Consider the following 81903-nt stretch of genomic DNA (forward strand, 5'->3'; position numbering starts at 1 on the left):
CTGGCTGGACATGGTGATGATTCCTGATTCTCGCCCTACGTCAAATGGCGAACTTGCTGTTAGGTACTGGCCTCACTCGACCTTGACACGTAGGGCCAGTCCAGAGAGTCCCAATGGCGTAGGTGGCGAGAGCACTGGCGGGCACGGCCATCGACCTAAATGAGCCGGATTTCTGGATGGATTCAAATTGCTCGACACTTTCGACCATGACCTTGTTGTATTTCTGCAATACAACATTGGCAAGTTCGTCGCTGTTCGCAGCACAGGCATGTTGTCCAGACTCATACTCCGTCCAGCATGCCTGTGCTGCGGCCTCTGTCGGGGAAGGGGCACGTTCTGGTGCGAGGGCCGCGCCCGTTAGGGTAGCGGAAAATGCGATTGCGACTGCGAATCCAAGAACTGGGGAGATGAATCTCCTCATGATTTGAGCCCTATTCATGGACGACACCTTTCGTCTTCGTTGACTCAGGTGTCGCTTACGAGCGATATAGGACCACCTGAACGTGACTTCGAGCATGGCGCGCACGCCCTCTGGGTGTCAACCCTGCGACGAGACAATGGATCTCTTTGATGTGATCGGGAATATCGGACTCTTACCGTGATATTTATCCCGTTTCGTGAAACAGAGACCATTTAGCAGGGCCGGAAACCCTTAGCGTGTTATTTATTCCGTATCGTGAGCTGACCCCAGGTAGGTCGTGCCGGTGCCGGGCGGCCCCTGTACGTCTTGGTAGGAGTCGTCGAGGTCGCGCAGGGTGGCGATCACCGCGTCCGCGGTCTGCCCGTCGGACGATTCCGGCGCGAGGTCGCCAATACGGGTGCACGGAGGGATGCGGCGCAAAATATCGACCATCGGGTCGCGCGGCCAACCGGGTCGGGCGTCGACGATGGCGTCGGCCCACTCATCGATGGCGGGTTTCTGCTGCATGGGCCGGGGCTGTGCAGCAGGCGCGAGGGCGCTCGGTCGATGGCTGTAGCACGCGACGACTTTCTGGAGCGTTTCTTCGACCACAATGTCGCCGCCTTCGGTGACCTCACGCACTTTCACGCAGCGGTGGGTGCGGGCGCCCTCAGCGGTGTCGGGGTTCGTGAACGGCCCCGGATATTCGTAGAGCAGATGGGGCCCGGCCTGGTCGCCCGGCGTGCTGCTGCTGCCCGGTGCGAGTCGACCGCGCAGCCAGAGATGGCGACGCTCGACTCGCTGCTGGCCGTCGCGAAACCAGTCGCGTTCGACGTCTGCGTGCTCGACGACGAGCACGTCGCGGGTGTCCTGCCATCTTTCGATCGGATCCTCAAGCCGAAAATAGTGCCCCCACCAGAAACTCTTCTGCTCACGCCGGTGGTAGTCGATCGCGGCAGCGGCACAAGAGGCTGCCGTCTGGTCCGCACTGCGCGGAGTGTGGGTGGTCCCCGCGGTGACGGTAGCGAGGTCCAGCAGGGCCTCTCGCACCGGCGACGGCTTGACCGGGTCGACGTCCGCTTCGGTCGCTGTACCGGCAGAGTGGATGCCGGGCATGCGCGCGAGGACCAGCATCCAGTTGCGCAGGCGCAGTGTTGACAGGTAGTCGTAGCGGTTGCGGTCGGTGATGGAATCGAACATGCGCTGCGCTTCGATTTCACCACCAAGCGGGTACGGGTTTACCAGCACGTTCTCGCGCAGCATCTGGTCGATCTGATCTTCGCCCACGCCGTGTCGGGCGGCGAGGCTGAGCAGGTGGGTGCGCTCGTAGGCGGCATAGTGGTGAACGTGCATTCCCGGAAACTGAGCTCGACGCTTCGCGACATTAGCCAAAAAGTCGGTCAGCGCCACCTTCTCTTCGGCCCATGTATGCGCCGAGAAGGCGCGAAAAGATTCATCGGCTTCGACCAGGCCGAAAAGGTAGTCAAGGCCCCACTCTGTGGTCGCACCGATCACGTCTCCCTCGGTTGCATCTCTTTTGGCATAGAGCGGGTCCCCCTCGAAGTCGAAGAAGATATCGCCGGAGTTCGGCTCGGGCAGCACGGCCAGCGCAACCGGGTTGTACAGCTCGGCCGGCGGGGCAGGGTGGACACGGTCTGCAGCTGCAGCTTTGCTTGCATGCGCAGGGCGGTGAACGTGGAGTCAGCCATTCCTGGCGGATTTTCGATGGCCGCTGCGCGGTCGTCGATGGTGCGGATGCCGCCGACTGCCAGCCGCGCGCCCTGAGAAAGCCGCAGCCCGGCGGCGAGAAGGGGATCGCGGTGCTCCTGCACTTCGATCTCGCAGGTGGCGCAGCGCCCACAAACCGTGTAACGCGGGTCTCCCCAGGCGACGGCCGCCGGGTCAAAGAGGCGCTCCGTGCTGATCTGCACGAAGCGTTGTTTGCGTTTGCGGTACACCGGCCGAATATCAGCGAGTCAATGAGCGCTCACGGAACCGTCGCCGAGCAGCAGTTCGACGGTGTCGGTCGTCGGTGCGCCGACGCACTCGAGTTGCTCGGCCTAGGCGGCCAGCCGCAACAGGCCCGTGAACCGAGCGTGCCGGGCGAGTTTGGTGTCTTGCCGTGGCCAGGTGCCGTCGCTCTGGCGCACGATGAAGTCGGCGAATCCGAGGAAGGCGATCGCACTGTCGGTGCGAGTCTGACCGCCAGCCCTGGTCGGAGCATTGCTGGTCGGAGCATTGCTGGTCGGAGCATTGCTGGTCGGAGCATTGCTGGTCGGACCAGCGATGGTCGGACCAGCAATGGTCGGACTGCCCGGGGTCCCCGGGCCGAAAGCGGAGTCGAAAAACGTGGCTGAAAGATGACATGGGGGCAGGCGATAAACGCCAGGCGGATGTCGTCGGCCGCGGCGTTGAGTGCGGCGCGGTCTATCCGTGCCGGCCGAGCGATTTCGACGACCGACCGGCTCTGTCGGTAGCGTTCGAGCACCCGATGTTCGTGCGCGTCGCCCAGGCGTGAGGTGCGTTCGAGCATGGCATCGACCGGGCCGGGCAGAGCCGGGACGTGTGCGGTAGGAACAGGTTCGGCCGAGACACAGAACGGCCCGGCAGTCCCTGCCGGGCCGTTCTGTGTCTGTCTGCGGCGCTGGTCCCGCTACTTCTTGGCGCTGAGCTGTTCGATGATCGCCTGCGAGACGTCGTGCATGGTGAGACGACGATCCATCGAGGCCTTCTGAATCCAACGGAAGGCTTCAGGCTCGGTCAGTCCCATCTTTTCATTGAGCAGGCCCTTGGCCCGGTCGACGAGTTTGCGGGTCTCGAATCGTTCGACCAGGTCGGCGACCTCGGCCTCTAGCGTGATGATCTGGCTGTAGCGCGAGAGGGCGATCTCGATCGCGGGCAGCAGGTCGTTCGGGGTGAATGGTTTGACGACGTAGGCAAGGGCGCCGGCTTCGGTGGCGCGCTCGACCAGTTCCTTCTGGCTAAACGCGGTCAGCAGCACCACCGGGGCAATGTGCTCCTTGGAGAGGCGCTCAGCGGCGCTGATGCCGTCGAGCTGAGGCATCTTGACGTCCATGATGACCAGGTCGGGGCGGAGTTCCCGCGCCAGGGCGACAGCAGTTTCTCCGTCACCGGCTTCGCCGACGACTTCAAAGCCGTTGTCGCGCAGAATCTCGACAATGTCGAGGCGGATGAGGGATTCATCCTCAGCGACGACAACGCGTCGCGGAGGGGTGGGGGTGCTGTCTTGGTCGGTCACGAGCAAAAGCCTACGGTATTCTGAACGAGTAGTTGTTAGCCGGTGTGGCGGAATGGCAGACGCGGAGCACTCAAAATGCTTTGTTCGCAAGGACGTGTGGGTTCGAGTCCCACCACCGGTACCATTTCCAGTGTTAAAAAATCCTGATCAAAATCTGTTTTTGTTTTTTCTCTCTACTCGTGCGGCTGTGGCGATGCCGCTCTGTCTTGCCACACGAGGGTGCGACCAGAACCTCCGCGCCCGTGCAAGAGATCACTCGCTCACTGCACACGGGCCGTGTGCGCCCTTTTCGGCATCGCTCATCGGATGGCTGAAGAGCGAGTAGCTGCCCACCCCGTGAAAGGTCAGCACGGCGAATCCGTCTTGGGCTGGGGCCTGCGAGAGGGCCAGCGAGAGAGCCAGCGAGAGAGTCTGGGAACCGCCCGTGCCCGTACTGCCGCCGTCTTTCAACAGGTACTCGCCCTCCGCGTAAACGGTATCGAACTGGCCGCCGACAACGTGAAATGAACTCGCAAGGTTGGGTCCGGCGTGAAGCAGCCAGACCCGCATGTTCTCCCCGACGGTCGGTGTCGGGGGCTCGGTGGGGTAATGGTCGCTACAGCCGTTGGACACGACCAGATCGGGCTTCTGGGTCGCAGGCCGAGAGGTGTCTCCCACGCCGCATTGATGGCCGAGGTCGTACTCGGACTGAATCAGCACATACGCAGCGTCACCGGGCGATAGCCCGGGCGGAGCGATGATAGCGGCACCGAACATTGCCTTGGCGATCTGCGCCGACAGGGGCATCGTGGAGCAGTGGTAGAGCCAGATTCCCGAGCGAGTGGCGGTAAAATTATAGGTCAGGCTCTCTCATGGCGCGATGCTGCCCATCGCCTTGCCGGGTGCGAGAACTTTAGCCTGAAAGTCGATCGCATGCATGATCGTGCCGTCGCTGCGTGGCTTGTCGCTGCCTGAGTCGTCGGCTGCGCCAACAGCGTTCACGGTGAGCACCATGCCGAGCAGGTGGTGTCCGCCGAGTGAGCACCCGGCATCCTCAGTACCATCATTGACCCCGACGGCGACGCTTGTGCCGGCGCCCGGCTCCACGGGGCCGGATTGAACCCCGTTCGCGAGTACGAGGTCGTGCAGCATGTCGTCGTTGCTGAGGGTGATCATGAGAGTGTTGCCAACGGCAACATCGGCCATGTCTGGGTTGAGCCGGGTGTCGATCATGGACACCGCCACGGTTGTCCAGTGGCCGGTAGTCCAGTGGCCGGTTGTCCAGTGGCCGGTCGCCCCAGACCGGTCGCCCCCCTGGCCGATCGCGACGGCCGGGTCGAGCGCAACCGCACCGGCCAGCGTCCGAGCACGCACGCCGACGTGGCCACTATCTCGTTCCAGTCATGGCGCGCTACCGAAGAGGCGAGCGCGGCGCGCGCCGTCGTCAGGGTTACGGAAGTGCGGGTGCGTTGGTTTCACCGGGCTCGGCGACACCGGCAGAGCCGACGCAGGCCGACCATGCCCGGCGGCGAGGGTCACCGTCACCGGCGGCAGGGAGCCAACCAGCAAAGAGGGGCTTTCCGAATGAGGGTGTATCGAGGGAGGGCAGGCTAGCGTCGCCCCCGGCAGGGTTGGTCTGGTTCCAGACGGTTCACGCATCCCCCAGCGCACGCGGAGAGCTCGCACCGTGAGCCCGATGAACGACGCGAGTGTGGCCAGCACCGGGGCGGCCACGACCCTGCGGGCCACGTCGTAAAGTGGTGGGAGGGTGATGAGGATGCCGCCGTTGACCACGCTCGCCCGGAACAGCCCGGCACGGTCCAATTCGGTGCGGGTCGAGGTACGGGTTGCGGCACGGGCGAGGCGATGCCCGAGAGCACAGCCGGAATCAGAAAGCTTCGGGCACCGATCAGAATTTGTGCAGCGAACCCGATCGCGACGTACGGAACGAGCGTTTCGCAGCTACCGGCAGCATGATCGGTTCGGCAGCCATGTCCCTGTCCTCAATCGGGGGCGAATGCCCTTTCTCACTGTAGAGAAAACATTCCGTTTATTCACCAGCAGACTGGTGCACCAGATTCGCGACGGATGCCGCGCACACGAAGGCCCCGCCGCACACTGTGCGACGGGGCCCTGTGGATGCTGCTACTTCTTGACGTACGCCGGCGCAACCTCGTTGTGGGCGTCGCCCACTCGGTGCACGCGAATGTCGTTCGTCGAGCCCACGATTCCGGGAGGGGACCCGGAAATGACGACAACTTTGTCACCGATTTCGGCGAGGCCCTGGCCGATGAGAATGTCGTCAACCTGACCAAACATCGCGTCGGTGTGGGTCACCCGCTCCACCAGGTGGGTCTGCACGCCCCAGGTGAGAGCGAGTCGACGGCGGATACCCGGATCCGGCGTGAAGGCCAGCATCGGAATCTTCGACCGCAGGCGGGACATGCGCCGGACCGAATCGCCGGACTCGGTGAAGATGCAGAGGAACTTGGCGTCGACGAACTCGGCGACCTCGATCGCGGCGAGGGTGATGGCGCCGCCCTGGGTACGCGGGCGGTTGGTCAGCTTGCCGATGCGCTCGAGGCCGTGCACCTCGGTGGATTCCACGATGCGGGCCATGGTTTGCACCGTGACGACGGGGTATTCTCCGACGCTGGTTTCACCACTGAGCATGACGGCATCCGCACCGTCAAGCACAGCGTTGGCGACGTCGCTGGTCTCGGCGCGGGTGGGCACCGGGCTCAAGATCATGGATTCGAGCATCTGCGTGGCAACGATGACCGGCTTGGCCATGCGGCGGGCAATCTCAACTGCCTGCTTCTGCACGATCGGCACAGCTTCGAGCGGAAGCTCAACGCCGAGGTCGCCGCGGGCGACCATGATCGCGTCGAAGGCGTCGACGATCTCTTCGAGGTTGTCGACGGCCTGCGGCTTCTCGATCTTGGCGATCACCGGAACGCGGCGGCCTTCCTCGGCCATGATCTCGTGCACGCGGGTGATGTCGTCGGCGCTGCGCACGAAGGAGAGCGCGATGAGGTCCGCTCCGAGACGGAGGCCCCAACGCAGGTCGGCCTCGTCCTTATCCGACAGGGCGGGCACGTTCACGGCCACACCGGGCAGGTTGATGCCCTTGTTGTTGGACACCGGGCCAGCGACGATGACCGTGGTGGTGACGACGACGCCATCCGTTTCGACCACCTGCACCTTGACCTTGCCGTCGTCGATGAGCAGAAAGTCACCGGGGTGCACGTCGTGCGGCAGCCCCTTAAAGGTGGTGCCGGAGACTTCCTTGGTGCCGAGCACGTCTTCGGTGGTTATCTTAAAAATGTCGCCGACGGCGAGTTCGTAGGGACCGCCCTCGAACTTGCCGAGGCGAATCTTGGGGCCTTGCAGGTCGACCATGACGGCGACAGCACGCCCGGAGTCGTTCGCGGCCTTACGCACGTTGGCGTAAACACTCTCGTGCACCTGGTAGTTTCCGTGGCTCAGGTTCATGCGACAGACATCAACGCCCGCGTCGATGAGCGCTCTGATCTGCTCGTAGCTGGCAGCTGCCGGCCCGAGGGTGGCGACAATTTTTGCGCGTCTCATTCTGGTGAATCTCCGATTTCCGCGCTTTTTGAGCGCATTACAGCGTGGTGCAGGCAGACGAATGGGTTAGAGGGAGAAGGGGCGGTCCGTAGGCTTGACGGGAGACGGCAGTTGCGTCTGCCCTTCCAGGAACTGATCGACAGCGGCCGCGGCGGCGCGTCCCTCGGCGATGGCCCAGACGATGAGCGACTGGCCGCGACCGGCGTCGCCGGCGACGAACACGCCCTCGTGGCTGGTCTGGTACTTGCCGTCGCGCTCAACGTTGCCGCGCCCATCGAATGGGAGCTTCAGCTGATGGCTGAGTTCGTCCGATTCCGGGCCTGTGAAGCCCATGGCGAGCAGCACGAGGTCGGCCGGAACCTCGCGCTCGCTGCCGGCCTTGGGAACGCGGCGCCCGTCGAGGTACTCGGTCTCGGCGATGCGAATGGCCCGCACCTCGCCGAATTCGTTGGCCAGAAACTCGACCGTTGACGCGAGGTACTGGCGCGTGCCGCCCTCTTCGTGGGCGCTGGAGATCTCGAACAGGGTCGGGGACATCGGCCACGGCTGGTTTTCCGGGCGGGTTGTGCCCGGCTGCTTGCCAATCGCGAGGTTGGTGACGGATGCTGCCAGTTGGCGGTGCGCGGTGCCGATACAGTCGGCTCCGGTGTCACCACCGCCGAGCACCACGACGTGCTTACCCGCGGCGGTGATCTGAGCTTCGAGACTTCCGCCGGCACCGATCTTGTTCTGCTGCACGAGGTATTCCATGGCGAAGTGCACGCCGGGCAGGTCGCGTCCGGGAATCGGTAGGTCGCGGGGCACCATGGCGCCGGTCGCCACCACGACGGCGTCGTAGCGGGCGCGCAGGTCGTCCCACGTGATGTCCACCCCGATGTTGACGTTGGCCCGAAAACGGGTGCCCTCCGCCGTCATCTGCGCGAGGCGCAGTTCGAGGTGTTTCTTCTCCATTTTGAAGTCGGGAATGCCGTAACGCAGCAGTCCTCCGATGCGGTCGTCACGTTCGAAAACGGCGACGGTGTGCCCCGCGCGGGTGAGCTGCTGCGCGGTGGCCAGTCCGGCGGGGCCGGAACCGACGACCGCGACGGTCTTGCCGGTGAGTCGACCCGGCGGTTGCGGCTGCACCCAGCCGTTAGCGAAGGCCTGGTCGATAATCGACACCTCGACCTGTTTGATGGTCACGGCCGGCTGGTTGATTCCGAGCACGCACGACGATTCACACGGGGCCGGGCAGAGCCGACCGGTGAACTCAGGAAAGTTGTTGGTCGCGTGCAGACGTTCGATAGCCGCGTGGCCCTCGTCGCGCCACGTCAGGTCGTTCCACTCGGGAATGAGGTTGCCGAGCGGACACCCCTGTTGACAGAACGGCACGCCGCAATCCATGCAACGGCCGGCCTGCCGTTTGAGAACGGCGGTGTCACCCTGCTCGTAGACCTCTTTCCAATCCATCAAGCGGATGGCCACGGGCCGACGAGCGGGAAGCTCACGTTCCGTGGTCTTCAGGAATCCCTTCGGATCAGCCATTGGTTACCTCCAGAATTCTATTCCACACAACAAGTCCGTCGGGATCGAGTCCCTCGTCGAGGGCCGTCTGTCTGGTCTCCAGTACGGCCGCGTAGTCGCGCGGCAGCACCTTGACAAAGGCGTTCATGGTATCTTCCAGGTTCTCCAGCATGCGCGCGGCGAGTGCCGAGTCGGTTTGGTCCCGGTGTTGTTCGAGCAGGTCACGCACGATCTCACGGTCGACGCGATCGAGGCCGAGCAGCCGCAGCTCTCCCGAGGTCAGCGCGTCACGGTTGACCCGTTCGGCGGTCAACCCGTAGACGTAGGCGGTGCCACCGCTCATGCCGGCACCGAGATTGCGTCCGGTCTCACCGAGGATGACGGCGAGTCCTCCGGTCATGTATTCCAGGGCGTGGTCGCCAACGCCCTCAACGATGGCGGTGGCGCCGGAGTTGCGCACCAGAAAGCGTTCCCCGACGATGCCGCGAATGAACATGCTGCCCTGCGTTGCACCGTAGCCGATGACGTTTCCGGCAATGACGTTGTCTTCGGCCGGAAATTGGCTGGCCCGGTCGGGACGCACGATGATCTGCCCCCCCGACAGGCCCTTGCCGACGTAGTCGTTCGATTCGCCCTCGAGCCGCAGGGTGATCCCGCTCGGCAGGAACGCCCCGAAGGACTGCCCGGCCGACCCGGTCAGGATGACTTCGATGGACCCGGCCGGCAGACCGTTTTCGCCGTGCCGGAGGGTAACCTCGTGGCCGAGCATGGTGCCGACGGCGCGCTCGGTGTTTCGGATCGGCAGATCAATGCTCACCGTACCGCCGTGTTCGAGCACGCTCTGGCTGCGACGAATCAATTCGTTGTCGAAGTGCTTGTCGAGTTCGTGCTCCTGGGCGCGCGCCCACTTGCGCGGTTCGGACTCGGAAAAGTCCGGGCCGCTCAGAATGGGTGAGAGGTCAAGCCCCTGTGCCTTCCAATGGGTGAGGGCGCGGTTCACGCCCAACACCTCACGGCGGCCGATGGCTTCGTCGAGGCTGCGGAATCCGAGCTCGGCAAGGTACTCGCGGACCTCCTGCGCGATGAACTCAAAGAAGTTCACGACGTGGTCGGCCTGACCGGCGAAGCGTTTGCGCAACTCCGGGTTCTGGGTGGCGACACCGACCGGGCAGGTGTCGAGGTGGCAGACACGCATCATGATGCAGCCCGATACGACAAGCGGCGCGGACGCGAAACCGAATTCTTCGGCGCCGAGCAGGGCACCGATGAGTACGTCACGCCCGGTCTTCAGCTGGCCGTCGACCTGCACGACCACGCGGTCACGCATCCCGTTGAGCATGAGCGTCTGCTGGGTTTCGGCAAGGCCGAGTTCCCACGGGGTGCCGGCGTGCTTGAGCGAGTTGACCGGACTGGCACCCGTCCCGCCGTCGTGGCCGCTGATCAGGATCACGTCGGAGAGTGCCTTGGCGACACCCGCAGCGACGGCACCGATACCGGACTGGCTGACCAGTTTGGTGTGGATGCGCGCCTTCGGGTTGGCTCGTTTGAGGTCGAAGATGAGCTGCTTGAGGTCTTCGATCGAGTAGATGTCGTGGTGCGGCGGCGGTGAGATGAGGCCGACTCCAGCCGTCGCGTACCGGGTGCGGGCGATCCACGGGTAGACCTTGGTCGGCGGCAGCTGACCGCCCTCGCCGGGCTTGGCGCCCTGAGCGAGTTTGATCTGGATGTCGTCGGCGTGGGTCAGGTACATGCTCGTCACACCGAATCGACCGGAGGCGACCTGCTTGACGGCGCTGCGCCGGGTCGGGTCGAGCAAACGATCGAGGTCTTCGCCACCCTCACCGGTGTTGGACTTGCCGCCGAGGCGGTTCATAGCGATCGCGAGGGTCTCGTGCGCCTCCTGCGAGATGGAACCGTAGCTCATCGCGCCGGTGGAGAACCGTTTGACGATCTGCGCCACCGACTCCACCTCGTCGAGCGGCACGGGGGTGCGCTGGCCGGGGCTGAGGGTGAACATTCCGCGCAGAGTCATGAGCGATTCGGCCTGGTCGTCGACAAGTTTCGTGTACTCACGGAAGATGTCGTAGCGCCGGGTGCGGGTCGCGTGCTGCAACCGGAAGATGGTCTCCGGGTTGAACAGGTGCGGGACGCCATCGCGACGCCACTGGTACTCGCCGCCGGTCGCGAGGCGCTCATGTGCGGTGACGGCGGCATCCAATGGGTAAGCGGATGCGTGCCGCGACAGGTTTTCGACAGCGATCACGTCGATGCCAACGCCGCCGAGCTTGCTCGTAGTACCGGTGAAATACTGGTCGACGAAGGACTGGGCGAGGCCGACGGCCTCGAATGTCTGCGCGCCGGCGTAGGACGACACGGTGGAGATGCCCATCTTGGACATGATCTTGAGCACACCCTTACCGAGGGCCTTGATCACGTTGCGCACCGCTGTTTCAGACGTGACGTTGGTGATGATGCCGCTGCGCACGAGGTCTTCGCAGGTTTCCATGGCGAGGTACGGGTTGACGGCGGAGGCGCCGTAGCCCATGAGCAGAGCCACGTGGTGCACCTCGCGCACGTCGCCAGCCTCGACCACGATGCCGACCTTCATGCGGTTCTCTGTGCGGATCAGGTGGTGGTGCACCGCCGCAATCATCAGCAGCGACGGGATCGGTGCAAGGTCCTTGTTGGAATCGCGGTCGCTCAGCACGATGAACAGGGCGCCAGCCTCGATGGCCTCGTCGACCAGGGCACAGATCGCGGCGAGCCGCTTTGACAGCGCGTCGGGGCCCTCCTCGATCCGGTACAGGCCGCGAATGGTCGTGGTGGTGCGGCTGCCGAGGACGGGGTCGATGTGCTGGATCTTGGCCAGCTCGTCGTTGTCGATGACCGGAAAGTCCAGAATGACCTGACGCGCGTGTTCCGGGCCGGCGGTGAGCAGGTTGCGCTCCGGACCCAGACCGAGCTTGAGGCTCGTGACCACTTCTTCGCGGATCGAGTCGAGCGGCGGGTTGGTCACCTGAGCGAACTGCTGGGTGAAGTAGTCGAACATGAGCCGTGGGCGGTCGCTGAGTACGGCGATGGGTGTGTCGCTGCCCATGGCGCCGAGCGGTTCGGCGCCGGTGCGGGCCATCGGTGTGAGCAGTATGCGCACCTCTTCTTCGGTGTAGCCGAAGGTGCGCTGGCGTCGCACAACGGATGCCGGCGGGTGCACGATGTGTTCCCGTTCGGGCAGGTCCTTCAGGTTGATGCGCCCCTTCTGGAGCCACTCGCCCCACGGTTCACTCGCCGAGAGTTCGGCTTTGATCTCGCGGTCGTCGATGATGCGGCCGGCTTTGGTGTCGACCAGGAACATTTGGCCGGGGCGAAGGCGGCCCTTGCGCACGACGCGGGCCGGGTCGATTCCGAGCACGCCGATCTCGCTCGCGAGCACGACGAGGCCGTCGTCGGTGATGAGGTAGCGGCCGGGGCGCAGGCCGTTGCGGTCGAGCGTTGCCCCGACGAGGGAACCGTCGGTGAACACGATCGCGGCGGGGCCATCCCACGGCTCCATGAGCATGGAGTGATATTCGTAGAAGTCGCGACGTTCGACCTCGAGGTCGGTCTGGTTTTCCCAGGCCTCGGGCACCATCATCATGATGGCGTGCGGCAGCGACCGCCCGGATAAACTGAGCAGTTCCACGACCTCATCGAAGGAGGCCGAATCACTCGCGCCCGGGGTGACGATCGGCAACAGCGGTGCGAGGTCGCCCAGCAGCTCAGACTCAAGTTGGGACTGGCGCGCGCGCATCCAGTTGCGGTTGCCCTGCACCGTGTTGATCTCACCGTTATGGGCGATCATGCGGAACGGCTGGGCCAGCGGCCAGGACGGGAACGTGTTGGTGGAGTAGCGAGAGTGCACGAGGGCGAGCGTCGAGACGAAACGTTCGTCGGACAGGTCTGGGTAGAACGGTTCGAGTTGCAGGGTCGTGACCATGCCCTTGTAAACGAGAGTGCGGCAGGACAGTGAGACGAAGTAGATCTCGAGCTCGCGTTCGGCACGCTTGCGCAGTCGAAAGGTCTGCCGGTCGAGCGCAATGTCGCTGACCAGGTCGCCGGTTTCGGTGGTGTGGGTGCTCTGTACGAATAGCTGTTGGATGGCGGGCATGTTCGCGCGGGCCTGGCTACCGAGGTCTTCCGGGTGCACCGGTACCTCACGCCACCCGAGGATGGTGAGGCTTTCCTCGTCGGCGATCAGGCTGATGGCTCGTTTGATCCCCGTACGGGCGGTCGGATCGGTCGGCAGAAAAACGTTGCCGACGGCGTACTGGCCGACTGGGGGAAGCGCGAAATCCGTGACGGCGCGCAGGAAGGCATCAGGTATCTGGGTGATGATTCCGGCGCCGTCACCGGTTCCGGCGTCGGAGCCGACCGCACCACGGTGTTCCAGGTTGCGCAGGGCATCGAGGGCTTGGGTGATGATGTCGTGTCCGGCGGTTCCGCGCAGGGTCGCCACCATGGCCAGGCCGCACGCGTCGCGTTCGGCGGCCGGGTCGTACAAGCCGGATGCTTCGGGCACGCTGCTGAAGCGGGAATAGAGAGGTTTCTGCGCCATTGAGACCGTCCTCACGAAATGACTGGCAGGAAGGGACGACGCTGGCCCGAAAAAGAAGTGCGGGAAAACTGTAACGGCCGCCCGGTTCGGGCCGGGCCCGGACTGGGCGGCGCTACGAGTGTGTCAGCTGGGATTCAGCGAACGTGAGCTACTGACGCGAAGCGCTCGTGCTTGTGGCTGCGGCCTCGGTTGGTTCGGTGTGGCCAGCGGCTTCATCGCTCTGATCTTCAGATTCCGAATCGCTGTCATCGAATTCTACCCCAGCGTCTGGCCCAATCCATTCCCTACCGGGCACATACGGGCTGGACTCAAGGCCCGGGTGTCGCTGACGTTGTACAAAAATGATGATGAGGCCCAGCGCGATGGCCGCGAGAGCAGCCCAGACGTTGGTGCGGATTCCGAAGTAGATTTCGCTCGGATCGATGCGAATAGACTCAAAAAAGCTGCGACCCAGTCCATACCAGATGAGGTACGCACCCAGGGTCTGGCCGAACCGCAGGCGGAATTTGCGCTCCAGGTAGAGGATGACCGCAACGCCCAGCAGGTTCCAAATGATTTCGTAGAGAAAAGTCGGGTGAAACAGGGTGCCGGTCGGCAGGCCGATCGGGAACGCGACATTGCTCGGCTCGATTTCGAGTCCCCACGGCAGGGTCGTCGGCAGCCCGAACAGTTCGTGGTTGAACCAGTTGCCGAGCCGACCGGTAGCCTGCGCAACGAGCAGGGCGGGTGCGACGGCGTCGGCGAAGGTCCAGAAGCGGATGCCCGCCAGGCGGCAGCCGATATAGGCGCCGACGGCGCCACCAATCAACGACCCGAAGATGGCGTTGCCGCCCTCCCAGATGTACAGCGTGCGGAGCAGATCAGCGCCGTTGAAGAAGTAGTCACCCGGGTGAGTGAGCACGTGGTAGATGCGCGCCCCGACAATTCCGAGCGGCACCGCCCACAGGATGATGTCAAGCACGACTCCCGGCTCGGCGCCGCGCTTGGTCAACCGGCGGGAGGTGATGATCGTGGCGAGGATGATGCCGGCGAGAATGCACAGCGCGTAGGCGTGAATGCGGAACGGGCCGAGGTCGAAGAAGCTCCACTCGGGGCTTGGGATACTCGTGCTCAGAATACTCAGAGGCAAAGACACCTAGGTACTACCTTTCATCGTGACTGACGTCACTTAGGGCGAATCGGTCGATCGCCTCAAAGAATCTAGTGTAGAACGCGCTCAGGAGACGGGACGAATATCGATCGCACCGGCGGCGAGTTCGAGGGCCAGGCGTGCAACGGCCGGCACCCCCCCGACGCTCAGCGCTTGCACGAGCGCGGAGCCGACGATCGCGCCGTCCGCGTATCCGAGAATTTCGCGCACCTGATCTGCGGTGGAGATACCGAGGCCGACACACGCGCTCGTGCAGCCGACAGCGCGCAAGCGCTCGACCAAGATGCGGGCAGCAGCGTCGACGCCGGCACGAGCGCCGGTGGTTCCCATCGTGGAGACGGTGTACACGAAGCCCCGGCTGGCTTCAACGGCCTGCACCAGACGTGCTTCGGACGAGGACGGTGCGGCCAGGAAGACGCGGTCGAGGCTGGTGCGTTCGCTGGCCGCCATCCAGTTACCGGCTTCGTCAGGAATGAGGTCGGGCGTGATCAGCCCGGCACCGCCCGCGGCGAGCAGGTCCTCGGCGAATCGTTCAACGCCGTACTGCACAACCGGGTTCCAGTACGTCATGACCAGGACCGGAGCATCCACTTGCGCGGTGATGGCCCTGATCGCTTCGAACCCGTGACGCAGCTTGAAGCCGTTGGCCAGTGCCTGCTGAGTAGCGGCCTGGATGACGGGGCCGTCCATGACCGGGTCGGAGTAGGGGAGACCCAGCTCGATGATGTCGACGCCGTTGGCGACGAGGGCCACGGCTGCGTCGATGCTCTCACTGAGGGTGGGAAACCCCACCGGGAGGTAGCCGATGAGTGCTCCCCCACCCTCGGAGCCTCGGCGTGCGATGGTCTGCTCGACCGTGCTCACAATGGTCGTCATGACTGTGCTGCGCCGTCGTCGAGCAGGTCGAAGTACCGGCCAGCCGTTTCCATGTCTTTGTCACCGCGACCGCTGAGGTTGACCAGGATGGTCGCCTCCGGTCCGAGGGCACGGCCGAGTTCGAGGGTTCCGGCGAGAGCGTGCGACGTCTCGATCGCAGGGATGATGCCCTCGGTGCGACTCAACAGCAAAAAAGCGCTCATGGCCTCGTCGTCGGTGATCGGCAGGTACGTGGCTCGGCCGATGCTCGCGAGCCAGGCGTGCTCGGGGCCCACCCCCGGGTAGTCGAGTCCCGCCGAAATGGAGTGTGACTCGACGGTCTGGCCGTCTTCGTCCTGCAGCAGCATACTGCGGGCGCCGTGCAGGACTCCGGGGCGGCCCTTGGAAATGGTCGCCGCGTGCCGCGGCGTCTCCACTCCGTCGCCGGCCGCCTCGTAGCCGAACAGTGCGACATCAGGATCGTCGAGGAAGGCATGAAAGATACCCATGGCGTTTGAACCGCCACCGACACACGCAGTGACAGCGTCCGGCAGGCTGCCGGTCAGGTCAAGCACCTGCTGGCGAGCCTCCTCGCCGATGATCCTTTGAAAGTCGCGCACCATGGCCGGGAACGGATGCGGTCCGGCCACGGTTCCAAAAATGTAGTTGGTGGTCTCAACGTTCGTGACCCAGTCGCGCATGGCGTCGTTGATGGCGTCTTTCAGGGTGCGCGAACCGGTTTTCACGGGAACAACTTCGGCGCCGAGCAGACGCATCCGTGCGACGTTGAGAGCTTGACGTTCGGTGTCGACCTCGCCCATATAGACGACGCACTCCAATCCGAACAGGGCGGCTACCGTGGCCGTGGCTACTCCATGCTGGCCCGCCCCGGTTTCGGCGATCACTCGGGTCTTGCCGATGCGCTTGGTAAGCAGGGCCTGACCGAGGGCGTTATTGATCTTGTGCGAACCGGTGTGGTTGAGGTCCTCACGCTTGAGGATGATGCGGGCGCCGCCGGCATACTCGGCGAACCGGGGCACCTCGGTGATAATGGATGGGCGACCGCTGTAGTTGATGTGCAACTCCATCAGTGCCGCAGCGAACGCGGGGTCCTTCTTGGCGAGTTCGTATTCCGCCGTGAGTTCGTCGAGCGCCGCCACGAGGGACTCCGGCACGAACCTGCCGCCGAAGTCGCCGAAATAGGGGCCGGACTGTGTACGTAAAGACATTTAAACCGCCAAAAACTCGGAGAGGGTTCGGATGGGGTCGCTCGTGACGAGCGCTTCGCCGACCAGGACGACGTCGGCGCCGGCGGCACGGTAGTGCGCGACATCGGCGGCCGTCGTGACGGCGGATTCGGCGACGCGCACGACGCCGGACGGGATCTTGTCGGCGAGTGTGCCGAAGAGGTTCTGGTCGAGTTCAAAGGTCGACAGGTTGCGCGCGTTGACCCCGACGAGGCTCGCGCCGATATCGAGTGCGCGGCTTACCTCATCGCCGCTGTGTGTTTCGACCAGGGCCGTCATGCCGAGCTCGCGAATGAGGTCGTGAAGCAATAGCAGGGTGGTCTGATCGAGGGCAGTGACGATGAGCAGCACGAGGTCGGCGCCGGCCGCGCGGGCCTCGAACACCTGGTACGGCGTGCCGATGAAGTCCTTGCGCAGGATGGGGATGCTCACAGCGGCCCGCACCTGCTCGAGGTCGGTCAGCGAGCCGTGAAAACGCCGACCCTCGGTAAGCACGCTGATGGCGCTCGCTCCGCCGGTCTGGTACGACACGGCCAGAGCTGCCGGGTCGGTGATGGCCGCCAAGGAACCGCGGCTCGGGCTCGCCCGTTTGATTTCCGCGAGAATTTTTACCCGGTCGGCGGGGGCCAGCGCGGCCAGCGCATCGAGGGCGGGCGCGTGGGCGCGCGCCGCAGCCTCCACGCGGGCCAGCGGGCGAGTGAGGAGGCGTTCTTCGGCGTCGGATATCGCGCCAGCGAGAAGTTCTTGGAGCACCAGGTGTCAGCGCAGCCGCTTAGTGGCCGTGCGACATGGCGGGCGAGGCACTAACGCCGTAGCCGACCTTGCTCAGCACGTAGCCAACAAGGACACCAGCAATGAGCAGCCCGAGGGAGACCCAGACGAGCCAGACCAGCTCGAAGAAGAAGGCCGTGGTGCCGATGGCAAAGGCTGCCAGCATGATGATGACAGCGGTCCACGCCGCCGCGGAGTGGCCGTGTCCGGGATCTGACAAATCGATGCTCATGGTTCTCCTAGTGATCACGTTGCCGATGTATACGTTGACAAGTATGACAAGTGTAGCAAAGCGACGGCTCGCCGTTCAGCGCGCGGTCGGGTCTTCGCCGCGACTGAGGTCGTCCCAGTCGCCGACGGAGTCGCTCGATACGTGCTCCGGCGCGGGCAGCAGAGCATCGCCGGTCGGGACCGCGGCCGGCGATGCATCGTGCGGCGACGCCACCGGCCCATACCGTGCGGCCTGATACTTGCGAGTCGGACCGGGCCACCGAGCGCTCGTCAGGATGACGGCCACACCCGTGGCCGCCATGATGGCGGCCGCGCCCATGGCGACGAACGGCCAGGGTGTGACGACTGTGCCAAGCACGCTCAGCTGGATGGATTCGTGTCCGGCGATTCCCGTCGCTGCGGTAACCCCGGCGGCGCTGGCCTGGGACGGGTCATCGACCGCGAGGAATGCGGCGAGAAACACCGATAGCCCGAGAAGCACTTCGAGCGTGCCGAGCACGAAACGAATGACCCGGCCCGCGATGGTGAGGGCCCCGGCGAGGGCGAATCCGGAGAGGGCAAGCGCCGTCAACGCCGGCGCGGCGATGGCTCCGTCGATCTCCAGAACCTGGGTGCCGGCGTTGGGGAGCCCGACTTCGGCGTGCACCCAGACCTGGGTCCAGGCCAGCAAGGCCAGTGCGCTCGCGCCCAGGATGGTGAGGATGAGTACGAGTTTGAGCCGGCGGGGGGACATCCGCTTGGCTGATTCCGTGGCCACTAGAACACCCGCCGCATCGCGTTGGCGACGGCCACAGCACGCAGCGGTGCTGCCGCCTTGTTCTGCGACTCCTGATACTCGGAGGCCGGGTCGGAATCGGTGACAACGCCGCCACCGGCCTGCACCCGGGCGACGCCATCCTTGATGGTGGCGGTGCGGATGGCGATGGCAAGGTCGGCGTCGCCGGCGAAGCCGAAATAGCCGACCACTCCCCCATATACGCCGCGTTGGGCCGGTTCGAGGGCATCGATGATCTCGAGCGCCCGCGGTTTCGGAGCGCCCGACAGGGTGCCGGCCGGGAACGTGGCGCGAAAAACGTCGATAGCGGTCTTGCCGGCGACGAGGTTGCCCTCGACCGAGGAGACCAGGTGCATGATGTGGCTGAATCGTTCGATGCGCATGAATTCGGTGACTTCGACCGAGCCTGCCGTGCAGACCTTGAGCAGGTCGTTGCGGGCGAGGTCGACGAGCATGAGGTGCTCGGCACGTTCCTTTGGGTCGTCGGCGAGCTCGATCGCGTAGTCGGCGTCAGCATCCGGTGTGTTGCCGCGGGGTTTGGAGCCGGCGATCGGGTGGGTGAAGACTCGCTTGTCCTGTACCTTGACGAGAGCTTCCGGTGAGGATCCGACGATCCAATATGGGTCGCCGCCCGGCGTTTCAAGGCTGAGTAAGTACATGTACGGGCTCGGGTTCAGGCTGCGTAACACCCGGTAGACGTCGATCGGGTGCGCTGTGCAGACCTGGTCGAAGCGCTGCGAGATGACGACCTGAAAAACGTCGCCTTCGACAATGTGTTGCTTGCCGATGTTGACGGCGGCGAGAAAATCGTCGCGGGTGGTGCGATTGCTCGGCGCGCTCGGCGCCTGCAGGTCAACCTCGGCCAGCCAGGCCTCCCCGGGCGCGGCGAGGCGGGTTTGCAGGGAATCCAAACGCGCCGTCGCGTCAGCCCACAGCTCCTCGGGCGTATCGGTGCCGTCGTTGAGCACGTTGGCGATCAGTTGCACGGTGCCGTATTTATGATCGAGCACCATCAGGTCGGCCACGAAGCTGAAGGACTGGCCGGGCACGTCGTAGTCGGCGGGCGGCTGATGCGGCAGGCGTTCAATCTGGCGAATGGCCTCCCAGCCGATGAAACCGACCAGCCCGCCGGTCAGTGGCGGGTGCTCGGGCAACCGCGGCGTCTGCCAGCGGTCGAACAGATAAGCCAGCGCCGCGAGCGGGCCGAGAGCGGCCGCGGAGCCAAGCGCGCGGTCGGCGGAGAGCCCATAGTCGATCCAACGGGTGTGCTCACCCTCCTGGGTGAGCACACCGAACGAGGAGACGCCGACGAAGGAAAACCGGGACCAGATACCGCCCTGTTCAGCCGATTCGAGCAGAAAACTGCCCGGCAGCCCGTTGGCGAGCTTGCGGTAGATGCCGACCGGTGTTTCACCGTCGGCAAAGAGCTCGCGAATGACCGGGATGACCCGGTGGGCGTCGATCAGCGCGTCGAACTGGCCGCGGGTGGTGGAGCCGGCGGTGCGGGAGCCGGTTGCGGCCGGGGTGCTGTCGGTCATTCCGTGGGCCTTTCCATCGTGATCGCGCCAAGGTCGCGACCGTCAAAGCAGGTGTGGGTGCCGGTGTGGCAGGCCGCTCCGACCTGGTCGACCTGCACGAGCACTGTGTCATTGTCGCAGTCGAAGGATGCGGAGTGGACATACTGTGCGTGGCCGGAGATGTCGCCCTTGCGCCAATATTCCTGTCGGCTGCGCGACCAGAATGTGACGCGTCCTTCCGTGAGGGTGCGGCGCAGCGCCTCGCGGTTCATCCAGCCGAGCATGAGCACCTCGTGGGTGTCCCATTGCTGAATGACGGCGGGCAACAGCCCGGCGTCATTGAAGAGCGCGGCGTTCAGCTGATCGGTAAGTTCTGCGGTCATCAGCGCACCAGCATGCCGGCGTCGGCGAGCTCACGCTTCACGACGCCAATGGTCAGTTGTGCATTGTGAAAAACGGATGCCGCCAGCACGGCGTCCGCGCCGGCTCGGATCGCCGGAGGAAAATCTGACGCTTGCCCGGCGCCGCCGGACGCGATCACCGGCACCCGGCTATTGGACCGCATGAGCGCGATGAGCTCGGTATCGAAGCCGGCCCTGGTGCCGTCGGCGTCGATCGAGTTGACGAGCAGTTCCCCCGCACCCAGCTCGATCGCCTGTCGGGCCCACGCGACGGCATCCAGTTCGGTTTCGGTGCGACCGCCGTGCGTGGTGACGACGAAACCGCTCTCGGTGCGATCGGATCGTTTCACGTCAAGGCTTAGGACGAGCACCTGGGCGCCGAACCGGTCGGCGATCTCGGATATCAGAGCCGGGCGGGCGATTGCCGCGCTGTTGACGCCGACTTTGTCGGCGCCGCTCGCTTGCAGGCGCGACACGTCGTCGACGCTGCGAATGCCACCACCGACGGTGAGGGGAATAAAGACCTGTTCAGCCGTGGCTCGAACCACGTCGTAGGTGGTCGAACGGTTGTCGACGGTGGCCGTGACATCGAGAAAGCACAGCTCGTCGGCGCCCTGCTCGTAATACCGACGCGCCAGTTCAACCGGGTCGCCGGCGTCGCGCAGGTTCTGAAAGTTGACGCCCTTCACGACGCGACCGTTGGCCACGTCGAGGCAGGGAATGACGCGCACACTCAGGCTCAAAGCTGGTTTTCCTCTCCCGGGGGTTACAGGCGGGCGTTGTGAATGGTGGTGACGAGAATGGCCCGGGCGCCAAGGGAGTACAGGGCGTCCATCACATTGTTCATGTCGAGGCGGGCGATCATGACACGCACGGCGACCCACTCCGGGTCGTGCAGCGAGGAGACCGTCGGCGATTCGATGCCGGGAGCGAGCGCTGCGGCCGCGTCAAGCAAGACGACCGGAATGTCATAGTCGAGCAGCACGTACTGGCGGGCGACCAGCACGCCCTGCAGGCGGCGCAGCAGGGTGTCGATTCCGGCCTTGTCGCTGGTGGAGCTGATCAGCACGGCCGTGGATTCAAGAATGACCGGTCCGAAGATTTCGAGGCCGGCCTTGCGCAGCGTCGTGCCGGTGGAGACAACGTCGGCGACGGCATCCGCTACACCGAGCTGAACCGCAGATTCGACGGCGCCATCGAGTTCGACCAGGTCGACGGTCACCGAGTGCGTGGCGAGGAAGCGTTCGACCAGGCCCGGGTAGCTCGTGGCGACGCGCAGGCCGTCGAGGTCTTTCAGCTCGGTGAAACGACCGGCCGGCCCGGCGAAACGAAAGGTGGAGTCCCCGAAGTCGAGGCTGGCGATCTCAACGGCTTTCGAGTGTGAGTCAAGCAGCAGATCGCGGCCGGTGATGCCGACATCGAGGGCGCCGGATCCGACGTAGGTGGCGATGTCACGGGGGCGCAGGTAGAAGAATTCGACCCCGTTGCGGGGGTCGGCGGTGACGAGGTCCCGCGGGTCGCGGCGACCGGTGTAGCCGGCTTCGGCCAGCATTTGTGCGGCGGTTTCAGACAACGAGCCCTTGTTGGGCACGGCAATTCTTAGCATGGGGTATTCTCTCGGTTTTGTTTCACACGACTATTCACTGAAGCGGGCCAACGGATGCGCTGGCTCGGGTCACAAATGTCGGTAGATGTCGGCCGGAGAGAGGCCCTTGGCAATCATCATGACCTGCAGGTGGTACAGCAGCTGGGAGATTTCAGCGGAGGTTTCGTCGTCGCTCTGAAACTCGGCGGCCATCCATACTTCGGCGGCTTCCTCAACAATTTTCTTGCCAATGGCGTGTACGCCGGCATCGAGTTCACGTACGGTGCCGGAGCCTTCGGAGCGGGTGCGGGCCTTGTCGCTCAGTTCTACGAAAAGGTCATCGAATGTTTTCACAACTCTAGATTACCCGTCCCGTGGCGGTGGCTGGCCGCCCGCTCCCGCAGCAGAGCGATCTGGGCGGCAGGATTCTCGGCCCCGAACACGCTGGAACCGGCCACGAAGGTGTCCGCGCCGGCGTTGGCTGCGATTTCGATGGTCTGCGCGGTGATGCCGCCATCGACCTGCAACCAGACGTCGAGATCGGTCTTTTCGACGGCCGTGCGCAACTGCGCCAGCTTCGGCATGGTCGATTCCATGAAGCTCTGCCCGCCGAACCCGGGTTCGACGGTCATCACAAGCACCTGGTCGAATTCGGGGAGTAGGTCAAGGTACGGCGTGACATCGGTGCCGGGTTTGAGCGCGATACCGGCGCGGGCGCCGATCTGCCGGAGCCTTCGGGCCAGCGCTACCGGCTCGGTCGTGGCTTCGGCGTGAAAGGTCACCGAGTAGGCGCCGGCCTCGGCGTAGCCGGGCGCCCACCGCTCCGGGTCGTCGATCATCAAGTGGATGTCGAGCGGTAGCGCCGACACCTGCTGCAGCCGTTCGACCATGCCGAGACCGAAGGTGAGGTTCGGCACGAAGTGGTTGTCCATGATGTCGACGTGCACGAGATCGGCGGAGCGGATGCGCCCCAGCTCGCTTTCAAAGTTGGCGAAATCGGCGGCGAGGATGCTCGGATTGATGCGGGTAGCCATGCTCCGAGCCTATCGAACCCCGTTGGTGGGGCCCGTCCGGACCAGGTGATTTCGACCAGTTCGATCAACGACACTCGCCGGTCGAGCCCCTCGAGACCACTACGTGACAACAGGGCCGCGCGCTTCTTCGCGCTGCTCCACTGCGGTTGGGCTCTTGCTCCTCAGTTCGCTCAGCTTCTGCTCGGGGTCAATCCTTCCGGGTGGCTGAAGCCAATACCGCTCCTCGTTATCGAGGTATATTTTCCAGCCTTCGTTGTGCAGTCGCAAAGGGTTCGCACGGCACAACAGGATCGAGTTCGTGAAATCGGTGCGACCGCCGTCGGACCAGGGTTTCCGGTGGTGGACTTCACTCCAGGAGGGCGGCTGGGCACAGTCCGGCCACATACAGCCGCCGCCGCGTGCAGCGAGAGCGCTGCGCTGCGCCGGTGTCGAGGTGCGCTGTTCCCGACCGACATCGACGCAGTTCTCAGGCTGGTCGAGTGTGATGTGGAGCGTTTCGTCGGCGCAGAGCGCTTCGATGGTGTGTGGGCTGATCGGGCCGGGATTGCCTTCGATAAAACCGTGCCCAGTCTGCTGGGTTGGCTGCCAGGTCTGCTGCCCGGCCGGTCGGGTTGGCTGCTGGGTCTGCTGGCTCTGCTGGCTTGATTGTCCGATTGGCTGCCCGGCGACCGCGCTGATGGCCTGACCGGTGTGTTGGCTCACGATGAGGTGCACGCCGGGGCGGCGACCGCCGAGCAGTGTGCCCGGTCCCACGACGCCGCCCAGTTTGTTCAGCTCGGTGAAGCCTCCGGCGGCAATTTGCCCGGTGCTGCGCGGGTCTGTCGCGCAGACGTCGGGTCCGCTTGTACAGGTCGTCCGGGTGCAGCGACGGCGCTTCCAGAAGCAAGCCCGAAAGGGCAGAGCGGAGTTTCTCAGCCGTGACGGCCTGATCAACGACGCCGAGGCCACGTTGAATGGCAGAGGCCGCCTCGACCGTGATCAGCCCCGCGGTCACAGCTCGGGAGATGGGCGCCTGCCACGGCAAAGCATCGCCCAAGAGCTGAAGCGGAAGGCGAACGGTAGGGCCACCAAGGCCTTCCCTCTCGTCTTTTTCCCCTGCTTGCCCTGCTTCCCCTGCTTCCCCTGCATCGCCTGCATCGCCTGCGTCAATCACGGTACCAGCGGCCATATCCTCCGTATCAGCAGGGGCGACGCCATCAGCGAGGCCAGCGAGGCCAGCGAGGCCGGTAAGGCCAGCGAGGCCAGCGAGGCCGGTAAGGTCAAAAGTCTGAGCGGCAGCAACCGCTACGGCCTGCTCGGCGGCCTCGGTGTCAGCGAGCATTCGCCCGACCATGAGCAGCTTTACGGCATCGGCGCGCGTCAGGCCGAGCCGACGCTAGACCATTAGTTCCGGCGTGGTGAAACCCTTGCGGCGAGAGAGCCCTCCGTCGCCCAGTTCCCACCGCGATCGGGTCGCGATCTCGCCGGCCAGCCACGCCGTTCGCGTCTCCAGAATCTGCCGTGCAGCGGCAATGACCTGCTGGCCCTCGTACACCTGCGTATCGGTAAGCGCACGGTAGTCACCACACGATGCACCCAGCGCATCAACAGCATCCGCTGCATATCTGAGCGAGCCAGCGAGGGTGTTCGCGAGGTTGCTCACGACTACATCGTCTCAGGCACCACCGACATTACGGAGTAAAGAACTGACTCAAAAACACAACAGGATGGGCAAATTCTCAACATTTCTCGACCGACGCCAAACTGTTATATCGACGTATGTGAGGTGAGGTTTTTGGTCGAAAGTCCACGCATCACGACCGCCGTTTTTGGTCTGATTGGCCGGACCGAATCACTATTCATGAGCGGATGCAGCGAGTCGGTGCGGTGCGCGGCGAAGTGGTTGCATCAGCGATAGGTGCAGACTGACGGCCGAGCGTTGTGCATTAACGCCCATCATCATTGTCGATTATCGATTATCGATAATCGATAATCGATAGGTTGGTCGACCAGATGGCGCGCGGTTACGCGCCCGGCGGTATTGCTTTGAGGAATCACTGATGGGACTGCTCGGCGGGGTGCTGATTGTCGTCCTTGCCGTACTCACTATCGTGGCCACCGTGGGGGTAGTGGCTGCCCGTTCGGGAGGCCGCGGCCTCAGTGATGCCAGCGTGCCACCCGCGTGCGAGTGACGAGGATTCTCGCCATAATCTGCGCCGCTACGAGCATCATATTACAAGGCGCGACCAACGCTGTGATCGGAATCGCGATTGTGATTGTGATTGTGATTGTGGCACTGTGCACGAGCAGCCTCAGGGAAATCCGTCCCGTAGCGCACTGACGCAGGGCTGACCATCGCGGAATGACGCTGACGCGACTGAGCGCACTCGTCGGCGTCAGCATCGTCTAACTCTCGGTGCTGGAGAACGACCGTGCCAAGCCCATTCGCTACTCGACGCTGCGGGCTATCTGCGATGCGCTTGCGTGCGACGTCGACGACCTGCTGGTCGTGAATCCACGCATGTAACCGGCACCGTTGACCTAGCGCCCGGGTCCGGGCCCGGAAAGCGGCGGGAGGACTAATCGGCGGCCCGCTGCAACAGGGTGATGAACATGGCGTCGGTGCCGTGGCGGTGCGGCCACAGCTGCACGCTTCCGGTATTGGCGGGTAGGTCAAGGTTCGCGGCACTAAACGACTGCACGATGGCCGCGGTATCGAGCGCGGTCACTGTTCCGCCGGCCTTACGCACGGCAAGAGCCACAATGGCTCGGGTCTCAGCGGTGTGCGGGGAGCAGGTGACGTAGGCGAGGATACCACCGGGCTTCAGCGCTAATAGGGCCGCGTCGATGAGTCCGGACTGCAGCTGTGCCAGGTCGGCGACATCTTTGGGCTGTTTACGCCAACGTGCTTCCGGCCGGCGACGCAGGGCGCCGAGACCGGTGCAGGGCGCATCGAGCAGGATTCGATCGAAAGTGTCTGGGTGGCTCTGGCCGATGGTGGTGCCGTCAACCTCCCACACCGGAACGGCATCGGGCAGAGCTTTCAGGGCGGTACGCACGAGGGTAGCGCGGGCGGGAACGAGCTCGTTGGCGACGAGTTCGGCCCCTCCGGCACGGGCTTCGGAGGCCAGCAGGGCGGCCTTCCCGCCCGGTCCGGCGCACAGGTCGAGCCACCGCTCCCCCTCCACGATCGGGCGGGCCCGGCTGAGCGCGAGAGCAGCGATCTGGGAGCCTTCATCCTGCACTCGAACGCGTCCACCGGTCGCGGTCACCAGGTGGTACGGGTCACCGGAGTCCAGCACGAATCCCACCGGAGAGAATTCGTCGGCGAGGCCGAGACGTTCCCGGTCGCCGTCGGTCGCGAGGCCGGGCAGCGCGACCATGTTGACCTTGGCCGCCATGTTGTCTGCGCCGAGCAGGTCGGCGAGTTCACTCTCGTGCCCTTCGGCCTTCAAGGCCTGGCGAAAGGCCCGCACGATCCAGGCCGGGTGTGAGAACTCGGCAGCGAGCCGGTCATCGGCGTTGACCGCGCCCTCGAGCACGCGTTCGCGCCACTCCTCGGTGCTCGAACGTGAAATGGTGCGCAGCACGCCGTTGGTGAATCCGGTCGCAGACCGCGAGCCGACCTGCTTGGCGATTGACACCGTTTCGTTCACGGCCGCATGGGTGGCCACACGCGTGCTGAGAAGCTGGTGCGTGCCGAGGCGCAGCACGTCGAGGATCGCCGGGTCGATCGCGTCAACCGGCCGATTCGCCGCCAGGGCGATGACCCGGTCGTAGAATCCCTGCATGCGCAGGGTGCCGTAAGTCAGCTCGGTGGCCAGCGCGGAATCCGCCGTGTTGAGCGCCGCACGCTGAATGCGCGTGGGCAGCAGCAGGTTCGCGTAGGCGTCGGATTCGCGCACCGCAGCGATGACCTCGTAGGCCACCCGCCGGGCCGGCTGCACAAAATCCGTGGTGGCTGCACGCGATTTGGGCAGCTGCACTCGATCGTTCATGAGGTGACCACCTCGTCTGCCGCTACCCCGCGCCACCAGTCAGTTGCCGTCATTGCTGTCTTTCCGGCCGGTTGTACGCGGCGAAGCTCAAGTGGATTTGTCTGTGTGCCAATCAGCACTGTTCGTTCACGCTGCAGAATATGCCCTGCTGGGATGGCGAGGTTGTTGCCGTGCTCATCAACACCAGTCAGCGCCACGGGAGCGACCTCAAGAATTTTCAGCCGCGCGTCGTTCACCATAGTGAAGGCACCCGGCTCCGGGGTAACGCCGCGAATCAGGTTAAAAACGGATGCCGAGGGCTGGTTCCAATCGACGCGGGCGTCGTCGATGGTGAGTTTGGGGGCGAGCGTGACCTCACCGATCTGCTCGGTGGCCTGGGCGGTGCCTGCGGCGAGCTCCGCAACCACCCGAAGCAGCAGCTCTGCACCGCTGTGACTGAGCGATTCCAGAAGCATTCCAGAACTGGAATACTCTGGGATCGGCTGTGCAAATATTCCGAAAACGGCACCGGCATCAAGCTCGGGAACGAGCTGAAAGACAGCCGCCCCGGTGAGTGCGTCACCGGCGATGATCGCTCGCTGCACCGGGGATGCTCCGCGCCAGCGCGGCAGCAACGAGAAGTGCAGATTGATCCAGCCCAGCCGGGGCACCGAGAGCAGAGGTTCGCGCACGATTCCGCCGTAGGCGACAATGACGCCGAGGTCAGGCTGCAAAGCGGCGATCTGGCTGGTCGCGGTGTCGTCCAGCCGATTGGACTTCAACACGGGGTAGCCGTGGGCGACCGCTGCGGCGGCGACCGGCGACGGAGTGAGCGTGCGTTTGCGGCCGAGTGAGGCATCTGCTCGGGTGATCACCGTGACTATGTCGTGCTGGGTGCTCGCGAGGGCCTCCAGGCTGGGGACGGCGACCGTGGGGGTGCCGGCAAAAACGAGTTTCATAGATCTACAACAGCTCCGGGTCATCGAATCGGACTTTAAGTGTAGGTGCCGGTTGGAACGAACCGGACTTCGGCTTGCGACGGCGAGCCGCGTTGCGCACCACGGCAGCCTTCAACGCGTGGCCGACCTCGGCCCCGCCCGCGTAGCCGAAACGCACCACGGCCCGCACCAGCGTCCCCTCGGTTTCGACCGGACCGAGAATGTCGATGCCACCAACCTCGGCGAGGTCGGCCAGGGCTGCGTCGACGGCGGTTGCGGTTCCGGTGACAGAGGCCACGCGCACGGCGGGTGGAAACCGCAGCTGCCGGCGATCGGCGAGTTCGCTCGCCGCGAAGATATCGGGTCGCCACGCGTTGAGGGCGCGGGCCAGCGCTCCCCCGACTCCGGCCAGCAAGACCGGGGCGCCGGGTGCAGCGAGGGCTGCCGCGTTGGCCCACCAGCGCAGGCAGTCTTCGCCCACGCGCAAGGATTCCCGGGCGAGCATACGTTCGCCGTCCAGAATCAGAATGGCCCGGTACCCGCCCGTGGGGATCGGTTCGGCCCCCCGGGTCGCGATCACGAGCGCCGGTTCAGAGCCAAGGGTCTGAATAGTGTGTTCGCCGTCAGCGACGATGACCCGAGTGCCGGGAAACGCCCGACCGAGCTCCTCGGCGGTTCGCCCGGTGCCCATGGTGACCACGCGCAGTTTGGTTGCCGTACAGTGCACGCAGCTCCAGCCGGCCGCGAGGGCTCCACACCATCGGCACGAGGGCACAGCGGATGCCGACGTGAGGCCCAGCGGCCCCGGACAGTGTGTGCACCGGGCGGCCTTCTTGCAGCCCTGGCACGCCAGCATCGGCGCATAGCCGGGGCTGGCCACCTGAACCAGGACCGGCCCGTGCCGCACGGCCTCGCGGGCCGCCTGCCAGGCGGCCGACGGGATGCGCGCTGCACGCGCCTGCTCATCGGGTTCGGACTGAAAGTCGGTCGGAATCACCCGTGGGTGTCGGTCTTTCGCCGGGTGCGCCTCGTCGAGGTAGCCCAGCTCAACCAGCCGCTGTGTCTCGACGCTGCGCGTGTGACCGAGAAGAACGAGGGCACTCCCGGCGGATTCTCGGCGCACGAGGGCCGCATCGCGCGCGTGTACGTAGGGGCTGAGCGGCTCGGAGTAGAGCGGGTCACCATCGTCCCAGATCGCGATGAGTCCCAACTCGTGCGCGGGTGCATAGACGGCCGAACGGTTGCCGAGAATGATGCGCGGCGTCGATTCGAGGCAGGCCAGGAAGGATCGGTAACGGTCGGGGTTCGGCTGGCGGGCATCGACCCGCTGCACGGACCCCGCCGGGGCGATGTGGTCGAGGGCTGCCTGCACCTGGTCCTGGTCGCGAAAATCGGGCACACAGAGAATCGCCGACCGGCCGGCGTCGAACGCGGCGACACCGAGCTCGGCGAGGGTCTGCGCCCAGCGCCCGATCGTGCTGCCGCCTGGCAGTTGCACAAGTTCGGGAATCGCAGCGACGGCAACGCGCTGCTGCTGCATGATGACGGTATCGAGGCGCCCGGTCGGATAGCCGACGAAGGCGGCCGCCGAAACGACGGTCGAGCGTGTCCCGGCCAGAACACTGCTCGAACGTATGGTCGAGGCCGGCTCGACCACCGAGGGCGTGATCGAGGCAGGCTCGACCACCGAGGGCGTGATCGAGGCAGGCTCGACCACCGAGGGCGTGATCGGGGCAGGCTCGACCACTGAAACCGCGGCCAGCCAGGCCTTTTCGACTCGCACCTGACGCGGCGGCACCGCCAGGCGGATGATGTCACTCGCGTTCCCGGCGGCCCGGTCGGCCAGGCGTCGCGCCAGCGCATACACCTCGGGGGTGAGCACGGCGGCGTCGGAGATCACGGAGTCGAGGGGGCTGAGCGAGCCGCGAAAGAGGTCCTCCGCCCCCGCCGTGGCACCGGTTGCCCGTCGGGGGTCGATGACCTCGATCACATAACCGTCGATGACACGACCGCCGGAGCGAAACGGTACTTTGACGCGCACCCCGGCGCGCACGTGTGCCACGAGTTCGTCGGGGATTCCGTAGTCGAACAGGTGGTCGAGCTGGGGCAGGGGAGAATCGATCAGCACCCGTGCAACGAGGCCGATGGCAGTCATGAGGTGTTTTTCAGAGGCCGGCGGCGCTGCGCAGGTCGTCGACCTTGTCGAGACGTTCCCAGGTGAAGTCGGGCAGCTCCCGGCCGAAGTGACCGTAGGTCGCCGTCTGAGCGTAGATGGGACGCAGCAGGTCGAGCGAGTGGATGATGGCGGCCGGCCGCAGATCGAACACGGCGCGGATGGCCGCCGTGATCTCCTCGTCGGGCAGCACACCGGTGCCGAAGGTTTCGACATACAGGCCGACCGGGGACGCCTTTCCGATGGCGTAGGCGACCTGCACCTCGAGGCGTTCGGCCAGGCCGGCCGCGACGGCGTTCTTGGCGACCCAACGCATGGCGTAGGCGGCCGAACGGTCGACCTTGGACGGGTCCTTGCCGCTGAACGCGCCACCGCCGTGGCGGCTCGATCCGCCGTACGTGTCGATGATAATCTTGCGCCCGGTGAGGCCGGCATCGCCCTGCGGGCCGCCGATTTCGAAACGGCCGGTGGGGTTGATCAGGGTCGTTAGGGACGAGGAATCGAGGTCGATGCGCTCGAGCACCGGGCGAATAACGAGCTCTTCGACTTCGAGGCGCAGCTGCTCCGTGGAGACGGAGGGGGAGTGCTGGGTCGAGACCACGGCGGTTTCCACGGTGCGCGGAATGATGCCGTCGTAGCCGATGGTGACCTGGGTCTTGCCGTCGGGACGCAGGTAGTCGAGCTCGCCGCTCTTGCGCACGAGGGCGAGACGCTCGGCGAGCCGGTGGGCGATCCAGATCGGGATCGGCATGAGTTCCGGGGTCTCGCGGGTGGCGTACCCGAACATGATTCCCTGGTCGCCAGCGCCCTGGCGGTCGAAGTCGTCGAGGCTGGACTGCTCTCGGGTCTCGAAAGCGTTGTCGACGCCTTGGGCGATGTCGGGCGACTGGCCGCCGATGGAGATTTCGACTCCGCAGGAGCGGCCGTCGAACCAGACGTCGGAGGAGTCATAGCCGATGTCGGTGATGCACTTGCGAACGATCGACGGAATCTCGACGTAGGACTCGGTGGTGACCTCTCCGGCAACGTGCACGAGACCCGTGGTGACGAGGGTCTCGACGGCGACCCGGCTGTGTGGGTCGCCGGTGAGCAGGGCATCGAGGATGGTGTCCGAGATCTGGTCGCAGATCTTGTCGGGGTGACCCTCGGTTACTGATTCCGAGGTGAAGAGGCGAAGATCGCTCATCTGGCCCGTCTCTGTTGTAGTTGAACGCGTAAAGTTGACGTCGGTATCGGGCCGGCCGGTACGCCGGTTGGTTGCTGTGCGCATGGCCGAGCTTGCGGCGGAGACTAACCGATCACGTCAAGTATGCAATTGGCAACCGACATTTTGCTGCCGGAGACCTCATTCACTATAACTCCGTGGCGATCGAGCACCGTTACCGCGTTACGTTCCGTGCCAAAGCCCACGGTCTCGCCGGACGCGTGGCCGACCCGGTTCACGACCAGGTAGTCGCAGCCCTTGCGGATGATTTTGTCGCGGCCGAGTACGAGCAACCGGTCGGCATCCGTTTCGGTCTCGGCGGCGAAGCCGATGATCTGTTGGCCCGGCCTGCGGGCAGCGGACAGCGCGGCCAGAATGTCGGGGTTCTTGACCAGTTCCAGGGTGAGGGTATCCCCCACGTCTTCCTTCTTGATCTTGCCGAGCTGCACCGTCTTGGGACGATAGTCGGCGACCGCGGCGGCCATGATGATGACCTCAGCCGTTTCAGCGGCGAGTGTCATGGCCTCGTGCATCTCCAGGGCGCTGCTGACTAGAACGGTCGTGACGCTGGTCGGAACAGCGACCTCAAGGTTGGCGGCGACGAGCGTGACCGTGGCACCGCGGGCCAGTGCCGCCTGGGCGAGGGCGACACCCTGTTTGCCGCTGGACCGGTTGCCGAGAAACCGCACCGGGTCGAGTGGTTCGCGGGTGCCGCCGGCGCTGATCAGAACGTGGCGACCGGCGAGATCCTGCACAGCGGATGCTGCGGCCTCCCCCGCACTCGGCTGCCGGTCGAGCACGGCCAGGGCGACCGCGACGATGGTTTCCGGCTCTTCCATGCGGCCCGCACCGGAGTCGGTGCCGGTGAGACGGCCGATGCCGGGGCCGACGACGGTGATGCCGCGCGAGCGCAGAACCGCCACGTTCGCGACGGTGGCCGGGTTGTTCCACATTTCGGTGTGCATGGCCGGGGCGATCACGAGCGGAGCGGTGCTGGCGAGAATGGTGTTGCCGAGCAGATCGTCGGCCAGGCCGGCGGCAAGTTTGGCGATCGTGTTGGCCGTTGCCGGGGCGACGACGATGAGGTCGGCGCCTTGGCCGATGGAGACATGCCGCACCTCAGCAACGCCTTCATAGAGGTCGGTGTGCACCGGGTTGCGGGAGATCGCCTCGAGGGTTGGCTTACCGACAAAGCGCAAGGCCGCCGTGGTGGCGACGACGTGCACCGAGTCGCCGTTCAACACAAAAGCGCGCACGACGTTGACGGCCTTATACGCGGCGATGCCGCCGGTGATTCCGACGACGATCGTACGAGGTGTCTTCATCCTGCGCGCTTGGGGGGTCGAGTGTTAGGCCTCGACGATCGGGCGAGAAACGAGCTTGTCATCGTTGATCTCGCGCAGGGCAACCGAGAGTGGCTTGTCCTCAACGGTCGAGTCGACGAGCGGTCCGACGTTGTCGAACAGGCTGCCTTCGTGCAGGTCTGCGTAGTAGTCGTTGATCTGACGCGCACGCTTGGACGCGAAAATCACAAGGGCATACTTCGAGTCAACCTTGGAGAGCAGGTCGTCGATGGGCGGGTCAATGATGCCGGTGGGCTTGTTCGCCATTGGTGTCACACTCCTAATAGAGCACGGCCTGAGGCGGCGTGCGAGTTTTGCGAGGGGATGGGCGCCCTACGCGGCGCAGGATTCAGCAGGAACGGGCGCTAGGACACGCTGGATGCAACGCGGATATCTATCAAGTCTACGACCTCGCGAGCGGCCTCAGCGACATCGTGGTTAATCACCCGGTAATCGAACTCCCCCTGCGCGGCCAGTTCCAGCTTCGCGGTCTCCAGACGGCGGGTCTGTTCAGCCGTATCTTCGGTGCCGCGCCCGATCAGGCGGCGCACCAGTTCGTCCCAGCTCGGCGGCAGCAAGAAAACCAGGCGGGCTTCCGGCATGGCGCGTCGCACGGCGCGAGCGCCCTGCAAGTCGATCTCGAGAAGTACGCTGTTGCCGGCGGCGATGGCCGCGTCGACCGGGCCGCGGGGGGTGCCATAGCGGTAGGCGTTGTGCACCTTGGCCCACTCGAGCAGTTCGCCGGCCTCGACCATCCGGTCGAATTCGTCGTCGGAGACGAAGTAGTAGCTGACCCCTTCGGTCTCCCCCGGGCGCGGCGCGCGCGTCGTGGCCGAGACGGAGAGCAGCACGTCGGGGTAGTTCTCGCGAATGTACCCGGCGACGGTTCCCTTGCCCACCGCGGTCGGTCCGGCGAGAACGATGAGCTTGGAGTCGGCCGCGCTGTGCCGTAGGGTGGGCCGCTCGGAGAGAAAGTCACGCAGCCGGTCGCGCTGGTGCCGGCCGAGCCCGCCGAGACGTTTCGACGGCGAAATCTCTAAGCGGTGAATGATGCGCTGCATCTTCGTCACACCGATGGCCGGAATGCTCACGAGCAGCTCGGTTACCCGCAACCGGCCTTCGACCCCGATCGGGTCGGAGATGGCAGTGGCGAGCACCTCGAGCGCTGTTCGTTCACCGGAGGCGACCTCGGTTTTCACCTTGGCACGGGCCCGACGTGCCGCGACGGCGGCGCGCGACGCAGCCACCCGGTCGACTTCGGGCGGGGTGGGACGGTTTTCAGCCACGAACGGCACCTACTTCGGCTACTTTGCGCTCAATGGCTTCTTCGATCCGGCGGGGTCCGGCCGAGAGCACACTGCGCGATTCACTCACGATAACCCCTCCGGCGTATCCACCATATATCCCGGGAAGATCCATAATATTCCCACCCTGGTGTCCGAAGCCCGGTGCGAGCACCGGTGTTCGAAATTCGGTCGGCGCCTGGTGCACATCGATGCCGAACGCGGCCAGGTCGAGAGTGGCTCCGAGCACCACGCCGATCGAACCGAGACCGGTTGCCAATGGAGCGGATGCGGCCCCGTCGTCGGCCCCTCCGTCGCGCGCATTGCGCCCGGCGACGTCGTCAAGAATGGCTCGGGCAACACTCGAACCGGCATAGGGGCCATCAGCCACGACTGCCCGCTGAATGTCGGCGGCCTCGGGGTTGGAGGTGGCGGCGAGCAGGAAGACACCCTTGCCGTTCGCCGCGGCGAGGGTGAGCGACTGTTCCAGCGACCCAACGCCCATGTAGGCGGTCAGGGTGAGGGCATCCACTTCGAGCGGGGACCCGGGTGACAGCCAGGCCTGGGCATAGGCCAGGGCGCTCGTGCCGAGGTCGCCGCGTTTGGCGTCGCCGATCACGAGCAGGCCGGCCTGCCGGGCGTCGGCCAGCACACGTTCCAGCGCGACGAACCCGGCCGAGCCGAAACGCTCGTAGAAGGCGACCTGCGGTTTGACCAGGCCGACCTGGCCGGCCGCAGCGGCGACGACCGCGCGGCCGAAAGATTCTGCACCGGCGGCCGTATCGGGCAGGATCCAGTCGCGCAGCAGCCAGGAATGCGGGTCGATGCCCACGCACAACTGGCCGCGCTCGGCAAACACCCGTGCAAGGCGATCACCGAAGGAGACTACCGGCAGAGCAGACGCTGTCACAGCAGACACCGTCACCGCAGGGCCGTTCGCTCCATGGCGTACTCCTGGAGCGAGGTCACCTCGAACCCGTCGCGGATTGAGTCGATCGAAGCGACCGCGGCGCTGAGCTCGGCGATCGTGGTGAACAGCGGCAGGTCGCCGGCCACCGCGGCCGCGCGAATCTCGTAACCGTCGGCCCTGGCCGAGCTGCCACCGGGGGTGTTGATGACGATTTGGATCTCTTCGCGGCGAATGAGCTCGACGATGGAAACGTCGTCCTCGCCCGCTTTCTCGCTGAACTTGGTCACGACGCGGGCACGGATGCCGTTGCGTTGCAGCACCTCGGCGGTGCCGATGGTCGCAGTGATCTCGTAGCCGAGCTGCTGCAGGCGCAGCATCGGCAAAATGATCGCGCGCTTGTCGCGGTCGGAGACCGACACGAAGACGGTGCCGGATAGCGGAATTCCGCCGTAAGCGGCGAGCTGGCTCTTGGCGAAGGCCCGCGGAAAGTCGCGGTCGATGCCCATGACCTCACCGGTGGAGCGCATCTCCGGGCCGAGGATGGAGTCGACGACAAGGCCGTCCGGGGTGCGGAACCGGTTGAACGGCAACACGGCTTCCTTCACGGCAACCGGCGATTCGATCGGCACGCGGGAACCGTCGATGAGCGGCAACTTACCGTCGGCCTTCAGCTCGGCGATGGTGGTACCGACCATAATGAGCGCGGCGGCCTTGGCGAGTGTGATGCCGAGCGCCTTCGCGACGAACGGTACCGTGCGCGAGGCGCGCGGGTTGGCTTCGAGCACGTAGAGCACGCCGGCACCGATCGCGAACTGCACATTGAGCAAGCCCCTCACACCGATGCCGCGGGCGATGCCGAGAGTCGCTTCGCGCACCCGGTCGATCTCGGCGCGGCCGAGGGTGACCGGCGGCAGGGTACAGCTCGAGTCGCCGGAGTGGATACCGGCCTCTTCGATGTGCTCCATGACGCCGCCGATGTACAGCTCGTGGCCGTCGTAGATGGCGTCGACGTCGATCTCGATCGCGTCGTCGAGAAAACGGTCCACCAGGAGAGGATGCCCCGCGCCGATGATGCCCTGCCCGGCCATGCGGGCGAAGTAGTCGGCGAGCGACAGGGAGTCGTAGACGATCTCCATGCCGCGGCCGCCGAGCACGTAGCTCGGGCGCACGAGCACCGGGTAGCCGATTTCTTCGGCCACCACGACGGCTCCGGAGAAGTCGATCGCCGTTCCGTTGCGGGGGGCGAGCAGGCCGGCGTCGTCGAGAATCTTCGAGAACAGGCCGCGTTCCTCCGCGAGGTCGATCGCGTCGGGGGTGGTGCCGAGAATAGGAATGCCGGCCGCTTCGAGGCCGCGGGCGAGGCTCAGCGCGGTCTGGCCGCCGAGCTGTACGACCACGCCGACGAGTTCGCCGCTCTGGCTTTCGGCGTAGATGACCTCGAGCACATCTTCGAGCGTGAGCGGCTCGAAGTAGAGCCGGTCGCTTGTGTCGTAGTCGGTGGAGACCGTCTCCGGGTTGCAGTTGATCATGATGGTCTCGTAGCCGGCCTCCGACAGGGCGAAGGAGGCGTGCACGCAGGAGTAGTCGAATTCGACGCCCTGCCCGATGCGGTTCGGTCCGGAGCCGAGAATGACGACCTTGCGGCGGTCGCTCCGGGCAACCTCCGTCTCGTCGTCGTAGCTGGAGTAGTGGTATGGCGTGAGGGCGGGGAACTCCCCCGCGCAGGTGTCGACGGTCTTGAACACGGGACGCACGCCGAGAATGTGGCGCACGGTGCGAACATCCGCTTCGCCGAAGCCGCGCAATTCGCCGATCTGGGCGTCGGAGAAGCCGTGGTCCTTGGCGAGGATCATGACATCGCGGTCGAGACGGTCCGCGGCGGCGACCTGGTCGGCGATCTCGTTGATCAGCATGATCTGGTCGATGAACCACGGGTCGATCTTGGTGGCAGCGAAGACCTGGTCGATGGTCGCGCCGCGGCGCAGGGCCTGCTGAACGGTGACGATGCGGCCGTCGGTGGGAATCTCGGCGGCGGCGAGCAGTTCGTCGACCGTGCGGGTTTCTTCGCCCCAGTGAAAGCTCGAGCCGCGCTTCTCGAGCGAACGCAGTGCTTTCTGCAGGGCCGAGGCGTAACTGCGGCCGATGGCCATGGCCTCCCCGACCGACTTCATGGTCGTGCTCAGGCGCGGGTCGGCGGCCGGGAACTTTTCGAAGGCGAAGCGCGGAACCTTGACGACGACATAGTCGAGGGTGGGCTCGAAGCTCGCGGGGGTGACACCGGTGATGTCGTTGGGGATCTCGTCGAGGCGGTAGCCGATGGCGAGTTTTGCGGCGATCTTGGCGATCGGAAAGCCGGTCGCCTTGCTCGCCAGGGCCGAGGAACGCGAGACGCGCGGGTTCATCTCGATCACGATGACGCGGCCGTCGGCGGGGTTGATCGCGAACTGAATGTTGCAGCCGCCGGTGTCGACGCCGACGGCGCGGATGATGTCAATCGAGATGTCGCGCAGGTGCTGAAACTCACGGTCGGTCAGGGTCAGCGCCGGGGCAACGGTGATCGAGTCACCGGTGTGCACGCCGACCGGGTCGACGTTCTCGATCGAGCAGACGACGACGGTGTTGTCGGCTGTGTCGCGCATCATTTCGAGCTCGTACTCTTTCCAGCCGAGAATCGACTCCTCCAGAAGCACCTCGGTGGTCGGGCTGTGGTGCAGGCCGTCCGTCACGATGCGGCGCAGTTCCACCTCGGTGTAGGCGAAGCCCGAGCCGAGGCCGCCCATGGTGAAGGAGGGGCGCACGACGAGCGGGTAGCCGAGATCGTCGGCGTAGCCGACGGCCTCCTCGACGGTGCGAGCGATGAACGAGCGGGCCACGTTTGCGCCGGCGTCGAGCACGAGCTGCTTGAAGATCATTCGGTCTTCGCCCTTGTTGATGGCGTCGAAGCTCGCACCGATCAGCTCAACGTCATACTTTTCGAGGATTCCGCGCTCGTGCAGCTGGATGGCCGCGTTGAGGGCGGTCTGCCCACCCAGAGTCGGCAGAATCGCATCCGGCCGTTCCTTCTGGATGATCGTCTCGAGAATTTCAGCCGTGATCGGTTCGATGTAGGTTGCATCGGCGAAGTCGGGGTCGGTCATGATGGTGGCCGGGTTCGAGTTGACCAGGATGACACGCACGCCCTCCTCACGCAGCACGCGGCAGGCCTGGGTGCCGGAGTAGTCGAACTCGCAGGCCTGTCCGATGACGATCGGGCCGCTGCCGATGACGAGAACGCTGTTGATATCGTCGCGTTTGGGCATTATTTGGTTTCTCCTGCAACTGCGCTCTGTGACGCCAGCACAACGTCTCTGAATCGATCGAAAAGGTGATTGGCGTCGTGTGGGCCGGCGGCCGCCTCCGGGTGGTATTGCACCGAGAAGGCGTTGATGTCGAGGCAGCGGATGCCTTCGACCACCTGGTCGTTGAGGCTGTAGTGGCTCACTTCGACCCGACCGAACCCGCTACGCGAATCGTGAATGCCATGAATGGGCATATCGACGGCAAAACCGTGGTTCTGCGACGTGATCTCGACCCTGCCGGTGGTCTTGTCGAGTACCGGCTGGTTGATGCCCCGGTGCCCGAACGGCAGTTTGTAGGTGCGAAAACCCAGCGCACGGCCGAGCAGCTGGTTGCCGAAGCAGATACCGAAGTAGGGAATGCCCGCGCGCAGCACCTCCTGCAGCAGGGTGACGTGAGCGTCGGAGGCGGCCGGGTCGCCGGGTCCGTTGGAGAAGAACAGGGCCGAGGGCTTCAGCGACAGTACGTGCTCGGCGGTGACGGACTGCGGCAGCACGAGCACTTCGAAGCCGCGTTCCGCGAGGTAGGTGAGCGTACTGGTCTTCACGCCGAGGTCGAGTACCGCGACGGAGCCGATGCGTTCGCCCCGGGCAGCAATCGAGAAGGGTTCAACCGTCGAGACCTCGAGGGAGAGGTTGCGGCCGCGCATGGCGGCACCGGAGAGCACCCGTTCGAGCTGTTCACTGTCGGACAGACCGAACGGGTCGCCGGAGAAGACGCCGCTTTTCATGGCGCCCTTCGAACGGATGTGGCGGGTGACCGCCCGGGTGTCGATGCCTCTGATACCGACGATGCCCTGCACGTCGAGTTCGTCGTCCAGGGTACGGGTGGCTCGAAAGTTCGAGGCAATGCGCGCCGGCTCCCGCACGATTAAGCCGGCGACCCAGATTTGCCGCGACTCCATGTCTTCGTCGTTCATACCGGTGTTGCCGATGTGCGGGGCGGTCATGAGCACGATCTGACCGGCATAGGACGGATCGGTCAGGGTCTCCTGGTAGCCGGTCATACCGGTCGCGAAGACGATCTCACCGAGCGTCTGGCCCTCGCTGCCATAGCTGCGGCCGACGAAGCGACGGCCGTCTTCGAGCACGAGCACGGCCGGGCCGGGAACGTTCGTCACCGAGAAGGTGGCCGTCACGGCAGCGATTGCGACAGCCGGAGTTGGTACGGACCGGTCGGGTACTGCCTGGTCTGGTGCGGTCGAGTCGGGCACGTCAGGCCTCACTTTCATCTTGATCGGCCGCAGCGGCGGCCGGACCGGAATTCGTGGCTGCAATGGTTCGGATCGAGTCGACGAGGCGAGCACGATCATTCGGATCGATGATGCGAAAGAAACTGTCGACGGCGCGGCGGTCCCAGGTATCGTCAGCGGCGCCGGTGCCCTCTGACGAGTTCAGACGCCAGGACAGGCGCACGAGTCCGTCAGTTTCGACCGCCCGGTCGATGGCGACCTGGGCTGCGCCCACCGCGTCGATGGCGCTGGCCGGAACGAAGACCGGCTGGTTACCGTCGAGGTCGAGTGTCACGCCGGACCCGGTCACCGTGAGGGCGGCGCGGGCGCGAAAGCCCAGGCCGGGGATCGCGAGCCGCTCGAGTGGCGCATCGCGCGGCGTGGTCGCCACATAGTAGGCCTCCGCCACGGCGAGCGCGACTCCGGCGGCGCTCGAAATCGGGTAGCCGGCGGTGAGCGCGGCATCCCGTCGGCTGCGCTTTCGCCAACTGCGCCACATCAGAATCAGAATCCCGAGCAGTACCAGCGCCGTGATGATGGCGGGAATGGACCTATCCATGAGTGACGACTCCGCTTCGGTGGCCGGTTATTTCGAGACTGCTCCGCACTGCGCCATCGAGCACCGTGGCATACCCGCAGTGGAATGTTGCCCGCACCTCGCCCGGCAGCGTCATCGACAGGTACGGCGAATTCGTGCTCGTCCCGGCGAGATCGGCGCGGCCGAACACACGCGTCGCGGCGGGGTCGTACAGGGTCAGCTCGGCTGGCGACCCGACCAAAATCGGATTGCCCTGGCCAGAGACCCTTCCGATGCGGGCCGGGGTGCGTGAGAGCACGCGTTCGATATCGGCCCAGTCGAGCAGCCCGGTCGTAACAACCGCAGCGTGCACGACCGAGAGGGCGGATTCCAGCCCGACCATGCCGTTGGCGGCGGCATCCCACTCGCAGTCCTTACTTTCGGCGGGGTGCGGAGCATGGTCGGTCGCGACGATGTCAAGCGTGCCGTCGGCGAGTCCGGCGCGCAGCGCCTCGACGTCTTCCCGACTACGCAGCGGCGGGTTCACCTTGAAGCGAGCGTCGTAGCCGCGCACGAGGTCTTCGGTCAGTAGCAGGTGGTGGGGAGTGACCTCGGCGGTCACGTTGATACCGCGGGCCTTGGCCCAGCGGATCACGTCGACCGAACCGGCAGTGGAAACGTGGCAGACGTGCAGGCGTGACCCGACGTGTTCGGCCAGCAGCACGTCGCGGGCGATGATCGATTCTTCGGCGACGGCCGGCCAGCCGACGAGTCCGAGTTCGCCGGACAGAGCGCCCTCGTTCATCTGGGCTTTTTCGGTGAGGCGCGGTTCCTGGGAGTGCTGCGCGATGACCCCGTCGAAAGCTTTCACATACTCGAGGGCGCGCCGCATGAGCAGGGGATCTGAAACGCAGAACCCATCATCGGAGAACACACGCACCTTTGCGCGGCTTGAGGCCATCGCGCCGAGTTCGGCGAGTTGTTTGCCGGCCAGGCCGACGGTCACCGCGCCGATCGGCTGCACGTCGACGTAGCCGGCGCTCTCGCCGAGGGCGAGCACCTGTTCGACGACCCCGGCGGTGTCCTGCGCGGGCAGGGTGTTCGCCATGGCAAACACGCTCGTGAAACCGCCGCGCGCCGCGGCGCGGCTACCACTCAGCACGGTCTCGCTGTGCTCGTAGCCGGGTTCGCGCAGGTGGGCGTGCAGGTCGACGAGGCCCGGCAGCGCCACGAGCCCGTTCGCGTCGATCACGCTGGCGCCGCTCTGCGACAGCCCGGTGCCCAATTCAACAATGCGGGCACCGTCGAGACGGATGTCGGTGCCCGTGCCGTCCGGCAGGGTCGCGTCACGGATCAGCCAGCGCTGATTTAATCCGTCAATCGACATTCTTTGATTCCTTCCGATCACCGGATAAGAGCAAATAGAGTGCGGCCATCCGCACGGAGACACCGTTCGTGACCTGTTCGAGCACGGTCGAATTAGCGGAGTCGGCCGCCGCCGAAGAGATCTCCAGACCACGATTCATCGGGCCGGGGTGCATAACAATGCTAGCCGGACCGAGCCGACCGAATCGCGCGTCGTCGAGCCCCCAGACCCGGGAATACTCGCGGCTGCTCGGAAAGAAGGCCGCGCTCATCCGTTCGGTCTGGATGCGCAGCATCATCACGACGTCGGGCCCGGCATCGATCGCTCCGTCCAGATCGAAGCTGAATCGGGCCGGCCAGAGCGACGTATCACTCGGCAACAGGGTGGGCGGGGCAACGAAAGTGACCCCGGCACCGAGCGTGGCGAGCAGCCACAGGTTGGAGCGGGCAACCCGGGAGTGCAGCACGTCGCCCACGATCGTGACGCTGACACCGTCGAGGCCCTTGCCCCGGGAGGCGTGGCCGTGGATACGGCGGCGGATGGTGAAGGCATCGAGCAGTGCCTGGGTGGGATGCTCGTGGGTGCCGTCGCCGGCATTGATGATGCCGGCGTCGATCCACCCACTCGCGGCCAGCACCGCCGGGGCACCGGACGCCGGGTGGCGGATGACGACGCCGTCGGCTCCGATCGCGGCGAGCGTCTGGGCGGTGTCTTTCAGGCTTTCACCCTTCGACACGCTCGACCCCTTCGCGCTGAAGTTGATGACGTCGGCGCTGAGTCGCTTCGCCGCGGCCTCAAATGAGATGCGGGTGCGGGTGGAGTCCTCGAAGAACAGGTTGACCACGGTCTTGCCGCGCAGGGTCGGAAGCTTCTTGACCTCGCGCTGGGCGACATCCGCCATGTCCTCGGCAATGTCGAGCACGTTGATGGCCTCGTCGCGGCTGAGATCCTTGGTCGAGAGAAGATGCCTCATCGGTTGCTCCCGCCATCGATCGAGACGAATTCGTCGCCGTCGATCTCTTCGAGGTGAACGTTGATGCGCTCGTCGGTCGCCGTCGGCAGGTTGCGGCCGACGAAATCGGCACGAATAGGCAGCTCACGGTGACCGCGATCGACGAGCACGGCCAGGCGCACGATGGTGGGGCGCCCGTGGTCGCCAAGTGCGTCGAGCGCGCTGCGAATGGTGCGGCCCGAGTAGAGCACATCGTCAACAAGCACGACCGTGGCGCCGTTGATACTGCCGGGCACCTCGGTGCGCGTCGGGGTGCGGGTGCGACCGTGGGCGAGATCGTCGCGATAGAGCGTGACGTCGAGCGATCCGACCCGCACCGCCGTGGCCGCCGGTTCGATGCGTTGGATGATTTCGGCGACGCGACGGGCGAGAATAACGCCGCGGGTGGGAATGCCGAGAATTACGAGGTTGTCCGGGCCCCGATTGGACTCCAGGATCTCATGGGAGATTCGAGTCAACGCGCGAGTGACGTCAGCCTGAGTGAGCACAATGTGCGCCAAATGCCGACCTCCTTCCCCGTCTCACAGGACGGATTATTAAAGGATGTCTGATTTGGTTCAGCTTAGCCGGTGGCTCGTGCGTTTAAACACGTACCAAAAGAACTTGACCCCTGGTGTTAGGAGGCGTGGTGTCCCGAAGTACGAACCGGGACGCGTTCAAAGGCCACCTCGACCTGCTCGTCTGCTCCGTGCTCGCCGACGGGCCGCCGCATGGCGACGCCGTTATTGAGCAGCCGCGCACCCGCAGCGACGAGGTCTTCGATCGCGCCGAGGTCACCGTCTACCCGGTTCTACACCGCCTCGAACTCGCCGGGTACCTGACCAGCGCAGGGAGTGAGGTCGCCGTCCTGCGGAGAAAACCGTAGCCGAGTACACCCTGACTCGCGAGTATTTGCGCGCCGTTGAGGTCGGTGTGCACGACCAACCGGATACCGCCAACCTGCGCGATGAACTGAGCGACAAACTGAGCGACGTGCGAAGGCGCCCCCCTCGGGACTGGAACTCAAAACGTACTGCCGGGCATGGTCTGGCCGACCCTGACCATCGCGGTCGTCGTCACCGCATTTGTCGTTTCGAGCGCAGAGACAAACCGCAGATTCAGGAATTGTTCCAAGCCATCGCTCTGCCAGCCGTGTGTCTGGTCTCTGCCGCCGGAAATATCTCGATTGTGATGCGCCTGCACGCCGTCACCGCCACGCAATCCAATCGCGGCCCGCTCATCACGGCCTGGTCGATTTAGAAAACAGCGGCGACGAAGGCGGAGAATTCGGCTGTGTCGGTGAGGCTGCCGGTGTAGAGCGTGCCATCAACGAGCACGGTCGGCGTGCCGGAAACGGCCGGGATCTCGGCTCCGTCGATCGGCCCGGTCAACGCAGCCTCGGTGTTCTGCTGCGACCAACCTTGGTAGGCCCCGGCTTCGACGCAGCCGGCGATGCTGACAGCACCGGTCGAGAGGTCGGCGAGTTCCCCATTACTGAGCCCGGCCGTTTCTTCAAGCGGCTGATTGCCGAACAGCGCCGACAAAAATTCGAGGGTCTGATCGGGGTTCAGCGTGGCCTGGCAGGTCAGGGCCGAAGATGCGCGGCTGGAGTAATTGGTACCCTGGGACAGCCGGTCGAGAAAGGTGAGCGAGTGCACCCGGAGGGTGATTACACCGCTCTCCACACCGGCGGCCAGCAGTTCACCGTTGGCCTTCTCGAACTGGGCACAAAACGGGCACATCGGGTCGACGTATTCATCCACGATGACCGCGCCGGTACCGAATTCGAGATAGCCAGCATCAAAGTTGGCGGCACCCAGCACACCCGTCGGCAGCGGCGCCGCCGATTCCGGTGCTGAGCCCGAGTTGGACGAGTCCGGGTTGGACGAGTCCGGGTTGGACGAGCCCGAGTTGGACGAGCCCGAGTTGGACGAGCCCGACCCTGCCGCCCAAAAAAACGCTCCGATAGCGGATGCGAAAACAATAGCGAACACGACCAGAATTGCGAACACGGCCGTGGCGATGTACCCGATGATGAGACCGGCCAGGGCGAAACCACGGCCCACTTCACCACGTGCACGAATCTGCCCGAGCGCGATGTGGCCCGTGATGATGCCGACGAGGCCGATGAAGAACGACGACACGAACGACACGATGGCCAGGGTGTTGGTCTTGGGTGCCGTCACAAATGGCACGGTCGACCCGCCCAAGGGCGGTACCGGCACGGACGGACGCGACTGAATAGGCTGCATCGGTGGGTTCGGTTGATCGCGGGGAGCGTCGGGTCCGGTGCTGTCCATGTGCGTGTCCTTTGGTGACTTCGAGGCGAGCCCGGCACGGGCCGGGTCCACTCGTCGGGCTGACGGGCCGACGGGCTGACGGGCCGACGGAGAGTCAGGCTGACGGAGCGGTTTGGGAGATCTTGCCGAGTAATCCGTTGACAAAGCCGGCCGAGTCATCCGTTGATAGAATCTTTGCTGCCTCGACGGCTTCATCGATCGCGACGGCGTGGGGAACCGCGTCGTTGTAAAGAATCTCCCAGATGCCGATGCGCAGTATGGCGCGATCGATGTTGGGCATGCGGGCGAGCGACCAGCCCTGCGAGTAGGTCTCAATCAGTTCGTCGATCTCTTCGCGGTGGTCCACGACTCCGTCGACGATTTCACGCGCGTACAGCCAAGAGGCGAGACGTGCCGGCTCGCTCGCGGCTCGCTCGGCTTCGGTCGCGAGCGACTCCGGAATGCTGATCTGACGCACATCGGCCGCGTACAGAATATCGATGGCACGCTTGCGAGCCTTGGTACGTGCACTCATTCGTTGACGCGACCGAGATAGTCGCCGGTGCGGGTGTCAACCTTGACCTTGGTGCCCTGCTCCAGGAACAGCGGAACCTGAATCTGGTACCCGGTCTCCACGGTGGCCGGCTTGGTGCCACCGGTGGAACGGTCGCCCTGCAGGCCCGGCTCGGTATAGGTGATTTCCAGGGTGACGGATGCCGGCAGCTCGACGTACAGCGGGTTGCCGTTGTGCAGTGCCACGGTCACGGCCTGGTTTTCGAGCATGAAGTTGCTCGCATCGCCGACGACGGCGGCGGACACGGTGATCTGGTCGAAGTCAGCGACGTCCATGAAGACATAGGCGTCGCCGTCGTTGTAGAGGTACTGAAAGTCGCGGCGATCGACGTTTTCGGTCTCGATCTTGGCGCCGGCGTTGAACGTGCGATCAACGGTTTTGCCCGAGACAACGTTCTTCATTTTGGTGCGAACGAAGGCGCCACCCTTGCCCGGCTTGACGTGCTGAAACTCGACGACGGCCCAAAGCTGGCCATCCATGTTGAGTACGACGCCGTTTCTGATATCAGCGGTAGAAGCCATGGGAGAGGTGTTCCATTCAATTGATAAGGTGCGCGGGTGCAAATGGCACCTCAAAGAGTCTACGTGCCGAAGCCTCAGGCTCCAAAGGCACGACCGCGCCGGTTGGTCACGGCGCGGTGACGAAGTCCAGGGCCAGCCGGTAGGAGTCGAAGCCGAGGCCGGCAATAACACCGGTCGCGATTGCGCTCACCACACTCGTGTGGCGAAACGTCTCGCGGGCGTGCGGGTTGGAGATGTGCACCTCGATCAAGGCCAGGCCAGCCTTCGTGACGAGGGCCGCAGCGTCCCGCAGCGCATAGCTGTAGTGAGTGAACGCTGCGGGATTCATGATGACGGGCATCCGCTCGTCAACGGCCTCGTACAGCCAGTGGATCAGCTCTGCCTCGTCATCGGTCTGCCGCAGGTCTATGCTCACGCCGTCGCGAGCGCATGTGACGAGCAGCGCGCGCAGGTCGTCCAGGTCCGCCGACCCATAGACATCGGGCTCACGACTGCCGAGGCGCCCGAGGTTCGGACCGTTCAGAACCAGCACTGTACTCATCCTCTCAGCCTAGGCCGTAGGACCTCGCCGAACGGCCTGCGCCGCTCAGGGGCGGAGCACGACCACGCCGTCGTCGTGCGCGACAAACAGGCCGGTGATGCGCATGAGCTTGCCGAAGGATTCTGCCAGTTCGGCGGCCCAGGCCTGATCGGGAGCGGTGAGGGCGGCTGTCCCCGGCCGCTCCAGCGTGACGATGATGCTGCCGCCCGGAGCCTCCTGGGCCAGGAGATCGTTGATTCTCACAGCGAAGGGCCGCACCGAACCGGGTTCGGGTCGCAGCGGAATGCCATCGAGGGGTATCAGCAGTGAGAGTTGTTGCCCGTGGGCATCGAGGAGCATGAGCCAGAGCTGCCGGCGAATGGCGTGGCCGACCAGGTCGAAAACCCGGGCCCTGGCCTGTTCCACGGTTGTCACACGCGGGGCATCTTTGATGTTCAGTGTCATTGTCATGAGGCCAGCATGAGCGAATGCGGCAGCAGCGACCGGTTATCCACAGAAAAATCTGAGAAGCCGGGGCTGTGGATAATCTCCGGTCCACGGTCACGGGAGAAATGCCGCACAGGCGGCTGTGAATGCTCGTCGCTCCAGCCGCGCGACGCTGCCGTACCCCTAGAATGAAAATCCGAGGGGGCCGCGGCCGCCTCGCCCGACCAATGCTGATCGGAGGCAGACGCTGATGGGACACGGCTTGAAGAGTACGTCGTCGGTTCCGTCCGGCCCCGCCCGCGAGGCCCTGGTCGCCCTGGAACGGGCCCACGAATCCGCCGTCAGCGACCGGGTCTTTCAGACCGGTGTGCGTAAGCTCGTGCAGGATTCCTGGCGGCGTTCGCTATCCCTCAGCATTAACCCGGCGGGCGTGGCCCCCGAGCGGGCGTTGACCGACGCCGAACTGCGCGACCTGCGTAACCAGCATCCGCTCGCCGCCGTGTTGCCCGTCGTGCACAACCTACTCATTCGCCATGCCCTGGACGCCGAGTTGCTCGTCGCCATCGGCGACGAATCCGGTCGGCTGCTCTGGATCGACGGTGACCGGGTGCTGCGTCGCCAGGTCGAGGAGATGCTGTTCGTCGAGGGTGCCGACTGGTCGGAAGGCCACGTCGGAACGAGCGCGCCGGGCACCGCCCTGGCCCTGGACCGGGGCATTCAGATTCGACGGGCGGAACACTTCAATGCCCTCGCGCATCCGTGGAGCTGCACGGCCGTGCCCATTCACGACCCGGACACCGGCAAGATCCTCGGCGTGATCGACATTACCGGCGGCGACCAGGCGGTCGCGCCGCAGACGCTCCCGCTCGTCGAAGCCGCCGTCGCGGCGATGGAGGCGGAGTTGCGCATCCAGCGTCTCGACGGTTATCGCCTCGGAGCATCCACCGAGAGGGATGCCCGCACCCCGCGCCGCGCGAGCATCGCCCTGCTCCCCGCGCCCAACCGAAACGTCGTACCGGTCGGGTTCGGCGTGCTGGGCAGCGACTACGGACACCTCGAAAGCGGCGGGATGGCCGTGGATGTGAGCCCGCGTCACGCCGAAATTCTCACGCTGCTCGCCTGGCACCGGGAAGGGCTCTCCGCCGACCGGCTGGCCTTTCTGCTCAGCGACCAGACCGGCAGCGGTCACGCCAACGGCGTCGACACGCTGCGCGCCGAGATGGTGCGGTTACGGAAGGTCCTGGAGCAGGTCAACCCGCCGGTTTCGATCGGTTCCCGGCCGTATCGACTGCAGTCCCCGCTGGAACTCGATGCCCAACGGGTGCTGGCATTTCTGGAACGCGGAGCCCACCGCGTGGCCCTGGCCGCCTACCGTGGGTCGGTTCTGCCCAACTCGTTCTCTGCCGGAATCATCGATATTCGCACCGAGGTCAGTGCGCGACTGCGCGAGGCGATGCTGACCGATGCGTCCGTCGACCTGCTCCTGGAGTATGCGCGATCCGAAGAGGCCACCTACGATTCCGAGGTCTGGCGCGCCTGCCTCGAACTGCTCCCGGCCCGCTCCCCCAAACGCGCCACGGTCGTCGCCCGGTTGAAGCGCATCGACGACGAGCTCGGCGCCCGGCGCAATTCTTCAAAACGCTGACGCAACGTGCTCGCTCGTAGCGTTATAGTCACGAGTCGCGGCCCGTCGTTCTGACGTGGCCACGCGACCTCATCGGACGCGGTCGTCGCACAGCAGTCGACAACGCAGTCGCCAGAGCAAACACCAACGCCAACGCCAACAGCAACGACTCCGAGTTTGCTCTCGCGGCCGGCGTCCGGTCCCGCAACGGCAACGTCGCGGACCCTACCGGTCGCGACGTTGAGGCAGGCGGCATCTGGGTAGACAATGACCACACCTATCGGGCCGGCGCTGCGTTCGGCGGCTACAAGAACTCCGGCATCGGCCGCGAGAACAACACGCTCGTGCTCGGCCACCACCAGCAGGCCAAGAACCTGCTCGTGTCCACCTGCGAGAACGCGCGGGGCTTCTTCAAAAACGGATGCCGGGCATCCGTCCGTCGGTTCCTGGCGTGTTTTGCGCGCGGAGGTCGACCGATGGTGCCTCGCAACCTTTTGCAACCTTTCTTTTTCTACGCTGGTGCTACCGCAGAACGCGGACCGACACCGTCGTCGAAATAGGAGTGACATGACCGTCTATGCAGCCCCGGGAACACCCGGCTCCACAGTTACCTTCAAGTCTCGGTACGAGAACTGGATCGGTGGCGAATGGGTCGCCCCCGTCAAGGGCCAGTACTTCGAGGACATCACCCCCGTAACCGGCAAGCCGTTCGCCGAGGTCGCTCGTGGAACCGCTGAAGATATCGAATTGGCCCTCGACGCCGCCCACAAGGCCGCACCGGCCTGGGGCAAGACCAGCCCCACCGAACGCGCGGCGGTACTCAACAAGATCGCCGACCTGATCGACGCCAACGTCGAGATGCTCGCCGTGGCCGAAACCTGGGACAACGGCAAGGCCGTGCGGGAGACGATCAACGCCGACATTCCCCTCGCCGCCGACCACTTCCGCTACTTCGCTTCGGCGATCCGCGCCCAGGACGGCGACCACGCCCAGCTCGACGGCGACACTGTCTCGTACCAGTTCCACGAGCCGCTCGGCGTCGTCGGCCAGATCATTCCGTGGAACTTCCCCATTCTGATGGCCGTCTGGAAGCTCGCCCCGGCCCTTGCCGCCGGCAACGCGGTCGTGCTCAAGCCGGCCGAGCAGACCCCGGTCTCCATCCTTGTGCTGATGGAACTCATCGGCGATATCCTCCCCCCCGGGGTGGTCAACGTCGTCAACGGATTCGGGCTCGAGGCCGGTAAGCCGCTCGCCTCGAGCAACCGCATCCGCAAGATCGCGTTCACCGGTGAAACCACGACCGGCCGTCTCATTTTGCAGTACGCCTCGGCCAACATCATTCCCTCAACCGTTGAGCTTGGCGGAAAGAGCCCGAACATCTTCTTCAGCGACGTCGCACAGGAGAAGGACGCCTTCTACGACAAGGCCCAGGAAGGCTTCGTGCTGTTCGCCTTCAACCAGGGCGAGGTGTGCACGGCCCCGAGCCGGGCGCTGCTACAGAAGCCGATCTACGACAGCTTCCTCGGCGACGCTGTCACCCGCGCCCGAAAGATCATCCAGGGTAACCCTCTCGACACCGACACCCAGATGGGCGCGCAGGCCAGCAACGACCAGCTCGAGAAGATCCTCTCCTACATCGACATCGGCACCAAGGAAGGCGCCAAGCTGGCCCTTGGCGGTGAACGTGTCGACCTCGGCGGCGACCTCACCGACGGCTACTACGTACAGCCGACCATTTTTGAGGGTCACAACAAGATGCGCCTGTTTCAGGAGGAGATCTTCGGACCGGTCCTCGCCGTGACCAGCTTCACCGATTACGACGACGCCATCTCGATCGCCAACGACACCATCTACGGTCTCGGCGCCGGCGTCTGGTCCCGCAACGGTAACGTCGCCTATCGGGCTGGCCGCGACATCCAGGCCGGCCGGGTCTGGGTCAACAACTACCACGCCTACCCGGCCGGCGCTGCGTTCGGCGGCTACAAGAGCTCCGGCATCGGCCGCGAGAACAACAAGCTCGCGCTCGGTCACTACCAGCAGACCAAGAACCTGCTCGTGTCCTACTCCGAGAACAAACTGGGCTTCTTCTAACCGCCCGGTCTGCACGATCTGACCGGCGGCACTTCCCGACGGGTGGGAGTTCTGCCGCAGGTCTGGCACGGGGGCTGCCAACGACGTAACGTCGTAGGCAGCCCTTTTTTGTCACTCCACTGCTCCGTAGAAAGGTCCGTCAATGTCGACACCCACAATCACCGCGTCGGTCACGATCGCCGGCGAAACCGTTCCCCGGGTCGAGCTCACCCCGGTCGCAGTCGATCTGCTCCGCAGCCTGTGGGCGGAGCACGGCCCGCTCATGTTCCACCAGTCCGGTGGCTGCTGCGACGGCAGTTCGCCGATGCTCTTCATGGCCGGCGAGTTCATCACCTCTGACCAGGACGTGCGCCTGGGCCAGTTCGACCTAGCCCCGGCCGACGCACCCAGTCAGCCGCTCGACTTCTGGATGTCAGCCGAACAGTTCAACTACTGGAGCCACACTTTTCTCACGGTCGACGTCGTGCCCGGCCGCGGCAGTGGATTCAGCGCCGAAGCACCACGCGGCGTTCGCTTTCTCATCCGCTCGGAGCTCATGACCACGATGACCCCGTTCGCCGCGCCGGCCGACACCGACCGGGTCGACGCGGATGCCGCACACCCGCCAGCCCCAGCGCCCGTTCCTTCCTAGCGGCAGTTTCATCCCAGCGCCCATTCCTTCCTCGCGGCCGTTCCCGCCGGACAACCGTTCGGCGCGAAGCCCGGCGGCTACTGGCCGATGGCTTGGTATGCGCTGAACAGCAACGAGGCGTCCGGGCCCTCGAGGATGGTGGGCTTGCCCACATCGTCGAGCACGACGAAGCGCAGCATGCCGCTGCGGGTCTTCTTATCACGCTGCATCGTGGCGAGCAGGGTGGGCCAGCGACCCACCGGGTAGCTGGTCGGCAGGGTCAATGATTCGAGGATGTTGCGGTGCCGGTCCACGACCTCGACCGAGAGCCGGCCGCTCAGGGCGGCCAGTTCCGCTGCGAACATCATGCCGACGGCGACGGCCGCGCCGTGACGCCAGCCGTAACGTTCGGCGTGCTCGACGGCGTGGCCCAGAGTATGGCCGTAGTTGAGAATCTCGCGAAGGCCGGCCTCCTTGAAGTCCTCCCCCACGATGCGTGCCTTCATTGCGATCGACAGTTCTATGAGCCGACGAAATTCGGGGGTTGTCGGGTCGGTGGCCTTCTCCACATCCGCTTCGATGATGTCGAGAATCTCGGGAACCTGAATGAAACCGGCCTTGACGATTTCAGCGAAACCGGCGAGAACCTCGTTGCGCGGCAGCGCATCGAGCAGGTCGAGGTCGCACACTACGGCGGCGGGCGCGTAGAACGTGCCGACGAGGTTCTTACCCTCGGCGGTGTTGATGCCGTTCTTGCCGCCGATGGCCGCGTCGACCATACCGAGCACGCTCGTGGGAATCTGCACGAGCTTCACGCCCCGCAGCCACGTGGCCGCCACAAAGCCGGCGAGGTCGGTGACGGCGCCGCCGCCGAGGCCGATAACGGCGTCGGTTCGACTGAAGTCGGATTGCCCCATGACACCCCAGCAGAAGGCGGCGACCTCAACGCGCTTGGCGGCCTCGGCATCGGGAATCTCGGCGAGCAGCACCTCGGAGTATGTCTCCAGCAGATTGTCGCGCAGGGCGACCGCTCGGGCGCCGACGGTGGAGGTGTGCACGATGAGTACCTTGTTGACGCCGCCGCCCAATTGCTCGGAAACGGTACTGACCAGGCCACGCCCCACGCTGACCGGATAGCTGTCGATCCCGGTCACGGTGATCACGGTGGTTGCGGGCTTTTCGGTCATCTCGTTCATCTCGGTAATCTCAGTCATCTCGCTAATCTCAGTCATCATTTCTTTCTTTTATCCAATTCACGATCTCGTCGGCAATGCCACTGATGGGTCGGTTGGAGGTGTCCAGGCGAATTGTCGCGAGAGCTTCATAGGTGGGGCGGCGCAGGTTGTAGATGCGTTCCCAGTCGGCGATCCCGCCGGCCAGGAGCGGCCGTTTAGTGCCGCCGAGGCGCGCCTGTACGGCTGCCGTCGTCACGCTCAGGTAGACAACGGTCGCGTCTTCGAGATCGGCCTGGGTGTCGGCGTGCAGCACCGCTCCCCCGCCGAGCGAGACAATGGCCGGCTCACCGAGCGACCAGTCCACGACTTCGCGCTCGATGATGCGAAAGTACTCCTCGCCCTCGCGAGCGAAGATCTCCGGGATCGGACCATAGCTCTCGACGATGCGTTTGTCGGTGTCGATGAAGGGCACGCCCAAGCCGCGGGCCACCCGGCGCCCGATCTTGGTCTTGCCGGCGGCCATCGGACCGATCAACACGATCGGGAGCAGCGAGTTATGCAGGGTCAGCATCATTTCAGCCGGCTATTAATCACAGCGAGGCGTCGCTCGACGCGCCGGTACGCAGGTTGGCGGGAATGTTGGCGAGGTACGAGTCGAGGTTGCGACGGGTCTCCCCGATCGAGTCGCCCCCGAACTTCTCCAGCACCGAGTTCGCCAGCACGAGCGCCACCATGGCTTCGGCGACGACACCGGCAGCCGGAACCGCACAGACGTCGGAGCGCTGGTGGTGCGCCGGTGCCGGCTCGCTCGTGGCGACGTCAACCGTGCGCAGCGCCCGCGGAATCGTGGCGATCGGCTTCATGCCGGCACGAACGCGCAGCACCGTGCCGGTGCTCATGCCGCCCTCGGTGCCGCCGGCTCTGTCGGTGACCCGCTGAATCGCGCCTTCCGCCTGCACGAGTTCGTCGTGGGCGGCCGAGCCGCGGCGACGGGTGGTTTCGAAGCCGTCGCCAACTTCGACGCCCTTGATCGCCTGAATTCCCATGAGGGCAGCGGCGAGCTGCGAATCGAGGCGGCGGTCCCAGTGCACGAACGATCCGAGGCCGGGGGGAAGGTTGTAGGCGAGCACCTCGACGACGCCACCGAGGGTGTCGCCGTCCCCGTGCGCGGCATCCACTTCAGCCACCATCAAAGCGGATGTCGCGGCGTCGAAACAGCGCATCAGGTCGGTGTCGAGGGCGTCGACGTCCCCAGGCTCGGGCAATGGCGTGCCATCCGGCACGCGCACCGGGCCGATGGCGATGGTGTGGCTGACGAGCTGAATTCCCAGCTCGTTCAAAAAGGACCTGGCCACAGCGCCGAGCGCCACCCGCGCAGCGGTCTCTCGGGCACTGGCCCGCTCGAGCACCGGGCGGGCGTCGTCGAAGCCATATTTCTGCATGCCGGCCAGGTCGGCGTGACCGGGCCGGGGCCGGGTCAGGGGTGCTCCGCGGCCACGCGCAAACGTGGTCGGGTCGACCGGTGCGGCGCTCATCACGTCGACCCACTTGGGCCATTCCGAATTGCCGATGCGCAGGGCGACCGGACCGCCGAGGGTGAGACCGTGACGCACACCACCCGAGAGGGTGAGCTCGTCCTCTTCAAATTTCATACGGGCGCCGCGACCGTAGCCGAGCTTGCGGCGCGCCAAATCGAGACGGATCAAATCAAGGGTGACCGGGATTCCAGCGGGCAAACCCTCGACAATGGCGATGAGTTCGGGGCCGTGAGATTCTCCGGCAGTGAGCCAACGAAGCATGCTTCCTATCTTTCCACAGGGTCACGGGTCAGCGCGCCGCGCATGGCCGCGAGCACGGCCGGCTCGTCGGGCAAAGGCTCGAACGGGTCGTCGGTGACGAAGACCCGCACCTGGATGAGCGCCTGGTGCAGCAGCATGCCGAGGCCGTTCAGCACGGTGCCGCCGGCCGCCTGCCACGAGGTGGCGACCGCGCTCGGCCACGGTGAATAGGCGACGTCGAACAGGGCGGCCCGTTCCCGCAGTTCAAGCGGCAGCACCGACGAGAGCACGGTCCCCCCGGGAAGGGTGCTGATCACGATGTCGCTGTCGACGCGGGTGACTCCGCTGAAGTCCTGCAGGTCCACCACCACTCCGAGCGACCGGCCGAGCAGGGCGAGCGGCTGCGCCTTCTGCGGGTCACGCGCGAGCACCGTGACAGATTCGGTGCCGAGTTCGGCCGCCGCCACCAGAGCGGATGCCGCCGTCGCGCCGGCTCCGAGCAGGGTCACGTGCGCCGCCCGGGTGACACCGCTCTCGGCCAGTGCGCGCACCAGACCCACAACATCCGTGTTGTACCCGCTGAGCCTGCCACGACCGTTGATCTTGCGCACCAGCACCGTGTTGACCGATCCAGTCAGCTGCGCCACCCGATCGCAGTCGTCAATGAATGGCAGCACCTCCTGCTTGAGCGGCATGGTGAGGGACAAACCACGCCATTCCGGCCCGATCCTGCTCAAGAACATCGCCAAGGAACCGGATTTCACCTCGACGGCGTCATACGACCAGTCCAGGCCCAACTGCCGGTAGGCGGCCCGGTGCAGCATCGGTGATCGGGAATGTTTGATCGGACAACCGAGCACCGCGAGCCGATTCGATGTGGGACTATCCATATTCGGGGTGCTCCCTCATCCAGTTCTGCCAGACCACAACCGCAGCATCGTGTTCTGCCACGGTAGCGGAGAACACCGTCTCACCGGTGTCGAGGTTGACGGTCACGAAGAACAGCCAAGGTCCGTCGACCGGGTGCAGGGCGGCATCAATCGCGAGGTCGCCCGGGTTGGAGAGGGGACCGACGACCATGCCGGGATGCACGTAGGTGTTATAGGTGTTGCCAGCGTCGGCGCGTTCGGCGTCGGTGGTGGTCACGAGGTGGGTATTTCCGGTGCCGTAGGCGACGGTCGCGTCGGACTGCAGTAGGCCACTCTTCCACTGGGCAGGGTCGAGACGATTGAGGAAGACTCGCGAGACCTTGTAGTAGTCGTCGCGCAAGCCGGCCTCGCGTTGAATCAACGAAGCGAACACGATGGTCGACCAACGGTCCTCGGCGGCGACTCCGGCCGAGTCGAGGGCATCATATTGCCGGTTCACCATGGTTTGCAGGGCTGTCTGGGCGGTGTCTCCCGGCAAGAACGTGTAGGTGGCGGGAAAGAGAAAACCCTCGAGCGTGGTCGCTTCGGGGGGCAGTCCAAACACGGCAACGTTGGCCGCGGCGGCCTGCAGGTCGGCGAGGGGAATGTCGGTTCCCTCCGAGATCGACTGCAACACATCGACGGCCGCGGTGCCCTCGGGCACGACCACGGTCTGGCTCAGTCTCGTGTCTGCATCGAGCAGGGCATCGAGGGCCGTGCTCGCGACCATTTTCGTCTTCAGCTGGTAGGCGCCGGGCTGGAACACCGGTTCCGGTGCCGTCTGCAACAATATCTTGTAGAACGCATCGAAGCCCTTCACTACGCCCTGGTCAACGAGCGTGCGGGCGATATCCGAGCCGCCGTCACCGTCGTGAATCATGACGACCACGTCCTCACCGGTGGCCGCTTCCCCGGCGGTGAAATCGGCCGGTCCCTGTGTGGCCGCGATGATCTGAGAGATCGGGCCCTGAAGAAAGAAGACGACGCCGGCCACGAGCGCGGCGAGCACCACGAAAACGATCAGGCAGCCCCAAGCGCCCTTCCGACTCCGCTTCTCCCTCGGGGGTTCGTCGGCGAGAAGCGAGCGCCGATTGGCCCGGCTGCGGCCGAGGGCACCGCTCTCGTGAGCAGTCAGATTCGCCGTCAGAAACGCGGTGGCATCGGTCGCGGGAACGATGTTCGCGGTGGCGTTTCGTGGCAACAGCGGTGCGGCGGCCGCTCCGGCGGCCCGGGCCGGTTCAGCCGTGACCGGCCCCGTTGTGCCCTGCCCCGCAGCGGCCTGTACCGCAGCGGCCTGTACCGCGGCGGCCTGTTCCGCGGCGGCCTGCCCCGCGGCGGCCTGTTCCGCGGCGGCCTGTTGCGCGCGCAACTGACGGCGGCTCGGCAGGGGCTCTTCCGGGGTGGAACTCGGCACGGTTACGGCCTCTCGGTCGGTTCGACGGACAAACCTGGCGGTCGCCCCGAGGCACGCTCACTGTCGAGGGCGTGTTGCAGAATGATAGTCGCGGCCACCTGATCAATAACTGGCCGTTGCGTTTTGGCTGAGCGACCGGATGCCCGCAACGCCGACTGCGCCGATACGGTGGAGAGTCGTTCGTCAACCAGACGCACCGACACATCAATCGTTCGGGCCAGCCGCTCGGCGAAATCGACCGCATCATCGGTCGACGCTGTCGTGTCTCCCGACAGGGCCAGCGGCAGACCCACGATAACCTCGACGGCGGCGAGCTCCAGCACCACCGCCCGAATGCGGGCAAGGTCAGTCACCCCAGCCTGATCGCGGTTGACGGTTTCCACCGGCGTTGCGAGCATGCCGTGGTTGTCGCTGCGGGCCAGGCCGATGCGCACCTTTCCGACGTCGACGCCGACACGCACCCCCGAGCGCATGCTGGGTACCGGGGTGACCTCGCCCGCCCCGGCCTCCGACCTGCCGGTCCGGGGCCGAGCGGGGGTGCCGTTGGAGTGCATCGTCAGCGGCTGATCGCCGCGACGACGGCCTGCAGCGCGGCCGGGATGGCGTCACCATTGGGGCCACCACCCTGGGCGAGGTCGTCCTTGCCGCCGCCGCCGCCGCCGAGAATTCCGGCGACGGTCTTGGCGAGGGCGCCGGCCCGGTGCCCGGCGTCCCTGGCGGCCTGGTTGGTCGCGATGATCACGACGGGCTTGTCGGCGGTAACGGCCGAGAGCGCCACGACGACCGCGTCGGCGCCGAGGCGCTCCCGAGTCGCAAGGGCCAGCATCCGCACATCGTCCGGGGATCCGAGCACGCCAAGATCTTCTGCGACAACAGTGACGGCGCCGACGCGGCGGGCCGTGGCGAGCAGAGCCGGAACGCGGTCGGTCAGGGCCCGGGCTTCGAACGCGGCGATCTTCTTCTCGGCCGCCTTGAGACTCGAGACGAGGTCACTGATGCGCTCGGGTAGCTGGTCTCGGGGGGTTTTCAAACTCGAGGTGATCTGCGACACGAGGGCTCGTTCGGCGGCGAGGTCGCGAAAGGCTTCGAGGCCGACGAGCGATTCGACGCGACGGTTGGTCGATCCGACGGAGGCCTCGCTGATCAGGTTGATCATGCCGATTTCAGAGCTGCTGCCCACGTGGGTGCCGGCGCAGAGTTCGCGGGACCAGGGGCCGCCGATGTCGACGACGCGCACGACATCGCCGTACTTCTCGCCGAACAGGGCCATCGCGCCGAGTGCCTTTGCCTCAGCGAGGGGCAGTTCCCGCGTGGTGACCGGCAGGTTGTCGCGGATGGCGTTGTTGGAGATCTCTTCGATCTCGGCGCGGGTCGCCGGTGAAAGCGCCTGGTTCCAAGAGAAGTCGAGGCGAAAGAACCCGGCCTTATTGTAGGAACCAGACTGATGGGCGTTCGGGCCGAGCACCTGGCGCAGGGCCGCGTGCAGCACGTGGGTGCCGGAGTGGGCCTGGCGGGCGCCGCGGCGCCAGCTCTCGTCGACCACGCTCGTTGCGCTGTCGCCCACGCCGACCTCGCCGGACTGGACACGCACCTTGTGGCTGATCAGGCCCTTGACCGGCTTTTGTACGTCGAGTACCTTGAGTTCGTAGCCGGGACCCACGATCAGGCCGGCATCCGCTTCCTGCCCGCCGGATTCAGCCCACAGTGCGGTTTCGGCGAGGATGACCTCGGCCGTCTCGCCGGCGACCGCGCTCGTGGCGGACTCGCCGTCAACGATGAGGCCGAGCACGCTCGACTCGTTCTGCAGGCCGTCGTACCCGGTGAAGACGGTCTCGCCGAGGGCGCGGAAGGCACTGTAGACGCCCAGGTCAGCGAGGGTCGTCTTTTTGGACTTCGCGTCGGCCTTGGCCATGGTGCGCTGCTTGGTCATGAGAACGTCGAAGGCGTCTCGGTTCACACTCAGGCCGGCTTCTTCGGCTATCTCGAGGGTGATCTCGATCGGAAACCCGTAGGTGTCGTGCAGCAGAAACGCTGTCGGGCCGGCCAGTTCGGTCTTGTTGGACTTCTTGGTCTTCGCCACGGCGAGGTCGAGAACGGCGCTGCCGCTCGCGAGGGTGCGCAGGAAGGTCTCTTCCTCGGCGAACGCGGCCTGGCTGATGCGCCCGAAGTCGCTTTTCACTTCAGGGTAGGCGGCGCTCATGGCGTCGCGTGAAGCGGGCAACAGTTCGGGCAGGCTGACGCTGTCGACGCCCAGCAGGCGCATGGCGCGCACGCTGCGACGCAGCAGGCGTCGCAGAATGTAGCCGCGCCCCTCGTTCGACGGCATGACACCATCGCTCATGAGCATGAGCGAGGAGCGCACATGGTCGGCGACGATGCGCATGCGCACGTCGTCGTCGTGGTTGGCGCCGTAACGTCGGCCCGACAGCGCTGCAGCGCGGTCGAGCACCGGGCGCACCTGGTCGATCTCGTACATGTTCTCGACTCCCTGCTTGAGAAAGGCGACGCGTTCGAGGCCCATGCCGGTGTCGATATTCTTTTTGGGCAGGTCGCCGAGAATCTGAAAGTCGCTCTTGCCGGTGCTTTCGCCGCGCAGGTACTGCATGAAGACGAGGTTCCAGATTTCGACGTACCGGTCGTCGTCGGTGGCCGGGCCGCCGTCGGCGCCGTAGGCGGGGCCACGGTCGAAGAAGATCTCCGAGCAGGGACCGGCCGGTCCGGGCTGGCCGGTGGACCAGTAGTTGGATTCCATGCCGAGACGCTGGATGCGTTTCTCCGGCACGCCGATCGCGCGCCAGTACCGAAACGCCTCGTCGTCGTTGAGGTAGATGGTGACCCAGAGGTCGCTCTCGCGAAAGCCGTAGCCGCCCTGGTTTTCCGGGGTGGTGAGCAGTTCCCACGCGAAGCCGATGGCTTCCTCCTTGAAGTAGTCACCGAAGCTGAAATTGCCGTTCATCTGAAAGAACGTGCCGTGCCGCGGGGTCTTGCCGACCTCTTCGATGTCGTTGGTGCGAATGCACTTCTGCACGCTCGTGGCGCGCGGGTACGGCGCCGGAACCAACCCGGTTAGGTACGGCACGAACGGCACCATGCCGGCCACGGTGAAAAGAAGGGTGGGGTCGTCGCTCACCAGTGACGCGGACGGCACAACGGTGTGTCCACGATCGGCGAAGAAGTCGAGCCAGCGCCCGCGAATGTCAGCAGTCTGCATGGTGTCCGTAGCTTTGGTCGTGCATGAATGTGTTGGTGCGGTGAATCAGTGTTGCGGTGAATCAGGGGTGCGATGACTCAGTGGTGCGATGAAACGGTGCCAGTGAAATCGAGCGGATGCCTAGGATGCGCCGGGGGCTGGCACGTCGCCTGCCGCGTTGGCGACGTCGCCCAGGGCGGTGTGCAGCTCCGCCTCGCGCTGGCGGTAGCCCTCAGAAATGGCCTCGCCGAACTCACGCGCCTTGGTGTCGAGTTCGGTGAAGAACTGCTTGCCCTGCTGGGTCTTGTTGACCTCGTGGGCGACCACGAAACCCGCGGCCACGCCGATGACCAACCAGATGACGTTCTTCATGGCTCTTCTCCCTGAATCTGCGCGGCCCTCGACCCAGTCAATAGAACCGAATTGAATGAAGCCGGGCACCGCTAGCCGAAGCTATCGATAAGTCGGGCGCGAGAATATCAACGCCGAGTCCAGAGTAGCCGGTCAACCCCGATTGCGCCCGGACCGCGGCCGCCCGGCGCGAAAGGCCGCCCGTACGCCCGCCGAGAACCCGGCGAGTTTGATCAGCGGCCCGCCAACCGTCGCCGCGAACAGCGCGACGAGCGCTGATACGTTGCCGGTGACGTCTGCGACGTTGCTCGTGATGGTGTCCACCCGCACCAACTGCTGGTTGGTGGAGCGGATGGTCTCGGTCGTCTCCGCGAGCACCGGGGTGATTCCCCCGCTGAGTTCGTGAATGGCCGCGGTTGTTTCATCGAACACTCGGCCGAGCTTGACCAGCGGAATGGCAATGATCGCGACTAAAATCGCGAACACCCCGGCGGCGATGAGTCCAGCAATATCTCCACCTGACACGGTGACTCCACTCAGATCGATGGGCTCCTGGGGAGCGCGAGTATGCAAAAGGGCGGATCACCCGAGGGTGATCCGCCCTACAGCGTACCGGTTTCGAACAGCCGAAAGGCTATCGACTACCGGGCCTGAGTGTATTAGCGAGCTGCGTAGTACTCCACGACGAGCTGGACTTCACAGGTCACGGGGATCTCGATGCGCTTCGGCGCGCGCACGAGGCGGGCCTGAAGTTTGTCGAGCTCAACCTCGAGGTACGGCGGGAGCTTGGGGAGCAGGTCGACGTGTCCGCCGGCTGCTGCAACCTGAAAGGGCTCCATGCCCTCGCTGCGAGCCTTGACGTGGATGAGCTGGCCCGGCTTCACGCGGAAGGAGGGCCGGTCAACGAGCTCTCCGTCGACGAGGATGTGACGGTGCACAACCATCTGACGTGCCTGCGCCGTGGTGCGCGCAAGCGCGGAACGAACGAGGAGGGCGTCGAGACGGGTCTCGAGGATCTCGACGAGGTTCTCACCGGTCAGTCCCTGACGACGACGAGCCTGCTCGAAGGCAATCTTGAGCTGGGCTTCGCGAATGCCGTACTGGGCGCGTAAGCGCTGCTTTTCGCGCAGACGAACGGCGTAGTCCGAATCGGTCTTGCGCTTGGTGCGGCCGTGCTCGCCGGGTGCATACGGGCGCTTCTCGAGAAAGCGGGCTGCCTTCGGCGTGAGGGCAATGCCCAAGGCGCGCGAGAGGCGAGTTTTACTACGGGTACGTGACTTGGTAGACACGGTTTCCTTTCAATCGGACTCACTAACAGGGATACCAGGGCGCGTGCGTATCGCTACAGCACAAACGTCATGGGAGATCAGAGGATTGGGTGCCATGGGACGGTCGGCTACAGAACGATTCCCCTCCAAACTGGAAACGGACGCAGCCGCATGCCGAGACCAGTTGTAGGCAGGGATCAGGTTAGCACACGGGCCTTGTGGACGGATGCGTTGCGGGCCATCCGTTCGTCCGGTTTTCGAGGCGGGCAGCGTTGACGGGGCATCCGCTCCTCGCTCCAGCATCCAACTCGCAACCCCGCGGACAACTCGCCGCCGCCGCTGTCCAGGGCGCAGCCCGGAGGCGGAGTCAGGGTTCGCATCTACTCGTTGCGCACGATGCGTCTGATTTTCAGGAGGCGGCCGGAGATGTCGCGCTCGTGACCGTGCTCGGTGGGTTCGTAGTAACGGGTGTTTTTCAGCTCGGTCGGCGGATACTGCTGGGTGACCACCCCGAGTGCGTCGTCGTGCGGGTACAGGTAGCCCTTACCGTGACCGAGGCGCTTGGCGCCGGGGTAGTGAGCGTCGCGCATGCCCGTGGGTACTCGGCCCATCCTGCCGGCCCTCACGTCGGCGATCGCCGCGTCGAGGGCCACGTACGCGGCGTTGGATTTCGGGGCGGTTGCAAGGTGCACGACGGCCTGGGCAAGGGGAATGCGACCCTCGGGCATGCCGATAAGCGCCACGGCGTCGGCGGCGGCCACTGCAATGAGAAGCGATTGCGGGTCGGCCATGCCGATGTCTTCGGAGGCGAGAATGATGATCCGGCGACAAATATAACGCGGGTCTTCGCCGGCCTCGATCATGCGGGCGAGGTAGTGCAGTGCTGCGTCGACGTCACTGCCGCGCACCGATTTGATGAAGGCGCTGATCACGTCGTAGTGCTCGTCACCGTTACGGTCGTACCGCAGCAGCGCCCGATCGACGGCGAGCGAGACAATGCCGGTCGTGATCACAGGCTTGCCGACCGCCCCGGCTTCACGGGTCGATTCGGCAGAAACGGACGCCGCCTCCAACGCAGTCAGCGCCCGGCGCGCATCACCCGACGCGAGACGAATGATCGCGCTGCGAGCCTCGGGCTGGAGTTCGAACCGGTCGGCGAGGCCGCGCGCATCGGCAACGGCCCGGTCGACCACGATGCCGAGGTCGTCGTCGCTGAGCACGTCGAGGGTCAGGAGCAGCGATCGGGAAAGCAGAGGGGAAATGATCGAGAACGAGGGGTTTTCGGTCGTCGCCGCGACCAGAATAATCACGCCATTCTCCACGCCGGGCAGCAGTGCGTCCTGCTGGGCCTTCGAGAAACGGTGGATCTCGTCGAGGAACAAGACCGTCGAGAGGCCATACAGGTCACGGTTGGTGCGGGCGTCCTCCATGACCTGGCGCACATCCCGCACACCGGCGTTCACCGCGGAGAGCTCGACGAATCGACGCCCGGAGCTGTGCGCGATCGCCTGTGCGAGCGTGGTCTTGCCGGTGCCTGGCGGCCCCCACAGAATGACCGATACGCTGCCACGCTCCCCCGTCTTGTCGCTCGCGAGGCTCACGAGAGGTGACCCCGGCGTCAGAAGGTGGCGCTGGCCGGCGACCTCGTCGAGGGTTTTCGGGCGCATTCGTACGGCGAGGGGGGTCGCGCCACCGCGCAGACCCGGTTGAACATCCGACATTCCTCCAGCGTAGTTTGTGAGAGAGTTCTACGAGGTCAGGACGCGTCGGCGCCCCGGTTGTGTTGTATACGGTCGTCGCCAATCCCGATGGCCCTGGAGGGTTCCTGTGGCTTCGAATTACAAGCTTGAGCGTGCGGCACGTGAAGAGCGCGGCCGCGTTCGTTCCTACCAGGCTCGGCGGGCCGTGCACGAGCATCAGAAAAAACGTCGCGTGCGCGACAACCTCATCGCCGGTGGCGGACTGCTAGTAGTTCTGACTCTGATCGTGATCACCCAGGTGTTCTACTTCGACGGCGGGCCTGGTACCCCGGCCCCCACGTCGGCGGCCACGGCAACTCCAACGGCCACGCCGACCGCCACGCCGGTCGCCGGCGCGAATTCTGGCGAGGTGCCCCCAAGTACTCTCGCCGAGAGTCGCACCTGGACCGGATCGCTCACCCTCAACGATGTCACCCTCGGCATTGAGCTTGACGGTGCGCTCGCCCCCCAGGGCGTCTCCTCCACCGTCAGCCTCGTACAGAGCGGATTTTATAACGACGTGACCTGCCACCGGCTCACCAGCGGCGGTTTCTTTGTGCTGCAGTGCGGTGACCCGGCCGGCGACGGCTCCGGCGGACCCGACTACAGCTATGGTCCGATCGAAAACGCGCCGGCCGACGATGTCTACCCGGCCGGCACGATCGCCATGGCCCGTCAGGGCGGCGATGCGTTCAGCCAGGGCAGCCAGTTCTTCGTCGTCTACGACGACACAACAATTCCCTCCGATGCGGCTGGCGGGTACACCGTGCTCGGCCACGTCACGAGTGGACTTGACGAGCTCAAGGCCCAGATCACGGATGCCGGAACCACGGATGGTTCCGGGGACGGCACTCCGAAGGTGCCGACGGCAATCACGGGCATAACAGTTCAGTAGGATCGATCGTTCCTCCTGCGCTATTGCAATAGGCTTATCAGGGTATTTCCTGGCTCCGCACTTTTCACTCCCGCGGATCCACACACAACAACTCAGCAAAGGTGAGGCTCTTGACTACGACAGATCAGCAACCATGGGGTCGCGTAGACGAAACCGGCACGGTTTACGTGCGCGAGGCAGATGGCGAACGCGCCGTTGGCCAATACCCGGATGCCACTCCAGAAGAGGCCTTGGCCTACTTCGAACGCAAGTACGTCGAGCTCAATGGGCAGGTCACCCTGCTCGAGCAGCGTGCGAAGGGTGGCGCCCCGGCCGCAGACATCGCCAAGTCGGTCGCCAACCTGACCGTGGCCGTCGCCAATGCCAACGCCGTCGGCAATTTAGCCGCCCTGGCCGAACGCCTCGGCGCCCTCGGCGGCGCCGTCAGCGAGCTGACCGCGCAGCAGAGTATCGAGTCGAAGGCCGCATCCGCTGCCGCCGTCGCCGAGCGGGCCGAGATCGTGACCGCGGCCGAGCGCCTCGCCGCCGAAGATCCGGCCAAGACACAGTGGAAGCAAACCAGCGCGGCTCTTGACGCTCTGTTCGCCAAATGGCAGGCGCACCAGCACGACGCCCCCCGCATTCCCAAGGGCGAGGCCAACGACCTGTGGAAGCGCTTTCGCGCGGCACGCACCACGATCGAGCAGAACCGCAAGGCGTTCTTCGCCGAGCTCGACAGCGCCCACAAGGACGTTCGCACCAAGAAGCAGAACTTGATCGAACAGGCTGAGGCCCTCGCCCCGCGGGGGGCCGATGGCGTTTCCGCCTACCGCAACCTGCTCGACGAGTGGAAAAAGGCCGGTCGCAGCGGCAAGAAGCAGGACGATGCCATGTGGGCGAAGTTCAAGGCCGCTGGCGACGTGCTGTACTCGGTCAAGAGTGAGGTCGAAGCCCAGGACAACGAGGAGTTCTCCGCGAACCTCGTGCTCAAGCTCGAACTAGTGACCGAGGCCGAGACCCTCCTGACCACTACCGACCGCAATGCCGCGCGAGACACGCTCACCACGATCCAGCGCAAGTGGGACGTCATCGGCAAGGTTCCCCGCGACCAGGTCAAGCCGATCGAAGATCGCCTCCGCAAGGTGGAAGCCGTCGTGCGCAAGCTCGACGACGACCACTGGAAGCGCAACAACCCCGAGACCAAGGCCCGCACCGAGGGCCTTGCCGGCCAGCTGAACGACGCGATCGTAAAGCTCGAGGCTGAGCTGGCCACGGCGCAGAAGGGGCAGAGCGCCCGCGCCATCAAGGACGCGACCGAAGCACTCGAGGCGCGCAAGGCGTGGCTCAGGGCGATCGGCCAGTGACCCGCACGGTCGGCGAACCGGCCCTGCGGTAGTCTCCCGCGCAGTTATCCACACGCCGCAGCGGTACCCCGTTATCCACAGATCCAGGCTCCTTCGGGGGCCTGGACTTGGTTAAGCGTCATTCTGGTGGCATGACAAACCCTCGGGGTCGAGTGCGCACGGTAAACGACCTGCCGCTCGCCGAACTCTACAGCGCCCGCCTCGACGGGCAGGTCTTTCAAGTCGCAGACTCTTGGTGCGTGATCGATGAAATTGACGGATGCGACACTCGGGCTATCGCCGCCAGCCAGCTGGTCCCGCCCCGCGCCATCGCCGAGCAGCTCACCGCCGCGTGGATTTACGGTTTGGCACCCGAGCCGCAACTCCATCAGTTCTGTGTGCTGATCGGCGCGCGCACGACCGCAATGTGGTCGCCGCGGGTACAGGTGCGCGAGATTGTGCGGTCCCCCGATGACGTGCGCACCATCTCCGGAGCGCGGGTCACCACTCCTCTGCGGACCGCCGTCGATCTTGCCCGCTACATGCCGACATCGACTCCCGACCTCACCGCCCTGCTCGCGCGCCTGTTGCACTACGGCGAGTACCCCGATGTCTCGGCCGCCGTGCGCCTGTGCAAACGAGGCAGCCCGGCCCACAGCACACTCGCCGTGTCGCGTTTCGCCGCGGTCAACGGACCCCTGTATGCGCTGCGGCAGCAGATCGGTGCGGGCAGCACGAACGTCGCCGGTTAGCCGTCGCTGACCCGGTACACGTCATAGACGGCGTCAATGCGACGAACGGCGTTCAGTACGCGGTCGAGGTGGGTGGTGTCGCCCATTTCAAATACGAAGCGGCTGAGCGCCAGGCGATCGCTGGAGGTGTTGACGGTGGCAGAGAGAATGTTCACGTGGTGTTCCGACAACACACGGGTAACGTCGGAAAGCAACCCCGAGCGGTCGAGGGCTTCGATCTGAATGTGCACGAGGAACACGCTCTTTGAGGTGGGCGCCCAGTCGACCTCAATCATGCGCTCGGGCTCTTTGAGTAACGATTGCACGTTATGACAGGAGGCCTGGTGCACGGACACACCCGCACCCCGAGTGACGAAGCCGACGATCTTGTCGCCCGGAACCGGAGTGCAGCAGCGGGCGAGTTTGACCAGAATATCGGGCGCGCCACGCACGAGCACTCCCGAATCGCCGTTGCGGGTGGTCTGCGGCCGACCACGCGCGGCGACCGGAAAGTCACTACTGTCGTTGTCTTCGGTGCTCTGCACCGAGGAGACGACTTTTTCGAGCACGGACTGGGTCGAGACGTGGCCCTCGCCGACGGCAGCGTACATGGCCGAAACGTCTTCGTACTTGAGCTGGGCCGCGACCTCCGCGAAGGAGTCCTGGTTCATTAGTTTCTGCAGTGGAAGGTTTTGCTTGCGCATCGCCCGCGCGATCGCGTCACGACCCTGTTCGATGGCCTCGTCGCGGCGTTCCTTGGTGAACCATTGGCGAATCTTGTTGCGAGCCCGGGGACTCTTGACGAACTTGAGCCAGTCCTTGCTCGGGCCGGAGTCGGGGTTTTTCGAGGTGAACACCTCGACGACGTCGCCGGTGATGAGTTCACTCTCAAGCGGTACCAGTCGGCCGTTGACCTTGGCGCCCATGGTGCGATGGCCGACCTCGGTGTGCACCGCATAGGCGAAGTCGACGGGGGTGGCACCGGAGGGCAGGCCAATTACGCGGCCCTTTGGCGTGAAAACGTAGACCTCTTTGGCACCGATCTCGTAGCGCAGGGAGTCGAGGAACTCGCCCGGGTCGGCCGTTTCGGCCTGCCAGTCAGAGATATGGGCGAGCCAGGCCATGTCGGTGTCGCTCTGGGGACCGGGGCCACCGGGGCTCTTGCCATTGACCTGTTCCTTGTACTTCCAGTGTGCGGCGACACCGAATTCGGCACGCTGGTGCATCTCGGTGGTGCGAATCTGAATTTCAACGGCGCGACCGCTCGGGCCGAGTACTGTCGTGTGCAACGACTGGTACAGGTTGAATTTCGGGGTGGCGATGTAATCCTTGAACCGGCCGGGAAGCGGAGTCCACCGAGCGTGGATGGAACCCAGCACGGCGTAGCAGTCCCGCACCGAGTTCACGAGTACACGAATACCGACGAGGTCGTAGATCTCGTCGAACTCACGGCCGCGCACGACCATCTTCTGGTAGATCGAGTAGTACTGTTTGGGACGCCCGGCCACCTTGCCGCGAATGCGCGCCGATTTGAGATCGTCGTTGATGGTATCGATGACCTGCTGCACGAACTCTTCACGCTGCGGCGTGCGCTGTTTGACCAAGCTTTCTATTTCGGCGTACAGCTTGGGGTACAGCACCGCAAAAGAGAGGTCTTCGAGTTCCCATTTGATGGTCTGGATTCCGAGGCGGTGCGCGAGGGGTGCGTAGATCTCCAGGGTCTCGGTGGCCTTGCGCACGGCGGATTCGTTGGGCACGAAGCCCCAGGTGCGCGCATTGTGCAGCCGGTCGGCAAGTTTGATGATCAGCACGCGAATGTCCTTGGACATCGCGACGATCATCTTGCGTACGGTCTCGGCCTGGGTCGAGTCGCCGTACTTCACCTTGTCGAGCTTGGTGACCCCGTCGACGAGCATTGCGATTTCATCGCCGAAATCGGCGCGCAGGGCGTCGAGCGTGTAGTCGGTGTCTTCAACGGTGTCGTGCAGCAGTGCGGCAGCGATAGTTTTGGTGCCGATGCCGAGGTCGGCCAGAATCTGCGCCACCGCAACGGGGTGGGTGATGTAGGGCTCACCGCTGCGACGCATCTGTCCGTCGTGTGCTCGCTCGGCGGCGGTATACGCACGTTCGATGATCGACAGGTCAACCTTCGGATGATTCAGTCGTACCGTTTTGATCAAACGGTCGACGGCACCGGCAGGCTGCGCGCGCGAAAAGATGCGGGGAACCAGACGGCGCAGCGAGGCCGGGGAGGGGGTCGTCGTGTCCGTCATAGTCTCACCTCGGCTTCACGCCCGGCGGAGGTACGCGGGCTGTGCTTGCTTACTGTCAATTATGCCGGTTCTGCGGGGCCGCCTGTACGCCCCCAGCGATCAGCTGCCGGTCACAGGCAGAAACGGCCAGCCCACGAGGGCTGACCGTTTCACGTCCCCACGGTGCCGTCGACTACGCTGTGACGCTCTCGGCCGCGGGAGCCGAGGCCTTGGAGCGAGCGGCCAGGGCCTTCTTATCGTGCTTCCGAATGGCATCTTCACCGTTGCGCAGCTGGGCGTACAGCGGCGACGCAATGAAAATGGTCGAGTAGGTGCCGACCAGAATACCGATGAGCAAAGCGAGCGAGATGTCACGCAGGGTGCCAGCACCCAGCACGAACGCCCCGATGAACAGAATGGATGCCACCGGCAGGGCGGCAACGACCGAGGTGTTGATCGAGCGCACGAGCGTCTGGTTCACGGCGAGGTTGACCGACTCGGAGAAGGTCCGGCTCGAGCCCGACCCGTCGAAGTTGGTGTTCTCGCGAATCTTGTCGAAGACCACAACGGTGTCGTAGAGCGAATAACCGAGAATCGTGAGGAACCCGATAACCGCCGCTGGCGTGATTTCAAAACCAGTGATTCCGTAGAACCCGGCCGTGATGACGAGGTCGTGCAGCAGTGCCACCATGGCTGCCACCGACATCTTCCAGGTGCGGAAATAGATGGCCATGATGATGCCGGCCAAGACGAGGAACACGATCAGGGCGCGTAGTGCTTGACCGGTGATGTCCTGCCCCCAGGTCGCCCCGATGAAGGAGGTTGCGACTTCCGTGACCGGCACGTCATAGGCGGTGGCGAGTGCGTCACGCACTCCCGTCGTCTCCGCTTCCGACAGCTGGTCGGTCTGCACTCGAACACCGTCTGCGCCGACGGTGGAGACCTTCGGTACAGCGTTGGGAACGACGCTGGCGACAGCATCCGTGGCCGTGGTCTGAGACTGGCTCGTCGTCTGTGAGATGACGAATTCGCTGCCCCCGGTGAATTCAATACCAAAGACAAAGCCGCCGCGCAGCAGGAATGGGCCGACGAGGGCGATGAGAATCATCCCGCCGGCGATGAGGTACCAAAGTTTGCGGCGCCCGACGATATTGAGCGAGCGAGCCCCCGTGTACAGGTCATTTCCGAACTTCGAGAAGCTGGCCATCAGGAATCCTTCCTGTCTGTCGATCGATCAGTAGTGGTGCCGACAAGTTCCGACGCTTTTCGCTCAGCGATGGTTTGTCGTTTGGCTGCTTCTTTGCTTGAGGAGGAGACTTTGGTCGCCGACACAGACGCCGAGGGCGCAAATCGAGCCCTCCCCCGGTAAACGGCACCGAGGGCTCGAGGATCAAGCCCGCTGAGTTTGTGGCCCTCGTTGAAGAATTTCGTCTGCGCGACCAGCTGCAGCATCGGGTGCGTGAACAGGCTGACCACGAGGAGATCGACAATCGTGGTGAGGCCGAGGGTCAGGGCGAAGCCGCGCACGTTGCCGACGGCGAGTACGAACAGCACCGCGGCGGCGAGGAAGTTGACAACGTCGGAGGCGACGATGGTGCGGAAGGCCCGCTTCCAGCCGGCCTCAACCGAGGACTCCAGCCCACGGCCGTCACGAAGCTCGTCGCGTACGCGTTCAAAGTAAACGATGAACGAGTCGGCGGTTATACCGATGGCCACGATCAGACCGGCAACACCGGCCAGAGACAGACGGTAGCCCTCACGCCAGGACAGGATGGTGATCAGGAGGTAGGTGATCAATGCTGCCACGCCGAGGGAGGCAACCGTTACCAGACCGAGGAGACGATACTGCACGAGCGAGTACAGGACAACGAGGATCAGACCGATCAGTCCGGCGATGAGTCCGTTGAGCAGCTGAGTGGAACCGAGAGTTGCCGAGATGGTGTCCTGGCTCTGAACGGTGAAGCTGATCGGGAGAGCACCGAACTTGAGCTGGTCGGCCAGCGCCTTGGAGCTCTCCTGGTCGAATGACCCAGTGATCTGGGGCTTGCCATCGAGAATGGCGCCCTGAGTGGCCGGTGCCGAAATTACGTGACCGTCAAGCACGATCGCAAACTGGTTCTGCACCCCGGTGAGGTTGAAAAGACGCGTCGTGACGTCAGAAAACTTCGAGGTTCCATCGCTGTTGAAAACGATGTTGACAGCCCATTCGCCCGTGGTAGCGCCGTTCTGGGTGGTGCGCTGGCCGTTGGTCGCGTTCGAGATCGTGGAACCGTCGACTTCGACGGGGCCGAGGATGTACTTGATCGAGCCATCGGTTTCGCAGGTGATCAGTGGCTGGTTGGCCGGCGCCACATTGGTGGTATTGATTTTGCTGCAGTCGAAGGCATCGTACTCGGACTGAAGGGCGGGCGTGACGTAATTCAGGTCGCTCGCGTCGGTCGGTGCAACCGCGGGTGTGGTCGACAGGCTCGGATCGACGGTCGCTTTCGGCGTCGGCGTTGCGGTGCCGTCAGCACCGACGGTCTGGCCGGACGGTTGGCCCGCGACGAGAACAGCCCGAAATTCCAGCTTGGCCGACGACTTGATACGTTCCAGGGTGGCATCATCGGGGGTACCGGGGATCGATACGACGATGTTTCGCCCGCCCTGCGTGTTGACCTCTGCTTCGGAAACACCCGATGAGTCGACACGCTGTCGAATGATTCCCACGGCCTCGGAGAGCTGTTCCGAGGTGACGGTCGCGCCACTCTCGACCTGCGGGGCGAGGATGATCTGTGTACCACCCTCAAGGTCGAGCGCAAGCTTCGGCGTCCACGATCCGTTTTGAGTGAACACGCCGAAGGCGTTGAGGGCGATGAGGCCGACGATAAGCACGCCCAGCCAGGTTAGGGAACGCCAGGCCTTCTTGACCGGAGACGACTTAGCCACCTATGAACTCAGCTTTCTGTTGGCGCCCACGCCAGAATGCGTGGGCGCGTCGCGTGATGCAGTACGTATGTCGTGATACAGGGTCGTGCCAAACGAGTGTTACCTCAGAAGGAGGAACTACGCGTCACCCTTTTTGGGCTGGTCGGTGCTGTCGGTGTCGACATCGGCAACCCGCTGGCCGAATTCCGGCTTGGTGAGCGAGTCGAAGCTATCAACAGTGGAGTCGTCGATGTCGTCGGCGACGACCGGCTCCACCACGCGCGCGATGGTCTGGCGGTGAATTCCCACGATGACACCGGGGGCGATCTGCAGTTCGACCTTATTGGCCTCTTCATCAATAGCCATGATCGTGCCGTACATGCCGAAGTTGGTCATGACAGCGGCGCCGGGAACCATGGTGGCCTGCAGGGCCTCTTGGTCTTTCTTGCGCTTGCGGCCGTTGCGGAACATGAAGAACACGAGAACGGCCAGGACGGCCAGCATTACGAGAGTCAGATTATCCATGGAGCGGTGAAACCTTCCGATTGCGGCGCGGGTGGCCGAAGTTTGTGAATTGGGCCTGACCGTATGCCTAGAGAAACCACGCCTCCAGACGGTTGGGCTAAATTGAATTATAGGTCAAGGAAGTTCGCGCTGCCCTGAGGAGGGGTAAGACCAAAATGTTGCCACGCTGCGCTGGTGGCAACGCGTCCTCGCGGGGTGCGCGTGAGGAAGCCTATCCGCACCAGGAACGGCTCCACGACCGCCTCGACCGTCTCAGACTCCTCACCAACCGACACTGCCAGGGTATTGAGTCCGACCGGACCCCCGCCAAAGCGGGTCAGAATGATCTTCATAACTTCCCGGTCGAGGCGATCGAGGCCGATCGCATCGACGTCGTAAAGTTCGAGGGCCGCGTGCACCGCGGCGAGATCGGCCGCTCCCCCGTGCACGAGCGCATAGTCGCGCACCCGGCGCAGCAGTCGATTCGCGATGCGCGGTGTGCCGCGACACCGTCCGGCGATCTCGGCGAGGGCATCCTTTTTGATCGAAAGGTCAATCAACTGTGCGGCCCGGGCGAGAACCTGTTCGAGCTCGCTCTCGGAGTAGAACTCGAGGTGGGCAGTGAAGCCGAATCGGTCGCGCAGCGGGTTGGGCAACAGACCAGAACGGGTCGTTGCGCCGACCAGGGTGAACGGTGCGAGGTCGAGCGGAACGGAAGTGGCGCCGGCTCCCTTGCCCACCATGATGTCGATGCGAAAGTCTTCCATGGCGAGGTAGAGCATTTCTTCGGCGGAACGCGCCATGCGGTGGATTTCGTCGATGAACAATACCTCGCCGGGTACCAGCGACGACAGCACGGCCGCGAGATCACCGGCGTGTTGAATGGCTGGGCCGCTCGACATGCGCAGCGGCCGGTTGCCCTCGTAGGCAACGATCATCGCGAGGGTGGTCTTGCCGAGGCCGGGTGGGCCCGCCAAGAGGATGTGGTCGGGCGTGCGATTCTGCATCGTGGCGGCGGTCAGCAGCAGTTGCAACTGCCCACGTACCTTCTTCTGACCGACGAATTCGGCCAGGCTCGCCGGGCGCAGGGCACCCTCGAAGGCGAGCTCCGATTCGCTCTCGAGCGAGGGATTCGTCAGTTCAACGCCGGAGTCGCGGTTCACGAGCGACCCGATCCGTTTGACACCGCGGCGTGGTGCGCGGCCGGGCCCAACCGGCCGAGGGCCAACCGGAGCACCGCGGCCACCGCCGGCGGCGCGGAATCGGTGCCGGCAGCATCCGCTAGCTCGGTCAGGGTTTCGTCGACTGCCTCGGCCGCGACGCGCTCCGACCAACCGAGGCCGATCAGCGCCGCCTGCACGCTCGCGGCGACCGATCTGGCGCCGGACGGACGGGTCGGTGTGCTCGCAGCCGTCACGGCGAGTTTGCCGGCCAGCGAAAGCACGATGAGCTTTGCGGTCTTCGGTCCGATGCCGCTGACCTTGCGGAATGCGCCGTCGTCTTCGCCGGCCACGGCGTGCGCGATCTGGTTGGGGGTGAGCACCGCGAGCACGCCGAGGGCCGACTTGGGGCCCACACCGGTGACACCGACGAGCAATTCGAAAACCACCAGTTCATCGGCGTTGGGGAAGCCGTAGAGGGTGAGCGAATCTTCGCGCACGATGAGGGTCGTCACCAGCCGGGCTTCTTCGTTGATGCGCACGCCGAGTGCGGTAGCCGGCGTCACCTGCACCCCGAGACCGACTCCCCCGACCTCGATCACGACGGTTGAGCCGAGGGCTGAGCGGACGAGGCCACGTACGGAAGAGATCACCGCTTAAGACTACGGGGCACCGCCGACACGGCTTGCACCGACCCACGTTCCGCGGCCCGCCACGCTTGTTGTGCCGGGGTCAGTGCGCCTGGCCTGATGACGGCTGCCTGCACCGAGGCGACGGTCGGCAGGGTGCCGCCTGACGCCCCGGTTCGCCAGGCATGGCAGATCGCGAGGGCGAGGGCATCCGCTGCATCTGCCGGTTTGGGAATCTCGGTTAGGCCGAGAATGCGGGCAACCATTGTGCCGACCTGCTTCTTGTCGGCGGCACCGTAACCGGTGATGGCCGCCTTCACCTCGCTCGGGGTGTGCAGGGTCACCGACAGACCACGCTGCGCGGCGAGCAGCAGGGCGACCCCGCTGATCTGAGCGGTACCCATCACGGTGCGCACGTTGTGCTGCGCGAAGACCCGTTCAATCGCGATGAATTGCGGCCGGTGTCGGTCAAGCATCTCCTCAAGTCCCTGGGACAGCAGCAGCAGCCGCTGTTCCAGTGGCAGATCGGGCGCGCTGCGCAGCACGGTCACGTCGACCAGGCGGGCCGAGCGGTTGCCCTCAACGTCGACCACACCGACACCGCAACGGGTGAGGCCCGGGTCGATGCCGAGAACCCGGACCGCCATCGGACTACTCGGACTCGGCGGCGAGTACGGCCTGTACCTCGGCCGACAGATCGTAGTTGGAGTAGACATTCTGCACGTCGTCGAGGTCTTCCATGGCGTCGATCAGGTGGAACACCTTGCGGGCAGTTTCGGCGTCGACCTCGATCTTGAGCGACGGCACGAAAGCGATATCGGCCGATTCGTAATCGATTCCTGCGGTCTGCAGCGCGGTGCGGGTGGCGACGAGGTCGCTCACGTCGGAGAAGATTTCGAAGGTCTCGCCCTCGTCGATGACCTCTTCGGCACCGGCGTCAAGAACGGCGAGCATGATGTCGTCCTCGGTGATCGTCTGCAGGTGCTTGACCACGACGACGCCCTTGCGGTGAAAGTTGTAGGCGACACTGCCCGGGTCGGCCATGGCTCCGCCGTTGCGGGCCATGGCGGTGCGCACCTCGGCTGCGGCACGGTTCTTGTTGTCGGTGAGGCACTCGATCATGATCGCGACGCCGTGCGTGGCATAGCCCTCGTACATGATGGTCGTGTAGTCGACCTGCTCGCCCGACAGCCCGGCGCCGCGCTTGACGGCGCGATCAATGTTGTCATTGGGTACCGAGGTCTTCTTGGCCTTCTGAATGGCGTCGACGAGGGTGGGGTTCCCCGAGAGGTCAGCGCCACCCAGTCGGGCCGCGACCTCGATGTTCTTGATGAGTTTGGCGAACGCCTTGGCCCGCCTGGAGTCGGTGACCGCTTTCTGATGCTTGGTGGTGGCCCATTTGGAATGCCCGGACATACATCTCCCGTTGTTGTGCTCGATCGTTCAGACGTGGTGCGGCAGATGCCGGTCGCCCGTTGTGGCTGGTGCGGCGAGTGCGTGGTCGGTGCACGCTGAGGTGCCGTTCCAGTCTATCCCGGAGTGACTTCCAGCAGCTTGTGCAGCGTGTGCAGGTTGCGGGTGGTCGTCGTGTCGCGGTACTTGAGCTTGGCGCTCTTCTTGCTGAACGCGCTCTTGATGCCCACGGCCTTACGAACCTCCCAGTACAGCACGCCGTGGCCGAGTTCAATGCGTTCGTCGGCGGCATCGAGTTCTTTGGCGTGGCCGGCGAGTTCGCTGAGATGGCCGGGATCGGAGGAGAACATGACATAGGGATGCCATCCATCACGGTCTGCGTCGAAGGGGTACGCGCGCACGATCCGGTCGAGCGATTCGGCGTCGACAAGCACAATCCACGCCTCGTAGTCAAACCGGGCGGTCAGGGCCGCTTCGATGCGGGCCTTGAGCGAGGCGGCATCCGCTTTGTCGACGAGCGGGCTGTCGATGCTGAAGAGCACGTTGCCGCTCGCCAGAACCGTTTTGACGTCGGTGTACCCGAGTTCGTGAAAGGTGTCAGCGAGATCGGCCATGGCAATGGTGATGCCGTTGACGTTGATGCCGCGAAGTAGTGCTACGTATCGGGTCATCGTTGACCACTTGGTGTCTGAGTCATGTCTGAACCCTAGCCACACTCACGCGCCCGGCACAATTGTGCTGGGTTGTCACCGAGTTGCGGTAACCAGTTTCTGCAGGAAATACTGGTGGAATCGGTATTCGCCGGTGATTTCGGGGTGGAAGGAAGTTCCGAGCAGGTTGCCCTGCTCCACGGCGACGCAGCGCCCATCGTCGAGGGTGGCCAGCGCGGTGGCCAGCGGGCCAACAGTTTCCACGACCGGAGCTCGAATGAACACGGCGTGCACCGGCTGCTCGCCGAGCGCCGGAATGTCGAGGTCGGTCTCAAAGGAAGCCGTTTGCGAGCCGAAGGCGTTGCGGCGCACCGCGATGTCGAGTCCGCCGAGGCTCTGCTGACCGGTCATGCCATCGAGAATCGTGTCGGCGAGCATGATGAGCCCGGCGCAGGTGCCGTAAACGGGAAGTCCGGCCCGAATTGCGGCCCGCAGCGCCTCCGCGAGGCCGAACGTACGGGCGAGTTTGTCCATGACACTTGACTCGCCGCCCGGGATGACCAAACCGTCGATGCGGTCGAGTTCTTCCGGACGGCGCACCAGATCGACGTCCGCTCCGAGTGCGCGCAACACGTGCGCGTGCTCACGAAAATCACCCTGCAGCGCGAGCACCCCTACCCGCAGACCTAACGGTACAGCGGTTTCTGCCGGTCGGGTGCCCACGGAGAGAATCGTCACGAACGGTCGGGCTACCAGCCGCGCGTGGCGAGGCGGTGCGGCGCTGGGATGTCCGACACATTGATGCCGACCATGGCCTCACCCAGGCCGCGCGAGACATCCGCAATGACCGTGGCGTCGTCGTAGAACGTAACGGCCTTGACGATCGCCGCGGCGCGCTGCTCGGGGTTGCCCGACTTGAAGACGCCAGAGCCGACGAACACGCCGTCAGCACCGAGCTGCATCATCATGGCGGCGTCGGCCGGGGTGGCTACGCCTCCGGCGGTGAACAGCACGACGGGCAGTTTTCCGGTCGAGGCGATCTCGGCGACGAGCTCGTACGGTGCCTGCAGCTCCTTGGCGGCGACGTAGAGTTCGTCGCGGCTCATCGACGTGAGGCGCTTGATCTCACCGTTGATGGTGCGGATGTGCTTGGTGGCTTCGGAGACGTCGCCGGTGCCTGCTTCGCCCTTGGAACGGATCATGGCCGCGCCCTCGTTGATGCGGCGGAGTGCCTCACCGAGGGTGGTGGCGCCACAGACGAAGGGGATGGTGAATTTCCACTTGTCGATGTGGTTCATGTAGTCGGCCGGGCTGAGCACTTCGGACTCGTCGATGTAATCAACGCGAAGCACCTCGAGAATCTGCGCTTCAACGAAGTGGCCGATGCGGGCCTTCGCCATGACGGGAATGTTGACCTCGGCGATGATGCTGTCGATCAGGTCGGGGTCGCTCATGCGGGCCACGCCGCCCTGCGAGCGGATGTCAGCGGGAACGCGTTCGAGAGCCATGACGGCGACAGCGCCGGCGTCTTCAGCAATACGAGCTTGGGCAGCGGTGACGACGTCCATGATGACGCCGCCCTTGAGCATTTCAGCGAGTCCGCGCTTGACGCGGGTCGAGCCAAACTGCTCGGCAGAGTTTGATTCAGTCATAACGACAATCCTATCTGGGCAAGTGGGTCGCGCTTGCCGAGGCAATGGTCTCGATCAGCCAAAACACAGACATCGGTCGCGCTTGACGAGACCACAATGCTGACGTACTCGACCTGCGGGCGGGGTTGGTGGTCAATCAATCGGCGTCGGCCGGCCAGCCATCGGCGATGTCGCGACGCACATCGCCGAGCAGGCTCGGAATAGCCTTGGTGCCGGCGATGATGGGAAAGAAATTTGAGTCGAGAGCCCAGCGGGGCACGATGTGCTGGTGGAGGTGCTCGGCGATGCCAGCCCCGGCGATGCGTCCCTGGTTCATGCCGATGTTAAAACCGTCACAATGCGAGACCTTGGAGAGCACGCGCATGGCGATCTGGGTCAGCTCGCCGATCTCGGCGACCTCCTCCGCCGTGGCCTGGTCGTAGGTGGCGACGTGCCGATACGGGCAGACCAGCAGGTGGCCGCTATTGTACGGAAACAGGTTGAGCAGCACGTAGGCGTGGGTGCCGCGCGCCACGATCAGCGCCTTCTCGTCGTCCAGCGTCGGAGCAATGCAGAACGGGCAGTCGTCGGGATGCGGCTGCTGTCCGTCCTGGATGTAGACCATCCGATGCGGCGTCCAAAGCCGTTGGAAGGCATCCGGAACCGCCGCGAACTCGGCAGAAGTCTCTTCCGCACCGGCATCGACGGCGTCCGAGCCGCGCAGCCGATCAGCGGGAACAGCCGTCACGTTACGCCTGCACTTCGGCCGAGACCGGGACGACCGGGCTGGTCGTGACCTGGGCGCGGGTCTCGATCGATTCGACGATGATACGCACGGCTGCGGCGACCGGAACACCGTTCTGTTGCGTGCCGTCGCGAAAGCGAAAGCTCACCGCGCTGTTGGCCTGGTCGTCTTCGCCCACGATGAGCTGGTAGGGAACCTTGGCCTTCGTATGGGTTCGGATCTTCTTCTGCATGCGGTCGTCGGAGTGGTCGACCTCTGCGCGCACGCCAGCCTTCCTCAGCGTGGCGATCACATCATCCAGGTATGGACCGTACTGCTCGGACACGGGAATACCGACAACCTGCACGGGCGCCAACCAGACCGGGAACGCCCCGGCGTAGTGCTCGGTGAGAACCGCGAAAAACCGCTCGATTGACCCGAACAGGGCGCGGTGTATCATGACCGGGCGCTGGCGGCTGCCGTCGTTCGCCGTGTATTCGAGGTCGAACCGTTCAGGCAGGTTGAAGTCGAGCTGAATGGTCGACATCTGCCAGGTGCGGCCGATGGCGTCGCGAGCCTGCACAGATATCTTCGGTCCATAGAACGCCGCTCCACCCGGGTCGGCGACCAGATCGAGACCGGATGCCTCCGCTACTTCGCGGAGCGTCTCGGTGGCTTCGTCCCAGGCGTCGTCGCTGCCAACGAACTTCTTCGGGTCTTTCGTCGACAGTTCTAGGTAGTAGTCCTCGAGGCCGTAGTCGGCGAGCAGCTGCAGCACGAAGTTGAGGGTGCTCGTGAGCTCCTCTTTCATGCCTTCCTTGGTCGTGTAAATGTGGGCGTCGTCCTGGGTCATCCCACGCACGCGCGTGAGCCCGTTGAGCACGCCGGACTTCTCGTAGCGATAGACCGATCCGAATTCGAACAGGCGCATCGGCAGCTCGCGATAGCTGCGGCCGCTCGACTTGAAGATGAGGTTGTGGAACGGACAGTTCATGGGCTTCAGATAGTAGTCAACGCCCTGGCGGGTGACATGGCCGGTCTCGTCACGTTCCTCGTCGAGGTGCATCGGAGGGAACATGCCTTCGCGGTACCAGTCGAGGTGACCCGAGGTTTCGAACAGGGTTGACTTGGTGATGTGCGGCGAGTAGACGAAGTCGTAGCCGGCTTCAAAGTGGCGCTTGCGGGAGTAGTTCTCCATCTCCTGCCGAATGATGCCGCCCTTGGGGTGGAATACGGCAAGTCCCGAACCGATCTCCTCCGGGAAGCTGAACAGGTCGAGTTCAGCACCGAGCTTGCGGTGGTCGCGCTTGGCCGCCTCGTCCTGACGGGTCTGGTAGGCGCGCAGTTCGTCTTTGGTGGGCCAGGCGGTGCCGTAGATTCGCTGGAGCTGCGGATTCTTCTCGGAGCCGCGCCAGTACGCGGCGGCCAGGCGGGTGAGCGAGTAACCATTGCCGATCATGCGGGTGTTCGGCAGGTGCGGCCCGCGGCAGAGGTCTTTCCAGACCGTTTTCCCCGTCTTTGGGTCAACGTTGTCGTAGATGGTGAGCTCGGCGCCGCCGACCTCGACCGACTCGTTGTCAGCGCCGGTCGAGCCTGTCGCGACCCCACCCTTGAGCCCAATGAGCTCAAGCTTGTATGGCTCGGCGGCGAGTTCGGCTCGGGCTTCGTCGTCGGTCACAACGCGACGCACGAAACGCTGGCCCGCACGGATGATGCGATCCATCGCCTTTTCGAGCGACTTCACGTCATCGGGGGTGAACGGAACAGTCACGTCGAAGTCGTAGTAGAAGCCGTCAGTGATGGGCGGGCCGATACCGAGCTTGGCGGTTGGGTTCACCGTCTGCACCGCCTGGGCGAGCACGTGGGCGGCGGAGTGGCGCAGAATGCTGAGGCCGTCAGCAGAATCTATTTTGACCGGTTCGACAGCATCCGTTGGCAACACGGTGGCCGCCAAGTCTTTCAACTCACCGTTGACGCGCATCGCGACAACGGATCGATCGGTGAAAAGCGCAAAGCCGTCAGCCACGTGTATTACTCCCTGTTGTTTGCCTACCCGTCAACTTTAGCGGCGTGCGCGAGGGCGCAAATCGGCGACCGCGTTCGCCTTGTCAAGATAAGCAAAAAACCCCCGAGCTACCGGGGGTTTTTGTGTATTTCGTGCTGCTGTGGGCGATACTGGGATCGAACCAGTGACCTCTTCCGTGTCAGGGAAGCGCGCTACCGCTGCGCCAATCGCCCAAGATTCTGGGAAAAGATATTCAAGGCCGTGCATTAGCTGGAGGTGGATACGGGATTCGAACCCGTGTTAACGGCTTTGCAGGCCGCTGCCTCGCCTCTCGGCCAATCCACCAGTTGGGTTCATACCAAACGAATTGGAACCGGCTTCTCGGCCGATTCCAGTTCATTCGAGCGGATGACGAGATTCGAACTCGCGACCCTCACCTTGGCAAGGTGATGCGCTACCACTGCGCCACATCCGCAACTGTCCGCATTTCTGCGTACGTGGAGACTCTATCCGAATAGCAAGACGGAAACCAAACCGAGCCGTTTACGGCGTGTTGCGCCGTGTAGTGCGGGTACGTGTTCCGCCGTGTGGTGCGGGACACCAGGCATGATCAGCGTCGCGCGCCACACCACGCTCAGCCTCGATGTGCGACGACGCGTCAGTCTGGGCTAGTATCAAAAGTCGCAACAGCAACTTCGGCTGCGTTGCGTGCATTGGGCGATTGGCGCAGCTGGTAGCGCGCTTCCTTCACACGGAAGAGGTCGTGGGTTCAAGTCCCGCATCGCCCACCACACCACCATTCACACGGGGGTTTCCGTGTGCCCGCGTGTCTCGGCCCGCTCTCCCCCATCGTATTCAACTCGGGCCTACGATTCAGGCGGGCTGGGGATAGCCCGTTCCGATACACGGCCGGCGGTCCTCGTGCTGGACTCGACACCGTATCGATGGACGGAGTCCGTCACGGGCGCAAGCCGGGAACGGCATTGGGGCAAAAGGTCGGCAGTCAACCTCATTCACCAATGCGAACATCACCTCGGCGAACGAGCCACAGCTGCTTTCGCCAGGCCCCGGAACGATGGGACCTGTTCGACGCCGAGGTCCAAGGGGGCCGAAGCGTCTGATGACCAACGGCTGGGTGAATAAAGATTCGACCTGGTTGGAGGCATAAAACATCAGCCGACCGCCAATCCCACTTGTCTAGTACAACGGCGCGGTCGAGAAGGCCAACGACGCCACGAAAACGAATCAGGCGTCGCGCACCCGTACAGCTTGTGGTCGGTCACCGCTCAGGTCGCAATGATCGAAACCCGAACAAAGCGAGCAGGCGCCACAGCCGGTCGTGTCAGTTCGGCGGCGCCGGAACCCCTCTAACGACTGCCCGCGCGCAGCACGAGAACACTCTCTGCCTTGCCAGCGGGACTCAGCCACCCATCAGTTGTCGAGTTCCCGCCGAACCATCCGAATCTCCTTGAGTCCATGTTCTTCCTTGGACGAGCCATCTGGAACAAAGCCATGCTTTCGATAGAACGCCTGAGCTCGTGGGTTGGGATCTGCTACCCACAAGGCAGCAGCTTCGTTCGCAGATATCACGGTTTGGAGAAGGCCGACGCCGGCTCCAGTGCCGTGCGCGGATGCAAGCACGTAGAGGACGTTGAGCTGCTGACTCCATGTTGCATCGACATCTGTGGGGGATGCGCTCTGGGCAATCCCGATCAGCTCCCCACCGAATTCCGCGACTGCGATTCGATGATGGGCGAAACGCTCGTCCGTAAGCCCAATCGTCCAGAAACGCTTTCTTGTCGAAACGAGCTTCGGGTCATCCAACATCTCATCACTCATGAGGCCCCGGTAGGTCTCTTGCCAGGACGTCACGTGTATACGCACCATCTCTGCCGCGTCCTTTGGCAGAGCGGAACGGATCGTCGGTTGCGTACTCATGAGTTGCTTCACGATACTGCCCCTTTCTCGCACTGACGCTCAGCGCGGCCACGCAACAACCGGGATTCGAGCGACACGCGGAAATGCTAGAAAACAATCTCCATCCGACCTCAATCAGAATCCCGATGTAACTTCTAAAAAAAATCAGCACATTTTTGAGTTTCTCTCGCCTTTGGGGGTGGTGTGGGCTATAATTGTGGGTGAAGGAGGCACCGCCGCCATGACCCTCACCGCCCCGCCCGCCGCCGCTGGCTCCACCCCGGAGCCGGTGTTCTCCCGGGTCGCGGCGATAGCTCAGGCCGGTGCGATTCTGGCCTCCGCGTTGGACGGGGTGCGGTTTGGTCACCTCGACGATTCCGAGGCCATCGCGGTGATGAGCGCTTTAGAGGGGCTCGGGCGCAGGGTGGATGGGGCCAGACTCCAATACCGTTCAGTTAAGCGTTGCCGTGTTACGTTGTCGGTATGGCGCGTACAGGGTGGGTGAAGCCGGTCTCTGACCGTCGGTTGTCTGATTTG

The 81903-nt window shown here is 64.6% G+C and carries 74 protein-coding genes, 5 tRNA genes and 3 pseudogenes; 13 read left to right on the top strand and 69 right to left on the bottom strand.

Translation table 11 applies throughout. From position 1 onward, the window contains the following. Nucleotides 1–664 precede the first annotated feature (664 nt). Complete coding sequence (locus IWX77_RS13435) at nt 665–1915, bottom strand: hypothetical protein (protein ID WP_196845025.1); 1251 nt, start codon at nt 1913–1915, stop codon at nt 665–667. After that, nucleotides 1912–2358, bottom strand: a complete 447-nt coding sequence (locus IWX77_RS13440; RefSeq protein WP_196845026.1) for a hypothetical protein — start codon at nt 2356–2358, stop codon at nt 1912–1914. Before IWX77_RS13440 ends, IWX77_RS13435 begins: the two co-directional genes overlap by 4 nt. 407 nt (nt 2359–2765) lie before the next feature. Here IWX77_RS13440 and IWX77_RS13445 point away from each other — a divergent pair, with 407 nt between their 5' ends. Next, entirely contained in the window at nt 2766–2918 is a 153-nt protein-coding gene (locus IWX77_RS13445; protein WP_196845027.1) for a hypothetical protein, read from the top strand. A 135-nt stretch (nt 2919–3053) separates the two neighbouring features. Here IWX77_RS13445 and IWX77_RS13450 read toward each other — a convergent pair whose 3' ends face one another. Then, nucleotides 3054–3659 carry an ANTAR domain-containing response regulator gene (locus IWX77_RS13450; RefSeq protein WP_035879545.1) on the bottom strand — a complete coding sequence of 202 codons (606 nt, stop codon included), beginning with the start codon at nt 3657–3659 and terminating at the stop codon, nt 3054–3056. Between the two features lie 38 nt (nt 3660–3697). Between IWX77_RS13450 and IWX77_RS13455 the strand changes: the two genes are divergently transcribed. Next, a tRNA-Leu gene (locus IWX77_RS13455) sits at nt 3698–3783 on the top strand. A 128-nt stretch (nt 3784–3911) separates the two neighbouring features. Here the strand turns inward: IWX77_RS13455 and IWX77_RS13460 are convergent. The 18 genes from IWX77_RS13460 to IWX77_RS13545 all read right to left on the bottom strand — a co-directional run bounded on the left by IWX77_RS13460 (nt 3912) and on the right by IWX77_RS13545 (nt 23642). Continuing rightward, on the bottom strand, nt 3912–4445 hold the full coding sequence (locus tag IWX77_RS13460) for a hypothetical protein (protein ID WP_196845028.1): 534 nt from the start codon (nt 4443–4445) through the stop codon (nt 3912–3914). 63 nt (nt 4446–4508) lie between these two features. Continuing rightward, nucleotides 4509–5012, bottom strand: coding sequence for a hypothetical protein (locus IWX77_RS13465; protein WP_196845029.1), 504 nt, complete (start codon nt 5010–5012; stop codon nt 4509–4511). A gap of 771 nt (nt 5013–5783) precedes the next feature. Next, nucleotides 5784–7229, bottom strand: coding sequence for a pyruvate kinase (gene pyk, locus IWX77_RS13470; RefSeq protein ID WP_196845030.1), 1446 nt, complete (start codon nt 7227–7229; stop codon nt 5784–5786). A 66-nt stretch (nt 7230–7295) separates the two neighbouring features. Beyond that, complete coding sequence (locus IWX77_RS13475) at nt 7296–8753, bottom strand: glutamate synthase subunit beta (RefSeq protein WP_196845031.1); 1458 nt, start codon at nt 8751–8753, stop codon at nt 7296–7298. Beyond that, complete coding sequence (gene gltB, locus IWX77_RS13480) at nt 8746–13323, bottom strand: glutamate synthase large subunit (protein WP_196845032.1); 4578 nt, start codon at nt 13321–13323, stop codon at nt 8746–8748. Before gltB ends, IWX77_RS13475 begins: the two co-directional genes overlap by 8 nt. Before the next feature lie 148 nt (nt 13324–13471). Next, complete coding sequence (gene lgt / locus IWX77_RS13485; RefSeq protein ID WP_442784480.1) at nt 13472–14446, bottom strand: prolipoprotein diacylglyceryl transferase; 975 nt, start codon at nt 14444–14446, stop codon at nt 13472–13474. A 93-nt stretch (nt 14447–14539) separates the two neighbouring features. Next, nucleotides 14540–15349 (bottom strand): tryptophan synthase subunit alpha, encoded by an 810-nt coding sequence (gene trpA / locus IWX77_RS13490; protein ID WP_196845033.1) that lies wholly within the window; start codon nt 15347–15349, stop codon nt 14540–14542. Next, the gene (gene trpB, locus IWX77_RS13495; RefSeq protein WP_196845034.1) at nt 15346–16557 is read right to left on the bottom strand and encodes a tryptophan synthase subunit beta; all 1212 of its coding nucleotides are present in this window, start codon (nt 16555–16557) and stop codon (nt 15346–15348) included. Before trpB ends, trpA begins: the two co-directional genes overlap by 4 nt. Next, nucleotides 16558–17328, bottom strand: a complete 771-nt coding sequence (gene trpC, locus IWX77_RS13500; protein ID WP_196845035.1) for an indole-3-glycerol phosphate synthase TrpC — start codon at nt 17326–17328, stop codon at nt 16558–16560. Nucleotides 17329–17347: 19 nt separating this feature from the next. After that, nucleotides 17348–17578 carry a DUF6704 family protein gene (locus tag IWX77_RS13505; protein WP_196845036.1) on the bottom strand — a complete coding sequence of 77 codons (231 nt, stop codon included), beginning with the start codon at nt 17576–17578 and terminating at the stop codon, nt 17348–17350. Between the two features lie 75 nt (nt 17579–17653). Then, the gene (locus IWX77_RS13510; protein ID WP_196845037.1) at nt 17654–18334 is read right to left on the bottom strand and encodes a Trp biosynthesis-associated membrane protein; all 681 of its coding nucleotides are present in this window, start codon (nt 18332–18334) and stop codon (nt 17654–17656) included. After that, nucleotides 18334–19890, bottom strand: a complete 1557-nt coding sequence (locus tag IWX77_RS13515) for an anthranilate synthase component I (protein WP_196845038.1) — start codon at nt 19888–19890, stop codon at nt 18334–18336. Before IWX77_RS13515 ends, IWX77_RS13510 begins: the two co-directional genes overlap by 1 nt. Then, a complete protein-coding gene (gene hisI, locus IWX77_RS13520; protein ID WP_196845039.1) occupies nt 19887–20252 on the bottom strand; it encodes a phosphoribosyl-AMP cyclohydrolase in 366 nt (121 codons plus the stop codon). Before hisI ends, IWX77_RS13515 begins: the two co-directional genes overlap by 4 nt. Then, on the bottom strand, nt 20252–21013 hold the full coding sequence (gene hisF, locus IWX77_RS13525; protein WP_196845040.1) for an imidazole glycerol phosphate synthase subunit HisF: 762 nt from the start codon (nt 21011–21013) through the stop codon (nt 20252–20254). Before hisF ends, hisI begins: the two co-directional genes overlap by 1 nt. Nucleotides 21014–21036: 23 nt before the next feature. Further along, complete coding sequence (gene hisG, locus IWX77_RS13530) at nt 21037–21876, bottom strand: ATP phosphoribosyltransferase (RefSeq protein WP_196845041.1); 840 nt, start codon at nt 21874–21876, stop codon at nt 21037–21039. Between the two features lie 69 nt (nt 21877–21945). Next, nucleotides 21946–22209: a phosphoribosyl-ATP diphosphatase gene (locus IWX77_RS13535; protein ID WP_196845042.1), complete on the bottom strand. Its 264-nt coding sequence runs from the start codon at nt 22207–22209 to the stop codon at nt 21946–21948. Then, the gene (rpe, locus tag IWX77_RS13540; protein WP_196845043.1) at nt 22206–22889 is read right to left on the bottom strand and encodes a ribulose-phosphate 3-epimerase; all 684 of its coding nucleotides are present in this window, start codon (nt 22887–22889) and stop codon (nt 22206–22208) included. Before rpe ends, IWX77_RS13535 begins: the two co-directional genes overlap by 4 nt. A 99-nt stretch (nt 22890–22988) precedes the next feature. Then, a complete protein-coding gene (locus tag IWX77_RS13545; protein WP_196845044.1) occupies nt 22989–23642 on the bottom strand; it encodes an HNH endonuclease signature motif containing protein in 654 nt (217 codons plus the stop codon). A gap of 13 nt (nt 23643–23655) precedes the next feature. Between IWX77_RS13545 and IWX77_RS13550 the strand changes: the two genes are divergently transcribed. After that, a complete protein-coding gene (locus IWX77_RS13550) occupies nt 23656–24276 on the top strand; it encodes a hypothetical protein (RefSeq protein ID WP_196845045.1) in 621 nt (206 codons plus the stop codon). Here the strand turns inward: IWX77_RS13550 and IWX77_RS13555 are convergent. Continuing rightward, entirely contained in the window at nt 24265–24531 is a 267-nt protein-coding gene (locus IWX77_RS13555) for a hypothetical protein (RefSeq protein ID WP_196845046.1), read from the bottom strand. The genes IWX77_RS13550 and IWX77_RS13555 overlap by 12 nt on opposite strands. Nucleotides 24532–25224: 693 nt before the next feature. Between IWX77_RS13555 and IWX77_RS13560 the strand changes: the two are divergent. Further along, nucleotides 25225–25395: pseudogene (locus tag IWX77_RS13560) on the top strand (helix-turn-helix domain-containing protein); the annotation flags it as partial. Nucleotides 25396–25447: 52 nt separating this feature from the next. Here the strand turns inward: IWX77_RS13560 and IWX77_RS13565 are convergent. The 14 genes from IWX77_RS13565 to pyrR form a co-directional block, all read right to left on the bottom strand. Continuing rightward, nucleotides 25448–26866 carry an RsmB/NOP family class I SAM-dependent RNA methyltransferase gene (locus tag IWX77_RS13565; RefSeq protein WP_196845047.1) on the bottom strand — a complete coding sequence of 473 codons (1419 nt, stop codon included), beginning with the start codon at nt 26864–26866 and terminating at the stop codon, nt 25448–25450. Continuing rightward, complete coding sequence (gene fmt, locus IWX77_RS13570) at nt 26863–27804, bottom strand: methionyl-tRNA formyltransferase (RefSeq protein WP_196845048.1); 942 nt, start codon at nt 27802–27804, stop codon at nt 26863–26865. The genes IWX77_RS13565 and fmt overlap by 4 nt, the downstream gene beginning before the upstream one ends. Nucleotides 27805–27808: 4 nt before the next feature. Further along, entirely contained in the window at nt 27809–29938 is a 2130-nt protein-coding gene (locus IWX77_RS13575; protein WP_196845049.1) for a primosomal protein N', read from the bottom strand. Between the two features lie 10 nt (nt 29939–29948). Then, nucleotides 29949–31142 carry a methionine adenosyltransferase gene (gene metK / locus IWX77_RS13580; RefSeq protein ID WP_196845050.1) on the bottom strand — a complete coding sequence of 398 codons (1194 nt, stop codon included), beginning with the start codon at nt 31140–31142 and terminating at the stop codon, nt 29949–29951. Nucleotides 31143–31246: 104 nt separating this feature from the next. After that, nucleotides 31247–32485 carry a bifunctional phosphopantothenoylcysteine decarboxylase/phosphopantothenate--cysteine ligase CoaBC gene (gene coaBC, locus IWX77_RS13585; RefSeq protein WP_196845051.1) on the bottom strand — a complete coding sequence of 413 codons (1239 nt, stop codon included), beginning with the start codon at nt 32483–32485 and terminating at the stop codon, nt 31247–31249. Nucleotides 32486–32509: 24 nt separating this feature from the next. Then, on the bottom strand, nt 32510–32770 hold the full coding sequence (gene rpoZ / locus IWX77_RS13590) for a DNA-directed RNA polymerase subunit omega (protein ID WP_092107764.1): 261 nt from the start codon (nt 32768–32770) through the stop codon (nt 32510–32512). Between the two features lie 98 nt (nt 32771–32868). Then, complete coding sequence (gene gmk, locus IWX77_RS13595; protein ID WP_196845052.1) at nt 32869–33789, bottom strand: guanylate kinase; 921 nt, start codon at nt 33787–33789, stop codon at nt 32869–32871. Next, nucleotides 33782–34705, bottom strand: coding sequence for an orotidine-5'-phosphate decarboxylase (gene pyrF / locus IWX77_RS13600; protein WP_442784479.1), 924 nt, complete (start codon nt 34703–34705; stop codon nt 33782–33784). Before pyrF ends, gmk begins: the two co-directional genes overlap by 8 nt. A gap of 2 nt (nt 34706–34707) precedes the next feature. After that, on the bottom strand, nt 34708–37995 hold the full coding sequence (gene carB, locus IWX77_RS13605; RefSeq protein WP_196845054.1) for a carbamoyl-phosphate synthase large subunit: 3288 nt from the start codon (nt 37993–37995) through the stop codon (nt 34708–34710). Next, nucleotides 37995–39128 carry a glutamine-hydrolyzing carbamoyl-phosphate synthase small subunit gene (gene carA / locus IWX77_RS13610; RefSeq protein ID WP_442784478.1) on the bottom strand — a complete coding sequence of 378 codons (1134 nt, stop codon included), beginning with the start codon at nt 39126–39128 and terminating at the stop codon, nt 37995–37997. The genes carB and carA overlap by 1 nt, the downstream gene beginning before the upstream one ends. 118 nt (nt 39129–39246) lie before the next feature. Then, nucleotides 39247–39822, bottom strand: a complete 576-nt coding sequence (locus tag IWX77_RS13615; protein ID WP_196845056.1) for a PH-like domain-containing protein — start codon at nt 39820–39822, stop codon at nt 39247–39249. Further along, the gene (locus IWX77_RS13620; protein ID WP_196845057.1) at nt 39815–41167 is read right to left on the bottom strand and encodes a dihydroorotase; all 1353 of its coding nucleotides are present in this window, start codon (nt 41165–41167) and stop codon (nt 39815–39817) included. The genes IWX77_RS13615 and IWX77_RS13620 overlap by 8 nt, the downstream gene beginning before the upstream one ends. Then, entirely contained in the window at nt 41157–42119 is a 963-nt protein-coding gene (locus tag IWX77_RS13625) for an aspartate carbamoyltransferase catalytic subunit (protein WP_196845058.1), read from the bottom strand. Before IWX77_RS13625 ends, IWX77_RS13620 begins: the two co-directional genes overlap by 11 nt. Continuing rightward, on the bottom strand, nt 42116–42658 hold the full coding sequence (gene pyrR, locus IWX77_RS13630; protein ID WP_196845059.1) for a bifunctional pyr operon transcriptional regulator/uracil phosphoribosyltransferase PyrR: 543 nt from the start codon (nt 42656–42658) through the stop codon (nt 42116–42118). Before pyrR ends, IWX77_RS13625 begins: the two co-directional genes overlap by 4 nt. Before the next feature lie 128 nt (nt 42659–42786). Here pyrR and IWX77_RS13635 point away from each other — a divergent pair, with 128 nt between their 5' ends. Beyond that, nucleotides 42787–43023 carry a PadR family transcriptional regulator gene (locus IWX77_RS13635; RefSeq protein ID WP_196845060.1) on the top strand — a complete coding sequence of 79 codons (237 nt, stop codon included), beginning with the start codon at nt 42787–42789 and terminating at the stop codon, nt 43021–43023. A 370-nt stretch (nt 43024–43393) separates the two neighbouring features. On the opposite strand, the gene IWX77_RS13640 is transcribed toward IWX77_RS13635, so the two are convergent. The 5 genes from IWX77_RS13640 to IWX77_RS13660 form a co-directional block, all read right to left on the bottom strand. Beyond that, a complete protein-coding gene (locus IWX77_RS13640; RefSeq protein WP_196845061.1) occupies nt 43394–44332 on the bottom strand; it encodes a thioredoxin domain-containing protein in 939 nt (312 codons plus the stop codon). Nucleotides 44333–44531: 199 nt separating this feature from the next. Then, complete coding sequence (gene nusB / locus IWX77_RS13645; RefSeq protein ID WP_196845062.1) at nt 44532–44951, bottom strand: transcription antitermination factor NusB; 420 nt, start codon at nt 44949–44951, stop codon at nt 44532–44534. Beyond that, entirely contained in the window at nt 44948–45511 is a 564-nt protein-coding gene (gene efp / locus IWX77_RS13650; protein ID WP_196845063.1) for an elongation factor P, read from the bottom strand. The genes nusB and efp overlap by 4 nt, the downstream gene beginning before the upstream one ends. Nucleotides 45512–45617: 106 nt before the next feature. Beyond that, the gene (locus tag IWX77_RS13655) at nt 45618–46052 is read right to left on the bottom strand and encodes a type II 3-dehydroquinate dehydratase (RefSeq protein WP_196845064.1); all 435 of its coding nucleotides are present in this window, start codon (nt 46050–46052) and stop codon (nt 45618–45620) included. 45 nt (nt 46053–46097) lie between these two features. Further along, nucleotides 46098–46502: a hypothetical protein gene (locus IWX77_RS13660; protein WP_196845065.1), complete on the bottom strand. Its 405-nt coding sequence runs from the start codon at nt 46500–46502 to the stop codon at nt 46098–46100. A 226-nt stretch (nt 46503–46728) separates the two neighbouring features. Between IWX77_RS13660 and IWX77_RS13665 the strand changes: the two genes are divergently transcribed. The 4 genes and pseudogenes from IWX77_RS13665 to IWX77_RS13680 all read left to right on the top strand — a co-directional run. Continuing rightward, nucleotides 46729–48123, top strand: a complete 1395-nt coding sequence (locus IWX77_RS13665; protein WP_327012218.1) for a GAF domain-containing protein — start codon at nt 46729–46731, stop codon at nt 48121–48123. Nucleotides 48124–48263: 140 nt separating this feature from the next. Beyond that, a pseudogene (locus IWX77_RS17225) lies at nt 48264–48515 on the top strand (aldehyde dehydrogenase family protein); the annotation flags it as partial. A 154-nt stretch (nt 48516–48669) separates the two neighbouring features. Beyond that, nucleotides 48670–50193 carry an acetaldehyde dehydrogenase ExaC gene (exaC, locus tag IWX77_RS13675; protein WP_196845066.1) on the top strand — a complete coding sequence of 508 codons (1524 nt, stop codon included), beginning with the start codon at nt 48670–48672 and terminating at the stop codon, nt 50191–50193. A 142-nt stretch (nt 50194–50335) separates the two neighbouring features. After that, a pseudogene (locus IWX77_RS13680) lies at nt 50336–50731 on the top strand (DUF779 domain-containing protein); the annotation flags it as partial. 170 nt (nt 50732–50901) lie between these two features. Here the strand turns inward: IWX77_RS13680 and aroB are convergent. From aroB to IWX77_RS13735, 11 genes are all read right to left on the bottom strand, one after another. Further along, the gene (gene aroB, locus IWX77_RS13685; RefSeq protein ID WP_442784477.1) at nt 50902–52017 is read right to left on the bottom strand and encodes a 3-dehydroquinate synthase; all 1116 of its coding nucleotides are present in this window, start codon (nt 52015–52017) and stop codon (nt 50902–50904) included. Nucleotides 52018–52027: 10 nt separating this feature from the next. Continuing rightward, a complete protein-coding gene (locus tag IWX77_RS13690; RefSeq protein WP_297414707.1) occupies nt 52028–52552 on the bottom strand; it encodes a shikimate kinase in 525 nt (174 codons plus the stop codon). Between the two features lie 16 nt (nt 52553–52568). Then, nucleotides 52569–53777 carry a chorismate synthase gene (gene aroC / locus IWX77_RS13695; RefSeq protein WP_196845068.1) on the bottom strand — a complete coding sequence of 403 codons (1209 nt, stop codon included), beginning with the start codon at nt 53775–53777 and terminating at the stop codon, nt 52569–52571. Between the two features lie 5 nt (nt 53778–53782). After that, the gene (locus IWX77_RS13700) at nt 53783–54646 is read right to left on the bottom strand and encodes a shikimate dehydrogenase (RefSeq protein ID WP_196845069.1); all 864 of its coding nucleotides are present in this window, start codon (nt 54644–54646) and stop codon (nt 53783–53785) included. Then, nucleotides 54639–56078, bottom strand: a complete 1440-nt coding sequence (gene mltG, locus IWX77_RS13705) for an endolytic transglycosylase MltG (RefSeq protein WP_196845070.1) — start codon at nt 56076–56078, stop codon at nt 54639–54641. The genes IWX77_RS13700 and mltG overlap by 8 nt, the downstream gene beginning before the upstream one ends. A 2-nt stretch (nt 56079–56080) precedes the next feature. After that, entirely contained in the window at nt 56081–56551 is a 471-nt protein-coding gene (gene ruvX, locus IWX77_RS13710; RefSeq protein WP_196845095.1) for a Holliday junction resolvase RuvX, read from the bottom strand. A gap of 83 nt (nt 56552–56634) precedes the next feature. Beyond that, on the bottom strand, nt 56635–59289 hold the full coding sequence (gene alaS / locus IWX77_RS13715; RefSeq protein ID WP_196845071.1) for an alanine--tRNA ligase: 2655 nt from the start codon (nt 59287–59289) through the stop codon (nt 56635–56637). Nucleotides 59290–59409: 120 nt separating this feature from the next. After that, nucleotides 59410–59640: a hypothetical protein gene (locus tag IWX77_RS13720; RefSeq protein ID WP_196845072.1), complete on the bottom strand. Its 231-nt coding sequence runs from the start codon at nt 59638–59640 to the stop codon at nt 59410–59412. A gap of 132 nt (nt 59641–59772) precedes the next feature. Then, the gene (locus IWX77_RS13725) at nt 59773–60144 is read right to left on the bottom strand and encodes a DUF948 domain-containing protein (RefSeq protein ID WP_196845073.1); all 372 of its coding nucleotides are present in this window, start codon (nt 60142–60144) and stop codon (nt 59773–59775) included. Nucleotides 60145–60278: 134 nt separating this feature from the next. Further along, nucleotides 60279–60908, bottom strand: coding sequence for a 30S ribosomal protein S4 (gene rpsD / locus IWX77_RS13730; RefSeq protein ID WP_196845074.1), 630 nt, complete (start codon nt 60906–60908; stop codon nt 60279–60281). Between the two features lie 359 nt (nt 60909–61267). Further along, the gene (locus IWX77_RS13735; RefSeq protein WP_196845075.1) at nt 61268–62608 is read right to left on the bottom strand and encodes a replication-associated recombination protein A; all 1341 of its coding nucleotides are present in this window, start codon (nt 62606–62608) and stop codon (nt 61268–61270) included. Nucleotides 62609–62714: 106 nt separating this feature from the next. Here IWX77_RS13735 and IWX77_RS13740 point away from each other — a divergent pair, with 106 nt between their 5' ends. The 3 genes from IWX77_RS13740 (at nt 62715) to IWX77_RS13750 (ending at nt 65595) form a co-directional block, all read left to right on the top strand. Further along, nucleotides 62715–63521, top strand: a complete 807-nt coding sequence (locus tag IWX77_RS13740) for a peptidylprolyl isomerase (protein ID WP_196845076.1) — start codon at nt 62715–62717, stop codon at nt 63519–63521. Nucleotides 63522–63631: 110 nt separating this feature from the next. Next, on the top strand, nt 63632–64864 hold the full coding sequence (locus IWX77_RS13745; RefSeq protein ID WP_196845077.1) for a DUF349 domain-containing protein: 1233 nt from the start codon (nt 63632–63634) through the stop codon (nt 64862–64864). Between the two features lie 131 nt (nt 64865–64995). Then, complete coding sequence (locus IWX77_RS13750) at nt 64996–65595, top strand: type IV toxin-antitoxin system AbiEi family antitoxin (protein WP_196845078.1); 600 nt, start codon at nt 64996–64998, stop codon at nt 65593–65595. Here the strand turns inward: IWX77_RS13750 and IWX77_RS13755 are convergent. The 16 genes from IWX77_RS13755 to IWX77_RS13830 form a co-directional block, all read right to left on the bottom strand. Then, nucleotides 65592–67847, bottom strand: a complete 2256-nt coding sequence (locus IWX77_RS13755) for a RelA/SpoT family protein (RefSeq protein WP_196845079.1) — start codon at nt 67845–67847, stop codon at nt 65592–65594. The two genes, IWX77_RS13750 and IWX77_RS13755, sit on opposite strands and share 4 nt — an antisense overlap. A 172-nt stretch (nt 67848–68019) precedes the next feature. Then, entirely contained in the window at nt 68020–69033 is a 1014-nt protein-coding gene (secF, locus tag IWX77_RS13760) for a protein translocase subunit SecF (protein WP_196845080.1), read from the bottom strand. Beyond that, on the bottom strand, nt 69033–70754 hold the full coding sequence (gene secD, locus IWX77_RS13765) for a protein translocase subunit SecD (RefSeq protein ID WP_196845081.1): 1722 nt from the start codon (nt 70752–70754) through the stop codon (nt 69033–69035). Before secD ends, secF begins: the two co-directional genes overlap by 1 nt. Before the next feature lie 117 nt (nt 70755–70871). Beyond that, nucleotides 70872–71258 carry a preprotein translocase subunit YajC gene (gene yajC, locus IWX77_RS13770; RefSeq protein ID WP_196845082.1) on the bottom strand — a complete coding sequence of 129 codons (387 nt, stop codon included), beginning with the start codon at nt 71256–71258 and terminating at the stop codon, nt 70872–70874. Nucleotides 71259–71365: 107 nt separating this feature from the next. Next, a complete protein-coding gene (gene ruvB / locus IWX77_RS13775) occupies nt 71366–72400 on the bottom strand; it encodes a Holliday junction branch migration DNA helicase RuvB (protein WP_196845083.1) in 1035 nt (344 codons plus the stop codon). Beyond that, a complete protein-coding gene (ruvA, locus tag IWX77_RS13780; protein ID WP_196845084.1) occupies nt 72397–73050 on the bottom strand; it encodes a Holliday junction branch migration protein RuvA in 654 nt (217 codons plus the stop codon). Before ruvA ends, ruvB begins: the two co-directional genes overlap by 4 nt. Further along, nucleotides 73047–73673 (bottom strand): crossover junction endodeoxyribonuclease RuvC, encoded by a 627-nt coding sequence (gene ruvC / locus IWX77_RS13785; RefSeq protein WP_196845085.1) that lies wholly within the window; start codon nt 73671–73673, stop codon nt 73047–73049. The genes ruvA and ruvC overlap by 4 nt, the downstream gene beginning before the upstream one ends. A gap of 4 nt (nt 73674–73677) precedes the next feature. Continuing rightward, nucleotides 73678–74442, bottom strand: a complete 765-nt coding sequence (locus IWX77_RS13790; protein WP_196845086.1) for a YebC/PmpR family DNA-binding transcriptional regulator — start codon at nt 74440–74442, stop codon at nt 73678–73680. Between the two features lie 113 nt (nt 74443–74555). Then, a complete protein-coding gene (locus IWX77_RS13795) occupies nt 74556–75110 on the bottom strand; it encodes a DUF1697 domain-containing protein (protein WP_196845087.1) in 555 nt (184 codons plus the stop codon). Between the two features lie 75 nt (nt 75111–75185). Next, a complete protein-coding gene (gene pdxT, locus IWX77_RS13800; protein ID WP_327012219.1) occupies nt 75186–75821 on the bottom strand; it encodes a pyridoxal 5'-phosphate synthase glutaminase subunit PdxT in 636 nt (211 codons plus the stop codon). 17 nt (nt 75822–75838) lie between these two features. Beyond that, complete coding sequence (gene pdxS / locus IWX77_RS13805; RefSeq protein WP_196845088.1) at nt 75839–76741, bottom strand: pyridoxal 5'-phosphate synthase lyase subunit PdxS; 903 nt, start codon at nt 76739–76741, stop codon at nt 75839–75841. A 136-nt stretch (nt 76742–76877) separates the two neighbouring features. Continuing rightward, the gene (locus IWX77_RS13810; RefSeq protein WP_297412857.1) at nt 76878–77444 is read right to left on the bottom strand and encodes an HIT family protein; all 567 of its coding nucleotides are present in this window, start codon (nt 77442–77444) and stop codon (nt 76878–76880) included. A 25-nt stretch (nt 77445–77469) separates the two neighbouring features. Continuing rightward, nucleotides 77470–79470, bottom strand: a complete 2001-nt coding sequence (gene thrS, locus IWX77_RS13815; RefSeq protein WP_196845089.1) for a threonine--tRNA ligase — start codon at nt 79468–79470, stop codon at nt 77470–77472. A 140-nt stretch (nt 79471–79610) separates the two neighbouring features. Beyond that, nucleotides 79611–79682 (bottom strand) — tRNA-Val (locus IWX77_RS13820). Between the two features lie 38 nt (nt 79683–79720). Then, nucleotides 79721–79794 (bottom strand) — tRNA-Cys (locus tag IWX77_RS13825). A 58-nt stretch (nt 79795–79852) separates the two neighbouring features. Continuing rightward, nucleotides 79853–79924, bottom strand: a tRNA-Gly gene (locus tag IWX77_RS13830). Nucleotides 79925–80164: 240 nt separating this feature from the next. Here IWX77_RS13830 and IWX77_RS13835 point away from each other — a divergent pair. Further along, nucleotides 80165–80240: transfer RNA gene (locus IWX77_RS13835), tRNA-Val, on the top strand. A gap of 640 nt (nt 80241–80880) precedes the next feature. Here IWX77_RS13835 and IWX77_RS13840 read toward each other — a convergent pair. Next, a complete protein-coding gene (locus IWX77_RS13840; protein ID WP_327012217.1) occupies nt 80881–81399 on the bottom strand; it encodes a GNAT family N-acetyltransferase in 519 nt (172 codons plus the stop codon). Nucleotides 81400–81903 lie beyond the last annotated feature (504 nt).

Source organism: Cryobacterium sp. CAN_C2 (assembly GCF_015751745.1).
Taxonomy (GTDB): domain Bacteria; phylum Actinomycetota; class Actinomycetes; order Actinomycetales; family Microbacteriaceae; genus Cryobacterium.

Bases quoted from the DNA above. Each gene is read 5' to 3' on its own strand.
- IWX77_RS13505 (WP_196845036.1), bottom strand. From the start codon at position 17,578: ATGAGCATCGATTTGTCAGATCCCGGACACGGCCACTCCGCGGCGGCG.
- pyk (WP_196845030.1), bottom strand. From the start codon at position 7,229: ATGAGACGCGCAAAAATTGTCGCCACCCTCGGGCCGGCAGCTGCCAGC.
- carB (WP_196845054.1), bottom strand. From the start codon at position 37,995: ATGCCCAAACGCGACGATATCAACAGCGTTCTCGTCATCGGCAGCGGC.
- IWX77_RS13575 (WP_196845049.1), bottom strand. From the start codon at position 29,938: ATGACTGCCATCGGCCTCGTTGCACGGGTGCTGATCGATTCTCCCCTG.
- nusB (WP_196845062.1), bottom strand. From the start codon at position 44,951: ATGAGTGCACGTACCAAGGCTCGCAAGCGTGCCATCGATATTCTGTAC.
- IWX77_RS13755 (WP_196845079.1), bottom strand. From the start codon at position 67,847: ATGACGGACACGACGACCCCCTCCCCGGCCTCGCTGCGCCGTCTGGTT.
- IWX77_RS13665 (WP_327012218.1), top strand. From the start codon at position 46,729: ATGGGACACGGCTTGAAGAGTACGTCGTCGGTTCCGTCCGGCCCCGCC.
- IWX77_RS13720 (WP_196845072.1), bottom strand. From the start codon at position 59,640: ATGAAGAACGTCATCTGGTTGGTCATCGGCGTGGCCGCGGGTTTCGTG.
- IWX77_RS13750 (WP_196845078.1), top strand. From the start codon at position 64,996: ATGACAAACCCTCGGGGTCGAGTGCGCACGGTAAACGACCTGCCGCTC.
- fmt (WP_196845048.1), bottom strand. From the start codon at position 27,804: ATGAAACTCGTTTTTGCCGGCACCCCCACGGTCGCCGTCCCCAGCCTG.
- aroC (WP_196845068.1), bottom strand. From the start codon at position 53,777: ATGCTTCGTTGGCTCACTGCCGGAGAATCTCACGGCCCCGAACTCATC.
- ruvX (WP_196845095.1), bottom strand. From the start codon at position 56,551: ATGCGCTCGGGGGTGCGTGTCGGCGTCGACGTCGGAAAGGTGCGCATC.
- trpB (WP_196845034.1), bottom strand. From the start codon at position 16,557: ATGTCTTTACGTACACAGTCCGGCCCCTATTTCGGCGACTTCGGCGGC.
- IWX77_RS13460 (WP_196845028.1), bottom strand. From the start codon at position 4,445: ATGCCCCTGTCGGCGCAGATCGCCAAGGCAATGTTCGGTGCCGCTATC.
- IWX77_RS13735 (WP_196845075.1), bottom strand. From the start codon at position 62,608: ATGTCGGATGTTCAACCGGGTCTGCGCGGTGGCGCGACCCCCCTCGCC.
- pdxS (WP_196845088.1), bottom strand. From the start codon at position 76,741: ATGACTGAATCAAACTCTGCCGAGCAGTTTGGCTCGACCCGCGTCAAG.
- IWX77_RS13615 (WP_196845056.1), bottom strand. From the start codon at position 39,822: ATGGATAGGTCCATTCCCGCCATCATCACGGCGCTGGTACTGCTCGGG.
- IWX77_RS13690 (WP_297414707.1), bottom strand. From the start codon at position 52,552: ATGATGCTGACCCTGCATAACTCGCTGCTCCCGATCGTGTTGATCGGT.
- ruvC (WP_196845085.1), bottom strand. From the start codon at position 73,673: ATGGCGGTCCGGGTTCTCGGCATCGACCCGGGCCTCACCCGTTGCGGT.
- IWX77_RS13790 (WP_196845086.1), bottom strand. From the start codon at position 74,442: ATGTCCGGGCATTCCAAATGGGCCACCACCAAGCATCAGAAAGCGGTC.
- IWX77_RS13795 (WP_196845087.1), bottom strand. From the start codon at position 75,110: ATGACCCGATACGTAGCACTACTTCGCGGCATCAACGTCAACGGCATC.
- rpe (WP_196845043.1), bottom strand. From the start codon at position 22,889: ATGGCTACCCGCATCAATCCGAGCATCCTCGCCGCCGATTTCGCCAAC.
- alaS (WP_196845071.1), bottom strand. From the start codon at position 59,289: ATGCAGACTGCTGACATTCGCGGGCGCTGGCTCGACTTCTTCGCCGAT.
- efp (WP_196845063.1), bottom strand. From the start codon at position 45,511: ATGGCTTCTACCGCTGATATCAGAAACGGCGTCGTACTCAACATGGAT.
- IWX77_RS13660 (WP_196845065.1), bottom strand. From the start codon at position 46,502: ATGACAATGACACTGAACATCAAAGATGCCCCGCGTGTGACAACCGTG.
- aroB (WP_442784477.1), bottom strand. From the start codon at position 52,017: ATGACTGAGATTACCGAGATGAACGAGATGACCGAAAAGCCCGCAACC.
- IWX77_RS13625 (WP_196845058.1), bottom strand. From the start codon at position 42,119: ATGAGGCATCTTCTCTCGACCAAGGATCTCAGCCGCGACGAGGCCATC.
- trpA (WP_196845033.1), bottom strand. From the start codon at position 15,349: ATGACGACCATTGTGAGCACGGTCGAGCAGACCATCGCACGCCGAGGC.
- IWX77_RS13655 (WP_196845064.1), bottom strand. From the start codon at position 46,052: ATGAGTACAGTGCTGGTTCTGAACGGTCCGAACCTCGGGCGCCTCGGC.
- hisG (WP_196845041.1), bottom strand. From the start codon at position 21,876: ATGCTAAGAATTGCCGTGCCCAACAAGGGCTCGTTGTCTGAAACCGCC.
- coaBC (WP_196845051.1), bottom strand. From the start codon at position 32,485: ATGAAGACACCTCGTACGATCGTCGTCGGAATCACCGGCGGCATCGCC.
- secF (WP_196845080.1), bottom strand. From the start codon at position 69,033: ATGGCCAGCTTCTCGAAGTTCGGAAATGACCTGTACACGGGGGCTCGC.
- hisI (WP_196845039.1), bottom strand. From the start codon at position 20,252: ATGACCGCAGAACTTACCGATCAGCTGAACGCCGCGCTCTTCAATGAC.
- IWX77_RS13445 (WP_196845027.1), top strand. From the start codon at position 2,766: ATGGGGGCAGGCGATAAACGCCAGGCGGATGTCGTCGGCCGCGGCGTT.
- IWX77_RS13475 (WP_196845031.1), bottom strand. From the start codon at position 8,753: ATGGCTGATCCGAAGGGATTCCTGAAGACCACGGAACGTGAGCTTCCC.
- gltB (WP_196845032.1), bottom strand. From the start codon at position 13,323: ATGGCGCAGAAACCTCTCTATTCCCGCTTCAGCAGCGTGCCCGAAGCA.
- IWX77_RS13565 (WP_196845047.1), bottom strand. From the start codon at position 26,866: ATGAACGATCGAGTGCAGCTGCCCAAATCGCGTGCAGCCACCACGGAT.
- exaC (WP_196845066.1), top strand. From the start codon at position 48,670: ATGACCGTCTATGCAGCCCCGGGAACACCCGGCTCCACAGTTACCTTC.
- IWX77_RS13515 (WP_196845038.1), bottom strand. From the start codon at position 19,890: ATGACCGACAGCACCCCGGCCGCAACCGGCTCCCGCACCGCCGGCTCC.
- rpoZ (WP_092107764.1), bottom strand. From the start codon at position 32,770: ATGGCGAACAAGCCCACCGGCATCATTGACCCGCCCATCGACGACCTG.
- yajC (WP_196845082.1), bottom strand. From the start codon at position 71,258: ATGGATAATCTGACTCTCGTAATGCTGGCCGTCCTGGCCGTTCTCGTG.
- metK (WP_196845050.1), bottom strand. From the start codon at position 31,142: ATGAGCGATCTTCGCCTCTTCACCTCGGAATCAGTAACCGAGGGTCAC.
- IWX77_RS13620 (WP_196845057.1), bottom strand. From the start codon at position 41,167: ATGTCGATTGACGGATTAAATCAGCGCTGGCTGATCCGTGACGCGACC.
- IWX77_RS13700 (WP_196845069.1), bottom strand. From the start codon at position 54,646: ATGGATAGTCCCACATCGAATCGGCTCGCGGTGCTCGGTTGTCCGATC.